This window comes from Pelagibacterium sediminicola, from assembly GCF_003390885.1.
Classification (GTDB): domain Bacteria; phylum Pseudomonadota; class Alphaproteobacteria; order Rhizobiales; family Devosiaceae; genus Pelagibacterium; species Pelagibacterium sediminicola.
In genome coordinates this window covers 1-115,343 of record NZ_QMEL01000001.1, presented here as the reverse complement: position 1 = coordinate 115,343, position 115,343 = coordinate 1, and the positions used below count along the sequence as shown (strand labels likewise).

The following is a 115,343-nucleotide window of genomic DNA, read 5'->3' as shown; positions in this document are numbered from 1 at the left end:
CACGCCCCTGTTCCATGTGGCAGCGCTCAATATCATGCTTCAGCCTGCCGTCCTGGTCGGGGCGACCACCGTCCTTCTTCCCAAATGGGATGTCGGGGAATACGCCAGGCTCTCGCGGACTTACGGTATCAGCGCTGCCTTCATGGTGCCTACCCAGGTCAGCATGCTGGTGGGCGACGAGAATTTCGATGCCGAAAACTACTCCGTCTGGACCAAGCTCAACTTTTCCGGCGCACCCATGCCGGACTGGGTCCAGAAGACGATCCTTGAAAAGTTGCCGCGACTCAGGCTGACGCAGTTCTACGGGCAATCGGAGATGGGCATCGTGGCGGCGCTCAAGTCGGACGACCTGCCGCACAAGCTCGGCAGCGTCGGCCGGCAGGTCTATAACGCCGATCTGGCGGTGCTCGATCGCGACGGCAACCCGGTCAAGCCGGGCGAGATCGGCGAAATCGTCGCGCGCGGTGCCAATGTCATGCTCGAATATTATAACGATCCCGAGCAGACCGAGGCTTTCTGGCGCCATGGCTGGGCCTGGAGTGGCGATCTGGCGACGGTTGATGCCGATGGTTTCCTGACGCTGGTCGACCGCTCGAAGGACATGATCATCGCCGGCGGCGAGAACATCTATCCCAAGGAAATCGAGAACGTGCTCTACGATCACCCTGCGGTAGCCGAATGCGCCGTGTTCGGCATTCCTGACGACAAATGGGGCGAAGTTCCCGCGGCCCATGTCCAGCTCAGGGCCGGGAGCACCGCGAGCGAAGAGGATCTGGTCGGTCACTGCACCGAACGGCTGGCGCGCTTCAAACGGCCGCGCCTGATCAAGCTGGTGACCGATTTTCCCAAGACGCCGATTGGCAAAATCCAGAAGAACGTGATCCGCGAAGATTATTGGGCCGGTCGAGACAAGCGCATCTAGCGTGATCTCACCGCTCGATCGTCCCCATACTGCACCAAACGCTTAACCTTCCGAGAAACCATGATCAGTATCACCGGCGCATCCGGTCAGTTGGGGCGGAAAATTGTTTCAGCCCTCACACAGCGCGGATTTGGCTCCGCAATCGTTGCGGGTACCAGAAACCCAGAGAAAATCGGCGATCTTGCGGAAGGCGGGATCAGAACCGTCACGGCGGATTTTGACCGGCCTGAAACCATGCGGGCCGCCTTTTCGGGGGCGGACGTCGCGCTGATCATCTGTGGAACCGCCCCGGTCGAAGCGCGGGTGAAACAGCATCGGGCGGCGATCGATGCCGCCCGCGATGCAGGCGTGGGAAGGCTCGTCTATACGAGCTTTATCAATCCAAAGCGCGAAAGCCTCTTTCCCTATGCCGCGGTTCATGAAGATAGCGAGCGCTACCTCATGGATTCGGGCGTGCCCTATACGATCCTGCGCAACAATCATTTCGTCGAAAATCTCGACAATGCCCTGGTGGGAGCGTGGGAAACCGGCTCGCTAACGCTGCCGGGAGCCGCAGGCAAAGTGGGCTATATCTTCCGCCGCGACGTGGCCGAGGCCACCGCCACCGTACTGACCCAGCCGGGACACGCGAACCGGATATACGAGCTCACAGGCCCAGAGGCGCTCGATCTGCATGAGGTTGCCGGGCTGGCGAGCCAGGTCTGGGGGCGGGCGGTGACGGCGAGCGAGCTCGACCGCGTCGACTATGGCCGTATTCTTGCGGAACGGGGTTTGCCGCCCTTTGCGGTCGAAGCGCAGATCGGCATCCGCCTGGCGTCGGGCGCGGGTGAATATGATCTGTTGTCTCCGCAAGCGGCGCTGTTCGCTGGCCGCGCCTTAGGGCGCGTGGCGGATCACCTGGCGGCATTTTGCGCTGAACAGAACAAAAGGGGGGAGTGATCGCTTCCTTTCCGGGGCGGGGATCACTCCCCGCGAAAAACCGGCGGGCGCTTGTCGAGAAAGGCGGCGACACCTTCGGCATAGTCGGCACTGTTGCCGGCAACACGCTGGCTGTCGCGCTCGAGGTCGAGCTGGGCGTCGAGCGTATTGGAGGCGGCAAGCTGGATCAGATGTTTGGTCAGACCAAGTCCGATCGTGGGGCCTTTGGCAAGCTTGCGTGCAAGCTGGCCGGCCTGATCGAGAAGATCCACATCGTCGACGGCTTTCCAGATGAGACCCCATTCGGCAGCCGTTTCGGCGGCAAGCGGTTCACCCGTCAACATGAGGGCCTTGGCGCGGGGTTCCCCGAGAATACGGGGAAGCGTCCAGCTTCCGCCGGCGTCCGGCACCAGCCCGACCTTGGAAAACGCCTGTACGAATTTGGCCGAACGGGCGGCAATCACGATATCGCAGGCCAGCGCGATATTGGCGCCGGCGCCTGCCGCCACGCCGTTGACGGCGACGACCACGGGTTTGCGCAGATCGCGGATGAGACGGATGGCGGGGTTGTAATAGGTGTCGAGAGAATGGCCCAGATCGTGCGGGGCGGTCCGCTTGCGCGGATCGCGATCGCTCAGATCCTGCCCGGCAGAAAAGGCGCGCCCCGAGCCCGTCAAAAGGACAGCCCTGATTGTGGTATCGTCACAGGCGCGTTCCAGCTCGGCCCGCAGCGCCACATGCATTTCGATATTGAACGCGTTGAGCTTGTCGGGCCGGTTCAGCGTCAGCTTCAGAACGCCATCCTCGACTGCCGAAAGAACACTATCCGAAGCCTGCAACCCTCGTCTCCCGTCTCACAAAATTTACGCGAACGCTATTCGCCAACTCTTGCACAGAAGGCGTTTCCAGCCAACCGAGAAATCTGAAATTTGTGCTTAAAATCAGTTATTTGTGCGGATTTCACTTCAGTCAGAGGAATTTCCGATGAAGCTCGTTACCCTTACCCGCGACGCTGAAATCGCAATCGTTACCGTAAGCAATCCACCAGTCAACGCGCTGAGCCAGGCGCTGCGGGAGCAACTCCTCGAGGTGGTGGGCAGTCTGGGCGCGGATGCCGGCGTCCGGGGCGTGGTTCTGCTCTGTGCAGGCCGTACCTTTATTGCCGGCGCCGACGTCAACGAGTTCGATAAGCCGCCCGCGCCGCCGCATTTGCCGGACCTGGTTGCCGCTATCGAGAACGCGCCCCAACCCTGGCTTGCCGCCATTCATGGCGCTGCCCTCGGCGGTGGGCTGGAAGTGGCGTTGGGGTGCCGGTTCAGGCTGGCGGCGCGGAACGCTTCGCTGGGCTTTCCCGAAGTCGCGCTCGGGGTCATTCCCGGTGCGTCGGGCACGGTCCGGACGCCCCGTCTCATCGGCGTCAATGCCGCGGTGGACCTCATCACCTCCGGCAAGCCCATTTCCGCCCCGGAGGCTCTAGCGGTTGGTCTTGTCGACGAAGTGATCGATGGCGAGTTGATGACGGAGGCTGTCAGCTATCTCCGCGAAGCGCTTCATCGTCCGTTGCCGCCGGCGATCTCGCAGCGTCCGCAGCATGCGGGGAATTTTGCATGGGAGGCTCAGCGCCAGATCCTGACGCGACGCGCCAGGGGCGAGCTGGCCCCGCTCAAGGCGCTGGAAAGCATAGAGTTTTCGACGACACATGATTTTGATGAGGCAATGGCTTTCGAGAGGCGAGCCTTTCTTGAACTGCGCACCGCCCCGCAGGCAGCCGCGCTTCGCCATGTCTTTCTTGCAGAACGCGCCGCGCTCCGCCCGGCCGACCTCAAAGACATTGCCTCTCTTCCGATCGAACAGATCGGCGTCGTAGGAGGTGGTACGATGGGGATCGGCATCACAGCCGCCTTTCTCGATGCGGGGCTGACCGTCACTCTGGTTGAACGCGACCTGGAGTCCGCTCAACGGGCCAAAACCAATCTGAAGGCGCTTTACCAAGGAACAGTCAAACGCGGGCGGCTGAGCCACGCTGAGGCCGAGGCGAGATTGGCGCGATTCAGCGCGATATCCGATCTTACCGCACTGGCGGCGGCCGATCTGGTGATCGAGGCGGTGTTCGAGGACATCGCCATCAAGCAGGAGCTGTTCGGGCGGCTCGACAGGATATGCCGGCCCGACGCCATTCTGGCGACCAACACATCATATCTCGATCCGCGCGCGATTGCCGAACCCGTTTCCGGGCTGGAGCGCTTCATCGGGCTTCATTTCTTCAGCCCCGCCAATATCATGAAGCTGCTCGAAATTGTACCGCTGGCACAGACCAGCCAGACCGTCTTGGCGACAGCCATTTCGCTGGCGCGGCGCCTTGGCAAGATCCCGGTGCGGTCCGGCGTCTGCGAAGGGTTTGTCGGCAATCGCATTCTCAAACGGTATCGCGCCGCAGCCGAAGACCTGGTGCGCCGCGGGATTTCCATCGCGGAAATCGATGCTGCAATGCGCGATTATGGATTTGCCATGGGGCCGTTCGAGGCCCAGGACCTCGGAGGTCTGGACATTGCTTTCGCTCAGCGCGAGGCCGCCCGCTCGGCGGGCACGCAAATCGCCGAAACGCTTGGCGACATACTCGTGCGCGCCGGGCGAAAGGGACAAAAGGTCGGCGCCGGGTGGTATGATTACGTTTCGGGGAGCCGCACACCCGTCATGTCGGAAGATGTCATGAAGTTGCTTGCAGGTTCGGTGGGACCCGGCAAAACCCGGACCCGCCAGCAGATCGCGGACAGCCTTGTCGCCGAGATGGCGGCGGAGGGCGAACGGATTCTTGCGGAAGGTATCGTACGCCAGGCAGCCGATATCGATCTGGTCGAGATACATGGCTATGGTTTCCCCCGCTGGCGCGGAGGGCCAATGTTTGTGCGGTCGGTGTCATGAGGAGGCCGCGGCCGAGCCGACGGCCGCACCGAGCTCGAGGGAGATCGAGGCGGGGCTGCAAACCCGTTCATCCCGGCTCTTTAGATCGCTTCAGGTTCTGACGGAATTATCGAGTTTCCCGCGATTGCGGCGGGTTCGGTCTGGACCCCGGGAATGAATCCCGGGGTGACAGGCGAGCATGGGGCAGGTATCGGCCAGAGTCATCAATGTCATTCCGGGACTCGTTCCGGATTTCGGCTTTCGCTGGAAAAGCGAGGAGGCAGAGCACAAGACGACGCACGCGAAATAATGTGCGCATGTCACCTGTGCCCTGGCGAAATACACTTGCTTTTCGCCCCTGAACCAGCGCATATGTATACATCATAAGCGTAAACCCAAGGGAGAGATTGCCATGGCGCACACCAGTCTTGCCGATATCATGAAAGAAAACCCCGACATTGTGGGCCGGCTCCGCAATTCCAGGATCGGGATGTATGTATACCCGGTCGTCGCGCCGGAATTTTCCAACTGGCGCACCGAACAGTGGGCGTGGCGCAATTCCGCCGTCCTGTTCGACCAGACCCATCACATGGACGAAGTGATCGTCGAGGGCCCGGACGCCGAAGCGTTCCTGTCCCATCACGGCATCAACTCGTTTGCCAATTTCAGCCTCAACCGCGCCAAGCACTACGTGCCCGTGACCCCGGCCGGCCACGTCATCGGCGACCACATCATCTTCCGCGAGCGTGAGGACAAGTTTGTCCTCGTGGGCCGCGCACCGACCTCGAACTGGCTGTTGTTCAACGCCGCCTATGGCAAGTGGAACGTGCGCATCACGCACGACCCGCGCTCTCCGTCGCGCCCCGAGGGCGAGCGGGTGTTCCGCACCCATTACCGCTACCAGATCCAGGGTCCCGAGGCGAACAAGATCTTCGAGAAGTTGAACCGCGGTCCGATCCCGGACATCAAGTTCTTCCACGTCGACCACATCAATATCGGATCGAAAAAGGTGCAGGCCCTGCGCCACGGCATGTCGGGCGCGCCGGGTCTCGAGATCTGGGGCCCGTACGAGGACAAGAGCTATATCCTCTCGTGCATCCTCGATGCGGCCAAGGAAGCTGGCGTTGATCTCGTGCGCTGCGGCTCGCGGGCCTATTCGACCAACACGCTCGAATCGGGCTGGATTCCCTCGCCCCTGCCGGGCATCTATTCGGGCGATGGCCTCTTGGCCGCCTACCGCGAATGGCTGGGCGCCGACAGCTACGAAGCCTCGGGTGCCATCGGCGGCAGCTTTGTTTCCGACAATATCGAGGACTACTACGTCAATCCGTTCGAACTGGGCTACGACTTCTATATCGGCTGGAAGAAGGACGATTTCATCGGCAAGGCCGCGCTCGAAAAGATGAAGGGCCAGACCAACCGCAAGAAGGTCACCTTCGAGTGGAACCGCGAGGACGTCCTCAAGGTCATCGCCTCGGCCTTCGAGGACGGCACACCCTACAAGTGGATCGACTTCCCCCAGCCCAACTACGCCTCCTCTTCGGCCGACATGGTCATGAAGGACGGCAAGATGGTCGGCATGTCGATGTTCAACGGCTATTCGTTCAACGAGCGGTGCGTCCTTTCGCTCGGCGTCGTCAACGCCGACGTCCAGGAAGGCGACGTGCTCACCATGCTCTGGGGTGAGCCCGAGCCGACCGGCAAGACCTCGGCCGAAACCCACAAGCAGGCCGAGATCCGCGTCCGCGTTTCGCCCACCCCCTACGCCCGCGAGGCGCGCGAGAACTACGCCGATAGCTGGCGCACCCGCAAATAAGCCGGACCGTTCCTCCACCGGCTTTCAAAAGAGCGCCGCTCCCTTCGGGGGCGGCGTTTTTTGCATCTTCCGGTCCCGCGCCGATCTGATAGAAGAGGCGCCATGAAGCTGTTGTCCCGCCGTCAGTTCGCTATTGGTCTCGCCGCATCGGGCGGGGCGCTTTGGCTTTCAGGGTGTACGCCCTCCCCCGTCATCATGACGACGGCCCGTGCCACCCCGGTCTCCACCGTCTCGGTCGCCGAGGCCAATGGCGCGCTTAACGCCATGCGGCGTGAGAACGGGCTTACAGAGCTGACCCACAACGCCATGCTCCAGGCGGTGGCCGAGGAACAGGCCGGGATCATGGCCCGCACCACAAAGATCGCCCACACGGCCGAGGCGGGCCAGCCCTTCATCGAGCGGCTGCGGCGCGCCGGGTTCTGGGGCGCGGCAGGCGAAAACCTCGCTGGCGGCCCGCCCAACCTTGCCACCGCGATTGATGGCTGGATGGAATCGCGGGCCCACCATAGGGTCATGGTCAATCCCGACTACGTCCAGTTCGGCATCTCGGTGCGGCGCGGCCCCTCGACCACCTTCAACACCTACGGCACCTACTGGGCCCTCATCATGGGCGTCCGCTCGCCGGATATGGCTTAAGCCCGAGATCGCCCCCCCCGGTTACCCTTCTCCCTCGTGGGAGAAGGTGGATCGCCCGAAGGGCGAGACGGATGAGGGGCAGCGATGCCTTTCCAAACACTGGATCATTTCGGATTTTGTCGGAATCGGCCTCAAGCTCCTTTGCTGCCCCGGCGAAAGCCGGGGCCCATGCTGCAAAGTCCGCCGTGTTGGATGGTTCGCTATGGATCCCGGGATAGCGACGGAGACAAACCGATCGTTTCGATCGAAACCTGAAACGATCTAAAGCCGATTGCCCTGCCCCACCTTCTCCTCTTGTGGGCAGTTATACGGAGACGCCGGTCGCGAAATCGTCTATTTTCGCGACGAACCCGGCAAGCCCCTCCGGTCTTGCCCGGCATCCGATTCCGCGCCAAGGTGCGCACCAACCTCAGACCCGCCGGAGCCCTTCTTCATGCACCTCGTCCTCGTCGACGGCTCGTCCTTCATTTTCAGGGCCTATCACGCGCTTCCGCCCCTGACGCGCAAGTCCGACGGGTTACCGGTCGGCGCGGTCGCCGGGTTCTGCAACATGCTGTTCAAGCTCTCCGAGGATCTGAAGGGCGACAACGCCCCCACCCACATGGCGGTGATCTTCGACTATTCGGGCAAGAGCTTCCGCAATGATCTTTACGACCAGTACAAGGCCAACCGCCCCGAGGCGCCCGAGGATCTGGTGCCGCAATTCCCGCTGACGCGCGAGGCGACCCGCGCCTTCAACCTGCCCTCGATCGAGCAGGAAGGTTATGAGGCCGACGATATCATCGCCACCTATGCCTGCCAGATGCGCGATAAAGGCGGCAAGGTCACCATCGTTTCCTCCGACAAGGATCTGATGCAGCTTGTCGACGACAACGTCGTGATGCTCGATACCATCGCCCGCCCCGGCCAACCGCCCATGCGCTGGATTGGGCCCGACGAGGTTGTCGCCAAGTTCGGGGTGGGGCCCGAAAAGGTGGTCGACGTTCAGGCGCTGTGCGGGGACGCGGTGGACAACGTGCCGGGCGTGCCCGGCATCGGGATCAAGACCGCGGCTTTGCTCATCAACGAATATGGCGATCTTGAAACCCTTCTGGCGCGGGCGGGCGAGATCAAGCAGCAAAAGCGCCGCGAAACGATCCTCGAGAATGCCGGACTGGCCCGCATATCGCGCACGCTGGTCGAGCTCGACTGCAACACCCCCGTCGAGACCCCGCTCGACGATCTCGTCCGCCAGCCGCTCGAAGCAAAAACGCTGATCCCGTTTTTGAAGGCGATGGAATTTGCCGCCTTCACGCGCCGGGTGGCAACGCTTCTGGAGGTCGATCCAGCCGATTTCGAGGCCGATTCCGCGCTCGCCGCCTCGGGCGAGGGGCTTTCGGGCCAGTCGGGCATTTCCGCCGACACCGGCACGACCCACGCCACCGATCATGGCCCCGAGGCCCACGCCGAGGCGGTGCTCGAAACCATTCGCGCCATCCCCTGCCGGCACGAGGATTATACCATCGTGCGCGACCCCCACGACCTGGCCGGCTGGGTCGAAAGGATCATCGAAAAGGGCCACGTCGCCATCGATACCGAAACGACCGGGCTCGACAACCAGCAGGCCGACCTTGTCGGCATCTGCCTTGCGACCGAACCGGGCACCGCCTGCTACGTCCCGCTCGGCCATGTCGATGGGGCGGGCGACATGTTCGGGGGCGGGCGGGCCGAGGGCCAGATGGAGATGCGCACCGCGCTCGACATGCTCAAGCCCGTCCTTGAGGACCCCGCGATTTTGAAGATCGGCCAGAACCTCAAATACGATCTGGGCATCTTTGCCCGCTACGGCATCGAGCTTGTCTCGATCGACGATACCATGCTCATGAGCTATGCGCTCGATGGCGCGCGCAACAATGGCATGGATGCGCTGGCCGACCGCTGGCTCAACCACACCTGCCTCAAATTCACCGATCTTGCCGGCACCGGCAAGAACCAGCTCACCTTCGACAGGATCGCCATCGAGGACGCGGCCAGATATGCCGCCGAGGACGCCGATGTGACGCTCAGGCTCTGGCATGTCCTCAAGCCCCGGCTCGCCGCGTTTGGCGCAACGACCATCTACGAAACCATCGACCGTCCGCTCGCCCCTGTGCTTGCGCGGATGGAAGCGCGCGGGATCTCGGTCGACCGGCAGATCCTCTCGCTCATGAGCGGCGATTTCGCCCAGCGCGCCGCGGCCCTTGAAGCCGAGGCGCACGCGCTGGCGGGCGAAAAATTCAATCTGGGCTCGCCCAAGCAGCTCGGCGATATCCTGTTCGGCAAGATGGGCCTTGAAGGCGGCGCCAGGACCAAGACCGGCGCCTGGGCGACGGGCGCTTCGGTGCTCGACGACCTCGCAGCCCAAGGCGTGCCGCTGGCCAAGGTGCTGCTCGACTGGCGCGGGGTCACCAAGCTCAAATCCACCTATACCGACGCGCTGCCCGGCTATATCAACCCGCGCACCGGGCGCGTCCACACCTCCTATCATCAGGCCGCGGTTGCAACGGGCCGGCTCTCCTCGACCGATCCGAACCTGCAAAACATTCCCGTGCGCACCGAGGACGGGCGCAAGATCAGGACGGCGTTCGTCGCCCGGCCGGGCAATCTGCTGATCTCGGCGGACTATTCACAGATCGAATTGCGCGTCCTTGCCCATATCGCCGATATCGACGCGCTGAAAGACGCCTTCGAGGAAGGGCTCGACATCCACGCCATGACGGCAAGCGAGATGTTCGGGGTGCCTATCGAGGGCATGGATCCGATGGTGCGCCGCAAGGCCAAGGCGATCAATTTCGGTATCATCTACGGCATCTCGGCCTTCGGGCTCGCCAACCAGCTCGGCATCGCCCGTTCGGAGGCGAGCGACTACATCAAGACCTATTTCAAGCGTTTCCCCGGTATCCAGGACTATATGGACCAGCAAAAGCGGCTGGTGAAAGCGCAAGGGTTCGTTTCGACCATTTTCGGCCGGAAAATCCCCTTCGAGAACGCCAACACCAAGAACCCCTCCGAACGCGCCTTCATCGAACGCGCCTCGATCAACGCCCCCATCCAGGGGAGCGCCGCCGACATCATCCGGCGCGCCATGATCCGCATGGAAAAAGCCCTTGGCGCCGAAAAGGCCGACGCCGACATGCTCTTGCAGGTCCATGACGAACTGATCTTTGAAGCGCCGCAGGACAAGGCCGAAGCCGCCATCCCCGTCATCCGCAAGGTGATGGAAGGGGCAGCCGAACCAGCCGTGCGGCTGGCCGTGCCGATCCACGTGGACGCAAAAGCCGCCCGGAACTGGGAGGCCGCGCATTAGATCGTTTCAGGTTCTGACGGAATCGTCGAGGCTCTTGCGATTGCGGCGGGTTCGGTCTGGACCCCGGGATTGAAGCCCGGGGCGACGGGCGGGAATGGGGCCGGTATCGGCCAAAGCCGCCAATGTCCTTCCGGGACTCGTTCCCGGAACCCAGCGCGATCCATCCCCACCCGTCCCGGCAGGCCGTTTCCATCAAAACCTGAAACATTCTAGATCCGCTGAGGCTTTCACGCGCGGCGACAGGATAAAAACCGGAAACGATTCAGCAAACCCGCCAGCCATGCGCAGGCCGGATGGCTGGCATGACCAATATGGCCCTACACAAACAGGGCATCGGGGTCCATCTATCAATCGTAATCAACTTCGATTGAAATGGAGGTTCACATGTCCAATCGTGTTTTCGACGGCCTGGCAGGCTTTTTCGGTGACATTGGGCGCGCCCGTGCCGCCTCCGCGCTTTATCGCGATCTTTCCGGACTGTCCGACGAGGCTCTCAAGGCACGCGGGCTGAGCAGGGATAGCCTTCCCCGCTACGCCTTCGACAAGGCTTTTTCGGGCAAGTAGGCACGGTGCCTCGCCCAGATGTGAAGAAACCGGCATCCGCCATCCGCGGATGCCTTTTTCTTTTCCGGGCCCGTGGTTGACTCTTGGGGCGTTCTTGCCCTTTATCCGGCGTGATAAATCAAAGACTTGGAGCTTCTGTTTCGGTTCCATCAAAACAGGAAAAGCTCTGGCAGGGAGGGCGGACGGCCTATGACCACTCGCATCGACAGGCGTTTTGAAAAGACCCGGGCCGAGAACCGCCCCGCTTTCGTCTCCTTTGTGATGGCCGGAGACCCCGACGAGGCCACCGCCGATGCAATTATTGCCGGCCTGCCCGCCGCCGGGGCCGATATCATCGAACTGGGCATGCCCTTTTCCGACCCCATGGCCGATGGCGTCGCCGTGCAGATGGCGGGGCAGCGCGCGCTCAAGGCCGGGATGACGCTCAAAAAGACCCTCGATATGGTCGCCCGCTTCCGCAAGACCGATACCGAGACCCCCATCGTCCTGATGGGCTACTATAATCCCATCTATATCTACGGCGTCGACGATTTCATCGCCGATGCGCTTGCCGCCGGTGTCGACGGGTTGATCGTCGTCGATCTGCCCGCCGAGGAAGACGGCGAATTGTGCCTGCCCGCGCTCAAGGCGGGGCTCAATTTCATCCGGCTGGCCACACCCACCACCGACGATGACCGACTGGGCACGGTCCTTAAGAACAGTTCGGGCTTTGTCTATTACGTCTCGATGACCGGCATCACCGGGGCCGAGATCAAGGACCGCGGCGCGGTGGGTACGGCGGTCAACCGCATCAAGGTCCATACCGGCCTTCCCATCGCCGTGGGGTTCGGTATCAAGACCGCCGAGGATGCCGCGCTCATCGGCCGGGACGCCGATGGGGTGGTCGTGGGTTCGGCGCTGGTGTCGGCGATCGCGGAATCGCTTGTCGACGGGGTGCCGCAGCGGGGGACCCCCGAAGCTGTCCACAATGTCGTGCGCACGCTCGCCGAGGGTGCAAAGCGCGCCAGAAGCTGATATAAATTGCCACAATCGCATCCTACATATGGCAGGTCCCAGACCGGCCTGCCGGGCAGATGGGATGTAACAGGGACTGAATTTAGTTTGACGCGTTTCCGAACCGGATATGTGGAATCCACTTGTCCTGGAAGCGCTCTAGGCGAGAAACCGAGATGAACTGGATCGACAACGTCGTCCGCCCCAAAATCCGCTCCTTCCTCAACAAGCGCGACGTCGAGGACAATCTCTGGGTCAAATGCCCCGAGAGCGGGGAAATGGTGTTCCACCGCGATCTGGAATCCAACCAGTGGGTGGTGCCCAATTCGGGCTATCACATGAAGATCAAGGCCGCCGACCGGCTGACCAATTTCTTCGACGAGGGCAAATATACAAAACTCGCTCTGCCCTCGGTCGCCCACGATCCGCTCAAGTTCCGCGACATCAAGCGCTATGCCGACCGGCTCAAGGAATACCGCGCCAAGACCGGCAATGAGGATTCCGTGATCATCGCCCAGGGCGATGTCTACGGTACGCCCATGACCGTGGGGGTGCAGGATTTCGAGTTCATGGGCGGATCGCTCGGCATGGCGGCGGGTTCGGCCATCATCACCGGGCTTGAAGCGGCCGTGCGCGACAAGACCGCGTTCGTGATGTTCGTTGCCTCGGGCGGCGCGCGCATGCAGGAGGGGATTTTGTCCCTCATGCAGATGCCGCGCACCACGGTTGCCGTCCAGCGCCTGCGCGAGGCGCGCCTGCCCTATATCGTCGTCCTCACCAACCCCACCACGGGCGGGGTGACTGCGTCCTACGCCATGCTGGGCGACATCCAGCTGGCCGAACCGGGGGCGGAGATCGGCTTTGCGGGGGCGCGGGTCATCGAGCAGACCATCCGCGAAAAGCTCCCCAAGGGCTTCCAGCGCTCCGAATATCTTTACGATCACGGCATGGTCGATATGGTCATCCACCGCCACGATCTGAGGCCGACCATCGCTTCGCTCGTGCGGATGATGACCGGGGCGCCTGCCAACGACGCCATCCCCACCCGCGCCGACGCCGCCAGCGTGCCCGCGCTCACGGCGCGCGACGTGGCGATCGCGGCGGAAGGCGACGACGATCTTCTGGCCACGACCCCGGTTGCCGGTCACGCCGAATAGGCCCTGATGTCTCCCGTGCCCGGCGTTCCCGCCGGGCGCTTCCTTTTCCGGCAGGCCGCACGATGTCCCGTACCGACGCGATCCTCAAGCGTTTGCTGACGCTGCACCCCAAGCTGATTGATCTCGAGCTCGACCGCACCTTGCGGCTGCTCGAGGCGCTGGACCGCCCGCAGGATCGCCTGCCCCCGGTCATCCACGTTGCGGGCACCAATGGCAAGGGCTCGACCATTGCCTATATGCGGGCGATGCTCGAAGCGGCGGGCAAGACGGTCCATGTCTATACCTCCCCGCACCTCTCCGCCTTCCGCGAGCGCATAAGGTTGGCGGGAACGCTCGTCTCCTCGCGTCGCCTCAACACCGCGCTTGAAGCTTGCGAAAGGGCCAATGGCGGCGCGCCCATCACCTTTTTCGAGATCACGACCTGCGCGGCCTTCCTGCTTTTTTCCGAAGTCGAGGCCGATTACCTGCTGCTCGAAGTGGGGCTTGGCGGGCGGTTCGACGCCACCAACGTCATCGATCACCCGCTCGGCGCGGTGATCACGCCGGTTTCGGTCGACCACACCCAGTTCCTGGGCGACACGCTCGCCGGGATCGCCTCGGCCAAGGCAGGGATATTGAAGCGCGGCGCCCCGGCGGTGATCGCGCGCCAGCCTGACGAGGCGCTCGAGACCATCATGGATGAGGCCCGGTGTCTCGGGGTTGCCCCCTTTGCGGCGGGAATCGATTTTGACGGCTTTAGTCAGCGCGGGCGACTGGTCTATCAGGACGATGCGCAACTGCTCGACCTGCCCCTGCCCGCCCTTGTCGGCCCGCACCAGATCGACAACGCGGCGCTGGCCATCGCGGCGATACGCCATTTCGGCCTGCCGGTCGGGGAAGACGCCATCGCGGTTGGGTTGCGTAGCGCGGTCTGGCCCGCCCGGCTCACACCCTTGCGCGGCGCGCTCAATGAATATCTGGGCGAGCGCCAGGAGCTCTGGCTCGATGGCGGGCATAACGCGGCCGGAGCCGGGGCGCTGGCAACCGCCCTTGCCGAGATGGACCAGACCCGCTCCGCCCCGCTGGTGCTGGTTGCCGGCATGATGGCGACCAAGGATGCGGCGCGCTTTTTTGCTCCGTTCAAGGATATGGCGCGAGAGGTGTTCGTCGTGCCCATCCCCGGCGAACCCGGAGCGCTCAAGGCGGGAGAACTGGCGCCCTTTCCACAGGCGCACGGGATAAGGACCACGATCGCCCGCTCGGTTCCCGATGCCTTGTCGCGCGCCGCCCATATCGAGGGCGCGCGGGTGGTCGTTTGCGGTTCGCTCTATCTCGCCGGCGCGGTCCTCAAGCTCAACAAGACGCCCCCGGACTGAACCCAGTCGCGGGGGCGTTCTGGCGTCGCTGACGAAAGGAACAGCGACGCGGTCGTCTTTTTGGATTTAAGCGGCGTGGCTTTCGAGCCATTTGACGAGGCCGGCCTTGGGCGTGCCTGCGCCGATCTTCATGTCGGCGGCTTCGCCGCCCTTGAACAGGATCATCGTGGGGATCGAGCGCACGCCGTACTGGGCGGCGGTGCCGGGGTTTTCGTCGACATTGAGCTTGACGATTTTCACCTTGCCGGCCATCTCGGTCGAAATCTCATCGAGGATCGGCGCAATCGCGCGGCACGGTCCGCACCACTCGGCCCAGAAGTCGACGAGTACGGGTTCGCTCGAACCCAGAACCTCGGTGGCAAAAGTCGAGTCGGTCACATGTCCGGTCATGGAGAATACCTTTGGCAAATCGCGGGCCCGGGATGGAAAAATGGCGCCCGCCGGGAAAAGTTCGGTTCGTTCATAGCTAGGGGGAGTCGGTGGCCAGTTCAAGTCCGGCACCCCTATGCCGCCATCACACCAGCGCGATGGCAGCGCTGGCCCGGGCGAGACGGGCCGGATCGAGCATCATCAGCCGCCTTGGCGTCGTCCACAAGATGGCCGTGGTTACCCTCTGGCCGGGAAAGAGCCGCGCGGCGACCCTGGCGTAAAGCCCCAACTGCACCCAATAGGCTTCGGGCACCCCGTCCATCTCTTCGGGCGCCATGGCGTCGGACTTGAAATCGACGATGGTGATCCCCTCCTCATCGGCCACCAGCCGGTCGATGCGCCCGGCAAGGCGCACCGGCGCTCCGTTGCGGGTGGCGTCGAGCGCAAAGCTCACTTCGGCGCGCGCATCGGGCCCGAAGATCGCGGCCAGCGCCGGATCGCCAAGAATGGCGAGCGCCTCCCGGGTCACCGGCCCGGCCAGTTCGGGCGCATCGGGCAAAAGGGTTTGCGCTGCGGCAGCCGCAACCTCGGCGCGCAAGTGATGAGGTACGCTGGTCAGGTGCTGGAGCAGCGCGTGGAGCGCGATCCCCTTGTCCCGCGCCGTCGCTGCGTCGAGCAGCCGTTCGGCATCGGGCACGAACCCGTCTTCGGCCGGCAAGGCCGCCCCGATCCCCGAGGGGGAAATGATCTCTCTTGGCTGGACAGGCGTCAATGGGGAGAGCGCGAAGGGCGTCTCGGCGTCGCGTCCGCCCTCTGCCGCGTGCGTTATCGGTGCGGGATCGGGCGCGCTGGCGGGAAAGCGCATGACGTTTTCGCCAAGAACCGGATCAAGAAGCGTTGCCGCGTCCTTGGCAAACGCATCGCGCGCCGCACCCAGCCATGAGCCCGTCAACGCCTTGTCGACATCGGTTGTCGGGCGGGCAAGGCAGCCCGCCAGCACCAGCCCGTCCTCGGCCCGCGTCATGGCGACATAAAGATTGCGCCAGTATTCGGCGTCCTGGCGCGCCGAAACCGCCTCGCGCAAGGGCAGGGACGCGGCGCAATGATTGTCCTTTGACGGACAATAAAGAAGGAACGGCGCGTCGGGCGGCCCGGCAAAGACGCAATCCTTGACCGGTGGCGGCTTGGCGGCGGAATCGGCAAGGATGACAAGGGGCGCTTCCAGCCCCTTGGCGCCGTGTACGGTCATCACCCGGACGCCCGATGTCTTGGCGACGAGATCGCGCTTGATGACGATGTCGCTCTTGCGCATCGCGGCGATAAAGCCGGTGAGGGAGGGCTGGTCGGATTTTTCGTGTTCGAGCGCGAGGTCGAGAAATTCGGCGATGACCTCATCGACTTCCGCGCCGAGCCTTTGATGAAAGCGCCTGAGCCCGCCCTGCGCGTAAAGCACATGGGCGAAAAATTCATAGGGCCGGTCGAGGTCGAGCCTCTGGCGCAGGGCCGAAAGCTGACCGTAGGCATCCTGCGCCGCCGGCAGCGGGCTCGTCTGCAACCCCTGCCAGAGCGAGAGGTTCCCGCGCGGATGGGCCAGTTGATAAAGATCGTTTTCGCTTAAGCCAAAAAGCGGCGAGCGCAGGATCGCAGCGAGCGTCAGCCCGTCGCCCGGATTGAGCAGCACATCGGCCAGCCCCAGAAGGTCGTCGACCGCGATATGGGCCGAAACCGGCAACCGGTCGGCGCCGGGGCTCTCGATGCGTTCTTCCTTGAGGGCGCGCACGATTTCCCCAAAAATCGCCGAGCGGCGCTGCACCAGCACCAGAACGTCCTCGGGCACGATGGCCCGTCTGCGAGGGCCGAGCGGGGCTTTTTGGGTGACCCAGTGCCCGATGGTCCGGGCGATCCGGCGGGCAAGCTGGCGCGGGGCACTCGCAAGGTTCTCGACCGGCTCGAGCGGCCAGTCGCCCTCCGTTGCGATTGTTTCGGGCGGCGCGATCACCGGCCAGAGGGTGATGGTGCCGCCCTTGTCGTTGCGGGCGCTTTCGTGCCGGACAGGGCTGTCGCCCGCCAGAAGACCATCCCGGACGCCGGGCCGGTTGGCGACCGCATCGACCCCGTCGAGGATGGCGGGAAGGGTGCGAAAACTGGTGCGCAGGGTCAGGTCGTGCCACGTCCTGTCCGCGTTTTTTGCCTTGCGCCTGGTCTTGCGCCCCGTTTCAAGAAACAGCGCCGGCTCGGCCCCCTGGAACGAATAGATCGACTGCTTGGGATCGCCCACCGCGAACAGCGTCTTGGGCCGCCCGGTGCCCTCGCCGTCGAAAAAATCCCCTGCCAGCGCCTCGATGACCTGCCATTGCTCGGGATTGGTGTCCTGGCTTTCATCAACAAGGATGTGGTCAATTCCCGCATCGAGCTTGTAGCGCACCCACGCTCCATAGTCGGGGTTTGCGAACAGCGCGGCGGTGCGCACGACCAGGTCGTCGAAATCGAGCCACGACCGGGCGCGCTTTTGCGCCTCGTAGCGGGCGATGATCGCGGAGAGGACATCGAGCAGGGCGGCGGACTGTTCGGCGATCTCGCTGGCGCGGTAAAGATCGAGCAGGGAGGCAAGCCGCTCGGCTTCGGCAAGAAGGTTTGCGGCGAGCGCGGGATTGGCTTTCCCGAACGCCTTTTTGGGAAAGCCGCTGGGCACCGTGCCATCGGCCTTGAGATAGGCTTGCGCCAGTTTCATCGGGTCGGGATTGTCCGGATCGAGCGCGGCGAGCTTGTCCTCGAACCGGGTCTTGCCCGGCTCGGGCGGGGCGATCGCGAAAATCTCGGGCCAGTCGGCGGACGTAACGATCATCCCCGCGATCATTTCGGTGCGCACCGCCGCGACCGATACCTCCGGTCCAATTCCGAGCCGGGCAAAAAGATTTGCCTTGGCGGCGGCCGGATCGGCAAGGATGGGCTCGAGCCTGCGCCCCAGCCCCAACGCGCCCGCGACAGCCTTTTCGATGGCGTGGTCGCCCAGCCGCGAGAACAGCCGCCGCGCCGCCTCTCCGAGCGGGCCCTCGGCTCCCAGCCCTTCGGCCAGCACGGCCTCGCGCGCATCGAGGATCATCTGGTTGCGGTCGGCGTCCTCGATGACGGCGAAATTGACCGGCACGCCCGCCTCATAGGGAAAGCGCTGCAACACCGCTTCGCAAAAGGCGTGGATCGTATTGATCTTGAGCCCGCCCGGCGTTTCGAGCGCCAGCGCGAAAAGTTCTCGCGCGCGGGTCATCGTTCCGGCATCGGGCCATTCGCCCAGCATCTCGCCCAGCACTTCGCCCAGTCGTTGATCGTCGAGCAACGTCCAGCCCCCGAGGATTTCCGACACCCGATGGCGCATCTCGGCGGCGGCTGCCTTGGTATAGGTGAGGCAAAGGATCGTTTCGGGGGCCGCGCCCGAAAGCAGCAGCCGGATCACCCGGCGCGTCAGCACAAACGTCTTGCCCGACCCCGCATTGGCGTTGACCCAGGCGCTGGCCTGGGGGTCGGTCGCCGCGCGCTGGGTGGCGATGGCGTCGGGCGGCGGCGTGGTGGGGCGTTCGTTCCTCATTCGCCCTCGTCCTCGCCGCTCTCGGTCAGCGCCCATTCCCCGGTGCGCGCCAGATGTTCGTAATCGCCCCTGAACCGCTGGCCCTTTTTGGGAAAGACCCGCGCGGTCATCGGCTGGTCGTCCTGCATCAGCACCTTCGAGATATGGGCGATAAAGCGCCGGAAGGTCTCGGCGATCGCCGTATCGAGATCGCCATTCTTTGGCAGCGCGAACGGGGTCGGCTCGACCGCATCGGGCTTGGAACCGATCTTGATATAGGTCAGCGCCTCGGCGTCCGCCGCCGGTACTGCATCGAACCCGCCGCCCCGCGCCATCACCGCCTCGAGCGGCAATTGCGGCGCGAAAAAATCCTTCATGTCGGTCTGAGAGGGGATGGACCCGGTCTTAAAATCGATGATTTCGAGCTTCCCGCTCGCCATGAGGTCGATCCGGTCGGCCCTGCCTTTCAAGGTGAAGGCCTCGCCATCCTGCGGAAACTGCCATTCCCCCTCGATTTCCGCGTGCCGCTTGGCAACGCGCGCGTCGCGCTGGCGCTCGAAGTCGAGGAACTGGTGTGCCGCCTGCGCAAAGCGGGACAGCCAGAGGTCGCGGCGGGCGGGGATCGCATCGAGCGCGGCAAAGCGGGTCCGGGCCAGCCCCATCAGGGTATCGAGCGCGTCGGGCGCGGCGATATCGTGCCCCTTGACGATGAAATCCCCCACGATGTCGTGGATGATCGTGCCGCGCTCCGCAAGGTCGGGATCGGCGCCCAGCGGTTCGATCTTGCGCAGGCCCAGGACGTATTTGGCATAGATGTCATAGGGCGAGCGCAAAAGCGTTTCCGCATCGGTGATCGAGAGTTTTTTCGGGCGGGCGATTTTGGGTGGGGTGGGGGCGGGGCGCGTCTCTGCTCTGGGTGGCTGCCCGGTGAGATCGAGCCGCCGCGCCAGATCGCGCCAGACCGCGCCGCGTTCGGCAATGGCCTTGAACCGGTCCGCGCCAAAAAAGCCTTCGAGCCGCTGGACGAGCCGCGAGGGGGTTGCCGGTCCGGTGCCCTGCCGTTCGGAAAGCGTCAGGATCACCTCGGGCGCGCCCATCGCCATCTCGAAATCGTGCGCCGCCAATCCGTGAAGCTTTTCGGGTGGCTCGAGACCCGCGCCCATGCGCATGCCCCGGCTCAGCCACGGGCCGGGATCGGCCACCTCCGGCCAGACGCCCTCGACAAGACCGGCAAGGATGACCCGGTCGGCGGTCATCAGCCGCGCTTCGAGCCGGCCATAAAGGGTAACGCCCTCGTGGGGTGGGCGGTGGGGCCGGACGCTCTGGCCGGCCATCAGCCCGTCAAGCGCAAGCGGCAGCGTTGTGCGCTCGATCATCGGCCCGCGTTCGCCCTGCCGGGCCAGCGTTTCAAGGAGAGCCCCAAGTTCGGCCTCCCCCTCGAGCGGTTCGGGCGCTCCCCCCGCCTCGCCGGTCCGCAGGCGCATGAGCGTCTCATCGAGCGCGACGGCCAGTTGTGCGGGCCGGAACGCCCCGCCTTCGATCAATGCTTCGAGCGGGGCGAGCGCATCGTCCAGCGCATCGAGGAGGGCCGATATATCGCGCGCGTCCTCAAGGGAAAGCGGGCGGCGGGCACCGGCATCGCCGTCCCTCACCATGGCGGCAACGATTGTCTTGAGCCCGGAAATCCCCGTGCCGGGCCGCTGGCCGCGCAACACCTTGAGATCGAGGGTTTCTCCTATGGGAGCGACGTGCGCCCGGCCCAGCCCCAGTTCCACGTGCCGGTTGCGCAGCAGTGCCATGAGGTCAACCGGCGCGTACCGGCCCACGACCAGCGTTACCGCCTGCCGCACCAGCCGCCCGGCGCGTGAAAGATGGAGCGGGGTGCCCGCCGCGTCGTCCGCGTTGATCCCGGCGCGTCTGAGTTCGGCCGCGATGCGCCGGGCCAGCGTCTGGTCGGGGGTAATGACGGCGGCGGTCCTGTGGTTGGCCAGCGCATCGTGAACCGCAATGGCAATGGCGCGCGCTTCCTCCTCGGGGTTGCGTGCCGCAACGAGCGCGATGCCTTCGGCGGCGGCCTCCATATCGATCCCGGCGCCGATCTCGCCCCAGCGCGCCGTTTCGGGCGCCAGCACCAGCGCGGCCCGGACCGCTTCGGTGCGTGGAGCGGCCGAAGGCCCAAGCGTTTCCACGGCCTCGGGGCGGACGCCCAGCGTATCGAGCAGCCGCACCAGCCCATATTGCGGGTGTCCGTGGGGGTTGTTCCTGTCCGTCCGCAGCGCGTCGGTGCGCATGGGGTCAAGGCCGGTATCGAGCCCCGGCAACACCACGGCCCCCCGCGGCAGGGCGGCAATGGCGGCGATGAGTTCGGCGGTGGCGGGCATCGAGCCGGTCGATCCGGCGACGATGACGGGCCGTTCGCCATAAATCTTTGGCAGGACCTGCGCGTGGCGGTGAAGAAGCGCGGTGGTGCGCGCGCTGGCGTCCATCTCGCCCTCGGCTTTGAGGATGGCGGGCCAGTTGGCGAAGATGAAGCGCACGAAATCGAGATTGGCGAGGAACTGCTCGGCGAGCTGGCCGGTCTCGATGGCCTCAAGGTCGGAAAGGTCCCTGCCGGCAATGGCGAAATCATCGATCAGCGTGCCCAGCGAATCGGCGAGTGCCAGCACCTCGGCGATATTGGGGCCGCCCCGATACCCGCCCAGCGCCGGGGCGGAAAAGGGCGTATCGGCGCGCGTTGCGAGCCATTTCCCAATCAGTTGCGCGAGCAGCAGGCGGCGCTTGACCCGGCTCATGGCTGGGGGCAGCGCAACGGCCTCGTAGGGGGGCAGAAACGGCTCTTCGGAAGGGTCTTCCCCACCCAGCGTCCTGATATCGGGCAAAAGCATCGGCGCTCCCCCCAGCGCCGCAACGAGCGCGTCGGCCAACGCGCCGCGTGCGCGGCGGGTGGGGAGGAAAATGGTGATGTCTGACAGCCAGAAGGGGCCCTGGCGCGGCCAGCCGGGCAACACCGCGCCATCGATCAGCGCCCGCGCCAGTGTCTCGAGGAACGGCGCATGGGGCGGGACCGAAAAGATGTTGCCCCCGGCCCCCATCAGACCAGTTCGCCGATCTGCTGCTCGGTGCGGGCGATCGCGCCGGGATCGCCGACGTGATACCAGCCGGTCTCGATGCTGACGCCCCGTAGCCGCCCCGCCGCGCGTGCTGTCTCGAAATGCCGCACGAGCGAAAAGGGCACGTCCGGGCCTTGTGCGGCAAGGGCGCGCGAAATCAGCGCCACCCCGGCATAGACCACCGGCCGCCCCACCGTTTTCGAGATCGTGCCGTCTTCCGACAGGAGGAAATCGGCGCCCTTGAAATAGCCCGTGGCGTGGTCGGGGGAAACGCACAGCAGCGCCGCATCGGCGTCCCCTTGGCCATAGGCGTCCACCATGCGCGAAATGGGCCTGTCCTCGCCCGCCAGCCAGAAACTGTCGGTGTTCATCGTGAGCACCGGGTCGGTGTCCAGCAGCGGCAGGGCGTTGCGCAGGCCCCCGCCCGTATCCAGCAGACGTTCTTTTTCGTGGGAAATGGCAAAGGCGATGTCGGGCAGGCCTTTTTTGAGTCTCTCGACATGAGCCGCAACCTGTTCGGCCTTGTGATGGGCGTTGACGGCGAACCGGCTGCACCCCTCTGCCAATGCCGCGTCGATCACGTGGTCGATCAGCGGCTTGCCCGCCACCTCGATCAGCGCCTTGGGTTTGGTAAATGTCAGGGGCCGCATCCGCGTGCCGAGCCCTGCCGCCAGCAGCATCACATCGGGCATGCCGCCCGCCCCGCCCATGATCAAGTTTCGTCCCTTATCCATTGTGCCAAACCGGTTCCCCAGGTCGTGAGCGCCCGCCCGCCCATGGGCGTGATGGTCATCACCCGGCCCGCACCGTTTTCCCCCGGCGCCAGCCGCACCATGATGCCGGGCAGCGTTTCAAGCTCGGGCGCGCGTTCGGGCCACTCGATGAGCTTTATCGTCCGATCGTTCTCGAAAATCCCGAGCTCTTCAAGTTCGTCGGCGTGCGAAAGCCGGTAAAGATCGGCGTGGACGATGCCGGGATAGGGCTGGACCAGCGCGAATGTGGGGGAGGGGACCGCCATCGCCGGGTCGCCCAGCCTTGCGCGGATGATGGCGCGGGCCAGCGCCGTCTTGCCCGCCCCCAGGTCGCCTTCGAGCAGTACCGTGTCGCCGGGCTCGAGCAATCCGGCAAGCGCCGCGCCGATGGCGTCGGTTGCCTTCTCATCGGGCGCGAAAAGCGCGAGCACCGCCCTATTCGCCGGCATTCTGGGCGAGCGAGGCATCGGACGGCAGGATCACTGAAACCCTCGTGCCGCGCGGTTTGCGGGTCTCGATATGGACCGTGCCGCCGTGAAGGTTGGCAAAGGTCTTGACGATGGCCAGACCCAGCCCGGCGCCCCGCTGGCGGCCCTCGATCGTCTGGCCTTCAAAACGCGAGAACACCGCGTTGCGGATTTCCTCGGGGATGCCCACCCCCTCGTCCTCGACCGCAAAGACGATGCGGTCGCCCCCGCGCGCGCTGACCGCAAGCGAGATTTCCGCGCCCGGATCGGAAAAGCGGGCGGCGTTGGACAAGAGATTGTAGAGAATCTGGACGATGCGCGTGCCGTCCGCGATGAAGGGGGGCAGGTCCCCGGCGATCTCCACCTTGAGGTTGACCGGCTTTTCCGACCCCGAAAACGCGGCGGAGAGCCCGGCCCGTGCCTTTTCGATCAGTTCGGCGATGTCGAGTTTTTCCGTATGGAGCTGGGCGATGCCCGCATCGACATTGGCAAGATCGAGGATGTTGTCGATCAGCAGCCCCAGATTGGCGCTCGAGGTGCGGATATAGCCGGTATAGGCGCGCTGCTTTTCATTGAGCGGGCCGACTTCGCCGGAGGCCAGAAGATCGGCAAAGCCGATGATGTTGGTGAGCGGGGAGCGCAACTCATACGAAACGTTCTGCACGAACGTATCCTTGAGCTTGTCGGCGGCGATCAGCGCCTCGTTGCGCTCCTTGAGCACGCGCTCGTAATTGGCGCTTTCCGAAACGTCCATGAAGGTCATCATCGACTGCCCGTCGGGCAGGCGCACCACGGCAAAATCGATCAGCCGCCCGTCGGCGCGCGCGATGCGCCCCTTGGCGTCCCCGCGCGTGGGGTTGAGGTCGATGATCTTGCGCTTCAAATCCCGCCAGATCGCCTCCCCGTCCTCGGGAAAGGCGAGAGCCGCGGCGCGGGTCACCTCGTCGATATGAAGATGGCTGTCGAGCGCCGCCATCGGCAGCTTCCAGATTTCCGAAAGCCTTGGATTGTGCAGCCGCAACCGCCCATTGGTGCCGAAAACCGCAACGCCCTCGTTGAGCGCGTTGAGCGTTTCGCGCTGCACGCTGATCAGCGCATTGTGCCGCGTTTCGAGCGCCAGCCGCTCGGTCATGTCCTCAAAGACATAGATGACGCCGCCCGTGCCGGTGGCGGGGGCCGCGATCACATTGGCCGAGCGCCCGTCGGGCAGATACCAGGGGGTTTCGCGCGGGGCGGTCAGCGCATAGCTCATCAGGTGCTTGTCGCGCCACGAGCGATAATCGGGCTCGGCGGGGAGCGCGCCCATGGTCCGCAATTTGTCGAGGATGGCGCGCTCGTCGGGCCGGGACGAAAGCCAGTCCGCATCGAGAGACCAGAACCGGGCATAGGCGGAATTGAAGTGGGAGAGGCGCCGGTCCTTGTCGAACACAGCGACCGGGGTGGCGAGCGCATCGATAACTGTGGTCAGATGCCCCAGATCGGGTTCGCGCGGCGCGGTTTGCTTGGGCCTGGGGGTTTTGAGCGGCAGGTAGCAATAACCCGCCGACCCGCCATTGAGGGGAAACAGCACCAGATCGAGTTGTCCGGCCAGCGCGTGCTCGTGTTCGAGCGCGATGGTGTCGCCCGCATCCTCGAGGGCCTTCAAAAGCGTTTCGCGCGCTTCGCCGGGAAAGATGTCGGGCGCCGTTCCGCGATCGGACTTCAGCCCCAGCGTGCGGGTGAAATGCAGATACGCGGCGTTGGCATAGACCATCACGCCGTCCCTGTCGCGTAGCCATGCCGGTACGGTGAGGCTGGAAAGGATGCCTTGCGCATCGGTGAGCGAGGGCAGGCGCATGAGTGCGCTGCCCGAAAGCGGCGGTTGGGCCGACGAGCCCGAGGGCCTGAGCCGCACCACCGCCGTGCCGCCCACCAGCCGCCCCGCGCAGCGGATGATGCGCCCGTCCCGCGCGGTGACCGAAGTTTCGAAGACCTTGCCCTCGATCCTGAGATCAGTCAGCCGGTCGGCCAGTTCGCGCGCGGCGTCCGGGTCGAGCCATGCGCGGAAATCGAGCACCATTTCGGCCCGCGTTTCGCCCGGGATGAGCGCGGGGACGGGGCCAAGGACGGATGGCTCGAACCCGGTATCCTTCCATAAGATCGTGACCTCGGGCATGCCCGCCAGCAGCGTCTCGAACTCATCGAGCGCGGCCCGCATCTCGCCCAGCCGCGCTGTGCCCCGCGCATCGGCGATCTCGGCGGCGCGCCGCCAGCGCGCGGCCATGAAGGTCGCGACCAGCCCGAACCCCGCCGCGCCGAACGCAATCGCATAAGGGGCGGTTGCCGCCATGTTGGCTGAAACAAGCGGAGCGGACAGCGCAGGGGAGGCGCAAAGCAATGCGGAAGGCGCCGCTGACAGAGCCATGAATCCAGAAAATTTCCGGAATCCAGCCGGCTTCATACCCCTTATGCCTCGCTAAAATCGTGATCCGCCCGCAGAGGGCCGCCGCTCAAAGGGCGACCCGAATCACTAAAACATACAGGCGCGCCGAATCGGCTCCAAGAGTCAAAGTCACGATTTAAGGCAAATCTTGCCTATTGACCGCAAAGCCCGGCCAGCGGGGGTTGTATTGTGGAAAAGAAATGGGGCCTTGCGGACTGGGCTGACGCGATGGCGTCACGGTGTTTGCCGCCACGATCGCTCTGGTCCCCGGGAATAAATCCCGGGGTGACATTGGAGATGGGGGCTGGGATCGTGCCGACCACACCGATGTCATTCCGGCAATCCAGAGAGCGGCAAGCGCCAGGGCATCGTTTCCGCCCAAACCTGAGCCAATCAGTAGCGGTAATGCTCGGCCTTGAACGGGCCTTCCTGGGGCACGCCGATATAATCGGCCTGGGCCTTTGTGAGCTTTGTGAGCTTCACGCCCAGCTTGTCGAGATGCAGCCTTGCGACCTTTTCGTCGAGCTGCTTGGGCAGCACATAGACCTTGTTCTCGTACTCCTGGCCCTTGGTGAAGAGTTCGATCTGGGCCAGCGTCTGGTTGGCAAACGAGGCGCTCATCACGAAAGAGGGGTGTCCGGTGGCGTTCCCCAGATTGACCAGCCGCCCTTCCGACAGAAGGATCATCTTCTTGCCGTCGGGAAATTCGACCAGATCGACCTGCGGCTTGACATTGGTCCACTTGAAATTGCGCAGGCCGGCGACCTGGATCTCGTTGTCGAAATGCCCGATATTACATACGATCGCCATGTTCTTTGTCCGGCGCATGTGATCGACCGTCAGGATGTCCTTGTTGCCGGTCGCGGTGACGATGATGTCGGCGCGCTCGATGTCCTCGTCGAGTGTCACGACCTCATAGCCGTCCATCGCCGCCTGCAGCGCGCAGATGGGATCGATCTCGGTGACCAGCACGCGCGCGCCCGCACCGCGCAGGGATTCCGCCGAGCCCTTACCCACATCGCCATAGCCGCAAACGATCGCGACCTTGCCCGCCATCATCACGTCCGTGCCGCGCCGGATCGCATCGACAAGGCTTTCCCGGCAGCCATAGCGGTTGTCGAACTTGGATTTGGTGACGCTGTCGTTGACGTTGATGGCCGGGAAGGGCAGTTCGCCCTTTTCCTCGAGCTGGTAAAGCCGCATGACGCCGGTGGTGGTTTCCTCGGACACCCCTTTGATCGCGTCGCGGATTTTTGAATAAAAGCCCGGATGGCTTGCCAGCCGCTTCCTGATGGTGGCGAAAAGGATTTCCTCTTCCTCATTGCCCGGATTGGCGATGACGGACGGATCGGTTTCGGCTTTCGCCCCGATCAGCACCAGCATGGTGGCGTCCCCGCCATCATCGAGGATCATGTTGGGCGTGCCGCCATCGCCCCATTCCATCATGCGGTCGGTAAAGGCCCAGTACTCTTCCAGCGTCTCGCCCTTATGGGCGAAAACCGGGATGCCAGCGGCGGCGATCGCGGCGGCGGCGTGGTCCTGGGTGGAAAAGATGTTGCACGATACCCAGCGCACATCGGCCCCCAGCGCCACGAGCGTTTCGATCAGCACGGCGGTCTGGATGGTCATGTGGAGTGAGCCGGCGATGCGCGCGCCCTTTAACGGCTGGTTTGCCGCGTTCTCGGCGCGGATGGCCATCAGGCCGGGCATCTCGATCTCGGCCATCTCGATTTCCGTGCGGCCATAGCCGGCAAGCGAAATGTCCTTGATGGCATAATCGGAAAAACTGGCGCTCATCGGGCGCTCCCTTGCATTGATGTGTACATCTGGTTGCTCCGGCTTATACGCGGTGGGGAAAGGGGTGACAACAGGGGATATAAAGACTTGCTTATATCCCTTCGCGGCGTTCAGCCCCTGCGATTTGACTTGCAAAGTCCCGCGCCGTGGCCCATATGAGCACCGTTGCTGCTGCCTTTGAGGCGGCGCATGGACTTCTCTTCTCTTGTCCCTTCTGGCGGTGAGCGGCGAAGTCGGCCCGGATCGAAAACTATCCGGGTTCGAGCCAGCACCCGCGCGATTTTTCCCTTTTTTAAATTCGCTCGATTGCACCCTTTGATCCGTCGCTGCCCTGGCGCGCGACGCCATGCGCCTGTTTTGGCGCGGAAAGATATATGAATTTGACCGACTTTCAGTCACTGGGCCTCCCGGCCCGCCTGACCGGCCCGCTTGCGGCGGCCGGATTTACCCAGCCCACCAAGATCCAGTCCCAGGCCATCCCGCTCGTGCTCGACGGCCAGGACGTGATGGGCATCGCCCAGACCGGTTCGGGCAAGACCGCCGCTTTCGGCCTGCCCATCCTTGCCGGGATCATGGCGCTCGAGGAGCGCCCCAAGCCGCGCACCACGCACGCGCTGATCCTTGCGCCCACCCGCGAGCTTGCCGTCCAGATCGACGACTCCTTGCGCAAATATGCCGGGCCGAAATCGAGGCTCCAGACCGTCCTTTTGCTGGGCGGGGTATCGCGCCACCACCAGATCAAGCGTCTGGAACGCGGCATGGACGTGGTGATCGCCACGCCGGGCCGGCTCAAGGATCTGATGGATGACAACAAGATCAGGCTCGCGGGCACCAAATGGCTCGTGCTCGATGAGGCCGACCGCATGCTCGACATGGGGTTTGTCGTGCCCGTGCGCCATATCGTCAAGGCCATCGGGGCCGAGCGCCAGACCATGATGTTCTCGGCCACCATGGCCCCCGAGGTTGCCGATCTCGCCAAGACCCTTCTGCGCGATCCCGTGCGTGTCGAGGCGGCCGCGGCCGGATCGACCGTCACAAGGATCGACCAGCGCGTCATCCTTGCCCCCACCAAGGCCAAGCGGGGCGTTCTCAACGATCTGCTGGCGAGTGACGAGGACCCCATGGACCGCGTCATCGTCTTCTCGCGCACCAAGCACGGCGCGGACCGCGTGGCCAAGAACCTTGCGGCCGACGGCCACCGCGCCGCAGCCATCCACGGCAACAAGAGCCAGAACGCCCGTCAGGCCGCGCTCAGGGACTTTGCCAAGGGCGCTGTGCGCATCCTCGTCGCCACCGACATCGCGGCGCGCGGCATCGATGTCCCCGGCATCACCCACGTGATCAATTACGAGTTGCCCGACGATCCTGAAAACTACGTCCACCGCATCGGCCGCACGGGCCGCAACGGGGCTTCGGGCACCGCCATCACGCTGTGCGACGGCGCGGAGCGGCGCAAGCTGCGCGATGTCGAGCGCCTGGTAAAGCTCACCCTGCCGCTCAGCGGCGATCCGGGGGTCGCCAGCGACACCGGCGGTGGCGAGCCACGCAATGTCCGGCGCAACAAGCCCGCGCGCGGCAGGGCCCACAACGACAACCGCGCGCCCGGCGGTGCGGGTGAGGCGCCCGCCGGCAGAGATGGGGAGCGCAAACCCGCCCGAACCCGTCCCGCCAACGGCCGGTCCTTCGGGCAGAAAAAGCGCGGCTTTGTCAACAAAAAGGGCGCAAAAACCGCCCGCAGCGCCTGACCGAAAAAGGCAAGACCTGCCCAAATCTCCCCTCGTCACCCGGTTCATCCGGGTGACTGGTACTTCTGGAAAACCGGATTGCCCGGGCTGTACGACAGACCGGGCAATAACGAAGAAAAAACATCACTCAACGGTCCAGAATCACCTCGAACCCGCCCCAGAACATGCGCTGGCCATCGAAGGGCAGCTCCATCTTTCCCATATCGGGATCGTTCAGCATTTTGACGTTGGCGGCGTCGCGCGTGGCCTTGTCGGGGTATTCGATCCAGGAAAAGATCGGGGTTTCGTCTTCCCGCGCCTGGGTTGCCTTGTAAAAATCGGTGAGCACGCCTTTGGGCACGTCGTCTCCCCAGCACTCGACATAACGCGTGGCGCCGAATTTCTTGAAAAAGACCTCGCCCTGTCTGACTTGCTCAAGGTAAGCCTGCTTGTTGGCGGTGGGCACGGCGGCCACGAAACCTTCGATATAGGCCATGGGACTTCTCCTTTTTCCGGTGGTTTCCGATAACGACGCACCAGCCCGTTCCGATCCGACACACGCGGCCGATTTTAAGTGATTGCGTGCCCGATTGACTCTTGCCGCGCGCGGAGTCTTAATAGAACAAAATAGGAACATATACGATGAGCGGAGCACAGCACACCCTGCGCCGGCTGCGCGCTGTTGCCTGTATGGCCCCACACCGGGCAGCGTTCGGATCGTTCTCGCCGGGCCCGCGCGTGCCCGGGTTTCCGGCGCTCGCGCGCGGCTCGGTGCACGAGATTTTCGCCGCCGGACGCAAGGACGCGCCCGCCGCGGCGGGGTTTGTCACCGGCCTTGCCCTTGTCGCGGGCACGGCGGAACGGCCATCGCTTTGGGTGCGCCACACCGGCAAGGGGGCGGGCGCGCTTTATGGGGGTGGGCTTGCAAGTCTGGGGTTCGATCCGGGTGCGCTCATCCATCTGTCGGTCGAGAATGAAAAGGACGCGCTGCGCGCCGCCCGGGAAGGGCTGCGCTGCGACGGGCTGGCCAGCGTCGTCCTCGAGATCGAAGGGCCCGCCCGCCATCTCGATCTTTCCGCCACACGGCGGCTGAAACTTGCCGCTGCCGAACATGGGGTGACCGCGCTGATCCTGCGTGCGGGCGCTGACCCCGGCCCGAGCGCGGCGGAAACCCGCTGGCGGGTCGCTGCCTCCCTTTCGGCCTCGCCGGGGCTGGACCTGCCCGGACAGCCGGCTTTTACCCTCACGCTTTTGAAACACCGGTCGGCACAAACCGGCCGCCACTGGGACCTCGAGTGGGACCATGAAACACGGCAATTCAACCCCAAGACGCTATCTCGCCCTCTGGTTGCCCTACCTTTCGACCGAGCGCATCGGGCGGATCGAGAGGGCATCCGGGCTCGCGCCGGATAAAGCGCCGCTGGTTATCGTGGGGCGGCGCGAGAACGCGCTGCGGCTGGTTGCGGCGGACCCACAGGCGCGTGCGCTCGGGCTCCTCCCCGGCCTGGCCTTTGCCGATGCCCGCGCACGGGTGCCCCATATGCGCGTGGAAAACGAGGACGAGGCGGCCGACCGCGCGCTGATGGAAAACCTTCTTTCCTGGTGCGACCGCTATACCCCCGTTCTCGCCGAGGACCCGCCCGATGGCGCGCTGCTCGAAATCTCGGGCAGCGCGCATCTGTTCGGCGGGGAAAAGGCGCTCAGGGACGATCTGGTTGCCCGCCTCGCGCGCATGGGGTTTACCGCCCACACCGCCATTGCAGGCACCACCCGGGCGGCCCGCGCGCTTGGCCGCTTCCGCCCCTCGGGCACCATCGTGCCCTGCGGCGCCGAACGCGATCATGTCGCGAACCTCCCCGTCGAGGCGCTCGAAGCGGGGGAAAGGATTGCCGTCGCGCTGCGCCGGGCCGGGCTCAAGACCATCGCCGATCTCACCACCCGCCCGCGCAAACCGCTCGCCGCGCGCTTTGGCGAAGAGCTGACCCTTGGGCTTGCGCAGACGCTGGGTGAAATCGACCGCCCGCTTATCCCCCGCCGCCCGCCGCCCGATTTTTCCGCCCAATGCCGCTTTGCCGATCCGGTCGGGCTGGCCGGAGACATCGATCTGGCGCTTTCCGGGCTTGCCCGCGAGTTGTGCGAAACGCTGGGCAGGGAGGACCGGGGCGGGCGGGCCTTCGAGGTCTCGTTCTTTCGCGCCGATGGCGCGGTGCGCCGGATCGAGGTGCTTTCCGGCCAGCCCCTGCGCGATCCGAAAATCCTCATGCGCCTGATCGCGATGCGCCTCGATGCGCTGTCCGACCCGCTTGACCCCGGCTTCGGCTTCGACATGATCCGCATCGCCGTTCCGGACGCGGACGCCGCCGCCGCCATCCAGCCCGGCCTCGAGGGTGAAAAGGGCGGCGAGCGTTCGGTGATCGAACTGGTCGACCGCCTCGCCGCCCGCTTCGGGACCGAAACGGTCAAGCGTTTTGTTGCACGGGGCAGCCACCTCCCCGAACGCGCCGCGCTCGCCGTCCCGTCCCTTGCGGCAAAGCCTTCCCCATGGCCGGATAGCAAGACCAGACCCCCGCGCCCGCTTTTCCTGCTCTCCCCCGCCGAGGCGATCGAGGTGGTGGCCGAAATCCCCGATGGCCCGCCCCGGCGCTTTCGCTGGCGCGGCGGGCTTTACAATACCGCCCACGTCGAAGGTCCCGAACGCATCGCCCCCGAATGGTGGCGCGCCAGACGCGACACCGCCACCCGCGACTATTTCCGCGTCGAGGACGAAGAAGGCCACCGCTTCTGGCTCTTCCGCTACGGGCTCTATGACCGCGAGGCCGGGCCGGTGCGCTGGTTTATGCAGGGATTGTTTCCGTGAGGGACGGGAATAATCTGTCCCCGCCAATGGTTTTCGGCTGTCGCCGAATCCCCCCTCCCCTTTCTGCGCTCGCAAGGGTCCACTGGACCCTTGCGTTCCGGCGTTGCCGGAACCGCTTGAAAGTCCCCCAAAAGGGAGGAGGTGTTGGCCTTGTGCGTATGGAAGCGCCAGAGAAAAGGAAGCACCCTCCCCTTGATGGGGAGGACTGGGGAGGGGTGAAGCCACACGCTCTGACACTTGTGTGTTCTCCATGACCCCCTTCGCCGAACTGGTCACCGCCACCAATTTCTCCTTCCTCTCCGGCGCCTCCCACGCGCAGGACCTCGTGCTGGCCGCCGTGCTGCTCGGTCAGTCGGGCATCGGGATCGCCGACCGCAATTCGGTTGCCGGGGTCGTCCGCGCCTATGGGGCGCTCGAGGATTTGCGCAATGGAGAGTTGCTCATCGAAAAGCAGCGCGAGGGTTCGGGGCCGGGCGAATACAGATTCAAGGAGCGATATGGCGAGGAAGAATTGCCCTTCCCCGCCGCCGAGATTACCGAGCGCGCGAAAAATTTCAGGCTGGCGGTGGGCGCGCGGCTGGTCTTTACCGACGGCACCCCCGACATCGTCGCCTACCCGCAGGACCGCGAGGGCTGGGGGCGGTTGTGCCGGGTGCTGACGCGCGGGAATCTCAAGGGAAGGAAGGGAGAATGCCTGCTCGAATTCTCCGACCTGCGCTTTTCGGCCGCCGGGCTCAACCTCATCGTCATGCCGGGCAAGGATACGGCAAGGCTCGAAACGGTCTTGGCCGAACTTTCGCGTACCGCCGCCGTCTGGCTCGGCGCCCCCATGACATATAAGGGAGACGACCGCCGCCGCCTGATGGTGCTCAAGGCCCTTGCCGCCCGCACCGGCGTCCCCCTCATCGCCACCAATGACGTGCTCTATCACGCCCCCGAACAGCGCGACCTGCAGGATATCCTCACCTGCATCCGCGAGGGCGTGATCATCGACAATGCCGGCCTTTTGCTCGAGGCCAATGCCGAACGGCACCTCAAATCTCCCGAGGAGATGGCGCGCCTTTATGCCGACGCTCCCGAGGCCATCGCCGAGACGCAGACCTTTCTTGAAAGCATCGATTTCTCACTCTCCCAGCTTCGCTACCAATACCCTGAAGAACCTATCCCCCCCGGGTTCACGCCGCAGAAATGGCTCGAAGAGCTGACCTGGCGCCGCGCCGCCATGCGCTATCCCGATGGCGTGCCCGCCAAGGTCAAAAAACTGCTGCACGACGAGCTCAAGCTGATCGAGGAACTCGACTACGCCTGCTATTTCCTGACCATCAACGACATCGTCCGGGTCGCCGAGGACAAGGGTATCTTGTGCCAGGGCCGGGGTTCGGCGGCCAATTCGGCGGTCTGCTACGCGCTCGGCATCACAGCGGTCGATCCCAATGAGAACGAATTGCTCTTTGCCCGCTTCCTTTCGCGGGAACGCAGGGAACCGCCCGATATCGACGTCGATTTCGAGCACGAGCGGCGCGAGGAGGTGATCCAGCACATCTATGGACTTTATGGCCGCAACCGCGCCGGGATCGCCGCCACGGTCATTTCCTACCGCCCCAAAAGCGCCATCCGGGAAGTGGGCAAGGCCCTGGGGCTTTCCGAGGACATCACCGCCCGCATCGCCTCGACCGTCTGGGGAAGCTGGGGCGGCGGGGGCAAGCTGCCGGGCGAACACATAAGGCAGGCCGGGCTCGATCCCGACAACCCCGCCATCGGGCGCGCGGTTTTTTTCGCGACACGCCTTCTGGGCTTTCCCCGTCACCTCTCCCAGCACGTGGGCGGGTTCGTCCTGACGCAAGGGCGGCTCGATGAATACGTGCCCATCGGCAACGCCGCCATGGCCGACCGCACCTTCATCGAATGGGACAAGGACGATATCGACCGGCTGGGGATGATGAAGGTCGACGTGCTGGCGCTGGGCATGCTCACGGCCATCCGCAAGGCGTTCGAGCTGATCCATCACCATCATGGCAAGGTCTATGATCTGGCGAGCGTCCCCCAAGAAGACCCGGCGGTTTACGACATGCTCTGCCGGGGCGAATCGATCGGGGTCTTTCAGGTGGAAAGCCGGGCCCAGATCAACATGCTGCCGCGCTTGAGGCCGCGCGAATTTTACGATCTCGTCATTCAGGTCGCCATCGTGCGCCCCGGCCCCATCCAGGGCAACATGGTCCACCCTTATTTGAGGCGGCGGGCCGGTGAGGAAGCCTCGGACCTACCCTCGCCCGCCCCGCCCCACGACCCGGAGGAATTGCGCGACGTGCTCAAACGCACCAAGGGGGTGCCGCTGTTTCAGGAGCAGGCCATGAAGATCGCCATGGTCGCCGCCGAATTCACCGATGTCGAGGCCAACCGGCTGCGCAAGGCCATGGCGACCTTCCGCAACAACGGCACCATCGGCCAGTTCCACGAAATGATGGTCGAGCGCATGGTCAAGCGCGGCTATGCCCGCGAATTCGCCCAGCGCTGTTTCGACCAGATCAAGGGGTTCGGCGAATATGGCTTCCCCGAAAGCCACGCGGCCAGTTTCGCCAAGCTCGTCTACATCTCCTCATGGATCAAGCATCACTATCCTGATGTCTTTGCCTGCGCGCTTCTCAACGCGCAGCCCATGGGCTTTTACGCCCCCGCCCAGCTCGTGCGCGACGCGCGCGAAAACGGCGTCGAGGCGCGGCCCGCCGACATCAATTTCAGCACCCACGACAACACGCTCGAAACAACAAAAACCCGCCATTGCGCCCTGCGGCTGGGCTTTCGCCAGCTCGACGGGTTCAAGAAGGACTGGTCCGAGCGCATCCTTGCACGTCGCGGCAATGGCTATGGCTCGATCGAGGACGTCTGGCAGCGCACCGGCCTGCCGCGCCGGGCGCTGACCATTCTAGCCGATGCCGATGCGTTCGGCTCGCTGGGGCCGGACCGCCGCGCCGCCGCATGGGCGGTGCGGCGCCTGCCCGATGACGATCCCCTGCCGCTTTTTGCCCATGCCCAAGCGCGCGAGCTTGCCGCCGAGCCGGATATGGACCTGCCGCAAATGGTGCTTTCCGAGCACGTCATCGCCGACTACCAGACCATCCGCCTTTCGCTCAAATCCCACCCCATGGCGTTCCTGCGCGCATATTGCGACCGGCAGGGCATCGTCAGTTGCGCCGGGCTCGAAGCCCAGCGCGAGGGCGCGCGGGTGAGGGTTGCCGGGATCGTTCTGGTCCGCCAGCGCCCCGGCAAGGGCAATGCACTCTTCATGACCATCGAGGACGAAACGGGCATCGCCAACGGGCTGATGTGGGCACGCGTCTTCGAGCGCAACTACCGCCGCCCCTTCATGGCCGCCCGGCTGGCCATCATCGAAGGCGAGGTGCAGAAAAGCGCCGAAGGGGTGATCCACGTCATCATGTCGGCGGTTTACGACCGCTCGGACCTGCTCGATTCCCTGACCATCGGCGCGGCGATAACCCCTGAACTCTCCCGCGCCGACCACGTCAGGCATCCCCTGATCTCGCGCAATCGCGGGCACCCGAGGAATGTGCGCGTGGTGCCGAAATCGCGGGACTTCCATTGAGGGACCGCTGGCCCCCACATCCGACCTTTCGCTTCGCGAAAGCCCACTTTCGTCATTCAAATCGCTCCACTGGAGCGATTTGCCCTTCGGGACATTCCTCAATCCCACAAGGGGAGAAGGGAAACCGTGGGGCTACCACTTTCGCCCCCCTCTCCCCTCCGTGGGAGAGGGGTTGGGGGTGAGGGGGCCAGCGATCCATGCAAAACACGCAAAGGGTGATGGATTACCCGATCTTGCAATTCCCCCCGCCCCGCGCTATATCACCGCCAACAATCTCAGAACCAATGAGAGAGTGGGTGCCAACCGGCCCCGCTCTTTTTTGTTACCTGGACACCGGAACCCGATGGCCGAAATAACCAACCACAAGCGCTATATCCGCGAGACCCCGCTCGAAGCCCGCATCGCAGGGCTCGTCGAGCCGATCGCTCAATCGTTGGGCTATGATCTCGTACGCGTGCGGGTGACCCAGGAAAACGGCTGCACGCTGCAGATCATGTGCGAAGACGCCAGCGGGCGCTTCACCATCGAGGACTGCGAGGCGCTCAACGCCGACCTTTCGCCCGTTCTCGATCTCGAAGACCCCATCGACCGCGAATATCACCTCGAGATTTCCTCGCCGGGCGTTGACCGCCCGCTGGTCCGGGCGCGCGATTTTCTCGCCTTTGCCGGTCACGAGGCCAAGGTCGAACTGGCCGACATGATAGAAGGCCGCAAGCGGTTCCGCGGCGAGATCGTGGGGGCCGACGACGAGAGTTTTTCGATCCGCCTGCCGGACGTGCCCAAGGACGAGGACCCGGTCCACCGCCTGCCGCTTTCCGCGCTCGCCGATGCCAAGCTGATCCTGACCGACAAGCTGCTGGACGCGGCGCGCGCCATGCAGGAAAACGACCCCGCCTTCGATGGCGAGGACGGGGATATCGAAACCATTTACGAAGACGGACCGGACGGGGAAAACGCCGGGACAACGCGATAACAAGGACTTAGGAGTTATCCATGGCCGTTTCAGCCAACAGGCTCGAACTTTTGCAGATCGCCGATGCGGTGGCCCGCGAAAAGTCCATCGACCGCATGATCGTCATCGAGGCGATGGAAGAAGCCATCCAGCGCGCCGCCAAGGCCCGCTACGGCGCGGAAACCGAGGTGAAGGCCGAGATCAATCCCAAGTCCGGCGAATTGCGCCTGTGGCGCCTGCTCGAAGTGGTCGAGGAGGTCGAGGAATATGGCCGCCAGATCGCGCTCGAGGATGCCAGGGCCAAGAACGATGCCGCCAAGCTCGGCGACTACGTGACCGAGCCGCTCCCGCCCATCGAGTTCGGCCGCATCGCCGCCCAGTCGGCCAAGCAGGTCATCGTCCAGAAGGTGCGCGACGCCGAGCGCGAGCGCATGTATGACGAATATGCCGACCGCATCGGGGAGATCGTCAACGGGTCGGTCAAGCGCGTCGAATACGGCAACGTCATCGTCGATCTGGGGCGCGGCGAAGCCATTATCCGCCGCGACGAATTGATCCCGCGCGAGCAGTTCCGCTATGGCGACCGCGTGCGCGCCTATATCTATGACGTCAGGCGCGAGCAGCGCGGGCCGCAGATCTTCCTTTCGCGCACCCACCCCCAGTTCATGGCCAAGCTTTTCCAGCAGGAAGTGCCCGAGATCTACGACGGCATCATCACCATCCGCTCTATCGCCCGCGATCCGGGCAGCCGTGCCAAGATCGCCGTCACCTCGTCGGACAGCTCGATCGATCCGGTGGGCGCGTGCGTGGGCATGCGCGGCAGCCGCGTTCAGGCGGTCGTGGGCGAATTGCAGGGCGAAAAGATTGATATTATCCCCTGGACGAACAATATAGCAGATCTGGTCGTCTCCGCGCTCCAGCCGGCCGACGTTGCCAAGGTGGTGCTCGACGAGCAGGCCGAGCGCATTGAGGTGGTGGTGCCCGACGAGCAGCTTTCGTTGGCCATCGGACGTCGGGGCCAGAACGTGCGTCTGGCTTCCCAGCTCATCGGCTGGGACATCGACATCCTCACCGAGCAGGAAGAGAGCGAGCGGCGCCAGAAGGAATTCACCGAGCGGTCCACGCTCTTCATGGAAGCGCTCGACGTCGACGAGATGGTCGCCCAGCTTCTGGCCTCGGAAGGCTTTTCCTCGATCGAGGAACTGGCCTATGTCGAACTCGCCGAAATCGCCTCCATCGCCGGGTTCGACGAGGAGACGGCGACCGAAATCCAGAACCGCGCCACCGAATATCTCGATGCGCGCGAGCGCGAGCAGGACGAGGAGCGCAAGGCGATGGGTGTCGAGGACGCGCTTTACGACATTGGCGGGCTCAACGCCGCTATGCTCGTCGCGCTCGGCAAGGACGACATCAGGACGGTCGAGGATTTCGCCGGCTGCGTTGCCGACGATCTGATCGGCTGGTCCGAGCGCAAGGATGGCGAGACCAAGCGCTTCGACGGCGCACTGAGCGCCTTCCCGCTGTCGCGCCAGGAAGCCGAGGACATGATCATGGCCGCCCGTCTCAAGATGGGCTGGATCACCGAGGACGACTTGCCGCAGGCCGAGGCCGGGCTTGAGGTCGAGGACGAGGAACAACAGGTCTTTGCCGAAGGCGGGGCCGCCGAATAGGAGCTGTGCGGGAAGGTGGCGCGCGGCAAGGACATGATGCGCCAATGCGCGCTCACCCGGACCGAAAGGCCGGTGGCCGAACTGATCCGGTTCGCCGAGTCGCCCGAGGGCGGCATCGTGCCCGATGTCGATGGCAAGGCGCCGGGCCGGGGGGTCTGGATAACGCTCTCTTTCGCTTCCGTTGAGGAGGCGGTAAAGAGAAAAGTGTTCTCCAGAAGCCTCAAGACGCAGGTTGCGGTTCCCGCCGAGCTTGCGCTTGTGACCCGGACGCGGTTAGAACAGCGCCTCACAGGGGCGCTTGGACTGGCGCGCAAGGCTGGGGCGCTCGTGACCGGTGCCGCCAAGGTTGCGGCGCTGGTCGAAAGAAGGGGTGCAGCGGCGCTGATTACCGCCAGCGACGCCGCGCCTGACAGCCGCCGCAAGATGCTTCAGTCGGTGCGGCGCGCCTATGAGACGCACGAGGCTCCCGAGCACATCGAATCGCTCGGCTCGGACCAATTGGGTTTGGCATTGGGGCTCGAAAATGTGATACACGCTGCGCTTGCTCCCGGCGCGGCTGCAAATTCGGTGGTTGAGCGGGCAAGACGGCTCGCGCGCTTTATCGCCACAGACAGAGAAGAAGACGGCACCATATGACCGATAAGGACAAAAGCAGCGACAATCAGGGTTCGGGCAAGAAGACCCTGACCTTGAAGGGCGCCCCCAATCTGGGGCAGCGTCCTGGCATGTCGCGCTCCTCGCGCAGCACCGTGGTGGTGGAAAAGCGCACGCGACGGGTGGGCGCCCCTGGCGCCGGCGCGCCTTCGGGCGCCGCGCCATCCGGCTCGCGTCCGCAGGCCCCTGGCGGTCAGCGCCCCGGCGGGCAGCGTCCCGGCGGCCGCCCGCAATCGGGAAGCCCGCGCCAGACCATAGGCAGTCCCAACCTCACCCAGAGCGAGGCGCTGGCCCGTGAGCGCGCCCTGCGCGAAGCGGCCGCCCGCGCCGAGGAAGACCGCATCAAGGCCGAGGAAGAAGCCCGCCGCTTCGCCGAGATCGACGCGCGCCGCCAGGCCGAGCGCGAGGAAGCCGCGCGCCGGGCCGCCGAGGAAGCAAAGCGCAGCGCGGAAGCCGAAAAGGCCCAGCCCGACGACGAACTCGACGGCATCGTGCCGGTCAAGCCCGGTCAGGCCCGCCCCAAGCCGGCCCACAAGCCTTCTCCGCGTGCCGCCCAGCCCGACATGCCGCCCCCGCCGCCTCCCGGTGAGGGCGAGGATGACCGCGTGCGCCGCCGCGCGGCGCCCCCGGCGTCCAAGCAGCTCGTCGACCGCGACGAGCTCGAGCGCGCCCGGCGCAGCGTTGCCAACAAGCCTTCGGCGACCCCCGCGCGCCGTGGTGGCCCGGGCAATTCGCGCGGGCGGCTGACCGTTACGACGGCGTTTGAGGATTCCGAGCGCGATCGCGGGCCATCGCTCGCCGCCATGCGCCGCCGCCAGAACAAGAAGATGGGCCGCAACACTCAAGCCCAGCAGCCCAAGCTCAGCCGCGAGGTCATCATTCCCGAAGCCATCACGGTTCAGGAACTGGCCAACCGCATGGCCGAACGCGCGGTCGTGGTCATCAAGATGCTCATGGCCCAGGACATGATGCTCAAGATCAACGACGTGATCGACGCCGATACGGCCGAACTGATCGCGACCGAACTTGGCCACACGGTCAAGCGCGTGGCCGAAAGCGACGTGGAAGAAGGGCTCTTTGACGACGTGGCGGCGGACGATGCCGCCGATCTGGAGGCGCGCCCGCCGGTCGTCACCATCATGGGCCACGTCGACCACGGCAAGACGAGCCTGCTCGATGCTTTGCGCGAGGCCAATGTGGTCTCGACCGAAGCCGGCGGTATCACCCAGCATATCGGCGCCTATCAGGTCGAAAGGAACGGTCACAAGATCACGTTCCTCGATACCCCGGGGCACGAGGCGTTCACCGCCATGCGCGCCCGCGGCGCCCAGGCGACCGACATCGCCATTCTGGTCGTGGCCGCCGATGACGGGGTGATGCCCCAGACGATCGAATCCATCAAGCACGCCAAGGCGGCAGGGGTTCCCATCATCGTGGCGGTCAACAAGATCGACAAGCCCGCCGCCGATCCCACCCGCGTGCGCACCGAACTGCTCCAGCACGAGGTGTTCGTGGAATCGATGGGCGGCGAAACCCTCGATGTCGAGGTTTCGGCCCTCAAGAAGATCAATCTCGACGGGCTTTTGGAAGCGGTGCTCTTGCAGGCCGAAGTGCTCGAACTCAAGGCGCCCGCCAAGGGTCGCGCCGAGGGTCTGGTGATCGAATCCAAGCTCGACAAGGGCCGTGGCGCCGTTGCGACCGTTCTGGTGCAGCGCGGCACGCTCAGCGTCGGCGACATCGTTGTGGCGGGCACCGAATGGGCCAAGGTCCGCGCGCTCATCAACGACAAGGGCCAGCAGGTCAAGTCCGCCGGCCCCTCAACCCCGGTGGAAGTGCTCGGCTTTTCGGGCGTGCCCGATGCGGGCGACCGCTTCACGGTCGTTGACAGCGAGGCGCGGGCCCGCGAGGTCACCGAATACCGCCAGCGCGTCATCCGTGAAAAGACCGCCGGTGGCGGGGCGACCAGCCTCGAGCAGATGATGAACCAGCTCAAGGCTTCGGGCATCGCCAAGTTCCCGCTGCTCATCAAGGGCGACGTGCAGGGTTCGGTCGAGGCCATCGTTACCGCGCTCAACAAGCTTTCGACCGACGAGGTCTCGGCCCAGATCCTTTATTCGGGCGTGGGCGGCATCACCGAATCGGACGTGACGCTCGCCACGGCTTCGGGCGCGATCATCATCGGGTTCAACGTGCGCGCCAACAAGCAGGCAGCCGAACTCTCCAGCCGCGAGGGCATCGAGATCCGCTACTACAACATCATCTATGACCTCATAGACGATGTGAAGAACGCCATGAGCGGCCTGCTCGCCCCCGAGGTGCGCGAGACCTTCATCGGCTACGCCGAGATCCTCGAGGTGTTCAACATCTCCAAGGTCGGCAAGGTCGCCGGCTGCCGGGTCACCGAGGGGATCGTGGAGCGCGGGGCGGGCGTGCGCCTGCTGCGCGACGACGTGGTCATTCACGAAGGCAAGCTCTCGACCCTGAAGCGCTTCAAGGACGAGGTCAAGGACGTGCAGGCCGGGCAGGAATGCGGCATGGCGTTCGAGAAATACGAGGACATGCGGCCCGGCGACGTCATCGAATGCTACCGCGTCGAAAAGGTGCAGCGCACCCTTTAGTGTGGGGCATTTCAGGTCTTGCCTGGATCGGCGCCACGCCCTTCGCTACCCCGGCCTTGAGCCGGGGTCCATGCTGCAACGCTCTCCATGGTCGAGGGTCTGCGTGGGTCCCGGCTTTCGCCGGGAAAGCGACCGAGGCAAGGCGATCGCTTCCATCAAGGGCTGAAATGTTCCAAGGAAACCAAAAAGGGCGCCCCCGAGGCGCCCTTTTTCCCACGTAATCCTCAAACCAGCCGCAATACCGTTTGCCTGAGCGTTTCAAGATCGGCCTCCCGGCTCAGCCGGTGGTCACCGTCGGGGATGAGCGTAAACGTCACCGGATCGGAAACGAGGTGGCTCACCAGCTTGAGCGCATGGGCGGGCGGCACGTCGGTGTCCTTTCCGCCCTGCAATATCGCGACCGGGCAATGGGTGCGGATGGGCGCGGAGAACAAGAGGTGGTTCTCGCCATCCTCGATCAGGTCCCGCGTCAGCACGTAAGGCTCGTCCGAATAGTCCGAAGGCTGCTCGACCCGCCCCTTTTCCCAAAGGTCGGCAAGTTCGGCATCGGTGAAGGTGTCGCGCATCAGGTCGCGCGTCATGTCGGCGGCTGGCGCGATCAGCACTATCGCCTTCACCCGCTCGTCCCCTTGCGCCCGCAGCGCCTTGTTGAGCAGCAGCGCCAGCCAGCCCCCCATCGAGGAGCCGATGACGATCTGGGGACCTTGGGTCGTCGCAAAGACCGCCAGCGCCTCGGCCAGCCAGCGCGAAATGGTGCCATCGAGAAACGCCCCGCCCGAGCGCCCGTGGCCCGAATAATCGAACCGCGTCACGGCAAGTCCCGCTCCGGCGCCAAGCCGGTCAAGGGCCTCTGCCTTGGAGCCTTCCATATCGGAGCGGAAGCCGCCGAGCCAGAAAAGCCCCGGCGTCTTGCCTCCCCGTCGTAGCACGGCGATATCGCGGATATTGTCCCCCGTTCCCACGGTGATCTTTTCAACTGTGCTCGTCATTCCCATATCCCTTGATGCCGGGCGGTGCCCATTGGGGCGAAAGCTAAAGAATCGCTCCTGTTTGCCTGTTGACTTTACCCCCGTTTGCCAAGATTTTAAGGCGCGCTCGGCCAGAGCCGAACCCAATCGTCAATTATTTAAGGAAATGAACCCATTCGTCGCCCGATGAGACCCGTGCAGCCCCAAAAGGAGGGGCCGCGCTCAAACAACGAAATCAACGTTCCCGAAGTCCAGCTTATCAACGCGGAAGGCACCAATATTGGAGTGGTACGCACCAGCGAGGCCATCGCCATGGCAATGGATGCCGGGATGGACCTCGTAGAGATCGCACCCAATTCCGTGCCTCCGGTGTGCAAGATCCTTGACCTGGGCAAATACAAATACGCCGCCCAGAAGAAAGCCGCCGAAGCGCGCAAAAAGCAGAAGGTCATCGAGGTCAAGGAAGTCAAGCTCCGGCCCAACATCGATGACCACGATTACGACGTGAAAATGCGCTCGGTGCAGAAATTCATCGGCGAAGGCGACAAGGTGAAGGTCACCATGCGCTTCCGCGGCCGTGAAATGGCGCACCAGGAAATCGGTCTTGAACTCTTGAACAAGGTCAGGGACCAGATGGACGAGATCGCCAAGGTCGAATCCTCGCCCCGGTCGGAAGGCCGCCAGATGGTGATGGTCCTCGCCCCGCGCTGAGGGCTGTCGCAGTCCCGATACGTCAGGAAGGTGGCCGGTGCGCCACCTTTTTTGCCTTCCGGAGCGGCGAACCGTGCCGCCCTTGAGCCTTCCTTAACCCGAACGGCCCTAGCGTCCTCACGTCATGCCCGCGATTTGATGACCAAGGAACCGGCCCATGTTCGCCCGTCTTTCGATAGCCCAGAAGATCTATTCCTCTTTTGCGGTCCTGATCGTGCTGCTGGCCGCGACCGGCATTGCCGCGGTCATCGGGCTCAATCGGGTCGCAACGACCTTTGACGATTACCGGGAAGGGACCGGCCAGACGCTGACCATCTCCGCGCTCGTCGAAAACCTCTCGGCGGCGCGGCTCGCCGGCCTCCAGTTCCGCCTCGATCCCTCCCCGGCCACGGCCGAACTTCTCGCCGGCGAAATCGCCTCGCTGGTCGGCGACAAGGCCGCGATCGTGGACATGTTTGCAAACGATGCCGAAAAGCAGGCGATTCTTGACGAACTCGCGCGGGACGCAGAGGCCTATGCCGATGCCTTCACGCGCATGACGGCGCTGCAATCGCAGGCCGACCGGCTGGTGGCCGATATCGGGGCGACGGGGGAGGCCCTGCGCGCCAATGCGGGCGCCGCCGTGCAGGCGGCGAGCGCGAGCGCCAATTTCCACGCCACCGGCGTTGCCGCCGAAGCGGTCCAGTCCCTTTTGCTCACCCAGCTCGATGTCGAGCGCTTCCTGCTCTCCAACAGCGCCACCGAGTTCGATTCCGCCTTTGCCCACGGCCAGGCGGCCAACGAGGCGTTCACGCGGCTCGAAAGCGCGGTGTTCAGCCAGGGCCAGAAACAGACCATCGCCGCCATCCTTGCCGATTTCGAGAGCTACGCGGCGATGATGACCGAAATGCGCACCCTGATCGACGAGCGGAATGCGATCCTGGATGGCGAACTCGATGTGCTGGGCCCCCAGATGCAGGCCGGGTACGATGCCATGCTCGCCTCGGTGACCGGCGAACAGGAGCGGCTTGGCGTTCTTGCCAACGAGCAGGCGGGCATCACCGGTATCGTCGTCATGGTGGCGGGCGCCTTTGCGCTGGTGCTCGGAACCGGGCTGGCGCTGGTCATCGGCTCGCGGCTTTCGGGCAGCATCCGCAAGGTTGCAGCCGACATGCGCGCGCTGGCCGATGGCGATCTGGATCTCTCGCTCGATGAAAAGCAGCGCCACGAGGTCGGCCAGATGGTCGCGGCGCTGGCCGTTTTCCGCGACAACGGCAAGGCCATGCGCGCGATGGACGCCGAAAAGGAAGCCGCCCAAGAGCGCGAACAGGCCGAAAACGCCATCCGGCTCGATCTTCAGGAGGAAATCCGCCAGGTGGTCGCCGCTTCCCTTTCGGGCGATTTCTCGGTGCGCATCGAAAAGAGCTTCGAGCGCCCCGAACTCGACGAGATGGCCCGTTCGGTCAACGCGCTGATCGAAACCGTCGACCGGGGGCTGACCGAAACGGGCACGGTGCTCTCCGCGCTTGCCAATGACAACCTTTCGGTGCGGGTCACCGGCCAGTATCAGGGCGCGTTCGACCAGCTCAAATCCGACACCAACGCGGTTGCCGAGCGGTTTTCCGAGGTCGTGGGCCGGCTCCAGGACACCGCGGGCGCGCTCCGGTTGGCGACGGGCGAAATCCTTGCGGGCGCCAACGATCTCTCCGAACGCACCACGCGACAGGCCGCGACCGTCGAGGAAACCGCCGCCGCCATGGAACAGCTTGCCGCAACGGTCAACGAAAACGCCGCCAAGGCCCAAGAGGTCGCGGGCAAGGCCGAGCAGGCGTCCACCATGGCCAGCGCCGGCGGCCAGGTGATGGACGCCGCCAACAGCGCCATGGAGCGCATCTCCACCTCGTCGGAAAAGATCTCCAACATCATCAAGCTGATCGACGACATCGCGTTCCAGACCAATCTTCTGGCGCTCAACGCTTCGGTGGAAGCGGCGCGGGCCGGGGAGGCGGGCAAGGGGTTCGCGGTGGTCGCCATCGAGGTGCGCCGCCTTGCCCAGTCGGCGGCCGAAGCCTCCTCGGAGGTCAAGGTGCTGATCGAGGAATCGGGCGCCGAAGTTGCCGGCGGCACGCGGCTGGTGTCCGAGGCGAGCGAAAAGCTGCGCGCCATCCTTTCCGCGGTACGGGAAAACGCGCAGGTGATGCACGCCATTTCCGGCGCAAGCCGCGAACAGGCCGCCGCGATCGGCGAGGTTTCCGCCGCCGTGCGCCAGCTCGACGAGATGACCCAGCACAACGCCGCGCTCGTCGAAGAGACCAACGCGGCGATCGAGCAGACCGAGGAACAGGCCCGCGCCCTCGATACCATCGTCGATATCTTCGACCTCGACGGCTCGAAAATGACCGCCGCCGAGGAATCCCAGGCCGACGAAGTGCTCGAGGCAGCGGGCGGCCCTACCGACTGGCGCCAGCAGGCGGGCTAAGACCGATCCCCCTCCCAACCTCCGCCACAAGGGGGGAGGTGCTGATCTTGTGCGTGGGGAAGTGCCCAGGAAAAGGAAGCACCCTCCCCTTGATGGGGAGGGCTGGGGAGGGGTGAAGCCACAAGCGCAGATCTATATGCGATAACCCTCCCCCTTTGCGGAGAGGGATTGAGGATGGAGCTATCCGAGCCTGCCGCAAACGCAGGCAAATCGCCCCGCGCGAGGGTCTTGCCTTTCCCCTCCGCGCCTCCTATAACGCAGCGTTCTTGAACGGGCCGCCCGGCCGGAAGGCATGCCGTGGCGATCCCTGAATGCGATAAAGGGCCGTGGGGGTTTCCCCAAAGCGCCCCGAAAACCCAAGGAAAAGCAAAATGCCGAAGATGAAGACCAAATCGGGCGCCAAGAAGCGTTTCAAGGTCACGGCCACGGGCAAGGTGCTCGCCGGTCCGGCCGGCAAGCGTCACCGCCTCATCAGCCACAACGCAAAGTACATCCGCTCCAATCGCGGCACCTCGGTCCTTTCGGATCAGGACGCCAGGATTGTGAAGAAGTACATGCCTTACGACCGCTGATAGGGAGACAAAGACATGCGCGTTAAAAGAGGCGTTACCGCCCACGCCCGCCACAAGAAGGTTTTGAAGGCCGCCAAGGGCTATTACGGCCGCCGTGCGACCACCTATCGCTCTGCCGTGCAGGCCGTCGAGAAGGCCGGCCAGTACGCCTACCGCGACCGCAAGATCAAGAAGCGCAATTTCCGCGCGCTCTGGATCCAGCGCATCAACGCCGCCGTTCGCCAGCACGGCCTCACTTATGGCCGATTTATCGACGGCCTCGGCAAGGCTGAGGTCGCAGTGGACCGCAAGGTCCTCGCCGATCTGGCCGTCAACGAGCCCGCCGCTTTCGAGGCGCTTGTTGTCAAGGCCAAGGGCGCGCTCGCCTATCTGGGCGAGATCGAAGCGACCACGCACGAGCGCGTTTCCGCTTAAAGCCCCATACCGAGGCCGAAAATCAAAGCCTTGCGCCGCTCCGGGGATTTGGGGTGGCGCGGGGCTTTTTCGTTTGCTACCGCTTCGCAGCACTCCCAAAGGGTTCAAATGACCGACCTTGCACATCTCTCGACAACGCTTGAACAGGCCATCGCCGGCGCCAAAGACGAGGCCGCCCTCGACACCGTGCGCGTTTCCGCGCTGGGCAAGAAGGGGTCTGTTTCCGCGCTTTTGGCAACGCTGGGGGCCATGACCCCCGATGAGCGCAAGGAACGGGGCCCGGCGATCAACGGCCTCAAGACCCATATCGCTACGCTCATCGAAACGCGCCGCACGGCCCTCAGGGCCGAAGCGCTGGAACAGCGGCTCGTGGCCGAAAAGCTCGACGTCACGCTCCCCTTGCGGCCCGCACCCGCCGCCATGGGCCGCATCCATCCGGTCAGCCAGGTGATCGACGAGATCGCCGCCATCTTTTCCGATATGGGCTTTTCGATCGCCGAAGGGCCCGACATCGAGACCGACTACTACAATTTCACCGCGCTCAACTTCCCCGAAGGCCACCCGGCGCGCGAGATGCACGACACCTTCTTTTTCAACCCCGGCCCGGACGGCGCGCGCAAGCTGCTGCGCACCCACACCTCGCCCGTCCAGATCCGGACGATGGAAAAGACCGAGCCGCCCATCCGCGTCGTCATGCCCGGGCGGACCTACCGCAACGATTCCGACCAGACCCACACCCCCATGTTCCATCAGGTCGAGGGGCTGGTGATCGACAAGTCGAGCCATATCGGCCAGTTGCGCTGGGTGCTCGAGGAATTTTTGAAGGCCTTCTTCGAGGTCGAAAGCGTGACGCTGCGCTTCCGCCCCTCCTTTTTCCCCTTCACCGAACCCTCGATGGAGGTGGACGTCCAGTGCGACCGCTCGGGCAATGAGGTGAGAATCGGGCAGGGCGAGGATTGGCTGGAAATCCTGGGCTGCGGCATGGTCCATCCCAACGTTATCCGCGCCGGCGGGCTCGATCCCGAAATCTATCAGGGCTTTGCCTGGGGCATGGGGATCGACCGTATCGCCATGCTCAAATACGGCATGCCGGATCTGCGCGCCTTTTTCGACGCCGACAAGCGCTGGATCGACCATTACGGCTTCCGGCCCTTCGACCTGCCGACCCTGTTCGGCGGCCTTTCGAGCTGAGGTATTGGAAAAATGAAATTCACGCTTTCCTGGCTCAAGGAACATCTCGACACCACCGCCGCCCTCGACGAGATCGTCGAAAAACTGACGATGATCGGGCTCGAGGTCGAGGAGGTCGCCGACACGGCCGCTCGATTGAAGAGCTTCGTCACCGCCCTTGTGGTTTCCGCCGAGCAGCACCCCAACGCCGACAAGCTCAAGGTCTGCAAGGTCGATGCGGGGACGGGCGAACTGATCGATGTGGTGTGCGGGGCGCCCAATGCCCGCACGGGTCTTAAATCGGTCTTTGCCTTCCCCGGCACCCATATTCCGGGCAAGGGCATGACCATCGGCAAGGGCAACATAAGAGGGCAGGTCTCCAACGGCATGCTGTGCTCGAACGCCGAGCTCGAGCTGTCCGACGATCACGATGGCATCATCGAATTGCCCGAGGATGCGCCCATCGGGGTCTCCTATCCCGAATATGCCGGGATGGACGAGGTGGTGATCGAGATCGCCATCACCCCCAATCGCGGCGACTGCGCCGGCGTGCGCGGCATCGCGCGCGACCTTGCCGCCGCGGGTCTTGGCACCTTCATCGATCCCGCCATCGCCCCCGTCCCCGCAACCGCCGGTCCCTCGCCCATTAACGTTCATGTCGATGGCGAGATCTGCCGGATGTTTGCGGGGCGCTATGTGAAAAACGTCAGGAACGGCCCCTCGCCGCAATGGCTGCAGGACCGCCTGCGCGCCGTCGGTCTGCGCCCCATCAATGCGCTGGTGGACATCACCAACCTCGTCTCGCTCGACCGCGCCCGCCCGCTGCACGTCTTTGACGCCGACAAGCTCAAGGGCAATGTCGGCGCGCGGCTGGGGAAAAAGGGCGAAACCTTCCTTGCGCTCGATGGCAAGACCTACGCGGTCGATGAAACCATGTGCGTCATCGCCGACGACGAAAAGGTGCTCGGCCTCGGCGGCATCATGGGCGGCGAGGATACCGGCTCCACCGATGAGACCACCAATGTCTTCATCGAATCCGCCTGGTTCGCCCCCGACGCCGTCGCCGCGACGGGCCGCAGGACCGGCATCGTCTCGGACGCCCGCTACCGCTTCGAGCGCACCGTCGATCCTGAAACTGTGATGCCCGGCATCGAGCTGGCAACCAAGCTCGTGATGGACCTTTGCGGGGGCGAACCCGCCGAGATCGCGGTTGCGGGCCATGTCGAGGCGCCCGGAACGGTCATCGATTTCCCCCTTTCCGAGATCACCCGCCTTACCGGGCTCAAGCTCGATTTTTCCGAGATCGAAACGGTGCTGACGCGGCTGGGCTTTGCCATTGAGGGCAAGGGCGAGACCGTCAGGGTCGCGGTGCCCTCATGGCGCCCGGACGTCGCGATCAAGGCCGACCTCGTCGAGGAGGTCATGCGCATCGTGGGGGTCGACCGCGTGCCGGTCGAGCCGCTGCCGCGCCTTTCAGGCGTTGCCTCCAAAATGCTCACCCCCATCCAGAACCGCCGACGCCTCGCGCGCCGGGCACTGGCCGCGCGGGGGATGGGCGAAGCGGTCACCTGGTCGTTCATTTCCGCCACCCTCGCCGAAAAATTCGGCGGCGGGCAGCCGGAGTTAAAGCTTGCCAACGCCATCGCCTCGGACATGACCGACATGCGCCCCTCGCTCTTGCCGGGCCTGCTTTCGGGCGCCACGCGCAACCAGAACCGCGGGCTGACGGACCTTGCGCTGTTCGAGGTGGGGCAGGTGTTCCATTCCGATACCCCCGAGGGCCAGCGCACCGTTGCCGCCGGTATCCGCACCGCCACCGCCGGCCCGAACGGGGCGGGCCGCCACTGGCAGGGCAAGGCCGAAACCGTCTCGGTCTATGACGCCAAGGCCGACGTCGCCGCCATGCTCGATGCGCTGGGCAGCGACATTGAAAAGCTTCAGATCGTGGCCGAGCCCGCCCCCTGGAGTCATCCGGGGCGCGGCGGACGCATCCAGCTCGGCCCCAAGGTGATCCTTGGCTGGTTCGGGGAGCTCCATCCCGCGCTGGTTGCCGAATTCGACCTCGACGGCCCGGTCGTTGCGTTCGAGATCGACCTGGAAGCCTTGCCCGAGCCCAGAAAGAAGGCCACCCGCGCCCGGCCCCCGCTGACGCTTTCGGCCTTCCAGTCGGTCCACCGCGACTTCGCCTTCGTCGTCGATGATGGCGTTGAAGCCGCCGCGATCCTCCGCGCCGCGCGCGGGGCCGACAAGGCGCTCGTCACCGATGTGTCGATTTTCGATATCTTCTCGGGCGCCCATGTCGGCGAGGGCAAAAAATCCGTCGCCATCGAAGTAACGCTTCAGCCGCGTGACAGGACGCTGACTGACGAGGAAATCGAGGCGGTGGGCGAAAAGATCGTTTCGGCGGTGGAAAAGGCGACAGGCGGGGTTTTGAGGGGGTAAGGCGGGCATCACGCGGTCTTCAAGGGCGGAGCTAACGTACTTAAAGCTGCGCTTGTGGCTTCACCCCTCCCCAGCCCTCCCCATCAAGGGGAGGGGGTTTCCTTTTCCTTGTTGTCTCCCTACGCACAGGGCCAGCACCTCCCCCCTTGTGGGGGAGGTTGGGAGGGGGGGTCGGCGAAAGCCGAAACCATTTACCTTTCTCCTGCCTCTCAGGGGCGAGGAACCTTCTACCGCAACCACCCGCTCGGCCGGGGGTGCAGCTCGATCCGTCCGCCTTCGGTCGCCGCATCGATCGCCGCGATCTCGTCGTCCGAGAGCGCCAGATTTTCCAGCACCCCCAGATTGTCCTTGAGCTGATCGAGCGTTCTCACACCCACCAGCGCCGAGGTCATCTCCTTGCGTCGCAGCACCCATGAGAGCGCAAGCTGCACCATGGATTGCCCGCGCGCCTCCGCGATGGGCCTGAGCCGTTCGACCGCTTCGAGCACGCGCGGCTCGGTGTGGCTTTCGCGCATGGAACCCCTGGGGTTCTCCGCCCGCGTGTTTGCCGCAACGCCGGCGCCATATTTGCCCGAGAGCACGCCCTGCGTCAGTGGCGAAAAGGCGATGACGCCGATGCCCAGTTCCCCGCACGCATCGATCGTCCCGTCATCTTCGATCCAGCGGTTGATGATGGAATAGGACGGCTGGTGGATGGTCAGCGGCACGCCCATTTCCTCGAGGATGCGGTGCGCCTGGCGCGTTTCCTTTTCGGGGTAGGACGAAACGCCCACGTAAAGCGCCTTGCCCTGTTTGACCGCGTGGGCCAGCGCGCCCATGGTTTCTTCCAGCGGGGTTTCGGGGTCGAAGCGGTGCGAATAGAAAATATCCACGTAATCGAGCCCCAGCCGCTTGAGGGACTGATCAAGGCTCGCGGTCAGGTATTTGCGCGACCCGAACTCGCCATAGGGGCCGGGCCACATATGGTATCCCGCCTTGGTCGAAACGATCATCTCGTCACGGTAGGGCCTGAAATCGCGCGCCAGCACCTGCCCGAACAGCTCTTCGGATGCGCCGACCGGCGGGCCGTAATTGTTGGCGAGGTCGAAATGGGTGAGCCCCTGATCGAACGCATAGCCCAATATCTCGAAGGCGGAAGGATAATCCCGCGTGCCCCCGAAATTCTGCCACAGCCCCAGCGAGACGACGGGAAGCTTGAGCCCCGAGCGCCCCGACCGGCGATATTGCATGCTCTGGTAGCGCGCATCGTGTGCACGGTAGGTCATGTCTTTTCCCCCAAAGAGATTGATTCCGCGACGCCGCGCGGCTGATAAGACTGAAGTCGATATTAGCTATCCCCGGCCCGTACGCAAGCAGCGCCCGCTTGCCCGATACGGCCCCAAGGGTATATGAGCCCGCCATGACCGCACAGCCGCCCATCAGCATCGTCGCCCTTTATAAATTCACCGACCAGCCGGACTTTGAGACCCTCAAGGCCCCGCTGGCCGCATTCTGCTGCGCGCGGTCCATTCGCGGCACGCTGCTGCTCGCCCCCGAAGGAATAAACGGCACGGTGGCGGGCAGCCACGAAGCCATCGGCGAACTCGTCGAATGGCTGGAAAACGGCAATATCTTCGGCGGGCGGTTCCGGGGCGCCGAGATCAAATATTCATACGCCGACACCCAGCCCTTCCACCGCATGAAGGTGCGGCTCAAGCAGGAGATCGTGACGTTGCGCGCGCCCGAGGCCAATCCGGGCAAGAAGGTGGGCACCTATGTCGAGCCCGGGGACTGGAACGCGGTCATCACAGGCGACGACATCGTCGTCATCGACACCCGCAACGATTACGAGGTGGCGCTGGGCACGTTCGAGAACGCGCTCGATCCCGGCACGCGGACCTTCACCCAGTTCAAGGATTACGTCGCCCGCAACCTCGATCCCCAAAAGCACAGGAAGGTCGCCATGTTCTGCACCGGCGGCATCCGCTGCGAAAAGGCGTCCTCCTACATGCTGGCCCAGGGGTTCGAGGAGGTGTTCCATTTGAAAGGCGGCATCCTCAAATATCTGGAAACCGTGCCGGAAGCGGAAAGCCGCTGGGATGGGGAGTGCTTTGTCTTTGACGAGCGCGTCTCGGTCGGCCATGGGCTGAAAATTGGCGAGGCTACGCTGTGCCGCGCCTGCCGCCAGCCTCTCGTCCCCGCCGACCGGGCACGGCCCGATTTTATCGAAGGCGTCCAGTGCCACCACTGCGCCGATAGCCTCGATGACGCCAGGCGCAAGGCCGCCGCCGAGCGCCAGCGCCAGATCGCACTCGCCCAGCAACGCGGGGAGGCGCATATGGGCGAAGACGCCAAGGCCGCAGCCGAACGGCGGCGTCTGGCGGCAAAGGCGAGGCGCCAAGCCGACCGGAAGCGCAACACGGCGCCGGCCTGAGCCCTTCTCTTTTCACCCCATTATCGTCACCCCGTGATTTATTCACGGGGTCCAGTGCACCGGCTACCCTTGCTCGGAATTTTCGGGAGACAAACGATGCCGCCGACGCCCGACCGCAAAATTTTGACTGAACGAATTGAACGCGATCCGTTCAATTCGTTCAGTTAAGAGCGTTTCCAGCATAAGTGGATACCACTTATGCTGTTCGGAAACGCGATATAACAAAGACTTAGAGCGCCTGTTTTGAGTCCATCAAAACAGGCGCTCTAAGCGCCCGGCGCCGGGTCATCGTTGAGAATGAGATACATGTTGACCTGGTCGAGCCAGCGCCCGAACTTGTGCCCGGCCTGGGGCAACATGCCCATATGAACAAAGCCGAGCCGTTCGTGAAACGCGATCGAGCCGGTGTTTTTCGCATCGACCACCGCCACCATCACGTGAAAACCCTTGGTCCTGGCATCGGCGATCACCGCATCCATCAGAGCCTTGCCGGCGCCCCTGCCCTGCGCCTCCTCGCGCAGATAGATCGAGTGCTCGACGGTCCGGTCATAGCCCGAGCGGGGCCTGTAGGCGCCATAGCCCGCATGGCCCAGAACCTTGCCCGCCTCCTCGGCGACGAACACGCCAAATCCCTTCTCCTGCCGGTCCATGAGCCAGGCGCGCCGGTCCTCAAGCGTTTCTTCGGTCTCGGTCCATATCGCATCGAGCCGCCGGATCGCATCGTTATGGATCTCGAGAATGGCGGGCAGATCGGCTTGGGTGGCGGGGCGGATGTTCATGGGCGGCCGAGCGGATTCAACGTACGATCAGCGTACCGGCCCCGTGCTCGGTGAACAACTCGAGCAGTACCGAATGCGGGGTCTTGCCGTTGACGATGACGACGCCTTCGACGCCGCGGTCGAGCGCTTCGATGCAGGTCTCGACCTTGGGAATCATGCCGCCCGAGATCGTCCCCTCCGCGATCAGTTTCCGGGCCTCGTCCACCGAAAGTTCGGGGATGAGCTTGCCGTCCTTGCCCAGCACGCCCGGCACGTCGGTGAGGAACAGGAGCCGCTTGGCGAACACGGCCCCCGCGATTGCGCCGGCAAAGGTGTCGGCGTTGATGTTGTAGGTCTGCCCGTCGCGGCCCGGCGCTACCGGCGCGATGACCGGGATCATCTCCGAGCGCGCCAGCAGATCGAGCAGGGTGCGGTCGATCTCGACCGGCTCGCCCACAAAGCCCAGATCGAGGACCTTTTCGATATTGGAGGTGGGATCGGTATATTTCTTGCGGGCCTTTTCGGCGAACACCATGTTGCCGTCCTTGCCGCACAGCCCGATCGCCCATTCGCCCTCTGCGTTGATCAGCGCGACGATCTCCTTGTTGATCGAACCGGCCAGCACCATCTCGACGATTTCGACCGTGCGCTTGTCGGTGACCCGCAAGCCCCCCTCGAATTTCGATTCGATCCCCAGCCGGGTGAGCATTTCGCCGATTTGCGGGCCACCGCCATGGACGACGATGGGGTTGACCCCGGATTGCTTCAAAAGCGCCACGTCGCGGGCGAAAGCCTTGCCCAGTTCCGCATCGCCCATGGCGTGGCCGCCATATTTGATGACCACGGTCTTGTTCTCGTAGCGCTGCATGAAGGGAAGCGCCTTGGACAGCACTTCGGCGTCATAGGCGTTTTCAAGTCCTTGGGTCATGGGGGAAAAAGGGCTCCTCGTCGCGTGTTCCTCTTTCCTATCGCAACGGATCGGGAAGGGCAAAACCCGTTTTTGGAAGATGGGCTTTCACGGGGCTTTGACTTGCCTTGCGCCCTTCATCGCGGTGAGATGGAGGGCAAGGAGATTATAAGCCCATGATAACCCGCAGACGCTTTGTCGCTTATGGCGCGGCTCTTGCCGGAGCGGCCCTTGCCGGGCCGCCGCTGACGCTTGCGGCGGACGGCGTGTTTCCGTTTTCGCTGACCGATGAGGAATGGCGCGCACGGCTTACCGATGAGCAATACGACATCTTGCGGCGGCACGGCACCGAATACGCCTTTTCCTCTCCGCTCGACAAATTCTATGAACCCGGCACCTATCACTGCGCGGGCTGCGATCACCCGCTTTACGGCTCGGACGCCAAATATGACAGCCGCACCGGCTGGCCCAGTTTCTGGGAGAGCCTCTCCGGCGCCATCGGCACCTCGGTCGATGTCTCGCTGCTGATGGTACGCACCGAATGCCATTGCGCCAATTGCGGCGGCCATCTCGGCCATATTTTCGACGATGGACCCGCGCCCACCGGCAAGCGCCACTGCATCAACGGGATCGCGCTTGTCTTCCGGCCGGCCTGATCGCCCCCGATACGTTGAAATTCCCGGAAAACGGCGTATCTAGGGTCTTATGAAGCTCACCATATTAGAGACCGGCGAGGTGCCCGCACCGCTTGCCGGACAATTCCCCTCCTATCCGGAAATGTTTCGCGCCATGTTCGAGCGCGATGGCACAGAGTTTGATTTCGAGGTGATCGACGTGGCGGGCGGCGCACCGCTCCCTGATCCCCAGAACCTCGAGGCGGTGCTGATCACCGGTTCGCCCGCAGGGGTCTATGAGGATCACCCCTGGCTCGACCCTTTGCGCCAGTTCATCCGCGATGCCTATGGGCAGGCCACCCCGATGGTGGGCATCTGTTTTGGCCACCAGATCATCGCCGATGCGCTGGGGGGCGAGGTGCGCAAGTCCGAAAAGGGCTGGGGCATGGGGCGCCATATCTATGAGGTTGTGGACAACCCTTCTTTTTTCGACCTGCCGCAAGCCAGCGTCTCGCTGGCCTGCTCGCATCAGGATCAGGTCATCACCCCGCCCGCCGAGGCGCGGGTGCTGCTGGCGTCCGATTTCACGCCCAATGCAGGGCTCTATTACGCCAATGGCAAGACGCTGACCCTGCAGGCCCATCCCGAATTCGAGGATGATTACGCGGCGGCGCTCGCCACGGCACGGCGCGGACGGGCGCCCGACGCGGTCGTGGACAGGGCCATCGCCTCGCTGCAAGAGGAACCGTCCGACAGCCCGCTCGTCGTGCGCGCCATATCGCGGTTCTTGGAGCATGCCGCCATTTGATGGCGTCGCCCAGACACAGTGGTTGTTGCATCGCACTGGACCCCGGGAATAAATCCCGGGGTGACAAGCGAGAATGGGGCGGGTAACGGCCAAAATCACCAATGTCATTCCGGGCTTCATTCCCGGAATCCAGCGCGATCCAACCTCAACCGCCCCGGCGGGCCGTTTCCATCAAAACCTGAAATGATCTAGCGCTTCTGGGTCCTGAGATAGTCGACGAGCGTTTCGCTCGCCAGTTCGATATGCCTGCGCGTCAATTCGGCCGCGCCCTTCGCGTCGCGCTCTTTGCATGCATCGAGAATGGCCTGGTGCTCGGCGACCGCGTGGCGCATGCCCTGCACGAAATAAAGCACCAGCCGCACATAGCGCTCCACCAGATCGTTGGTCTTGTCGACGACCGAGAGGAAATAGGGCTTGCCGGCATCCCTGTAGAGCACGCGGTGGAAGGCGCGGTTGAGATCGCCCCAGCGCAAGGGGTCCGTCTCGGCGGCAAAGGCGTCGCAATGGCCCTGTGCTTCGGCGAGCGTCTTTTCGGTCATCAGCGGCACCGCCATTTCGATGACGATCGGCTCGATCAGGGCGCGGAACTGGAAGATCTCGGTGATCTGCTCGACCGAAAGCGAGGCGACGACGGCCCCCTTGTGGCGTTCGGAAACCACCAGCCCCTGCGCTTCGAGCCGTTGCATGGCCTCGCGGACAGGAATGCGCGACACACGGAACATCTGGGCGATGGTGTCCTGGCGCAAGGCGCCGCCCTCGCCGATCTCGCCCCTGATGATCGCATCGCGCAGGGCGTTGTAGATCACATCGGCAGACGAGGCCTGCTTGCTCAGATCCGATGCCCTCAATTTCAAGCCGTTGACCAAGGACGCAATTCCCTCCATCCGCCGCCACCCGCACCAGGGCGCGCGGGCAGGCCGGCCGTGCCGCACAGATTCAGCATGCCGGGGAATTAGTATATTGTAGATTGGATACAATTATGCAAACGTAATGTTAATCCGGCGACGCAGTTGGCCGGTGAGGGAACCAGGAATTAACTGCTCAAAGAGAGGGACACCATCATGAGACTTCCCCTGATACTGGCCGCCGGCGCGCTGACGCTGGGCCTGACTGCAACCCCGGTGCTCGCCGACAAGCTCGACGACATCATCGCTTCGGGCGTATTGCGCTGCGCGGTGACGCTCGACTTCCCGCCCATGGGGTCGCGTGACGACAACAACGAACCGATCGGCTTTGACGTCGATACCTGTAACGATCTTGCCGCAACGCTGGGTGTTACCCCCGAGATCGTCGAAACCCCGTTCCCCGACCGTATTCCGGCGCTGGTTTCCGGGCGCGCCGACGTGGGCGTCGCCTCGACCTCCGATACGCTCGAGCGCGCCAAGACCATCGGCTTCTCGATCCCCTACTTTGCGTTCAACAACGTGGTGCTGACCCGCGAGGACACCGGCATCGAGAGCTATGAGGATCTTGCCGGCAAGAATCTGGGCTCGGTGGCAGGCGTTTTCGAGGCCATCGCGCTCGAAGAGGATTTCGACACCTGGGAAGGCGGCTCGTTCCGCACCTTCCAGAGCCAGGCCGACGTCTTCCTCGCACTCAATCAGGGCCAGATCGATGCGACCGTCGTGACCGGCACCGTTGCCGCCTCGACCGTCAACTCGGGCAATTTCGACGGGTTCGTGATCAAGGGCGAGGCGCCGTTCCTCGTCGACTACGTCTCGCTGATCGCGCTGCGCCAGGAATACGGCCTGCTCAACTACCTCAACCTCTTTGCCCATCAGCAGGTCCGCACGGGCCGCTATGAAGAGCTGTTCGAGAAGTGGGTCGGCGGCGGCGCCGAGGCGCCGAACCTGACCGTTCCGGGCACCTACTACTGATCCTTTCCGGGCCGGGGCGGATTTTCCGCCCCGGCCTTTTCGTCCTTCTGGAGCGCCACAAGGGGCCTTGGCCCAAGGGGTAGCAAGCGCAGCCGGAGAAGACGCGCATGTTCAACATCAACTATACCTTCCATTGGAACCAGGCGTTCCGGGCCCTGCCCGACATGCTGGAAGGCGCACTGATCACGCTGCAGATCGCGGTGCTCTCGATGCTTATCGGGATCGTGGTCGGCGTACTTCTGGCGCTCGCCAAGGAGGCGCGTTTTGCGCCCCTGCGCTGGTTCGCCAACACCTGGATCGAGATCGCGCGCAACACGCCGGCGCTGTTCCAGGTCTACATGATCTATTTCGGCATCCCCGCGGTCCTGCAATTGGCCGCCTCGCTGTTCGGCATCGATTTCCGCGCGCTTGGCATCAATATCTTTTATCTCGACTCCTATTGGGCCGTGCTGGTCGGGATCGCGTTCAACAATGCCGGCTATCTCGCCGAGACCTTCCGGGGCGGGTTGCGGGCCGTGCCGCCCACCCAGACGCGCGCCGCGCGTTCGCTGGGGTTCAACGCGGTTGATTCTTTCCGCCTGATCGTCCTGCCGCAAATGTTCAGGGCGGTCTTTCACCCTATGACCAACCAGATGGTCTGGGCGATCCTGATGACCTCGATCGGCATTTTCGTGGGGCTCAACACCGACCTCACCGGCATCACCCAGGAGCTCAACGCGCGCACGTTCCGCACCTTCGAGTTCTTCGCGCTGGCGGCGGCCATCTACTACGTCATCGCCAAGATCGTAACCGGCGGCGCAAGGCTGATCGCCTGGCGCCTGTTCAGGTATTAGGGGGCGGAACGATGTTGGGAACTTCCGTTACCTGGGGTGATGTCACCTTCATGATGACCGGCGCGGGACTGACGCTGGCCATCACCTTCTGGGCGATGCTCGGGGGCACGCTGATGGGTATGGTCTTCGGGCTGATCCGGGCGCAGTCGCCCTGGTACGTCAACCATCCGCTCGGCGCCGTGCTCGATATCCTGCGCTCGGTGCCCCTGCTGATCCAGTTCATCTTGTTCAACTCCTTCCAGTCCATCGCCGGGCTGGGCATGAACCCCTTCGTCGTCGGCTGCGTGGTGCTCGCGGCCTATACCTCGGCGTTTTGCACCGAGATCGTGCGCGGCGGCATCCTTGCGGTGCCCGCCACCACCCGCAAGGCGGCCCGTTCGCTGGGCATGACCTACTGGCAGGACATGCGTTATGTCGTCCTGCCGCTGGGCACCCGCGTCATGCTGCCGTCCTGGATCGGGCTGACGCTGGGGGTCATGAAGGACACGGCGCTCGTTTATGCCATCGGGGTCATCGAGCTTTTGCGCTCGTCCCAGATCATCATCACCCGCAAGCCGCACGAGGCGTTGATCATTCTTGCCATTGCGGGTCTCATCTACTTTATCGTGAGCTTCCCCGTTTCACGCCTGGGCGCTCACCTTGAAAAGAAATGGCGCGAAAATGATTGAGATTGAAGACGTCAGGAAATCTTTCGGCAGCCTCGAAGTGCTCAAGGGCGTTTCGATGACTGTCGAGACGGGCGAGGTGGTGTCGGTGGTCGGCGGCTCGGGATCGGGCAAATCCACCATGCTCATGTGTATCAACGGGCTCGAACCCATCGATTCAGGGCGCATCCTCGTCGATGGCACCGAGGTCCATGCACCGGGCACCGACCTCAACAAGCTCCGGCGCAATATCGGCATCGTCTTCCAGCAATGGAATGCCTTCCCGCATCTGACGGTGCTCGAGAACACCACCCTTGCGCTGCGCAAGGTGCTGGGCAAATCGAAAGATGAGGCCGACGCCATCGCCGTCAAGCAGCTCGAACATGTGGGGTTGGGCGACAAGCTCAAGGTCTATCCCTCAAAGCTCTCGGGCGGGCAGCAGCAGCGCATGGCGATCGCCCGGGCGCTGGCCATGGAGCCCAAATACATGCTCTTTGACGAGGTCACCTCCGCGCTCGATCCCCAACTCGTGGGCGAAGTGCTCGACACCATGCGCATGCTCGCAAAGGCCGGCATGACCATGATCGTCGTCACCCACGAAATGGCGTTTGCGCGCGAAGTGTCCAACCGGGTGGCCTTCTTCAAGGACGGGCTGATCCACGAGATCGGTCCGCCCGCCCAGATCTTCGAGTCCCCCGAACGCCCCGAAACAGCGGCGTTCCTCAAATCTGTCCTCTAGCCCCATAGGAGGCAAAGCCCGGCATCGTTGTTTCAGCGGCTCTAGTCCTTGTTATGTCGCGTTTCCGAACCGGATAAGTGGTATCCACTTATTCTGGAAAAACGCTCCAGAGCCTGATTGTTGCCTTGGGGCGGGGCCATGGTCCCGCCCTCGTCTGTATTTTCCTGGAGTCACGAAAAGTGGCGCATCCCCAATACGATGTCTGCATCATCGGGGCCGGTATCATCGGCCTCTCCACCGCCTTCCGGCTGACCGAAGCGGGAAAGACCGTGCTCGTCATCGACCGCAAGGGCATGGCGGCGGAAGCCAGTGCCGGCAATGCCGGTGCGCTGGCCTTTGCCGATATCGAACCGCTGGCGTCCCCCGGCATCATGCTCAAGGCGCCGCGCTGGCTGTTCGATCCGCTCGGCCCCCTTTCGCTGCCCATCGGCTATATCCCCACCATCCTGCCATGGATGCTGAAATTTTTCCGCTCGAGCCTGCCAGACCGGTTCGAGCAGGGCGCCGCCGCCCAGACCGCGCTGATGGACCTTTCGCGCACGGAGACCGAAACGCTTTTTGCCGCGGCGGGCGTTGACGGGCTTTTGAGGCGCGACGGCGCGCTCTCGCTTTATGAAGGAGAAAAGGCCTGGTTGGCCTCGCTCCCCATGTGGGAGGCCCGCGAAAGGCACGGGATCGGGTTCGAGCACGTGACGGGCTCCCGGCTCGCCGAGCTTCAGCCCGGTCTTGGCGCAACGGTCACCCACGGCACGTTCGTGCCGCACTGGCTCACTGTTTCCGACCCGCTCGACATCACGACCGCCATCGGACAGGCCGCCATAGAGCGCGGGGCGTATTTCAGGGTTGCCGAGGTATGCGACATCGGTGAGGGCGAGGACAGCGTTGTCCTTTCCTTGGCCGATGGCAGCCAGGTGAAGGCCCACGAGGTGGTGGTGGCCTCGGGCGCCTGGTCGCACCGGCTCGCCGAAAAACTTGGCGACAGGATTCCGCTCGAAACCGAGCGCGGCTACAACACGACCTTTCCAAAGGATGCCTTCGATCTCAGGCGCCAGCTCGTCATACCCGGCGACGGCTTCGTCATCACCCCGCTCGATACCGGCTTGCGCATCGGCGGCGCTGTCGAACTGGCGGGCCTTGAACGTGCGCCCGATTTCCGGCGCTCCGAGATCATGGTGGAAAAGACCAAACGCATCCTGCCGGGTCTTAAAACCGATACCGGCAAGCAATGGATGGGCTTTCGCCCCTCCATGCCCGACAGCCTGCCGGTGATCGGGCGCTCCCCCAATGCCCCCCGGATCATCCATGCCTTCGGGCATGGCCATCTGGGCCTTACGCAAGCCGCCGCGACCGCGCTTTTGGTCCGCGATCTGGTGCTGGACCGACCCCTCCCAATCGATCTTTCCCCCTATCGTCCTCAACGGTTTTCATAACATGTCCCGCCATTCCCTTTTTTGTATCGACGGTCACACCTGCGGCAATCCGGTCCGGCTCGTTGCGGGCGGCGGTCCGCGCCTCGAGGGCGCGACCATGCTGGAAAAGCGCGCGCACTTTCTTGCCGAATATGACTGGATCAGGCTCGGGCTGATGTTCGAACCGCGCGGGCACGACATGATGTCCGGCTCGATCCTTTATCCGCCCACGCGCGAGGATTGCGACATCGCGATCCTCTTCATCGAGACATCCGGGTGCCTGCCCATGTGCGGGCACGGCACCATCGGCACGGTGACCTTCATGATCGAGCACGGGCTCGTGACGCCCAGAACGCCGGGTGTCGTGAGGCTCGATACCCCCGCCGGGCTGGTCGTTGCCGAATACCGGCAGGAGGGCGAATATGTCGAGGAGGTGCGGCTGACCAACGTGCCTGCCTTCCTCCATTCCGAAGGGCTCACCGCCCATGTCGAGGGTCTGGGGGACGTGACGGTCGATGTCGCCTATGGCGGCAATTTCTACGCCATCGTCGATCCCCAGCCGGCCTTTTCCGACATGGCGGATATGAGCGCGGGCGATCTGCTGCGCTGGAGCCCGGAACTGCGCCGGGCGCTCAACGAGAAATTCGAGTTCGTCCACCCCGAAAAGCCCGATATCAGGGGGCTGTCCCACATCCTTTGGACCGGCGCACCGACGAAGGCCGAAGCCACGGCCCGCAACGCGGTCTTTTATGGCGACAAGGCCATCGACCGCTCGCCCTGCGGCACCGGCACCTCGGCGCGCATGGCGCAATGGGCGGCCAAGGGCAAGCTCAGGAAGGGCGACGAATTCATCCACGAATCCATCATCGGTTCGATGTTCAAGGGACGCGTGGAGGATGAGGTGAGCGTGGGCGGCAAGCCTGCGATCATCCCATCCATTGCAGGCTGGGCGCGGGTCACCGGGCTCAACACCATTTTTATCGACGACCGCGACCCGTTCGCACACGGCTTCATCGTCAAATAGGAGGAAGCATCCATGAAAATCACCGGTATCCGCGCCTATCAGGTGGACCTTCCCTTGAAGGAAGGCCGCTATAGCTGGTCGAACGGCAATTATGTCGAGGTGTTCGATGCAACGGTCGTCGAAATCCAGACCGATGCCGGCATCACCGGCTATGGCGAATGCTGCCCGCTGGGTTCGGCCTATCTGCCCTCCTATGCGCTGGGTGTGCGTTCGGGGCTGGCCGAGATCGCGCCCAAAGTCATCGGGCTCGATCCGCGTGACCTGAACGTCGTCAACCGGCACATGGATGCCGTGCTGCGCGGGCACCCCTATATCAAGGCGGCGATCGACGTGGCGTGCTGGGATATTCTGGGGCAGGCGACGGGCCTGCCGGTCTATACCCTGCTCGGAGGCAAGGCGCAGGACGAGATCAAGCTCTACCGCGCCATCTCCCAGATCGAACCCACGGCGATGGCGGCGAACGTTGCGGGCTATCGCGACGAGGGCTATACGAAATTCCAGCTCAAGGTCGGCGCGGACGCCGACAGCGACATCGCACGTATTCGGCTATGCGCCAGGGAAATGCGCCCCGGCGATATCCTGGTGGCCGACGCCAATACCGGCTGGACCATGCACGAGGCGGCGCGCGTTGTGAACGCGGTGCGGGACGTCGATGTCTATATCGAGCAGCCTTGCCCCACCTACGAGGAATGCCTCGTCACCCGCCGCCGCACTTCGCTGCCTTTCGTTCTCGACGAGGTGATCGACGGGCTCGGTACGCTACAGCGTGGCCTTGCCGATGGGGCCATGGACGTCATCAATCTGAAGATCTCCAAGGTCGGCGGGCTGACCAAGGCGAAACTCATCCGCGATACCTGCATCGGGGCGGGCGTACCCATGACCATCGAGGATACCTGGGGCGGCGACATCGTCACCGCCACCATCGCGCATCTGGCGCAATCGACGCCCGAGGAGTTCACCTTTTCGGCCACCGACTTCAACTCCTACGGCACCAAGGACATCGCCGAAGGCGCGCCCAAGCGGGTTGACGGCAAGATGAAGGCGTCCGATGCGCCGGGGCTGGGGATCAAGCCGATCATGGACGCGCTGGGTGAGCCGGTTCTGGTGGTTTGAAATATGCGGTAGCCCGCGCCCCTTGCAGGCACCGCAGGACCCCTCACCCCCAACCCCTCTCCCTCAAGGGGAGAGGGGGGCTCGTAAGCCGAGACATCCACGGAGTCCCCTTCTCCCCTTGAGGGAGAAGGTGGCCGGAGCGAAGCGGAGGTCGGATGAGGGGTGCTGCGGTGGCTGCGGAAATTCTCGAAGTCGTCGATAGTACAAAGAAAGGTCCAAGATGCGCAGCAGCAAGATCGTTCATATCGTGGGTTGCCACGCCGAAGGCGAGATCGGGGATGTGATCGTGGGGGGCGTTGCGCCGCCGCCGGGCGAGACGATCTGGGAGCAATCACGCTGGATTGCAAGCGACAACACGCTTCGCGATTTCGTTCTCAACGAGCCGCGCGGGGGTGTCTTTCGGCACGTCAATCTGCTCGTGCCGCCCAAGGATCCGAAAGCGACAATGGGCTGGATCATCATGGAGCCGGTGCACACCCCGCCCATGTCGGGATCCAACTCCATCTGCGTTTCCACCGTCCTCCTCGATACCGGCATTATTCCCATGACCGAGCCCGAAACCCGCTTCACCCTCGAAGCGCCGGGCGGGTTGATTGATGTGGTCGCCACCTGCAAGGACGGCAAGGCGGTTTCGATCCGCGTCACCAATCACCCCAGCTTTGCCGCGAAACTGGGCGTGCCGCTCGAGGTCGAGGGGCTGGGGACGGTGACGGTCGATACCGCCTATGGCGGGGATAGCTTTGTGCTGGTCGATGCCGGAACGCTGGGCTTTGACCTTGTGCCCGACGAAGCGCGCGAGCTTGCCGCGACGGGGATGAAGCTCACCAAAGCGGCCACCGAGCAACTGGGCTTCGTCCATCCGACCAACCCCGACTGGAATCACATCTCGTTCTGCCAGTTCACGACGCCTGTCGAAACGGTGGACGGGGTAAAGACCGGCCGCAACACGGTGGCGATCGAACCGGGCAAGCTTGACCGCTCGCCCACCGGCACGGGCTGTTCGGCGCGCATGGCGGTGCTGCATGCACGGGGCGAGCTTGGTATCGGCGAGCCCTTTGCGGGTATCTCGATCATCGGCAGCCGCTTTGATTGCCGCATCGAAGGCGTGGCCGATCTTGCTGGGACACCGGCCATCATCCCCTCGATTTCGGGGCGCGGCTGGGTGACCGAAACCAAGCAGCTCCTGCTCGACCCGTCCGACCCCTGGCCGGGCGGGTATCGGGTGGGCGACACTTGGGGATTATAGACGGAGATTACAGGCTATGACGGATATGGTTTCTCTCACGCTCGATGAGGTTCAGGCCCTTGCGGTCAGGGTGTTGACCGCCAACGGGCTGTCCGAGGCTCACGCGCAGGCCAACGCCACCGTGATGCGCGATTGCCAGCGTGACGAATGCCATTCGCACGGGCTCTACCGGCTCATCATGTGCGTCAAGACGTTGCGCGCGGGCAAGGTCGTGCCCGACGCGGTGCCCGAGGTTTTCGACCACGCACCGGGCGTGGTCCGCGTCGATGCCAAAAGCGGGTTTTCGCTGCTGGCGCTGGAAGCGGGCCTGCCGATGTTCATCGAGAAAGCCAAGGCCAGCGGCACTGCCGCGCTCGCGATCAACAACTGCTTTCATTTTTCCGCCCTCTGGCCCGAAGTCGAGAGACTGGCCGAGGAAGGGCTGGCCGCGCTCGCCATGAATCCCAGCCACGCCTGGGTCGCCCCGGCGGGCGGCAATGCACCGCTTTTCGGCACCAACCCTCTGGCCTTTGCCTGGCCCCGGGCGGAAGGCCATCCGTTTGTCTTCGATTTCGCCACCAGCGCCATGGCGCGCGGCGATATCGAGCTTTATCGCCGGGCCGGAAAACCCCTGCCCGAAAACACCGGCGTTGACCGGCAGGGCAGCCCCACGACAGATGCGGCAGCAGTCCTTGACGGCGCCATGCTGCCGTTTGGCGGGCACAAGGGGTCGGCGCTCTCGCTGATGATCGAATTGCTGGCTGGTCCGCTGATCGGAGACCTCACGAGCGTTGAATCGATGGCGTTCGATGAGGGCGCGGAAGCCACGCCCTTCCACGGAGAATTGCTGATCGCTTTCGATCCGGCCCGGTTTGCCGGGGGCGATGCGGCTTCCCATCTGGCGCGGGCCGACGCCCTTCTCAATGCGATCGTGGGCCAGGGGGCGCGCCTCCCCGGCGAGCGCCGCCACGCCGCCCGCGAACGCACGTTTGCCTCGGGCCATGTGGAAATCCCGCGCAAGCTTTACGAGGATATCGAGGCGCTGATGCCCTGATCAGGGCTGGCCCAGCCCTTCGACGGAGCCGAGGAGCCGTTCGCCCAGCAGCAGCGCGCTGCCGGCGGCAAGGGTCATTTGCGGCAGGACGAGCCATTCGAGCGCCCACGCAGCGCCCGAGCGTTCCTGCTCGTGGACCAGCGATTGCGCCATCGTGCCGCCCAGCCCGGCCGTATAGCGGGCCAGCGACACGAGCACTTCGGCGGCGACGGGGTTGGATTTGTGCGGCATGGCCGACGATCCGCCGCCGCCCGCCAGCGCGATCTCGCCGCGCGCGTTCTGGGCCAGAAGGGCGATATCCTGTCCCATCTTGCCCAGCGTGCCGGCGACAAGCGCCAGCCAGCCGGAAAATTCGACGATCGCGTCGCGCTGGCTGTGCCAGGCCTTTTCCGGAGCACCCAACCCGAGCTGGCTGGCAAGGGACCGGACGACCTCGGAACCCTTGTCCCCGAATTTTTCGAGCGTTCCGACCGCGCCGCCAAGCTGGACGACCAGCAGCCGGGGTTTGAGTTCAGAAAGCCGAGTGAGATCGCGTTCGAGCGGCAAGCGCCAGTCCCTGAGACGGTCGGCGACCGTGATCGGCAAGGCGTCCTGCATCCGCGTGCGGCCCATCAGCCGGTTGGCCCCGAACCGTTCTTCAAGCCTGGCGAGCGCCCCGATTATCCCGTTGAGCCGGGTTCCGAGAATGCCGATGATGCGCTTGAGCCGGAGAACAAGGGCCGTATCGACGGCGTCCTGGCTGGTCGCCCCGAAATGGAAATGGGGGGCAAGCGTTTCGGGCAAGTGCGCGCGCACCTGCTTGACCAGATCGGGCACGGCAACCCCGTCGCGGGCCATCCCGGCGCGCAGGGCTTCCCGGTCGGGGGCGAAAGTGTTGCACAGTTCGATGATAACGCCCGAGGCGTGCGCCGGGATCAGCCCGGCTTCAGCTTGCGCGCCAGCCAGCGCCGCCTCGAATTCGAGCATGGCTTTGAGTTCGGCGGCATCGGAAAACAATCCGGCCAGTTCGGGGTCGCCGAACAGGCCGGAATAAAGATCGTTCTCGAAAGGCGAAAGGGCCATCAGACGTCCAGGAACGCGGTTTCGTTTTCGCCCTGAAGGTAGATGTCGAACGTCACCGTGTCACCCTCGCGCCTGCCGATCATGGTCTTGTCGCGCCCAATCATGCGCGCCTTGGCCAATACACCGTCCCTGGCGTTGGCGGCCTCCTCGTCGGAAAAATACATCCGGGTCATCAGCCCGATATTGATGCCGCGCGCGACGATCCAGAGCGTGATGTGGGGAGCCATCATCGTGCCACTGGGGCCGGGAACGGCGCCGGGCTTGACGGTTTCAAAGCTCAGCCGCCCGTCCTCATCGGCGGGGAAGCGGCCCCAGCCGACGAAATTGGGATCGGCGGGCCCGCGATGCTCGGCGGGGCTGTTGTAGATGCCGCCCGCATCGGCCTGCCAGATTTCGACCACGCAATCGGTGACCGGATTGGCCCCGCCATCGATGATGCGCAGATTGACCGTGATCCGGTCGCCCTTGACGCCGTCCTTGATGACCTCGAGACCAAGATCCTCAGGGTAAACGCCGGTGATGCCGCTCCAGTTGGGCGTCATGCCGATATGGACGTAAGGCCCGGCGGTCTGGGAAGGGGTTTCCTTCAGTTCGGTGAGATAGGTCGGCAGCGTGCGCATCAATTGCCCTCCCGCTTGTTCTCAAAGAATGTGGAGCGCTGTCCGCGCAGCACCATGTCGAAGCGGTAGGCGCGCAGGTCCATGGGAATGGTGTTGTTCATGTCGAGCCGCGCCACCAGCCGGTCGATGGCGGCCTTGTCCCCGATCGTGTTGACGATGGGACAGATGCCGACCATCGGGTCGCCCTCGAAATACATCTGGGAGATCAGCCGCTGGGCAAAGCCGGTGCCAAAAATCGAAAAGTGGATATGGGCCGGGCGCCAGTCGTTGACACCATTGGGCCAGGGATAGGGGCCGGGCTGGACGGTGCGGAACCAGTAGTACCCGTTGTCGTCGGTGACGGTGCGCCCGAAGCCGCCGAAATTGGGGTCGAGCGGGGCCTGATAGCCCTCCTTCTTGTGGCGGTAGCGCCCGCCGGCATTGGCCTGCCAGAACTCGACCAGCACGTTGGGGACGGGCCGGGCGTTCTCATCGAGAATGTGGCCGTGGACGACGATGCGCGGGCCGATGGCCTGCTCGCCGGGCCGGGCATAGTTGACGATCAGGTCGTTATCGAGCTCGCCCAGCATGTTGTGGCCGAAGGCCGGGCCGGTGCGCTCGGAGAGCGTTGCGTCAAAGCTCAGCAGGGCCTGCTTTGGCGCCCGCAGGAAGGTCGATTTGTAACCGGGCGTGAACGCTGCGGGATGCTGGGCGTGGTCGCGCGCAAAAAAGGCAGGCGTTTCCTCGACGCGGTTGGGGAGCGTGACGCTCATGTCTATGCCTCCTTTAAGGATGTGAGGGCCTCTGACGCCAGTTTCATGGCGTGGTTGGCGTGCGGGACACCGGCATAGATCGCCACGTGCAGCAGCGCCTCGCGGATGTCGTCTTCGGTGGCTCCGGTGTTTTTCGTCGCCTTGATGTGCATGACCATTTCCTCGTAGTGCCCGAGCGCGGCCAGCAGCGCGATGGTGACCATGGAGCGCTCGCGCCTGGTCCAGTTGTCGCGCGACCAGACGTGGCCCCAGGCCGCCTCGGTGATAAGGGTCTGGAACGGGGCGCTGAACGGGGTCGTCGTTGCAACGCGCGCGTCGACATAGTCCGCGCCCAGAACCTTGCGTCGCGTCGCCATGCCCTGCTCGTAGCGCTTATTCTCCTGGCTCAAATCATTCTCCTTTCGATACCCGCCGGGCGAGCGCTGCAAGCGCCTCCGCCACCGGTCCGGGCGTTTCCATGCACGGGATATGTCCCGCGCCCTCGATAACTGAAAAGACCGCGCCGGGAATGGCGGCGGCAAAATCCCCGACCAGCGCGGGCGGGGTGGAACCGTCGTGTTCGCCCACGATCACCGCTGTGGGCACGGCAATGGCGGGCGTATCGGCACGCCGGTCATAAGCCGCAATCGCCTCGCAGGTCGCGAGATACCCTTCGACCGGCTGGCGCTCGAACATGGCGCGGGCCAGTTGATAGGCCGGGTTTTCGGGGGTGCGGAAACCGGGGCTGAACCAGCGCTCCATGATGCCGTCGGTGGTCGCGGCCAACCCCTTTTCGGCGATCAGCGCGATACGCTGGCGCCAGAAATCGGGCTCCCCGATCTTTGCGGCCGAGTTCGAGATCAAAAGCCCCGAGACGAGATCGGGCCGGGAGAAATAAAGCTCCTGGGCAACCTGCCCGCCGACCGACAACCCACAGACGATCGCACCGGAAATGCCCAGATGGTCCATCAGCCCGGCCAGATCAGCGGCATGGCCGGCAATGGTGTAGGGCGTCGCGCCGATGCCGGACAGCCCGTGCCCGCGCTTGTCGTAAGTGAGCGTGCCGGCCGTTTCATCGAGCCTTGCCAGCACATCGTCCCAGATGCGGAAATCGGTGCCCAGCGAGTTGATGAAGACGATCACCGGCGCCGCACCTTTTGGGGGGGCGAAGCGGTAATGGATCGCGATGTCACCGATCTGGGCGCTCTGCATGGGATACCTCCATGTATACATTGGAATGTGGCATTGGTTTTGTAAAATGAAATTTTAGGCTATATAGATAACCTATAGATTATGGAATTGCGCCTCATGCCGCAAACACGCATCCGGTTTCGTCATTTGCGGACCTTTATCGAGGTGGCTCGCCAGAAATCGGTGGGCCGGGCCGCCGATGTGCTGGGCGTCACCCAGCCCGCCGTCACCAAGACGATCCGGGAGCTCGAGGATATTCTGGACAAGCGCCTTTTTGAAAAAGAAGGACGCGGGGTGCGCATCACGCGCTATGGCGAGGTGTTCCTGCGCCATGCCGGCGCTTCGGTCGCCGCCGTCCAGCAGGGCATCGACAGCCTTTCGCGCCTCAATACCGGCGCGCCCGTCCGCATTGGCGCGCTGCCCACGGTTTCGGCCCGCATCATGCCCGCCGTCATGCGCAAATTCCTCGCCGAAGGGGCGGGTAGCCCGGTGCGGATCGTTACCGGCGAGAATCAGGTGCTTTTGGACCAGTTGCGCACCGGCACGCTCGATCTCGTCATCGGGCGGCTGGCTGCCCCCGAGCAGATGGCGGGCCTTACCTTCCAATATCTTTATTCCGAGCAGGTGCGGTTCGTCGTGCGCGACAACCACCCGCTCTTGTGGGATGCCCGTTTCGATTTCGCGCGCATCAGGGACTACCCCGTGCTGATGCCCACCACCGGCTCGGTCATCCGCCCCTTTGTCGAGCGCTATCTCCTCGCCCACGGCATGGCTGAATTGCCCCGGGCCATCGAAACGGTCTCAGATTCGTTCGGCCGCGCGTTCGTCGAGGAAACCGATGCGGTGTGGGTGATTTCCGAAGGGGTCGTCATCCGCGACATCGAGGCAGGGCGCCTGCGCTACCTGCCGGTCGACACCACCGAAACGCGCGGCGCGGTGGGATTGACGACACGGGAAGGGGCCGAGCAAACCGCCGCACTCGACATCATCGGCCGGACGGTGCGGGCAGTGGCGGAGGATCTGGCGGTTTAGAGCAGGTCAGTATTTGACGGAATCGTCGAGGTTCCCGCGATTGCGGTAGGTTCGGTCTGGACCCTGGGAATGAATCCCGGCGTGACGAGCGGGAATAGGGCAGGTAGCGGCCAAAATCATCAATGTCATTCCGGGACTCGTTCCCGGAATCCAGCGCGATCCAACCCCGACCGCCGTGGCGGGCCGTTTCCATCAAAACCTGAAACGATCTAGAAAACCTTCCGCCTTCTTGGCTGGCATCGCGCACCCCTCACCCCCTCTCCCTCAAGGGGAGAGGGGGGCTCGTAAGCCGACACATCCGCAGGGCCACCTTTTCCCCTTGAGGGAGAAGGTGGCCGGAGCGAAGCGGAGGTCGGATGAGGAGTGTTGCGATGCCGCCAAGGAAGTAAATGCTGATTGGTTTTAAACCGCCTCCAGCGCCGCCGCGATGCCTTGTCCGACGCCGATGCACATGGTGACCAGTGCCCGCTTCTTGCCCGTAAGGCTCATTTCCAGCGCAGCGGTCCCCGCGATGCGCGCGCCCGACATACCGAGCGGGTGGCCGAGCGCGATGGCGCCACCATTGGGGTTGACGTGATCGGCGTCCTCGGCAATGCCAAGGCCGCGTAGAACGGCGATGCCCTGGCTGGCAAACGCCTCGTTGAGTTCGACGAGGTCGAAATCGGCGGGCTCGATACCCAGACGGGCGGCGAGCTTCTGGGAGGCGGGCAAGGGGCCGATGCCCATGACGCGCGGGGGGACCCCGGCGGTCGCGCCGCCCGTGATGCGGGCCAGCGGGTTAAGGCCGTATTTCTTGACTGCCGCTTCCGAGGCGATGATCAGCGCCGCCGCCCCGTCATTGACGCCCGAGGCGTTGCCGGCTGTCACCGTGCCGCCTTCCTTTTTGAAGGGCGTGGGCAGCTTGGCGAGGGCTTCGATGCTGGTCGCGCGGGGATGCTCGTCTTTCTTCACCACCACCGGATCGCCCTTGCGTTGGGGAATGGTGACGGCAACGATCTCTTTCGCCAGCCGGCCATTGGCCTGCGCGGTGGCGGCCCTGGTCTGGCTTGCAAGGGCAAACCGGTCCTGATCCTCGCGGCTGATCTTGTAATCCTCGGCGACGTTCTCGCCCGTTTCGGGCATGGAATCGACGCCATGGAGCTTTTTCATCACCGGATTGACGAAGCGCCAGCCGATGGTCGTGTCGTAGATCTCGGCATTGCGCGAAAAGGCGCTGGTTGCCTTGGGCATGACGAAGGGCGCCCGGCTCATCGATTCCGTGCCGCCCGCGATGATGAGGTCGGCTTCCCCCGCCTTGATGGCGCGGGCCGCGACCAGCACCGCGTCGAGCCCCGAACCGCACAGCCGGTTGATGGTCGTGCCGGTGACCGAGACGGGATAATCGGCGAGCAGAAGGCTCATGCGGGCGACGTTGCGGTTGTCCTCGCCGGCCTGATTGGCGTTACCGAAGATGACATCGTCGACGGCCTCGAGATCGACCGAGCCGTTGCGTTCGGCCAGCGCCTTGAGGACGATGGCCCCCAGATCGTCGGGGCGCACGGCGGACAGCGCGCCGCCGAACCGCCCGATGGGGGTGCGGATATAATCGCAGATATAAGCCTTGGTCATGCTCATGCCGCCTTTCCGCCCTCATGGGCGCGCCGTGTGCGCTCTTGCAGATCGCGCAGGGTGGTGATTTCAAGTTCGGTCGGAGCCGGGGTTTCCTCCAGATTGTCGGCGAACTTCACCGTCCACCCGCAGGTTTCCTGCACCATGTCGCGGGTAACGCCCGGATGGAGCGAGACGACGGTGAACTCCCTGGTCACCGGATCGGGCTTCCAGATGGCAAGGTCGGTGATCAGAAGGGCCGGGCCCTTGGTCGTGATCCCGAGACGCTGGCGGTGATCGCCGCCCTCGCCGTGACCGAACGAGGTGAAAAAGTCGATCTTTTCAACCATCGAGCGCTGGGCCTGCTTGAGCGTGATGTAGATCTCGCCGCAGGAGGTCGCGATCTCGGGCGCACCGCCCCCGCCGGGCAGGCGCACCTTGGGCTTGTGATAATCGCCGATCACCGTGGTGTTGATATTGCCGAACTTGTCGATCTGGGCGGCGCCCAGGAACCCGATGGAAATGCGTCCGCCCTGCAGCCAGTAGCGGAACATCTCGGGCACCGCGACGGTTGAAACGGCGGTTTCGCACAACTCACCATCGCCGATCGACAGGGGAAGCACGTCCGGGGCCGTGCCGATGGTGCCGCTCTCGTAGATGAGCGTGATATCGGGGGCATGGGTCAGGCGCGCCACGTTGCAGGCCGCCGAGGGCGCTCCGATGCCGACAAAGCACACATCCTTTGAGGTCAGCGCGCGGCTTGCGGCAATGGTCATCATTTCATTGGGGGTGAAATCGGTCATTGGTCAATCCTCGCACTCAGTGTCCGTGGCTTCTGGACCCCGGGAATAAATCCCGGGGTGACGAACCGGGGAGTAGGTGGGGTAACGAACAAAACACTATTGTCATTCCGGGGTTTATTCCCGGAATCCAGTGCTGCTCCCGTCGATGTCGATGTGATCCCGTGCATCGCTCAAAGTCCCTTGATCCGTTCGGCGAACGCCTCTGGCGTTGCCTTGAGCACGTTCTCGTCCATCCATTGGGCGAACAGTTCCCGGTCGCCCGAAATCTTGTCCCATTCGAGATAGGCCGCGTTGTCGCGGGCGTAGTAGCCGTGGGTATAGGAAGGATGCGCGCCGCCCTTGACGACGCTGATCGCGGTCACGGTCCAGTGGGGCAGAATGGTGAGGTTGGGGTGGAGGCCCTTGAAATCGGGGACGATCTCCTCGACGGTCACGACGACCCGCCTGGCGGCGAGCGCGGCTTCCTTTTGCACCCCGACGATCCCCTCGATCAGGACGTCACCCTTCTCGTTGGCTTTCTGGGCATGGATGAAGGTGACGTCGGGCCGATGCGCGGGAACGGTCGCCAGTTCCTCGCCGGTATAGGGGCAGGTGATCGATTTGATATCGGGGTTGACCTTGGGCAGATCGGCGCCCTTGTAGCCGCGGAACACGGCCAGCGGCAGGCCGGCGGCCCCCGCCTCATAGGCGTTGGCCATGGCGGCATGGGAGTGCTCGACCGTTTCGATGGCGCGCGGATAGCCGTTCTCGATGGCATCGCGCATCCGGCGCAACAGCCCCACGCCGGGGTTGCCCGCATAGGAAAAGATGACCTTTTGGGCGAGCCCCATGCCGATCATCTGGTCATAGATGATGTCGGGGGTCATGCGGATCAGCGTCAGATCCTTGAACCCCTGCCGGATCACTTCATGCCCGGCGGCGTGGGGAATGAGATGGGTAAAGCCCTCGAAGGCGACGGTGTCGCCATCATTGAGGTTCTCGCGCACCGCCTCTACAAGCGGCATGACCTTGCTCATGGGTTCGGCATCCAATCAAAATATAACCGTACTCCATTTAACACTGGCTGAATAAGCCGGTAAAATGATAAATTGGGGCAATTGTATAACTGTAGGGAATAAATGCTCATGGCTGCCCCACTCATCGATCCGCGCATCCGGCTACGCCACCTCACCGCTTTCGTCGAAACCGAAAGGCAGGGTGGCGTTGCGGCGGCGGCCGCGGCTTTGGGGTTGACCCAGCCCGCGATCTCCAAATCGCTGGCCGAACTCGAGGACATAGTGGGGGTTGCCCTTTTCGACCGTTCGCGCCGCAAGCTCGAGCTTTCCGGATTTGGCGTCATGTTCCTGCGCTACGCCAATACCGTGGTTGCGGCGCTGCGGCAGGGCATGAATGCGCTGGCCGACGCGCAGGGAGCGGAATCGGTGGTGCGGCTGGGCGCGCTGCCCTCGGTCGAGGTCGAGATCGTTCCTCAGGCCGTGGCCCGGTTTGCATCGGAAGCGCTTGGCCGTCGCGTCCACGTGGAAAGCGGCCCCAGCCCTCATCTTTTAGGATTGTTGCGCGCCGGCTCGCTCGATTTTGTCGTGGGGCGTATGCCCGATCCCGGCGTGATGGCCGGGCTCACCTTCGAGCATCTTTATTCCGAAACGCTGGTCCTTGCCGTCCGTCCGGATCATCCGCTCGGGGGGCAAGAAAAACTCGATCTTTCGATGGTCGAGAGCTACCCCGGCCTCGTGCCGCCGCGCGGCGCGATCATCCGGCCCACGGTCGAAGCCCTGCTGGTCGCGGCGGGAACCGGCCGCCTGGCGCGTGAGATCGAAACCGTCTCCAACTCGTTCGGCCGCGCCTATACGCTGCTGACCGATGCGGTGTGGTTCATATCCCGCTCGGTGGTTGCCGAAGACCTCGCGCGGGGCGAGTTGATCACCTTGCCGGTCGACATGGCGGCAAGCCATGGCGCGATTGGGATCACCACGCGGGCCGGAAACGATTTCGATATGGCGACCGCTGCCCTGATGGCGGCGGTGCGCGATGCGGCGTATGGCCGTGTCAGCCCATGAGATTGGGCAGGAACAGTGCGATCGCCGGGAACGTGACGAGCAGGGCGACGACGACAAGATCGGCAAGAAGAAACATCGCCACGCCCTTGAAGATATCGGTGAGCGTTGCATATTTGCCCGCCACGTTCCTGATGACGAAGACGTTCATGCCGAGCGGCGGGGTGATCATGCCGATTTCGAGGAGCTTGACGAGGAACACCCCGAAAAACACCAGATCGATGTTCTGGGCGTTGAGCACCGGCAACAGCACCGGCAGCGTTACCAGCATGGCGCCGAACGGCTCCATGAACATGCCCAGGATCAAATAGATGACGGCGATGATGAGCATCAGCTCGAAATAGCCCAGCTCGAAACCGGCCACCGAACTGGAGATAAGCCCGGCCACGCCGGAAAGCCCCAGGAAGCGGGTGAACATCACGGCGCCGACCCCGATGATGAACAGCGACGCGCAGGTCGAGAGCGTTTCGAGAACCGAATGGCGGATGACAGTCCAGTTCAGCCGGCCGGTGATGGCGACCAGAACGATCGCGCCAGCCGCGCCGATGGCCCCGGCCTCGGTTGCCGTGAACAGGCCCGAGAACAGGCCGCCAAAGACGAATCCGATCAGCGCCAGAAGCGGCCAGACCGTGCGGAAGACATCGCGGCCATCAAGCTTTTCCACCCCGATCGGCTGGCTCGGTACGATATCCTTGCGCAAGGCCGCTATCAGCATGATGACGACGATATAGCTTGCCGCCGTCAAAAGCCCCACCGTTATCCCTGCGACAAACACCCGGGTCACCGAGGTTTCTGCGAAGACCCCGTAGATGATCATCAGAATCGAGGGGGGGATCAGCGCGCCGATTGTGCCGCCGGCGGCGAGAGTGCCCGTTGCAAAGCTGGGGCGATAGCCCGCATTGACCATTTCGGGGATGGCGATGCGGCCAAGCGCGGCGGCGGTGGCAAATGATGAGCCTGAAACAGAAGCGAACCCCGAGCAGGCGGCGATCGCGGCGACGCCCAGCCCGCCGGGCACCTTGCGCAAGGCGACCTTGGCCGCATCGAACAGCCCTGTCGTCAACCCCCCATGATAGGCGATAAAGCCCATCAACAGGAACATGGGGACCGCCGAAAGTGTCCAGCTTGCGATGAACTGGTGGGGCGTGTTGGAGATGACGCCGATGGCCGGTTGGAGCCCGAGCAGATACCAGACCCCGGCAAAGGAAATCGAGATCATCGAGATGGCGACCGGCACGCGGAGTGCCAGCAGGACAAAGAGCGTGCCGAGCCCTATCATCCCGACGGTGAGGTTCATTCCTGTGATCCTTCGATTGGGGGCACGAACCCGCGGTAGAGGGACACGATGGCCGCCAGCCCGAAACCTATGGGAAGCGCGAAATAAGCCGGCCAGACCGGGATGGCCATCGAAAGGGAAATCACGAAACTTTTGACGGCGAACTCGCGCATGGCGACCAGCCAGGTGGTATAGGCGAGCGCCGCATAGGCCGCGCCCGATACCGCCGCGACGAAAATCTCGTTGATCCGCCCGATCCGGCCGGTGAACAGGGGGCTGAAGATGTCGACGGTGATCATGTCGCCCCTGCGCTCGGCCCAGGCGAGGGGCAAAAAGGCCAGAAGCACCATGTAGTATTGCGAGACGATCTCGACCGTCGCGGGTATGGGCGCGCGCATCACGTGACGGGAAATCACGTAACCCGTAATGTGCAAGAGCATCGCGATCATCGCCAGGGCTCCCACAAGGGCGAGGCCGCTGGCAACCGCGGATATGAAGCTGTCGATCCTGTAGCGCAAGATTCTCGTGCCCCTTATCAAGGGGCAAGGCCGGGCAGGGGCCGGCCTTGCCATGCCTGTCAGAGACCGTAGGTGGTCCAGTCCACCTTGTCCCACACCTCCTGCTGGACGCGGGCGGCGATGGCGTCGGTGTCGTTGCCCGTTTCCTCGATGATCCCGGTCCATTTCTCGACGAGATCGCGGAACCGTTCGATTTTCTCGGCGGCGCCGGTGACCCCGAGCTGGGATTCGGCGATCGAAACAGCGGCCTCGAGATCGGCGGTGCGGAACGCGTTGGTCGCATCGAGAACGTCCTGGCCGGGGATGAGAATTTCCATGCCGTTATCAACGGCGATCTGACGCGCCTGAACCGCGCGTTCATAGCCCCAGTTTTCGGTAAAGAGTGCGCTCGAGCGGTTGGCCGCGCGGGCCAGGCCCTCCCTTTGCTCTGGGCTCAACTCGGCCCAGGTGGTGTTCGCCACCGTGAAGTTGGACGTGGTGTGATAGGTGCCGAGCGGCACTTCGATGATATATTTGGCGATATCGACCAGGCGATACGAGATAAGGTCTCCCACCGAGGCCATAGTGCCGTCGATGACGCCCTGCGACATGGACTCGAACGTATCGTTGACCGGGATCTGGGCGGGCGCGGCGCCCACCGCTTCGGCCCAGCGCGCATAAGGCGCGCCGCCCGAGCGCAGGCGAAGGCCCTGGAGATCGGCCAGCGTATTGACCGGCTTTGTGGTGATCAGCACGTAGACGTCCGAGGACCCCGCCCCCACGAAGACGCCGCCCATCTGCTTGAACTCGGCCTGACATTCCTCGCATGTGACTACATATTCGGTCATCGCCGCGCCCATGGCGTGGGGCGTGGTGGCCAGAAACGCCAGATCCGCGGTCAGAACGGTGTTGGGCAGGTCGCCCGGCACAAAGAGCGGCAGAAGGTTGGCAACCTCGGCGAGCGAGGATTGCAGCGCCTCCTTGGTCTGGGTGACGCTCACCACTTCGGGACCGATGAGCGTGCCATCGAGCTCGCCATTGGTTTCCTCGGGCAGGAAGATCGCAAAGGTCTTGTAAAGCGGGTCGGCTGCCGGGTGCACCGGGGGTGCGCCGGGCGCGATGCGCAGGCTCCGCGCTTCGGCCGCGCCCGCGGCCAGGACCGCAAGCGAAGCGACAGCAATAAGCTTGGTTATCTTGTTCATTTCCGTCCTCCCGGCCAGGACCATCCCGGCCGCTCCTGAAAAGTTGAATGGGTAGTCCGGTCGCTTGGCGCGATCTTGTTATGGTCGGTTTGCGAGCAGCCGCATGGCGTTCTGCTTGAGGATCAGCGGGCGAACCTCGGGCTTGATGTCGAGCGCCTCGAAATCCCTGAGCCAGCGGTCGGGCATGATCGCGGGCCAGTCCGAGCCGAACAGCACCCGGTCCCTGAGCAGGGTGTTGGCGTATCGGACGAGAATTTCGGGGAAGTATTTCGGCGACCAGCCCGACAGGTCGATATGGATGTTGGGCTTGTGGGTCGCCACCGCCAGCGCCTCCTCCTGCCAGGGAAAGGAGGGGTGGGCGAGAATGATTTTCATGTCCGGGAAATCGGCTGCCACATCATCGAGATAGATGGGATTGGAATATTTGAGCCGCATGCCGTTGCCGCCCCGCATGCCCGCGCCGACACCGGTCTGGCCGGTGTGGAACAGGGCCGGGACCCCGGCCTCCTCGATCGCCTCGTAAAGCACATAGGCCGAGCGGTCGTTGGGATAGAACCCCTGATACGTTGGATGGAACTTGAAGCCCCGAATCCCGAAATCCTCGACCAGCCGCCGCGCCTCGCGCGCGCCGAGCCTGCCCTTGGCCGGATCGATCGAAGCGAACGGGATGAGGATATCGGCATGCTCGGCGGCAAGCTCGGCCATCTCCTCGTTGGCGTAGCGGCGAAAGCCGGTCTCGCGCTCGGCATCGACTGGAAAGATCACCGCCGCGATCCGGCGCTCGCGGTAATAGGCCGCCGTCTCGGGAATGGTGGGCGGGTGTTTGAAGGGCGAGCGAAAATAACCCGCCATCGCCTCCTGAAACTCGTCATACCCGTCATCGGCGTGCGTGCCGCAGGGCTCCTCGGCGTGGGTATGGAAATCGATGGCAACGATGTCGTTGAAATCGATCATCTCACAGCCCGCCCTTTTCCGGCCAGCCGGCGATCTTGCGGGTCAGCGCGATCAACTGGGCGTGCTCGTCGTCGGTGAGCATCGAGAGCGCTTCCCGGTCGAGCCGGTCGATCATGTCGCGGGAGGCCGCGATCTGGCGCTTGCCCTCCTCGGTGACGGTGAGGACCACGGCCCGCCGGTCGCTGCGCGGTACGTGGCGCGCGATCAGGCCCTGATCCTCGAGCGTGCGCACCAGCATGGTCATGTTCGACCATTTGACCTTCAATATGTCGGCCAGAACGCCCTGCCGGATGCCGGGGTTCTCCGAAACGGCCATCAGGACGGTGAACTCGGAAATCCTGATCGCGCCGTCGGGATAAAGGGCAAAGAAATTGTCAAAGGAGGTGAGCTGGGCAATGCGCAGCATCAGCCCGGCAGTGCTCGTAAGCGCGCCGAGTGAAATGCCGGCAGCTTCGGTCTCGTCCTGGACGAGCTTGCCTGTTTCAGCCATGAGCTGATCCTGTCCCCCCGCATGCCGCTGTCGGGCATGGTATTGTTCAAAACTGAACTGTTTAAAAATAAACTATTTCCAGTGGGTGACGTCAAGAGGCAAAAGTGCGCGCCGACGGTATGGGGAGTATCGCGCAGTCATGGAGGCTGGATTGCCGGATAAACCAGGCAACGATGAAGGGTGGAGAATGGAAGGGTTTGATCGTGGAGATCAGGGGCGCTGCCGCGGGCGCGAGTCTCTCTACCATCGTCTCCCGGTTTATCCGGGTGATCCGGCACCCCTATCCGCAAAGAGCGTCGTAATAGGCAAACTGCGCACAAAGGCCGGTGATGGCCTGGGTCTCGCCGATGCGGTGGGCCATGAGGGCAGAGACCGCCGCCCACGCGGCCCGCATATAGGCGTCGGCCCAGTAAAGGGCAGCGTCGGTGTCGGCCTGCATCTCGTCCATACGCACGCTCAACGCGGCGAACCCGTCGAGTATGGCCAGAACCTCTTTATTTCCGGAAGCCTCACTGCGGGCGCGGTTAAGGAAGAGAGCGAGCCCCCGCCCCTCGTCGCGCCAAAGTCGCCGGGTGAGGAAATCGAGGGCCTGCATGCCTGTGGTGCCCTCATAGATTGTCATCACCCGCGCGTCGCGCAGATGCCGCTCGAGCGGCCATTCCCGGGTATAACCCGCGCCGCCGAGCACCTGGATGGCCCGGTTAGCAATATCGAACCCGGCTTCGGCGCCGAAATTCTTGATCAGCGGCAGCATCCAGCCCGAGAGCGCGGCCAGCTCCCCGTCGCCCTCGATGCGCGCCATGTCCATCATGGTGGCGATATCGAGGACAGCCGCGCGCAGGATTTCGGTCGTTGACCGGATTTCGAAAAGCTGGCGCCTGACATCGGGGTGCCGGGCGATGGCGACCGGCGGCTGGTCCGCTGCGCCGCCTTGATGCCGTTCGCTGGCATAGTTTTCCGCGATATCGGCGGAGGCCGAGGCGAGCCCCAGCCCCTGGCAGCCGGTGGCGACCCGCATCAGCTCGATCATCGTGAAAAGCTGCGGCAGGCCCCGGCCTTCCTCGCCGAGCAAAAGGGCGTGCGACCCCTCGAACCGCATCGCACAGGTCGGCGAGGTGTGCAGCCCGAGCTTTTCCTCGATGCGCTCGATGACCACCCCGTTGGGCTTGCCGTCGATGGTATCGGGTACGAGAAACAGGCTCAGCCCGCGCGTGCCGGGCCGCTCATTGGTCCGGGCTAGCACGCAATGGCCGATACGTTCGGCAAGGTCGTGATCGGCAAAGGAAATCCAGATCTTGTTGCCCGAAACGATCCATTCGCCGCCCCTCAATTCCGCCCGCGTGCGCAGCCGCCCCACATCGGACCCCGCATCGGGCTCGGAAATGCAGATCGTTGCGGCCCATTGCCCCGAGGCAAGATTGGGCACCCATTCTGCGGCTATTTCCCCATCGGTGACTTCGGCCAGCAGGTGGGCTGCGGCTCGCGCCGAAGTCGCCGCCATCATCAGCGCTGTGCAGGCCCGGTCGAAGAGAGAGAAGGCAGCGGCCTGCAGCGTGAGGGGCAGTCCCTGTCCGCCCAACGCTTCGGCAATGTCCATGCCCAGCCACCCCGATCGGGCGAACTGATGGTAGGCGTCCGCAAATCCAACGGGCAGCGTTACACGCCCGTCGGCAAATCTCGCGCCTTCCCTGTCGCCGGGCCCGCCGAGCGGGTCGAGCACACCTTGGGCAAAGTCCGCCGCCGCCTCGAGGATCGCTTCGGCGGTCTCGTCGTCACAATCGGGCCGGAGCGATTTGAGCCGCGCCCAGCCCGGGGTGCGGGCCAGAATTGCGAGGGTGCGGCTGACTTGCTCGTGATAGGACATGGCTTATTTGGGCTGCATACGGATAGCGCCGTCGAGCCGGATCACCTCGCCGTTGAGGTACTGGTTCTCGATGGCAAAGCGGACCGCATCGGCAAATTCGGCCGGATCGCCGAGCCGGGAGGGGTAGGGAATGGCGGCGGCAAGGCTTTCTTGTGCTTCGGCGGGCAGGGTGTGGAGCAGGGGGGTGAGGAAGATGCCCGGCGCGATGGTGTTGACCCTGATCCCGAAGCGGGAGAATTCGCGCGCTGCCGGCAGGGCCATCGAGACGATGCCGCCCTTGGAGGCCGAATAGGCGGCCTGCCCGATCTGCCCCTCGAAAGCGGCGACCGAGGCGGTGTTGACGATCACCCCGCGCGCCTTGTCCTCGCGCTCATCGAGCGCCGCCATGCGCTCGGCGGCCAGCCGCATCATGTTGAAGGTGCCGATGAGATTGACGCGGATAACGGTCTCGAAATCGGCCAGCGCCATCGGGCCTTCGCGCCCAAGGATGCGGCCCGCCGTGCCGATGCCCGCGCAATTGACGAGGATGCGCAGTCCGTCTCCCGCCGTGTTTGCAGCATCGAGCGCCGCTGCGGCTTCTATTTCGCTCGTCACGTCTCCCGAAACGGCAACGCCGCCGATATCTGTGGCGACGCGGCTGGCGGCCTCGGCGTTGCGATCAAACACGTGGACGACGGCGCCGCGCTCGGCGAGCAGCCTAGCGGTGGCTTCACCAAGGCCCGATCCGCCCCCCGTCACCAGTGCGCCAGCGCCCTTTATCTTCATGGTTCAGCTCCTTTTTGGGGCCGTGATGGCGCGCGGATCGCCCGCATAAAGCGCCCGCACCAGATCGTTGTGGTTGCGGAGAACCGCGCGCTGGTTGATGGACCCTTTGTCGGTCACTTCACCCTTCTCAAACCGCAAGGGTTCGGCAAGGATCATCACCCGCTTGATGCGCGAGGCGGAGCCGGTGGCCTGGGCCTGATGGGCGGCGAGCTTTTCGGCAAGGGCGGCGCGCACCGCCGGGTGGGCGTAGAGTTCGGCTTCAGGCAGCCTCTGCCCCTCGGGGAGCAGGGCCCTCAGCGCAGGGATGGCCGGGACGAGCAGCGCGCCGAGCTCGGCTTCGTTCTCCCCGGTGATCACCGCATCGCGGATCAGCCCGCTGAACTGGTTGACGATTCTTGCCCTGAGATCGCCCACCGCAACCCATGTGCCGGTCCGGAGCTTGAAATTTTCCGCGGTGCGGCCATCGAAGTAAAACCCCTTGGAGGGGTCGCCATCGACGGCAAATTTCACCGCGTCTCCGATACGGTAAAACCCTTCCTCATCGAACGCCTCGGCGGTGAGCTTTTCGTTGCGCCAGTAGCCGGGGGTGATGTTGGGGCCCTTGAGCCGGAGCTCGTATTTGCCCTCGACGGGCACGAGCTTGACGGTGACCCCTTGCGCGGGAATGCCCACATTGCCCGGGCGGTCCTGCGGGTCGGTGCAATAGAGCGAAAAGGGGGCGGTTTCGGTGGAGCCGAGCCCGGTGGTCATCAGGATGCGGTGGCCGGTCGCCTGTTCGGACAAGTCGATCAGTGCGTCCCAAGTGTGCTGGGCAAGCCCTGCCCCGGCATACATCATCAGCTTGAGGTTGCGGAAAAAGGAGGTGCGCAAATCCTCGTCCTCGCGCATGGCGTTGACCAGCATTTCAAAGCCGGCCGGCACGTTGAAGGCCCAGGTCGGCGAGACGTCCTTTAGATTGGCGATGGTCTGCCCGAACAGGGCCGGGGTCGGCTTGCCCCGGTCGATATAGTAGCTGCCGCCATTATAGATCGTGAGGTTGAAGACCTTGTTGCCGCTGGCCGTATGGTTCCACGGCGCCCAGTCGACGACGACCGGCGGTTCCTCGCGGAAATAGGAATAGCAGTCCACGATCATTTCCTGATTGGAGCACAGCATGCGCTGGGTCTGGATCACCGCCTTGGGCGAGCCGGTCGTGCCGGAGGTAAAGAGGAATTTTGCGATCGTGTCGGGCCCGGTCGCATCGAACGCGCGGTCGACCTCGGCAGTGGGTTCGGTTGCAAGGATATGCTCGAAATCAAAGACGTTGGCCCGGTCCCCGGGCACGTTCCGTGCGGTCGCAAACGCCATCCCGGGGCCGAACCCGGCATCGACAGGCTGGCGGAACACCGCGCCGTCATCGGCAAACACCATGCCGGGCGTGATCTGGCCGGCGATGTCGCGCAGTTTTGAGTAATCGGTCGAAACCGTGGCGTAGGCGGGCGCCAGCGCAGCCGAGGGGATGCCCACATGCTGGGCGCCCAGCGCCATCAGCGCGTGCTCGATCGAATTTTCCGAAAGGATGATGAGCGGCTTTTCCAGCGACAGGCCGTGATCGAGCAGGAACTGGCCGATGGCGCGGACATGGCGCAGCGCTTCGGCGTAGGTGACCTTGCGCCATGGGCCGGTATCGTTCCGGTCGGCCATCCACACCCGGTCGGGCGCGACCTCGGCCCAGTGGAGCAGCCGCTCGTTGATCTTGTCGGGATAGGGGCCAAGCGGATCCTCGCGCCAGACGATGATCTCCCCGTTGGGGCGATTTTCCCACCGCACGACGGGCGACCAGATTTTGACATCACGCAAAGGCCTGGGCGTCACGATCACCTCCCTGTCCACATCCCGAAATTCGTTTACAAGGAAACAATCTACATGTAAACGATCAAAAACCAGCGTTGAGGAGATTACGACATGGCGGGCGCCAGTTCAGCCGAATTCGTCACTTACGAGCGCAAGGGGGACGTGGCCCTTGTGGGACTGAACCGACCGCAAAAGCGCAACGCGATCAGCGACCGTTTCGTCGAGGAAATCGGCCTTGCCGTCGCCAAAGCGCAGAGCGAGGCCAAGGCCGCCGTGTTGTTTGGGCATGGCGACCATTTCTGCGCCGGGCTCGATCTTGCCGAGCACGTCAAGAAATCGCCCATCGAGGGCGTGCACGGCTCGCGGCGCTGGCATGGGGTGTTTTCGGGCATCGAGCACGGCACGATCCCCTGGATTTCCGCGCTGCACGGCGCGGTGGTCGGCGGCGGGTTCGAGCTTGCCGCCTCCACCCATATCCGGGTTGCCGACGAGACGGCCTTTTTCGCGCTTCCCGAGGGCCAGCGCGGTATTTTCGTGGGCGGTGGCGGTTCGGTGCGTATCGCCCGGCTCGTGGGCGTTGCGCGGATGACCGACCTGATGCTGACCGGGCGCGTCGCCTCGGCCGAGGAGGCCGAGCGCTGGAACATCGTGCAATATGTCGCCCCAAAGGGCACGGCGCTGGACAAGGCCATGGCGCTCGCCCAGACAGCGGCGGGCAATGCCGAGATCTCCAACTACGCGATCATCAACGCCCTGCCGCGTATTCAGGACATGGCAAAGGAGGACGGACTGTTCGTCGAATCCTTCATCGCATCGTTCACCGCGACCAGCCCCGAGGCCGAGGAACGGCTCAACGCCTTTCTTGAAAAACGCGCGCCCCGCCTCAAGGCGCCCGGCTCGGCCTGAGGCCGATCCATCCATGGCCGCCCGCTCCCCCGCAGACGTTGATCTTGGCAGGCTCGAGGGCGCGCTGGGATTCCTCTTGCGCCTCGCCCAGCTCAGGACCCAGGCCCGGTTTTTCGAGGAAAACGCCGAAGCCGACTTCAAGCCTGGCGAATTCACCGTATTGTGGGTCATCTGGCACAATCCCGGTATCCGCCAGAGCGTGCTGGGACAAAAACTGATGATCAAGCGCGCGCACATGACCAAGCTCGTGCGCTCGCTCGAAGACCGGGGGCTGGTCACCCGCCGCATCCCGGAAGATGATCGCCGCGCGGTCGAATTGACCCTTTCGACGGGGGCGGAAACCCAGATGAAAAGGGCTGAGACGCGGTTCTTTGCCTTTGAGGAGCGCATCGGTGCGCCTCTTTCAAAGACCGAGGTCGAGCAGTTGAACGTGCTCCTGCGCAAATTTCTCGGCCTTGGCTAAACCTTCCGGACGTTCAGGAATCCCCCATGAATATTGACGAGCTCATCGCCATCGACATCCACACCCACGCCGAGGAGCCCTGTTGCGGGACGCGCGATGACGGGTATGACGCCTTCCAGGCGGCGATGGCGAAATATTTCAAGAACCCGGGCGGCGCCGAGGGCATGCTGCCTTCGGTGCAGCAGACGGCGGATTATTACCGCGAACGCCGGATCGGCTGCGTGATCTTTCCGGTCGACGCCGAGCGCGAGACCGGCTTCAGGCGTTACCGCAACGAGGAGGTTGCCGAGATCGCGGCGCAAAACGCCGATATCATGATCTCCTTTGCCTCGATCGATCCCGCCAAGGGCAGGCTCGGTGCGCGCGAGGCGCGGCGGCTGGTGCGCGAATTCGGGGTGAAGGGCTTCAAGTTCCACCCCACCATGCAGGGGTTCTATCCCAATGACCGCGCCGCCTATCCGCTTTACGAAGCCATCGCCGAGGAAGGCGCGATCACCCTTTTCCACACCGGCCAGACGGGGGTGGGGGCGGGCATGCGAGGGGGGATGGGCATGAAGCTCAAATACTCCAACCCCCTTCATCTCGATGACGTTGCGGTCGATTTCCCCGACATGCCGATCATCCTCGCCCACCCGTCCTTTCCCTGGCAGGACGAGGCGCTTTCGGTCGCCACCCACAAGCCCAACGTCTATATCGACATGTCCGGCTGGTCGCCGAAATATTTCCCGCCCATCCTCGTGCGCTACGCCAATTCGCTCCTCAAGCACAAGATGCTGTTCGGCTCGGACTGGCCCGCCATAACCCCGGACCGCTGGCTTGCCGATTTCGAGAACATCGAGATCAAGGACGAGGTGCGCCCGCTCATCCTCAAGGAAAACGCCCGCAGGCTGTTGAAGCTCTAACGGGCGTTCAGAGGAGCGTCCGGATCAGAAAAAGAAGATCCAGAGCAGAATGATGATGGGGATCGGGATGCCGATCAGCCAGAGCAGGCCTGCACGAAACATGTTGCTTTTGTCCCTTGTTGTTCACATGGGGGGATAAGCGCTGGCCGACGCCAAGGTTCCCTGCGGGGTCAGTAGTCCTGCTCGTAGAAAATGCCCACCGAGGAATCGCCATCCGTCCCGGTTGCGCCCCGGGCGCGCAGGGAATCGGTGATTTCAAGGTCGATCGTCACCCGGCTCTGCCCGCCCGCGCCCGCTTCGACCCCCAAATAAAGCTCGTCGCTGAGATAGCGTCCGGCGCGCACCCCGGCATTGCCTTCGGCATCGGTCACGATGTCGAGATCGTCAAGGCCGGTGGCCTGCCGCAAGCTGTCGAGCAGCGAATTGTTTCCCCCGCCGCCGGCAAATTCGGCCGCCGCGGCGGCGAGTTGGGCAAGCTGGAGCGGTGACAGATCGCCCACGCTGCGATTGAACAGGAGCTGCGCCAGCACCTCGTCCTCGGGCAGCATAGGCTGCGAGGAAAAGGAAATCTGGGGCGCCGAGGCGCGGCCGGTTACCGTGACGAAGACCGTGATCCCTTCCCCCTCGGTCCGTGCAACGAGATCGATAAAGGGATCGAGGTCCCCGATCAGGGTCACCGTGCCGCTCTCGAAATCGATGCGCTGGCCGAGAATGGCGAGCCGCCCCCGGATCAGTTCGAACCCGCCGACCGGCTCGATGGCGGCGAGGTTTCCGGTGATCCTGAGGCTTCCGCCCACCTCCGCATCGAGCCCGCGCCCGCGCAGGAAAATCTGGTTGGGCGCCGATATGGCGACATCGAGCCTGATGGGGGCGGGCGCAGCCGCATTGCCCTGGGCCCGCTCATCGGCGCGGGCGCGGGCCAGCGTCGCTGCAACCTCACCTGGCGCATTGCGGTGTTCCACCGCGACCAGTGTGCTGTCGGGCCCGAACCCTTCGGGGATGGTGATATCGGCCCGTTGGATGGCGATATTGCCCGAAAGCAGCCCCCCCGCGGTGAGCGGCCCGGTAAAATTGAGACCCCCGTTGAGCGTTGCGACCAACAGATTGCCGTCGGCATAGCGCGCATTGTCGAGCGTGATCGCGACATTGGACGTCAGATTGGCGTCAAGGCCGATGGTGCCGGACGCCGAGACCACGCCGCCGGTCACCAGCCTCGCCGAAGCGGAATTAATGGTCACCGCGCTTGCCGAAAGCGTGGCGCTGGCGTTGATATCCTGCAGCCTCAAGGCCAGCGCGGGGTCGATATATTCCGCGCCCGCCACCGATACGCTGCCGGAAAATCGTGGATCGTCGATCCGGCCGGTCACGCGCGCGTCGAGACTGGCCGTGCCGATCACTTGCGCACCGCTGTCGGCGATGAAACGGTTGGCGAGCGAAAGCGGGATCGACCCGTCGATGGCGATATCGAGGCCGTTACCCGCAAGGGGAATGACGCCCTGCGCCGTGGCGCTCAACCCCTGCGACCCCGTCGCGCGCGCATTGGTGAGCGTTACCCGGTTGTCGGCAAAGCTGCCCTCGGACGAAACGCTCAAGGGTGCGATCCCCAATTCGTTTATCGCCGCCGCGCCAAGCCCGCCCCCCTCGATCGCGAATGTGGCGCGCGGATCGCTCGGGGTCCCCGAAATCCGGGCTGTACCATCGAGCGTGCCGGCGAGGCCAAGGCCGGGAACGACGGTGTTGGCGATGTTGAGGGGGAGAGCGGTGACTTCGAGCGCGATGTCGAGGGTTTCGCCCGCGCTGCCGGTGGCACTGATGCGGCCCGATCCTATGGCCAGATCGACGCCTGAGAACTGGACCGTGTCATTGGCAACGGTAAGCGTTGCCGGCGCGCTCAACCGCGCCGAAAGCTCGCCTTGCGCCAGAGAGAAATTCTCGAGCGCGATGCGGTAGCCGTCGGTTATCGGCGCGAGCGAACCGGAAAGGGTCGCATCGGTCTGGTTGGCGAGCCGCGCGGAGCCGGAAAATTGCGTGTTGCGGCCCGTGGCGTTGGCGGTCAATTGCAGGGTTTCGATGTCGAGCCCGCCCGCCGACGCACCCGACGCTTCGACGGTGCCGTCGATGGTGGGCACATCGAAGAGATTGACCACCGCGCCCTCGATGCGGCCCGAGCGGAGCGCAATGTCGCCGAAAACGATGTTGTCGAGATTGGCGCTGACGAAGGCCGATTGCGTGCCGTCGCCGCGCGTCAGCCTGATATTGGCGGTTGCCGCTCCCCGCGCCTCGACCAGCGCCAGCGCGGCGGCGGTCTCGATATTGGGGGCGTTGAGCGCTATCCGGCCCTCCAAGAGCCCCGAGGCGAGGCGGTTGAGATTGCCCGAGAGGTCCGTGCCGGGCGCAGAGAAGGCGATATCCGAGAGGACCAGGCGCTCGGCATTGGCGTCGATGCCCGAATGGAGCGAAATCCGATGCCCTTCGAGGAACGCGGTGCCTTCGACCTCACCGACAAGGCCGGTCTCGCGGTTGATGCCGGTAAACCCGATCCGGGCGTCGCGCAGCGCACGGTCGGCCAACTCGCCCTGCGGCACGGTTGCCGTAAGCACCAGGTCAAGGACGCCCTCTTCCCCCGCAGCCGTTCCCGAAACGGTCAGTTCTCCGGTCGCGTCGGGCGAAAGCGCGGCAAGGTCGGCCAGAACGATATCGAACCCGAAATCGGCCGCGTTGCTGGAGAACGTTCCGTCGGCGGTGAGCGAGACCTCGGAGGTCGTCAGCGCAAAGTTCTCCGCCACGATGCCCGCCTCAGTCCGCGCGATGCGGCCCGAAAGCTGCGCCTCGCCGCCGATCAGGCTGTCGGCGACCGGCTCGCCGACCGAAAGGTCGCGCGCCGTCCCGTCAAGCGTCAGATCGAACCCCCCGATGGCGGGGGAAAGCGTGCCGGCGGCATCGAGGGCAATGGCGCCCGACAGATCGCGCCCGGCCAGCCCCGAGAACGGAGCGAGCGTATCGGCATCGAGCGCGATATCGCCCTCAAAAACGCCGCCGTCGATCTCGCCCGCCATTTCGAGCAGGAGTGCCTGGCCCACCAGGCGCAATTGCGCCAGTTGCACCGGATCACCCGCCTCCCAGAGCCCCGCGACGCCAAAGCCGATGCGCGCACCCAGCGCATCTGCGATTTCAGGCGAGCGGGCGGCAATGCCTTCAGCGGTGCCGTCACCGTTGAAGGTGATGCGCCGGGTGGCAGGATCGTCAAGATTGGCGGCGATGCCGTTGGCTGTAAGAGCGAAGCGCTCCGCGCCGAAATCGGGAGTTTCGAGCCCTTGGACCTCGAGCGTGCCCAGCCAGTACTCGGAATCTTCCGCCCCGAAATCTACCGAGAACCGCCCCCGATCTATCTTTGTCGTGGCGCCCGGCACGGGCAGGGTCACGGGCCCGTCATCGGCAATCCCGATCTCGCCCTTGATGTCGAGACGGCGCAAGAACCAGTCGGCAGTCGTCGCTCCGGTGGCGTTGAGGGAAAGCTGGCCGCCCGAAAGGTTGAGCTGCATCAGATCCAGCCCCCCGGCATCGGGCAATAACGCGTTGAGTGCGAGCGTGGTTTGCGCCCCGAAGAAATCGCCATAGGCAGCGGGAAGGATATCGGCGACCGGTCCTTCGAGCGCTGCATCGATAGCAAGCCCCCGGGTGCTCTCGTTGAGGGTTCCTGCGCCGGTGAGAATGCGCTGGTTGCCTGCATCGAAAGTCAGAGCCACCGAGAGGTCCTCAATGGGGCCTGCGCCCGATAGCCCCAATGCGATCTCGGGGCGACCCTCGATATTGAGAAGGTTGGCGAGAATTCCGTTCTCCGGCTCGATCAGTTGCAGGTCGAGATCGATTTCGCGGGTTTCATTGGCGTAGGCGAGATCGAGGGCAAGCGTGCCGCCCGGACCGTCCAGCCGTTCGATATCGAACTCGGCGTCGATGGCGCCGCCTTCGAGGGTCATCGATCCGGACACCGAGATTTCCGAACCGAGCCCGAAAACCTCCTCGCCGAACCGGACGCGGGGTACGGAAAGGCTTTCAAGAACGATCGCGACGGGAAATTCGGGTACGGAGAACCCGCCTGCTTCTGGCGAGGGCATGCCCGGTTCCTCGGTGGAAACGGGATTGCGAACGTAGGTGATGGAATCGGCGGAAAGCGAGCGCACCTCGAGGCGCCCGAACAGCAGCGCGCCCTGGTTCCAGTTGATCGCGGCGTTCTCGATGATCAGCCAGATGCCCTCGGTATCGGAAATGGTGATCTGGCCGATCGAGGCTTCCGAGGACAGCGCCCCCTCGATATTGGTGAGCCTTATCTGCCGGTCGGGCGAGGAAATCTGGTTCTCGACGAACGAGACAAGGCCCGAGCGCTGCGCCTCGGCATCGAGCGTTGCCGCGCGCGCCAGCGTATCGAGGAGGCTTTCCTCGGCCTCCTGCGCCGGGGCGGCAACCGGAGCCAGCGCCAGCGCACCGGCGCAGCAAAGAGCGGCCAGAGACCTCAAAACGCCTGTCCTATCCCTACATAAAGCGCATAGTCGGGATCACCCGCGCGCTTGTTGAGCGGCAGGGCGAGATCGAGCCTGATCGGCCCCAGCCCGGTATGATAGCGCACCCCGACGCCCGCCCCCAGCCGCAACTGGTCGAGGCCGGGGAAGGTATCGGCGGCGACATAACCGCCATCGACGAACGCCACCGCGCCCCATTCGTCCGTGAACCGGGCGCGCGCCTCGATCGAAGCCTCGAGCAGATAGCGCCCGCCGGTCACCCGGCCCGTACCGTCGTCCACCCCGATCGAGCGGTAGCCATAGCCGCGCACCGAGCCGCCGCCGCCTGCGAAAAACAGCATGTCGGGCGGAATTTCACCCAGCGCCGGCCCGGCCAGCGCCCCGGCGCGCACCCGGCCCGCAAGGATCACGTTGTTGTCCGCCCCGAACCCGAAATAGGTCCGCGCCTCTGCGGTGGCCCGGACGATGGCGTTGCGATATTCAAATTCGTAAACCGGATCGATGGTCCCCGCGATATAAAAGCCCTCGGAGGGATCGAGCTGGGAATCGCGATTGTCGAACGTTCCCGCGCCGTAAAGGCCAACGGTCGTGAAATTGCGGTTGGCGCCGAACGTCCGGTCGTTCTCGAACAGCGAATGCTTGATCTGGAAGCCGCCCTCGGCGCTGATCTGGTCGGTGAAAAGGTGACTAAGCCCGATCCTTCCGCCAGCCGAGGTTTCCGTATAGAGCGGCAGCACCGTGCGCTGGACCGAAACGGCGGTCATCAGATCGGTATCGGGGGTGAAGATACCGGGCTTGGTGAACGTGCCGCCGAACGCATAGTCGAACTCGGCGGTATCGACCGGCCAGCCGATCCCGGCAATCCTGGCGTCGAGCCTGAGCCTTTCGGCCTGCCCGAACAGGTTGCGGTGCAGCCAGAACCCTTCCACCCCCAGCCCGTCGATGGTCGAGAACGTCGCGCCGACACCGAAGCGCCGCAACGCCTGCTCCTGGACGAAAACGGTGAAGGGGAGCGACGAATCCGGGCTGACGGTTTCGGCGGCCTCGATCCGAAGCGCCCGGAACACATCGAGCCGCGCCAGCCGCTCGCGGGCCAGCGCGATGTCGTCGGGGTCGTATTCTGCGCCCGGCACGAGCCCGGTCTGCCGCACGACGAAATCGGGGGCCATGTTTTCGGCGCCCTCGACAACAACCGGCCCGATCGTTGCATAGCGCCCGGGATCGAGCGTTATGCGCACATCGAGCAGACCCGTTGCGTGGTCGGCGACGACCTCGCGCGACCCGATCCTGGCCTTGGCGTGTCCCTGCTGCCGCCAGGCCTGGACGAAAAGCTGCTCGGCCTGCGAAATGACAGTGGCCCGCGCCACGTCTCCCTCGACAAAACCGCGCTCCCGGGGCGCCTCGACCACATCGCGCCGGTCGGTGGCCTCAGGCGCGCGATTGACGACATCGAGCCTGCCGAAGCGGAACTGGCGGCCCGGATTGACGGTGACGGCGACGAGAGCGGGTTCGTTCACCCGTGCGTCGGGCGGAATGGAATTGGCTTCCCGCCCATCGACGCGGATGGAGATCGCCCCCCCATAATAGCCGTGGTTGTAAAGCGCTGCGAGCAGCCGCGCATAATCGCCCCGCGCCCGCGCCAGAAGGCCCGGAGCGCCCGAAGCGGGCTGTTCGCGGGCGGTCCACAGGCTCGATGCGGCGCGCAACGCCTCATCGAGCGCCGCATCGGCGCCGGTTTCCAGCGTCAGTTCATAGGTGCGGGGATCGGCGATGATCGCTTCGGCGTCCTCGCTGCTGTCCCCGCCGAAAAAATTGATGCCGAACAGCTCGAACGCCACCGCAGGCTGGGCGAAAAGCCCGAGCGCGAGAACGAGCGCGGCAATCCTTGAGGTTTCAAATGGCTTCACGGCTGGTACGCAATCAATTCAATCCATCCCGCATGCGCACCCCCCGCTTGGGACCTCGGCCGCAATTGATGCAAAAGCCTACCACAAAAGCTGCTCTCGGGTCACCCCTAAGCGCGGACCGTTACGGCAAATCGGCCCCGTTTTGGGCCTTTGAAATGGCATCGAGCATGGAAAACGTGCCCTCGAACATGTCAACGGCGGGCCTGAGTTCCAGTCCGGGATTGGCGTTTCTGTAGGCCGAGGCGGTGAGGATGGAGGCCCCCAGATTGTTTCCCGCGCTCTGCCGGGGTGGCGCTGACGCACTTCCATCCGCCGCATCGATCGCCTCGAGCGCGGGGCTGGTCCCGGTGCGCACGGCAAGAGTTTCAGGACGTTGCGGGGGCAAAAAACCGAGCGCCACGACCACGGGCGCGTCGAACTGGGGGATGGGGGCGGGAGGCGCAGGGGGCGTCTCGACTGCCGCAACAGCCGTGGGCGGGGTGGGTGCCGCCGGCGAGAGGGGGCCGGGGCGAAGCCCCGTTTCTTCGAGCAAGCCCCTGTCGCGGGCGGCGTAATAATAGCCGCGCGCATAGTGCCGGACGGCGGCATCGTGATTGCCCCCGGCCACGATATAGGCGCCGCGCAGATATTTGACTGCGTAGATGAGGTTGGTTTCCGCATCGAGCAGGTCCTCGGGCTTGCCCTTGAAGCCCATGGTGCGCGCCGTTTCGGGCAGGATCTGCATCAGCCCCCAATAGGGCCCGTTCCGGGCTCGCGGATTATAGGTCGATTCCCGGATGACCACGCGGTGGACGAGGTCGGCGGGCACATCGTAGTAATCGGCGTAATACTGGATGAGGAGATTGATATAGGCGCGCTCGTCGGCCTTGGCCGGAAGCGCGGCAAGCCCGATGAGAAGGGCGGCAGCAAGTGCGAGCAGCTTTCGTGCCGGCATGGCTGTCATTTCTCCCCGCTCAAGATCACTGGCGCGCCCTTTCCCGCTACCACAGTTGCGCCCATAATGGGAACCCGTATGGCAAATTCACGGCCAGAACGCGGCAAATTGCCTTCGGGCGCCAAAATGCTCTATGCACTTTGCCATGCTTAACCCGATGCCCAAGACCTTTGTTTACGATCCGCCGCGCGAGCCTTGGCTCTCGGTGCTCCATGAGGACGAGCACCTGATCGTCCTTGATAAGCCCTCGGGCCTGTTGAGCGTGCCGGGCAAGGACCCCGCGCTTTCCGATAGCCTGCAGACCCGTGTGCTCGAACGCTGGCCCGGCGCTGGCACCGTGCACCGGCTCGACAAGGACACCTCGGGCATCATCGTCATGGCCAGGGACAAATGGACCCATGGACGGCTGGGCATCCAGTTCGAGAAGCGCCTGACCCGCAAGATCTATATCGCAAGGGTCTGGGGCGCGCCGGAAGAAGATGAAGGATTTGTCGATCTGCCCCTTGCCACCGACTGGGAGAACAAGCCGCGCCAGCAGGTCGACCACGAGCGCGGCCGCTCCGCCCAGACCCGTTGGGCGGTGATAGCGCGCGAGGGAAGCATCACCCGGCTGCGCCTGACGCCCGTCACGGGCCGCACGCATCAGTTGCGCGTCCATATGCGCGCGATCGGGCATCCCATCATCGGCGATGAATTTTACGCAACGGGCCCGGCGCTGGCCGCCGCGCCAAGGCTGAACCTGCACGCGGCCCATCTGGGCTTCATCCACCCGGCCACCGGCGAGGCCGTGGATTTTCAGACCCCTGTTCCCTTCTGAATCACCGCCCCGATACCGCTGCACGAAGTTCGCAATCAAACAGTTGCACTTCGCCGGACCTTCAATTAGTTTCCCGCCAATTCCGCCCGGCCCGCGCCGTGCGAAGCACCCGTAGCTCAGCTGGATAGAGCGCTGCCCTCCGAAGGCAGAGGTCACACGTTCGAATCGTGTCGGGTGCGCCATTTCAGAACAGAACTATGAACGCCGAACGCCGCCGTTTCTACGCTTGAAGCGGCGACCAGCGTTCGCAGCAGTTCCGACTTCGATCCCATGATGCGAACCTCGTCGTCGGCGACCTCGACGCGCTGCGCCAGAGCGCGCAGATGGTCGCGTCGGTAGCCGCCATCGTCGAGTCGTATCCGTTCGCGGGCTTTGCGGGCGAAGCCCTTGAGCATTTCCGGGCTGACGCTTTGATTGCCTGAACTGTCGAGCGCGAGCTGGGTACGCTCGGCGTCCGCAGCGGCCTGATCCCGTAACGCCTTTAGGCTCGCCATGCGCTCTTTTGCCATGGCGTCGTCCTTGTCCACCATGCCGGCTTCGATGGCGTCAAAGAGACGACCGAGCCGCTGGTCGGCTTCCGTGATTCGCCTGTGAAGTTCGGCAAGATGCTCGCGGCGGCGCTCGGCTCGCTCCTGCCGCCGGTCGATGACGCTGGCGAGGACAGTTTCCAGTCGCTTGGGCTGGAGCAGCCGATCTCCGATATGATCGGCGACAAGACGGTCCAGCTTGTCCATCGGGATCGTGCGGCCCTTGCAGCCGGTCTTGCCCTGCCGCGCCTTGGTCGAGCAGGTGTAATAGCGGTATGTCTGCCCAGCGCTTCCCTTTCCAGTGCGTAGTGTCATGGCACCTCCGCACTTGGCGCAGAAGCAAATGCCGGTAAGCAGCGTGGGGCCGCTGGATACGCGGGCTGGCGTCACCAAAGGATCGCGCGACCTCAAACGCGCTTGCACAGCGTCGAATATTTCGCGTTCGATCAGAGGTGGAACGGCCATGATGGCGACTTCGCTCTCCGGCTTCTTCTCCCGGTCCTTGTGCGAGCGCGTATTGAACCTGTGCTCGCCGATATAGGTGGTGCGGGTAAGGATGGCGTGGATTTGCGCTAGACCCCATTTGCCACCATCACGGGTGAAGAAGCCGTGCTCGTTGAGATAAGTGGCAATAGCCTTGACGCCCATTGCGCCGGACTTGCCGTCACCTTCGAGATAGAGCCGATAGATCAGCCGCACGGTGTCGGCGTGCAGCGGGTCGATCTCCAGCTTCTTCTTGATCTTCGATCCCCGCTGCTCGGCCGCGACGATGCGATAGCCGATAGGAGGTCGTGCGCCGTTCCAGAAGCCTTGGCGGGCGTTCTCGTTCATGGGGCGTAGGACGTGCTTGGCGTTCTCCTTGGACTGGTATTCGTCGAACAGCGCCATGATCTGCCGCATCATCTGGTGCATGGGGTCGTCGCCCATCTCCTGCGTGATGGACACCAGCTTGACGCCGTTCTTCGCCAGCTTGCGAACGTAGAACTCCATCTCGAAGTGATCGCGGAAGAAGCGGCTGAACGAATGGACCACCACCACGTCGAACGGCGCGGGCTTGGACGTACCGGCCTCGATCATGCGCTGGAACTCGGGGCGCTTGTCGTTGGTGGCGGTTGCGCCGGGCTCGACATAGGTTTCAACGAGCTGGTAGCCCCGTTGCTCGCAATAGGCTTCGCCCTGCCGCTTCTGGTCGGGAATGGAAATGTCATGCTCGGCCTGCCGGGCAGTTGAGACGCGAAGGTAAAGCGCGGCGCGGGCGGTAACGGTTGGGCAGTGCATGTTCATGGCCGGTCTCCCATAGCCTTCTTCGCCTTGGGGCGGTCGATCAGGGGCAGCGCCAGCTCCACGCGGTCATGAACCACCTTGGGCGCAAGCTTGCGGCCGTGGCCCGGCTCAAGCCGCACAAGGCCGTAGCTCTCCATCGTTTTGAGGGTGCGTGACAGATTGGAGCCGGCCCGGCCGGTGATTTCCGCCAGTTCTTCCAGCGATGCCGGGGCTTTCTCGGCGATGACGCGAAGCAACTCGCGGTTCCCGGCCGACAGCACCTTGGCGAAGGATTCGGTCGAGGTGAACCACACCTTCGGGTCGCCGGGCGCGGGCTTTTCCTCGCCCTTGGCAATCCGCATGGTGCGGGCCTTCATTTCTTCATAGTCGGCAATCCCGACTTTCAATGTGGTCATAGGGCACCTCGCTCCTTCAAAACCGCGTCCACCGCCTGCCAGAAGTCGGCCAGCAGCGTGGCCGCATCCTCGTAGGCGTAAGGCTTCACGGTCTGGAGGCGGTGCCGATGGTCCATCGGTTCGCCGCGTCTGCCTCGGCCGACCGGATGGGCATTGTCGAGGCCGACCAGCCGTTCGCCCGAAGGCCCGTGAAGCGTGAGCGAATAATCGAGGCCATGCGGCTTTTCCGGCGAGGCCGGAACGCGGGTGACGACAAACTTCACCCAATAGCCGCCTTCGGGATCGACAAAGAGCATCTGTCCGTCGAGGTCCAGAAGCGTGTCGAGGCCCGGATCACGATGACCGCTCACGCCTTTTTCCTATCAATCTGTGATAGGAAATACAAGCTGTCATCCGGCTTTCGCGGGCTCAAGAGTTCGTCGAACACATCGCCGAACCAACGCTCGAACACGTCAATCTCGGCCTCGGTGACGGGAATGTCCTCCGGCCAATCGTCCGTGACACGCATCCTCTGTCCATCCGGGCCGAGAAGTGGCGTGTCGCTGGCTCGCGTTCGGCCGTCCGGCGTGGGATCGTCAGCGTAATCGAAAAGATCGTCGGGAAGTGGTTCGGGGATCGACTGTCGCGGTCGCCCTTTTCGGGCGCGGCGGCGCTCTGCGCACATGGAATCCTCCTTGGTTCGGTGTGGACTCCGGGACGCTCAAGGCCCCGGAATTAATCGAACCATGGAGGGCAGTCGGCGGGCTGTAGCGTGCCGCATTTGCGCCTATGCGCTGGCGGCACCCCTGCGGGTTGGGACTTAGCTTGCAGCGCGTCGTGCCTTGGCGAAACCGCGATCCGTGGCGATGAACCGCTCCAGCATCGGCACGATGAGCCTGATGGGGTCGGCGGCGGGCTGGCCGCTATAGCGGGCCAGCACCTCGGCATAGGCGACCAGATCGCGGTGAAGCGACGCGGGCAGCTCCACCGTCACCTTGACCGGCTTGTCGTCGGGGAGCGGTCCGAGTTTCAGCTTGGTCACGGTCAACCTCCTGTCGGCTCTAACACAAGGTCGCGGGTGACGATAATCCTGACCGGGAAGCCCGGCCGAATGGTCAGCGTCGGCGCGACCTGCAACTGGCGCTGCACGATCTGCTGTCCCGCCTGATTGACGGTATCCTGCGCCCCGTCTCGAATTGCCCGGATAAGCCGGTCCTCGTCGTCGGTCGCCAGCTCCGTGCCCATGCCAAGCAACGTGGACAGCCCTGCGGCCTTCATCAGATCCCACCAATGATAATCGACGCCGTCCTCAAGGCCGGCATAGCCGCTGGCGTCCGCGCCCGGCAGGCGCTCAAGGACGATGGAACGGCCGCCTGGCAGGATCAGGCGATTCCACACCAGCAACACGCGGCGCTGGCCGAAGGTCACGCCGTCATCGTATTGGCCGATGATGCGCGTTCCCTGCGGGATCAGCAGCAGCGAGCCGGTCGGGCTGTCATAGACGTTCTCGGTTACTTGCGCCGTGACCTGCCCCGGAAGGTCGGAGCGGATGCCGGTGATGAGCGCAGCCGGGATCACGGCCCCGGCCTGAAGGATATAGGGCGATGCCGGCGGCGCGACACGATCCGGCGCGACGGTCTGCCGGTCCACGGGGCCACTGAGGAAAGCCGCGTGGCGATCCTGTGTCGCGGGCTGCCCGCCGAGGCCAAGCCCGGCAAGGCCGGGCATGGCGGTGCCGGCTGGCGCTCCCGTGCGCGGGCCGGACTGGAAAAAGACGTTGCTCAAGCGCGCGGCTTCTTCCTCGGCCCTGCGGCGTTCTTCCTCTGGATCGACGGCGGGTGTCGTGATGGCCGGCGTTACAATGGGCTGTCCCCGGTTCTGCGCGTCGAGGATCGGACGGCCGAGGTCGCCGGGCAGCGCAGGGCCAAGCACGGGGCCGCTGTAGTCGCTCGGCAGGCCGGCGAGGCCGTCCGCCGTGGGCCGGTTCTCGGTCGAATAGAGTTCGTCGCCTCCCGGTCCCCCGTCGCGGGTCTGGAGCGCATAGATCAGCGCGCCGCCGATGCCGAGAAGCGCAACCGCGCCGACGCCAGCCAGCATCTTGCGGGACAGGCGGGTGACGCGGGGCGATTCAGCGCGCAGGCGCATGGGGGTGGCGGTATCGGTATCGCTCATAAGGACGATCCTCCCGTGGTCGTTCTGGCTGGCTCTGCTGCGGCCTGCGTCGGGTTGGTGCGGACGATCCTGACGACCTGCTGGCGGTTGCCGCTGCCAAGGCGCAGCTCGGCCGAGCCGAACAGGCGGTCCACGATCAGGACGTTCTGGTGGACTCGGCTGTTGACGATCTGCGGTTCGCCATTCGTGCCGAGCACGAAAATCGGCGGCATTTCGCCCTGCACGATCCCGGCCGGGAAGACGACATAGGCGCGCCTGCCATCGTCGAAGACGGAGACGGGCCGCCATGGCGGGCTGTCGCCCTGCACCTGCAAGCCATAGCGATAGTTCCGCGCAGCCTCGGCCGGGACGGTCTGGCGCTGGCCTGCTGGCGGCGCGGGATAGGCCCATGCCACGGCGGGCATGTAGAGCGATTTCCGCGCGCGCAGTTCGATCATGTAGGTGCGTCGGTCGGTGGTGACGACAAGGTTGGTGGCAATGTCCGGTCGTGTCGGCTTCACGAGGATATGGACACGGCGGTTTGCACCGCTGCCGCTCTCGGTGTCGCCGATGATCCAGCGGGCGGTGTCGCCCGCCGCAATCGGCCCCGCGCCTGTCAGGCTTTCGCCTGGCTCCAGCGCGATCGTCGTGATCTGCCCGACTGCGGCATAGACCTGATAGAGCGCGCCTTCGCTCCATGGGAAAACCTGTATGGCGTTGTAGTAGCCTTCCCGGCGCGGCTCGACGCGGGCGGCGGCGTTGGCGTTCTCGACGCGGCCGGTCGGCGTGCCTGCGGCGATGCCGCCGCGTGCGACGGTCCATGCCGGGGGCACATGCAGCGGCCGGGGCGTGTTGTCGGTTGCCGCCGCCTGCTCGGTCGGCAGCGGCGGCACGCTGGCGTCGTAGCTGAATTGCGGCGTCCGGTTGGTGGCGCAGCCGGCGAGCATGGTCGCCGAAAGCAGCATGGCCGCGATTGTCGGGGTGCGGGTGATCATCCTCATTGGCTCATCTCCCGCGACCACGAAATTGCATTGACATAGATTCCCAACGGGTTGGCGCGCAGGCGCTCGGCGTCGCGCGGTGGCTGGATGACGATGGTGAGGATGGCTGTCCATCGCTCGGTCCTGGCGAGCTGGCCGTTCTCGAAATGACGTTCGGTCCACGCGACGCGGAAGCTGTTGGGGGACGCCCGGATGACGCTCGACACTTCGACGGCGACCTGCTGACGGCCGACCTTGGCGAAAGGATCATTGGCGCGGGCGTAGTCGTTGAGCGCCGCCGCGCCGCGATCCGTGGTCCATTCATAAGCCCGAAGCCAGTTCTGGCGGACAATGATCGCGTCGGCCGGGATCGCGCGGACCTGCTCGATGAAGCGGCCAAGATGAAAAGCGATCTGCGGATCGGTCGGGCGATAGTCCGCAACGGCCGGAGCGACGGTCTGCGCCTGTCCGAGATTATCGACCTGCACCACCCACGGCACCACGGTCCCACGTGCGGACTGCCAGACCAATGCCGAGGCGAAGCCGGCCGAAAGGATCAGCGAACCGAACGCCATATAGCGCCAGTTTTTCGCCTGCACGCGGGCCGAGCCGATGCGCTCGTCCCATGCCTGCGCGGCCTTCTGATAGGGTGTCTCGGGTTCCGGCGATTTGCCGTAATGGGTGACTGGTCGTTTGAAGATGCTCATGAGCGGTCACTTTCGGAAAGGTTGATGGAGGAACCGGAGCCGTGGCTGTCGCCGGAGCGCACCGCATGGGCGGCCATGGTCGTGCCGTGGTTCATGGCCTGCGAGCGCCGCATCCGTTGCGCCCATGCGGGCGGGCTGCCGGCCGGGCCGGATGCTGCTGCGGCGGGATCGGCGCTCGCGCCGCCGACCGTGCCCATGGTCGAGCTGCCGCCCGACGCGCCGAATCCGGCTTTCGCGCCAGCGGAGAAGCTGGATTTGACGGATTCGCTGGCGCGCGCGGCGGCGCGTTTGAGCGGCGAGATAGCCGCCGATCCTGCGGCACGCGCGACGCCGCCGAGGCCGGAGGCGACGCCTGCCGCGCCGGACTGGCCGAGCGATCCGACGCTATAGGCGGCGGTCGCCGCGCCTGCGGTGGCCGCGCCGCCGCGGACGGCCGCGGCCCCGCCGGACAGGGCAGCGGCACCACCTTTGGCGGCGAGCATGGCCCCGCCGCCAGCGGCGACGGCTGCACCTGCGACCGCAAGCCCGGTTCCAACGGCAGCACCCGCGCCAAGCTGCGGCCCGCCCGAAACGATGCCGTTGGCGATGCCGGGACCGAAGATGCCGAGGCCGAGCAGCGACAGGGCTGCCAGCACAATCGCCATGGCGTCGTCGATGGTCGGGGTTGCCCCGCCGAAACCGGCCGTGAATTGCGAAAACAAGGTGCTGCCGATGCCAATGATGACGGCGAGGACCAAGACCTTGATGCCGGACGACACCACATTGCCCAAGACCTTCTCGGCCATGAAGGCGGTCTTGCCGAACAGGCCGAAGGGGATCAGCACGAAACCGGCAAGCGTGGTCAGCTTGAACTCGATCAGCGTCACGAAAAGCTGGATGGCGAGGATGAAGAAGGCCAGCACCACCAGCGCCCATGCGAACAGCAGGCACGCGATCTGGATGAAGTTCTCGAAGAAACTGATCCAGCCCATCAGGTCGGAAATGGAATCGAGAAGCGGACGGCCGGCGTCGAGGCCGGTCTGCGCCACGCGGCCCGGCCGCATCAGATCGGTGACGGAAAAGCCGGTGCCCGATGCCATGAGGCCGAGGCCGGCGAAGCTCTCGAAGACGATACGTGCGAGGTTGTTCCAGTTGGAAATGATGTAGGCGAACACCCCAACGAACATGGTCTTCTTCACCAGCCGGGCGATGATGTCGTCATCCGCGCCCCATGCCCAAAAGAGTGCGGCGAGCGTCACGTCGATGACGATCAGCGTCGTGGCGATGAAGGCGACCTCGCCGCCGAGCAGGCCGAAACCGCTGTCGATGTAGCTGGTGAAGACCCCTAGAAACGAGTCGATGACGCCGGTGTTTCCCATGGTCAGCGCCCTTCGCTGGTCTGCGGCGCGGCGGGTGCTGACGGGCGGCCGAGGAAGCGGTCGCGGGATTCGGCCCATGCGGCGAGGCAGCCGGCATCGCTGGCGGCAGCCTCGCCGAGCTGCTGGCAGCGGCGCAGAGTTTCGCGCAACGGGTCGGCCGGGGGCTGGAAGGCCGGCGCAGGGGGTGGCGCGGAAGGTTCATCCTTCCGCGCCATGTCGATTGCGGTCACTGTCAAGGCAATCGCAACGAACACCACGGCCCCGAGCCGGGCCAGCATCTTGCCGTCCATGGCGAGCCTCCTGTCAGTTGTTGCCGTTGAACATCTGCGCGTTGCCCGGCTGGTAGCCGGTGCCGGGCGTCAGGAACCGCTCGCGCTGGATGCGGCCCTGTTCGGCGGCGGTCGCCCGCTCTGCCTCGGTCAGCGCATCGGCGCGGCCATTCGCCGAGATGACCGCGATCAGGTCGGAAAGCTGTTGCGACTGGAGCGCGAGAAGCTGATTGCCGGCCTGCGTGGCTTGCAGCGCGCCGGTTGCGCCCTGACTCTGGCCGACCAGCGCGGCCATCTCGGCACGGTTGCCGTCGATATTGCCGACCGCGCCCGCCTGAACGCGCATCGCGTCCTGCAAGCCGCCGACCGTGTTCTCCCAGCGGCTACGTGCATCGGCGACAAGCTGGGCGTCGGTCGTCGAAAGCGAGACGTTGCCGTATTGCTGCTGGAACGCTTGGTCGATCTGCCCGACCTCGAACGCGATGTTCTGCGCTTGGCCGAGAAGCTGCTGCGTGCGCTGGACGTTCTGCTGGAGCTGCTGGAGCGAGGAATACGGTAGGCTCGCCAGATTGCGCGCCTGATTGATGAGCATCTGCGCCTCGTTCTGGAGGCTGGTGATCTGGTTGTTGATCTGCTCCAGCGTGCGCGCTGCCGTGAGGACGTTCTGCGCATAGTTGCTCGGGTCATAGACGATCCGGCCGAAACCGAATTGCGCATGGGCCGGGGTTGCCAGCATGGGTGAAAGCGCGACGGGCACGGCAAGCGCCAGCGCGAGGGCTGACGCCCCGACGATCTTGGGATAGGTCATGGAAGAATCTCCTGTGTGGGGTGGGTATCGAGCCGGGCCGGCGCGGCGGATTCCGGCCGGTCGGCAAGATTGGTGAGGTTCGGGATCAGCTCGGCCGCCCACTCGACGCCGCGATGGCGTAGCCAGCCGGCGAGGAAACCGGCGCGGCCGTGCTCGGCATGGATGCGCGCGATTTCGGTCTGGTCGGATTTGGAGGATGCGGCGCAGAGCGCGAGGCCGACTTCGGACAGGCCAAGCTCGAACAGGCGATTGCCCCTGCGGCTTTGGCAGTAATAATCCCGCTTGGGGGTGGCCCTTGCGAGGATTTCAATCTGCCGGTCATTGAGGCCGAAGCGGCGATAGATGGCCGTGATCTGCGGTTCGATGGCGCGCTCGTTCGGCAGCAAGAGCCGCGTCGGACAGCTCTCGATGATGGCAGGCGCGATGTTGCTGCCGTCGATGTCGGACAGGCTTTGCGTGGCGAAGATGACGCTGGCGTTCTTCTTGCGCAGCGTTTTCAGCCATTCGCGGAGTTGGCCGGCGAAACCCTCGTCGTCCAGCGCAAGCCAGCCCTCGTCGATGATGAGCAGCGTCGGCCGCCCGTCGAGCCGGTCGCCGATGCGATGGAACAGATAGGCAAGCACGGCCGGGGCCGCGCCGGTCCCGACAAGGCCCTCGATCTCGAACGCCTGCACGTCCGCCGATCCCAAATGCTCTGTCTCGGCGTCGAGCAGCCGGCCATAGGCCCCGCCGACGCAGAACGGCCGGAGCGCCTGTTTCAGATCGTTGGATTGCAACAGCACCGCAAGGCCGGTGATGGTGCGTTCCTCGACCGGCGCGGACGCCAGAGAGGTCAGCGCCGTCCAAAGATGCTCTTTCACCTCTGGCGTGATCGCCAGCCCCTCGCGCATGAGGATGGCCGCAATCCAGTCCGCCGCCCATGCCCGTTCATAGGTGTCGTGGATGCGGGCGAGCGGCTGGAGCGAAACCGACGCCTCGGCCCCTTCTGTCAGCCCGCCGCCGAGGTCGTGCCAATCGCCGCCCATGGCGAGCGCGGCGGCGCGAATCGAACCGCCGAAGTCGAAGGCGAAGACTTGGCTGGCCTCGTAGCGGCGGAACTGGAGCGCTATGAGCGCCAGCAGCACCGACTTTCCCGCGCCGGTCGGGCCAACGACGAGGGTGTGGCCTACGTCGCCGACATGGAGACTTAGCCGGAACGGGGTTGAGCCTTCGGTCCTAGCGTAAAGCAATGGAGCGTCGCCGAAATGCTCGTCCCGTTCCGGCCCCGCCCACACCGCCGAGAGCGGGATCATGTGGGCGAGATTCAAAGTGCTGATGGGCGGCTGGCGGACATTCGCGTAGGCATGGCCCGGCAGGCTGCCGAGCCATGCGTCAACCGCGTTGACGGATTCGGGCATGGCGGTGAAGTCGCGGCCCTGAACGATCTTCTCGACCAGGCGCAGCTTCTCGTCGGCAAGGCGCGGGTCGGCATCCCAAACTGTGACGGTGGCCGTGACATAGGCCATGCCCGCCACGTCCGCGCCGAGTTCCTGCAAGGCCATGTCTGCGTCGAGCGCCTTGTTGGCGGCGTCGGTGTCCACCAGCGCGGACGCCTCGTTGGTCATCACCTCTTTCAGAATCGCGGCGATGCTCTTGCGCTTGGCAAACCATTGGCGGCGGATGCGGGTTAGCAGCCGGGTTGCGTCTGTCTTGTCGAGCAGGATCGCCCGCGTGCTCCACCTGTAGGGGAACGGCAGCCGGTTCATGTCGTCGAGCAAGCCCGGCGTCGTCGCGGTCGGGAATCCCACGATGGTCAGGATGCGCAGATGGGCGTCGCCAAGGCGCGGTTCCAGCCCGCCGGCCAAAGGCTGGTCGGCGAGCAGCACGTCGAGTTGCATGGGCACCTCGGGCACGCGCACGCGATGCCGGTTGGTCGAAATGGTGGAATGGAGATAGGTCAGCGTCGCTCCGTCATCCATCCAACGGCACTCGGGCATGAAGCCGTCGAGCAAGGCCAGCACGCGGTCGGTTCGGTCGATGAAGCCGCGCAGCAGTTCCCACGGGTCCACGCCCGTTTTCTCCCTGCCCTCGTAGAGCCATGCCTCAGTTCGCGCGGCCTCATCGGCAGGCGGGAGCCAAAGGAAAGTCAGGTAGTATTGGGACTCGAAGTGAGCGTCTTGTTCCTCGAATCCTGCTTTCCGTTCGGCATCGACCAGCGCCGACGCAGGATCAGGAAATGTGCTGTCGGGATAGGTCGCGGCTTCGCTGCGCTGCGCCTCGACAAAGATACTCCAGCCGGAGCCGAGACGGCGCACGGCGTTGTTGATGCGGCCGGCGACGGCAACCAGCTCGGCGGCGACAGCGGAATCCAGATCGGGACCGCGAAATTTGGCGGTGCGCTGGAATGAGCCGTCCTTGTTCAAGACGACGCCGGAGCCGACCAGTGCCGCCCATGGCAGATAGTCGGCGAGCCGGGTGGCGGTGCGGCGGTATTCGGCAAGGTTCATCATCGACGCGCCTCCCTCAAACCGCCAGATGACCGGGGATGCGCAGATGCCGCCGTCCGACCTCGACAAAGAGGGGATCGCGCTTCGCCGCCCACACGGCCGCGAAATGGCCGATTGCCCATAGGGCGATGCCGACCAGCCAGAGGCGCAGGCCGAGGCCCACGGCCCCGGCCAGCGTTCCGTTCATGATGGCGATGGCGCGCGGTGCGCCGCCAAGCAGGATATGCTCGGTCAGCGCCCGGTGGACCGGGATTGAAAATCCCGGCACCGCGTCGAGTTGTTCAAGGCCGCCCGCCATCAGATGAGCGCCCCGCCGCCAAACGAGAAGAACGACAGGAAGAAGCTCGACGCCGCGAAGGCGATGGACAGGCCGAACACAATCTGGATCAGCTTGCGAAAGCCGCCGCCCGTATCGCCGAAGGCCAAAGTCAGGCCGGTCACGATGATGATGATGACGGCGATGATCTTGGCGACCGGCCCCTCGATGGACTGGAGGATGCTTTGGAGTGGTGCTTCCCACGGCATCGACGAACCGGACGCATGGGCGGCCGGGCGAGCATGAAGCTGATGGCAAGGGTGGATGCGGCGGTCGCGGCGAAGCGATAGCCGCGCGAAATCGTGCGGATCATGAAGATTCTCCTGTGCTGGTGGGGATTGCCGAAGGGATGGGATGCGTGATGCGATAGTTGCCGTCCGGCCCCAGCCCTTCGACGCGGGCGAGTTCGGCCAGCCTGCGCGCGGAACCGCGCCCGGAAAGGACAGCAACAAGGTTGATCGTCTCGGCGATCAGGGCGCGCGGGACGGTGACGACAGCCTCTTGAATGAGTTGTTCAAGTCGGCGCAGCGCACCGATGCCGGTGCCGGCATGGATGGTGCCGATGCCGCCCGGATGGCCGGTGCCCCACGCTTTCAGAAGGTCGAGGGCTTCCGATCCGCGCACTTCGCCGATGGGGATGCGGTCGGGACGCAGACGCAGCGAGGAACGGACCAGATCGGAAAGCGTCGCCACGCCGTCTTTCGTCCGCATGGCGACAAGGTTCGGCGCGGCGCATTGCAGTTCGCGCGTATCCTCAATGATGACGACGCGATCCGCCGTCTTCGCCACCTCGGCGAGTAGAGCGTTGGTCAGGGTGGTCTTGCCGGTGCTGGTGCCGCCCGCCACGAGGATGTTGGCGCGGGAGGAAACGGCCCCGCGCAGCATCGCGGCCTGATCGGCGGACATGATGCCCGCCGCCACATAGTCGTCGAGCGTGAACACCGCGACGGCGGGCTTGCGGATGGCAAAGGTCGGGGCGGCGACCACGGGCGGCAGCAGACCCTCGAACCTCTCGCCGCTCTCCGGCAGCTCGGCCGATACGCGAGGGCTGCGGGCATGAACCTCCGCGCCGACATGATGCGCGACCAGCCGCACGATGCGTTCGCCATTGGCGGCGGACAGGCGCTCGCCCGTGTCGGACAGTCCTTCGGACAGGCGGTCGATCCATAACCGCCCGTCCGGGTTCAGCATCACCTCGACCACGGCCGGGTCTTCGAGCAGCCGGGCAATGGCGGGGCCGAGTGCAGTGCGCAACATGCGCGCGCCGCGCGCAATGGCTTCCGGTTTTTGGTGGTTGGTGGTCATGTCGGCCCCGTTTCTTCATGGGGCGCGACAGGCGATCCCCGGATCGGGGTCGATTAAGAAAGACCGAAATGCGGCCGGTTCAACAAGTATCTAGCCGCGTGCGGTGATCGGCGGCGAACGGCGGTAAATAGGATGGGCAACCCGGCCGATGTTGAGAATGTCAAACAGTAATAATATCAATGCAGGAAGTGACGAGGGAATCGATCTGAATGCACGGCAGGCCGAAAATATACATCACGGGGGCTTCCTGTTCGGGCGTCTCGACCCTCGGTGCGGCGGTGTCAAAGCGGTTCGACATTCCACAAATAGATGTTGATGATTTCTACTGGATGCCGACCGACCCGCCGTACAGCGTCAAGCGCCCGACTGAAGATCGAGTGAAACTGATTGCAGAACAGCAAGCTGCATCCGATGGATGGGTATTGACCGGCTCCTTCATCGGATGGGGAGAGGCCCTGATCCGTGACGTTGATCTGATTGTCTTTCTCTACACGCCTGCCGCCATCAGACTGCAACGTCTCGACCAGCGCGAGGCAGCGCGCCACGGTGAGCGCATCCTTCCCGGTGGGGACATGCACGAAGCGCATCTGGCGTTTCGAAAATGGGCATCAAGCTATGATGATCCCAGCTTCAGCGGACGTAACCGTGCCCAGCATGAACGCTGGCTTGGCCAGCAAACGGCTGCGGTTCTCAGACTGCAAGGCGAGAAGCCGACAGATGAGCTGGCAGATGCGGTAACCAGCGAGATTGCACTCGTCTGCAAGGGAGTGGCAGGCTAACCGTGCTCAACAGACTGGCGCTCTGCCGCTGTTTCTTCAGCCACATCGCCGGGCATATCCCGCGACAGCTCTTTGAGGAACCTGTCTCCCGTCGCCAAACGCCGACCAAGGTTCTGCATGAAGCCCTCGAACCGCTCTGCTGCTTTGGCGCGGGCTGATTGTCTCGCTGTATCCGGTAAAGGCGGTGTAATCGTCATCCAGTAATGGATGAACTGCGCGACCGTCTCGCCGAGGACGGCGAGATCCAGGTCGAGCGTATCGATCTGGCGGCCGAGCTTGTCCAGGCGGCGTGACATGGCTGCTTCAAGCTGGTCGTCGGCATCGCCGGACAGATAGGACATGACCGCTGCCTCCACGATGGCGGATTTCGAGACATTGCGGCGCAACGCCACCGAGCGGCGTAAAGCCAGCGCTTCGATCTGCGGAATGAGCGCGGGGTCGAAATAGATATTCAGGCGGGTTCTGGTTGCCATGGGCGTCTCCTCAAAGGTCGATTCCATCATCGGGGTTCATCGCCACCTGTCGCGCCACCATCCTCATGCGCTGGCGCATGGCGCGGGCCTTGGCCGCGTCAACGTCCGGCTCGTCGTCCAGAAACTCGAACTCCTGTTCGGGCGACGGCGGCGGGGCGACGACTTCCTCATGCTCGGGCAATTCCGGCTCGCGGCGGATGCCGGCATTGGCCGGATCCCCGTCGGTCCCGTCTGCCGCGTCGGTCGCGGAACCGCTTTCCGCTGCGACCACGCGGCCGGACCAATCATCGGCGGATGGGCTGGGCGCCAGCGGAGCGGCGACCAGATCGGGCGGGGTCAGGATGCGTTCCTGAAACCGCACATCCTCGAAATAGCGGGCTTTGGTGGCCCGGATCGGCGGTGTGCCCGCCACCATTACGATTTCATCGGTGGGCGGAAGCTGCATGATTTCGCCCGGCGTGAGCAGCGGCCGCGCCGTCTCCTGCCGTGACACCATCAAGTGACCTAACCACGGGGCTAGGCGGTGCCCTGCGTAGTTGGTGGAGTCGCGCAGCTCGGTCGCGGTGCCTAATGCGTCTGAAACACGCTTCGCCGTCCTTTCGTCGTTCGTGGCGAAGCTGACGCGGACATGGCAGTTGTCGAGGATCGCATTGTTCGGCCCATAGGCGCGCTCGATCTGGTTGAGGCTCTGCGCAATCAGGAAGCCTTTGATTCCATACCCCGCCATGAAGGCCAAGGCGGACTCGAAAAAATCCAATCTGCCGAGCGCCGGAAACTCGTCCAGCATCAACAGCAACCGATGGCGCTTGCCCGAGGTGGTCAGTTCCTCGGTCAACCGCCTGCCGATCTGGTTGAGGATCAGGCGGATGAGCGGCTTGGTGCGGTTTATGTCGGATGGCGGCACGACCAGATAGAGCGTGACGGGCTGGCGGCTGCCGACCAGATCGGCAATGCGCCAGTCGCAACGTGCGGTGACGCGGGCTACCACGGGATCGCGGTAGAGGCCGAGAAACGACATGGCGGTGGAGAGCACGCCCGACCGTTCGTTCTCGGATTTGTTCAGCAGTTCGCGGGCCGACGATGCGATGACGGGATGAACGCCAGCCTCGCCGAGATGCGGCGTGTCCATCATGGCGCGCAAGGTCGCCTCGACCGGGCGGCGTGGGTCGGACAGGAAGTTGGCGACGCCCGCCAGCGTCTTGTCCTTCTCCGCATAGAGAACATGCAGGATCGCGCCGACCAGCAGCGAATGGGAAGTCTTTTCCCAATGGTTGCGCTTGTCGAGACTGCCTTCGGGATCGACCAGAATATCCGCGATGTTCTGCACGTCGCGGACTTCCCATTCGCCTTGCCGGACCTCCAGCAACGGGTTGTAGGCGGACGATCTGGCGTTGGTCGGATCGAACAGCAGGACGCGGCCGTGCTTCGCACGAAAGCCCGCTGTCAGCGTCCAGTTCTCCCCTTTGATGTCATGGACGATGCAGCTTCCCGGCCAGGTCAATAAGGTGGGCACCACCAGCCCGACGCCTTTGCCGCTGCGCGTCGGGGCGAAGCATAGGACATGCTCGGGACCGTCATGGCGCAGATAGTCCCTGTCGTATCGGCCGAGCAGGACGCCATCGGGGCCGAGCAATCCGGCCGCGCGGATTTCCTTGTCCTCGGCCCATCGTGCGGAGCCGTAGGTGGCGACGTTGCGCGCCTCTCGTGCCCGGATGATCGACATGAAGATGGCGGCGGCGATGGCGAGGAAGCCGCCCGATACCGCGATGATGCCGCCCTCGACGAAGATCGCGGGCGCATAGGCGTCGAAGGAAAACCACCACCAGAAGAAGGCCGGCGGATAATAGACCGGCAGGCCCGCCACCTCGAACCATGGGTTGCCAAGCTGTGGCTGGAAGCCGAGGCGGAAGGCAACCCATTGCGTCGCCGCCCACGTCATCACCAGAACGATTGTGAAGACGACGGCGATTTGACCCCAAAGGATTCGGCCTCCGCGCAATGTAAGCTCCAGTCGGCAAGAGAGACGGAGCCGATCAGAGAGTAGGCAACATCGCGACAGGCAACACAAAAGGTGCTGCGGGAGGGCTTCCGGATACTATCGGCGGCAAATAGGACGGATTACTTTTTCTGCGATCTCGCCGGGTAATCGTCGCCGTGTTGGTGGCCGGGCGAATCGCTGCAACGGCTCATATCGTTTGCGAGGTTGAGTAGGTTGCGGAGCGCGGCGCTGCGATTGAACGGCGACCAGACGGCGGTGAAGGGAACCGGCTCTGGCTCATCGGCAAAAGGTAGGAAGGTGATGCCAGTGGTCGGCAGCAGCGCTGTCGCGGCTCCGACGATGGTAACGCCGAAGCCTTGTCCGACCATAGATAGAAGCGTGCCGCGCTCGACCTCGAAGCGCTGAATTGAAGGAGAACGCCTCCGTTCCGCGAGGCGCAACACGATATGGTCATAGACCTGCGGGCCGGTGCCACCATGGCGGACGAGGAACGTTTCGTTCGCGAGATCGGTCCAAGTGAGGGCGTGACGCTCAGCGAGGCAATGGTTTTCTTGTAGCACTGCGACAAGCTGCTCGGTCCATATTGGACGCGTATGGCAGTCTGGTAGCTCGGGTGCTCCAGCGACAAACGCCACGTCAAGATGACCTTGACGAACTTGCATTACCTTGTTGCGGGCTGTTCCCTCGGTGATTTCGACTTCAATTCCGGGATAGTAGTCGCGGTATTTCGCGATCAGTTTGTCCAGGAAGCTGCCGGGGATCAGGGCGTGGATGCCGATGCACAAACATCCACGCTCTCCCGACGCAGCCATGCCGGCGGTCGTCACAGCATGTTCAAGTTGATCGACGCCCGAAGCTACGCGCTCGACAAAGCGGCGACCGGCCTCGGTCAACCGAACGCCACGAGCCTGTCGCTCAAACAGCTGGATTCCGAGATCTTCCTCTAGCGCTTTCACGCGGGCGCTGACGCTGGATTGTGCCACGCCAAGTGCTTTTGCTGCATGGCGAAAGTTCAAGTATTCCGCCGCAGCAAGCAAATGCACCAGGCTCGCCATGGGAACTCTTCCCGACCGGATCGCCTCAGAGACAGGAAGATAGTTTTTCGTTTTCCTCCGCCGCATGGTCCGCCCTCGTTACACCCGGCCTTTTTTTTGTCAGGCGGCTGTTTCTTTGAGCGACTTTCTGAGCCTGCCGGAACTGTTGCAGGACCTTGATGCCTTCGCGTGTGATTGAATATTCTTCCCCCCTTCTGGACCCGACGAAACGCTTTGTGCGCAAGGATTGAAACTCGCTCAGCCCCACGCCGGCGAGAAACCATCCTTCTCTCGTTATAAAGCTCGCATCCACTACCCGGTTCTTGTCGTCTTTTTCGACAGAGATCTTTCCTCCAAGCGATAGTAGTTCGAGAGCTTTTCTTTCCTGTTTGCTTACATTCATGGTCGTGCACACCCGTAGGACACCTGAAGTAAGTGTCCCCATGATTGAAGATGGAGGGGCACATTGCTGCGCCCCTCGCGGGCGCTAGCCGGCAAGTCTCATTCGAAGATTTTCGAACGGCAGCCCTTCGTCGTCCTGTTTACGTCTCGAAACCTCTGAAAAACCGAGACGGGAGTAGAAACAGACGGCGTTTTCATTAGCCGCATAAACTTCCAGTTCCAGGCTGCCCTTCAAGGTCAATGCGTGGGTGACGAGGAGACGACCAACGCCGAGGCCCTGGACGCCAGGGTCCACAAACAGGCCACCGATGAACTTCCCCATCAGGCCAATGAAGCCGACAGGTTTGTCCTGGTTGCATGCGACCCAGGTTTCAGAGTTTGGAAGATATTCGGCTTCGATCAGCTGTCGTTGTGACAGAAGCTTTTCCTCTCCAAGGAAGGGATGAGCCTGCCTCGAAGCCAAAAACCAGATTTCAGATAGCGGCTTTGTATCCGCGCCCTCGTAGGGACGGATTGAGCTCCCCCCCAATCGCTGGACAGATTTGGGCGTAAATTAAGCTACTCGTTGCACCTGCTGGTCGGGTTGGTTTTGGTCAATGCGCTGCCAATAGATCACGGCAGGCGGTTTGCCGCCAAGAGCGGAATGAGGGCGTCGATGATTGTAGAATTCCATCCATTCGCGGACGCCGGCGCGGGCCTGTGATCCGGTCTCCCAGGCGTGCAGGTAGACGCATTCGTATTTGAGGGTTCTCCAGAGCCGCTCGACAAAGATGTTGTCGAGAAACCGTCCCTTGCCATCCATGGAGATGCGCACCCCCATTCGTCGCAACCGACCGGTCCAGGCAAAGGACGTGAACTGGCTGCCTTGATCGGTGTTCATGATCTCGGGCGGACCGAACTTGTGGACCGCCTCGTTTAACGCTTCGATGCAAAAGTCTGCCTCCAGCGTGTTCGAGATGCGCCACGCCAAGACCTTGCGGGTGTGCCAGTCCATGATGGCCACCAGGTAGAGAAAGCCCCGGCGCATCGGTAAATACGTGATATCCGCAGCCCAGGCCTGGTTCGGACGCTCCACCCTCAATCCCTTCAGAAGATATGGCCAAACCTTGTGTCCCTTGGCCGGTCTCGAGGTGTTGGGCTTCTGGTAGATTGGCATCAGCCCCATGAGCCGCATCAGCCGCCGCACGCGCTTCTCGTTCACCAGGTGCCCTTCATTGCGCAGGTGCCAAGTCATCTGCCGGACGCCGAAGAAGGGCGTCTCCAGGAATTGCTCATCGATCCTGCGCATAAGCGCGAGATTGATCTCGGTCTCGCCTTTCGGCGTGTAATAGAACGAAGAGCGCGCGATCGACAGCAGCGTGCACTGCTTGCCAATCGAGAGAGCGGGGTGATCAGGTTCTATCATCCCCCGTCTCACTTCCCGCCCCAGGGCTTGAGCTTTCGTGACAAAAAATCGTTGGCGACGGCCAGCTCTCCGATCTTGGCGTGCAGATCCTTGACCTGTTCATCGTCAATCTCTGGCTTTTTGCGCCCGCCACGCTCGAACACACCCGATGCCCCTTCGAGCAACGCCCGCTTCCATTGGTGGATCATCGTGGGGTGGATTCCGAACCGGCTCGCCAATTCCGATACCGTCTCTTCGCCCTTCAATGCTTCCAGGGCGACCTTTGCCTTGAACTCAGGCGAGTGCTGCTTGCGTTTCGACATCTCTGATCTCCATCGTCGAAGACCAGCAGACAACAATTCGTAGCTTACGTCAGTGCCCCATTTTCGGGGAGTAGCTCACAATGAAGAACTGCGCGATATTCGCGATGTCCTTCGAAAGTATGATTTTCTCGACGAGCGGTATAGTTTTCGGAGTTCTCAGGCTCCTGGGTATGAGGCTTTCCATACGATCGTGGAACGCTTGCGAGAACTCGAGCTCGCGGACGTTCCTCTATTTCAGGGGGATGTGGAGGACGAGCATCCGCTGGCGGCAGAGCTCAAAGTGGTTGAAGCAGTTTTGCTCGACGAGGAAGTCGATATCGAGCAGTACGAGGACTATCGCAGATACTTCGCCTTCGAGCTTGAGATAACTTCTCTGTCTTCCGGGCGCACGGTGCCTTGGAGCGAACGAAAAGGGACGGCATCCGGCGGCGAGACGCAAACGCCGTACTACGTGGCGCTCCTGTCAGCGCTGTCGTCGATCTATTACGGGGGAGCGCGCTCTCGCATCGATGGGAATGCATCAGGGCTGTGCCTCGCCGCTTTCGACGAGGCATTTTCGAAGCTTGATGAGAAGGTCAGGTTTGAAATGGTCAAATTCTGCCAGGAACTTGGTCTGCAGTTGTTGATCTGCGGGCCGGATGGTGGCCGACAGTCGATGGAACGCTACGCTCACACGATCGTGGACGTCTGGCGCCGCGGAGACGAGTCCTACGCGCGCTCGGACATGATCAAGCAGCGAACGCGAGACGAATTGGCTGCGATCGATCCCGCACGTCTCAGCAGGGAGGAGATTGAGGTCATGATGGGCGAGGCAGCCGAATGACAGGCAAGCGGCGTGCGTTCGCCGACCTGAATAAGCTGCTCAACAAGTTCGAGGCGAACCCGTCGTCCGTCAGGTTGATGCTCAGGCCCACTCGAGCGGACTTTGACACCCAGCTGGAGCTGGACGATTATCTCGCGACCCTTGGAAAGGTTGCAGACACCGGCGGTCTGCGGATCGAGCCCCGACGAGGACGGGAACGTCACAACCCTCCGCGCATCCGATTGGCCGATGCGGACCGTGTGTACGAATTTCTGGAACGCAAACCCAGTGTGGCGGTGGCGCAGGATTCCCTCACGCCGATCATGGACCAAATGGTCGAGCCCTGGATGCTCAAGGCGGTGGAGGATATACGCTCGGCCTGGAGCCGCGGCAGGGACTGGTGGGGGATCGGTCCGCAAAACGCCGATAAAATTCGCTCCATCGCTGCCTTGTCCTTGGCGATTGCGCAGGAACGTCACCGAGATCTGGACTATCGGTCCTTGTCGGTTCAGGTGACAGAAGATAGCAAGTTTCTTGAAAGGCATGAAGCTCCGCTCGTCCGCTTTCTATCGTTCGGCCGCGAGCTGGGCGCCGGCACGCCAAGAAGTGTGCTCTCAGATCTTGGGCTCAGTAGAATTTCGGTTCCGCTCCATATCTCTGGGCCGATCGCGATAGGAGGCGCCGCCCTTCCTCGCTCCCTGCCCTACATTGCCCTTCCACACGGGGCTGTTGGTGAGATTTCCTTGGTTCGGCCACCCAGAGCGCTGCTGACTATCGAGAACTTTGTCTCTTTCCACCGGCACGCAACCGAGGCCAATGGCCTACAGAACGACATGGTTCTCTACACGGGCGGGCAGCCATCAATCGCATGGCAGCAATCGATTGCGACCCTGCGGCAATTACTGCCGGATGGGCTTCCGATCTTTCACTGGTCGGACATCGATGCTGGCGGTATTGAAATATTCCTCACCATGGAGCGATTGCTCGGCGAGGTTAGGCCACACCTAATGTCAGTCGAGCTAGCGGAATCGGCGGGATACGTTCCTCAAGAGCCGCCAGTTCGACCAGGGCAGTACTCCGGCACCACGCTTGAAAATCTTGCCGATTACCTAGCTGAGCCGGGCTCGAGGTGTGTGGAGCAAGAATCGATCGACCCGGTGGCACCGTGCGTCAGTTAGATAATTTTTTTTGCGAAACACACCTGCCGCGATCGCCATCATCAAATCCGTGACGAGGCTGCCGGCGTCTCAATAGTGTCGAAGATGCTCGGCAGATGGGGTCCGGGACTGTGCTCTCGCGTATAGGCAAGCACACTGACGAGCCGATATCGACGAAAAGGCTTACGGGAGTTCGTCCATCGTGTCGGTAAATGGGCGAATTCCAATACCTCTTGACCGTCTGAATGAGTTTACAAAATGGTTGACAATGGGATTTACTGGGGTGCAGTGCATCCCAGACGCTGAGCTTAGGAGGATGCCAAGAACAAGACTGAACGTATGAAAATCTCAATCAGGCCCCCTATCGATGTTATCGAGAAGTTCGATCGAATTGCTGCGGCGCTTGATCGCGACAGGACTTGGGTGATGATTCAGGCATTCCAGTTTTACCTTGATCGCGAAGGTGTTGGCATTCTGACCGATGCCGAAGGTGTAGCGGCCGTCGATCGCGATGAGACAGTGGAATGGGGAACTGCCGTGGATCGAATCGACACAGCGATCGATCGTGGCACAGTGGCGTATAATAAGAAGGCTAGCTAGTCACCCGAATCTGAAGTTCGGTTCATTGTTTTCTGGCAGAAGCGTTTGACGGAGGCGAGGATTTCGTCTGCGGATTTGACCCATTTATAGGGTTTGGGGTTCTCGTTGTGGGCATCGATGAAT

99 protein-coding genes, 1 tRNA gene and 2 pseudogenes (1 of these 102 running past the window's edge) are annotated in these 115,343 nt (G+C 64.0%); 47 read left to right on the top strand and 55 right to left on the bottom strand.

The features are described from left to right. Both DQG18_RS00505 and DQG18_RS00500 read left to right on the top strand, forming a co-directional pair. A protein-coding gene (locus DQG18_RS00505) for a class I adenylate-forming enzyme family protein (protein WP_245958325.1) crosses the window boundary here: on the top strand, nt 1-922 show its 3' portion. It extends 596 nt beyond the left edge of the window; only the last 922 of its 1,518 coding nucleotides appear in the window; the start codon falls outside the window, past its left edge; the stop codon is at nt 920-922. Between the two features lie 60 nt (nt 923-982). Then, nucleotides 983-1,861 (top strand): NAD(P)H-binding protein, encoded by an 879-nt coding sequence (locus tag DQG18_RS00500; RefSeq protein ID WP_116652273.1) that lies wholly within the window; start codon nt 983-985, stop codon nt 1,859-1,861. A 23-nt stretch (nt 1,862-1,884) separates the two neighbouring features. On the opposite strand, the gene paaG is transcribed toward DQG18_RS00500, so the two are convergent. Then, nucleotides 1,885-2,679, bottom strand: a complete 795-nt coding sequence (paaG, locus tag DQG18_RS00495) for a 2-(1,2-epoxy-1,2-dihydrophenyl)acetyl-CoA isomerase PaaG (protein ID WP_116652272.1) — start codon at nt 2,677-2,679, stop codon at nt 1,885-1,887. A 145-nt stretch (nt 2,680-2,824) separates the two neighbouring features. Between paaG and DQG18_RS00490 the strand changes: the two genes are divergently transcribed. From DQG18_RS00490 to DQG18_RS00455, 8 genes are all read left to right on the top strand, one after another. Then, entirely contained in the window at nt 2,825-4,762 is a 1,938-nt protein-coding gene (locus tag DQG18_RS00490) for a 3-hydroxyacyl-CoA dehydrogenase NAD-binding domain-containing protein (RefSeq protein WP_116652271.1), read from the top strand. A gap of 391 nt (nt 4,763-5,153) precedes the next feature. Beyond that, entirely contained in the window at nt 5,154-6,557 is a 1,404-nt protein-coding gene (gene ligM, locus DQG18_RS00485; protein WP_116652270.1) for a vanillate/3-O-methylgallate O-demethylase, read from the top strand. Nucleotides 6,558-6,659: 102 nt separating this feature from the next. Continuing rightward, nucleotides 6,660-7,193, top strand: coding sequence for a CAP domain-containing protein (locus DQG18_RS00480; RefSeq protein WP_116652269.1), 534 nt, complete (start codon nt 6,660-6,662; stop codon nt 7,191-7,193). Between the two features lie 433 nt (nt 7,194-7,626). Next, entirely contained in the window at nt 7,627-10,518 is a 2,892-nt protein-coding gene (gene polA, locus DQG18_RS00475) for a DNA polymerase I (protein ID WP_116652268.1), read from the top strand. 384 nt (nt 10,519-10,902) lie between these two features. Then, on the top strand, nt 10,903-11,082 hold the full coding sequence (locus DQG18_RS00470) for a hypothetical protein (RefSeq protein WP_157969947.1): 180 nt from the start codon (nt 10,903-10,905) through the stop codon (nt 11,080-11,082). Nucleotides 11,083-11,271: 189 nt separating this feature from the next. Further along, complete coding sequence (gene trpA, locus DQG18_RS00465) at nt 11,272-12,096, top strand: tryptophan synthase subunit alpha (RefSeq protein WP_116652266.1); 825 nt, start codon at nt 11,272-11,274, stop codon at nt 12,094-12,096. 155 nt (nt 12,097-12,251) lie between these two features. Beyond that, nucleotides 12,252-13,232 (top strand): acetyl-CoA carboxylase, carboxyltransferase subunit beta, encoded by a 981-nt coding sequence (gene accD, locus DQG18_RS00460; RefSeq protein ID WP_116652265.1) that lies wholly within the window; start codon nt 12,252-12,254, stop codon nt 13,230-13,232. 62 nt (nt 13,233-13,294) lie between these two features. Beyond that, nucleotides 13,295-14,587, top strand: coding sequence for a bifunctional folylpolyglutamate synthase/dihydrofolate synthase (locus DQG18_RS00455; protein WP_116652264.1), 1,293 nt, complete (start codon nt 13,295-13,297; stop codon nt 14,585-14,587). Nucleotides 14,588-14,653: 66 nt separating this feature from the next. On the opposite strand, the gene trxA is transcribed toward DQG18_RS00455, so the two are convergent. The 7 genes from trxA to ahcY form a co-directional block, all read right to left on the bottom strand. Beyond that, complete coding sequence (trxA, locus tag DQG18_RS00450) at nt 14,654-14,977, bottom strand: thioredoxin (protein ID WP_116652263.1); 324 nt, start codon at nt 14,975-14,977, stop codon at nt 14,654-14,656. A 124-nt stretch (nt 14,978-15,101) separates the two neighbouring features. Next, on the bottom strand, nt 15,102-18,539 hold the full coding sequence (gene addA / locus DQG18_RS00445) for a double-strand break repair helicase AddA (RefSeq protein WP_157969946.1): 3,438 nt from the start codon (nt 18,537-18,539) through the stop codon (nt 15,102-15,104). Further along, entirely contained in the window at nt 18,536-21,610 is a 3,075-nt protein-coding gene (gene addB, locus DQG18_RS00440) for a double-strand break repair protein AddB (protein WP_116652261.1), read from the bottom strand. The genes addA and addB overlap by 4 nt, the downstream gene beginning before the upstream one ends. Then, complete coding sequence (locus tag DQG18_RS00435; protein ID WP_116652260.1) at nt 21,610-22,362, bottom strand: nucleotidyltransferase family protein; 753 nt, start codon at nt 22,360-22,362, stop codon at nt 21,610-21,612. Before DQG18_RS00435 ends, addB begins: the two co-directional genes overlap by 1 nt. After that, nucleotides 22,341-22,811 (bottom strand): tRNA (adenosine(37)-N6)-threonylcarbamoyltransferase complex ATPase subunit type 1 TsaE, encoded by a 471-nt coding sequence (tsaE, locus tag DQG18_RS00430; RefSeq protein ID WP_342771494.1) that lies wholly within the window; start codon nt 22,809-22,811, stop codon nt 22,341-22,343. The genes DQG18_RS00435 and tsaE overlap by 22 nt, the downstream gene beginning before the upstream one ends. A 4-nt stretch (nt 22,812-22,815) precedes the next feature. Further along, on the bottom strand, nt 22,816-25,251 hold the full coding sequence (locus DQG18_RS00425; RefSeq protein ID WP_198669617.1) for a sensor histidine kinase: 2,436 nt from the start codon (nt 25,249-25,251) through the stop codon (nt 22,816-22,818). 411 nt (nt 25,252-25,662) lie between these two features. Further along, entirely contained in the window at nt 25,663-27,066 is a 1,404-nt protein-coding gene (gene ahcY, locus DQG18_RS00420; protein WP_116652257.1) for an adenosylhomocysteinase, read from the bottom strand. Between the two features lie 374 nt (nt 27,067-27,440). On the opposite strand from ahcY, the gene DQG18_RS00415 reads away from it, so the two are divergent. Then, nucleotides 27,441-28,811, top strand: coding sequence for a DEAD/DEAH box helicase (locus DQG18_RS00415; protein WP_116652256.1), 1,371 nt, complete (start codon nt 27,441-27,443; stop codon nt 28,809-28,811). Between the two features lie 127 nt (nt 28,812-28,938). Here the strand turns inward: DQG18_RS00415 and DQG18_RS00410 are convergent, their stop codons facing one another. Further along, nucleotides 28,939-29,286 carry a DUF1428 domain-containing protein gene (locus DQG18_RS00410; protein ID WP_116652255.1) on the bottom strand — a complete coding sequence of 116 codons (348 nt, stop codon included), beginning with the start codon at nt 29,284-29,286 and terminating at the stop codon, nt 28,939-28,941. A gap of 146 nt (nt 29,287-29,432) precedes the next feature. On the opposite strand from DQG18_RS00410, the gene DQG18_RS00405 reads away from it, so the two are divergent. The 7 genes from DQG18_RS00405 (at nt 29,433) to infB (ending at nt 41,142) form a co-directional block, all read left to right on the top strand. Next, nucleotides 29,433-30,203, top strand: coding sequence for an ImuA family protein (locus DQG18_RS00405; RefSeq protein ID WP_157969945.1), 771 nt, complete (start codon nt 29,433-29,435; stop codon nt 30,201-30,203). Beyond that, the gene (locus DQG18_RS00400; RefSeq protein WP_116652253.1) at nt 30,094-31,647 is read left to right on the top strand and encodes a Y-family DNA polymerase; all 1,554 of its coding nucleotides are present in this window, start codon (nt 30,094-30,096) and stop codon (nt 31,645-31,647) included. Before DQG18_RS00405 ends, DQG18_RS00400 begins: the two co-directional genes overlap by 110 nt. Nucleotides 31,648-31,897: 250 nt before the next feature. Continuing rightward, nucleotides 31,898-35,248, top strand: coding sequence for an error-prone DNA polymerase (locus DQG18_RS00395; RefSeq protein ID WP_116652252.1), 3,351 nt, complete (start codon nt 31,898-31,900; stop codon nt 35,246-35,248). A gap of 343 nt (nt 35,249-35,591) precedes the next feature. Then, complete coding sequence (gene rimP, locus DQG18_RS00390) at nt 35,592-36,221, top strand: ribosome maturation factor RimP (protein WP_116652251.1); 630 nt, start codon at nt 35,592-35,594, stop codon at nt 36,219-36,221. A 20-nt stretch (nt 36,222-36,241) separates the two neighbouring features. Beyond that, nucleotides 36,242-37,870, top strand: coding sequence for a transcription termination factor NusA (gene nusA / locus DQG18_RS00385; RefSeq protein WP_116652250.1), 1,629 nt, complete (start codon nt 36,242-36,244; stop codon nt 37,868-37,870). Nucleotides 37,871-37,885: 15 nt separating this feature from the next. After that, nucleotides 37,886-38,506 (top strand): RNA-binding protein, encoded by a 621-nt coding sequence (locus tag DQG18_RS00380; RefSeq protein ID WP_116652249.1) that lies wholly within the window; start codon nt 37,886-37,888, stop codon nt 38,504-38,506. Next, nucleotides 38,503-41,142, top strand: a complete 2,640-nt coding sequence (infB, locus tag DQG18_RS00375) for a translation initiation factor IF-2 (RefSeq protein ID WP_116652248.1) — start codon at nt 38,503-38,505, stop codon at nt 41,140-41,142. The genes DQG18_RS00380 and infB overlap by 4 nt, the downstream gene beginning before the upstream one ends. Before the next feature lie 224 nt (nt 41,143-41,366). Here the strand turns inward: infB and DQG18_RS00370 are convergent, their stop codons facing one another. Beyond that, the gene (locus DQG18_RS00370; protein WP_245958324.1) at nt 41,367-42,131 is read right to left on the bottom strand and encodes an alpha/beta hydrolase; all 765 of its coding nucleotides are present in this window, start codon (nt 42,129-42,131) and stop codon (nt 41,367-41,369) included. Nucleotides 42,132-42,284: 153 nt separating this feature from the next. On the opposite strand from DQG18_RS00370, the gene infC reads away from it, so the two are divergent. From infC to pheT, 6 genes are all read left to right on the top strand, one after another. Then, nucleotides 42,285-42,821, top strand: coding sequence for a translation initiation factor IF-3 (infC, locus tag DQG18_RS00365; RefSeq protein WP_245958344.1), 537 nt, complete (start codon nt 42,285-42,287; stop codon nt 42,819-42,821). 157 nt (nt 42,822-42,978) lie between these two features. Continuing rightward, on the top strand, nt 42,979-45,279 hold the full coding sequence (locus DQG18_RS16435) for a methyl-accepting chemotaxis protein (RefSeq protein ID WP_245958323.1): 2,301 nt from the start codon (nt 42,979-42,981) through the stop codon (nt 45,277-45,279). Nucleotides 45,280-45,650: 371 nt separating this feature from the next. Further along, nucleotides 45,651-45,851: a 50S ribosomal protein L35 gene (rpmI, locus tag DQG18_RS00355; protein ID WP_116652245.1), complete on the top strand. Its 201-nt coding sequence runs from the start codon at nt 45,651-45,653 to the stop codon at nt 45,849-45,851. A 15-nt stretch (nt 45,852-45,866) separates the two neighbouring features. Next, nucleotides 45,867-46,265: a 50S ribosomal protein L20 gene (gene rplT / locus DQG18_RS00350; RefSeq protein WP_116652244.1), complete on the top strand. Its 399-nt coding sequence runs from the start codon at nt 45,867-45,869 to the stop codon at nt 46,263-46,265. A gap of 108 nt (nt 46,266-46,373) precedes the next feature. Further along, entirely contained in the window at nt 46,374-47,456 is a 1,083-nt protein-coding gene (gene pheS / locus DQG18_RS00345) for a phenylalanine--tRNA ligase subunit alpha (protein ID WP_116652243.1), read from the top strand. 12 nt (nt 47,457-47,468) lie between these two features. Beyond that, nucleotides 47,469-49,877, top strand: coding sequence for a phenylalanine--tRNA ligase subunit beta (gene pheT / locus DQG18_RS00340; protein ID WP_116652242.1), 2,409 nt, complete (start codon nt 47,469-47,471; stop codon nt 49,875-49,877). A 227-nt stretch (nt 49,878-50,104) separates the two neighbouring features. On the opposite strand, the gene DQG18_RS00335 is transcribed toward pheT, so the two are convergent. Continuing rightward, a complete protein-coding gene (locus tag DQG18_RS00335) occupies nt 50,105-51,142 on the bottom strand; it encodes an aldo/keto reductase (RefSeq protein ID WP_116652241.1) in 1,038 nt (345 codons plus the stop codon). A gap of 134 nt (nt 51,143-51,276) precedes the next feature. Between DQG18_RS00335 and trhO the strand changes: the two genes are divergently transcribed. Continuing rightward, nucleotides 51,277-52,290, top strand: a complete 1,014-nt coding sequence (gene trhO / locus DQG18_RS00330) for an oxygen-dependent tRNA uridine(34) hydroxylase TrhO (RefSeq protein WP_116652240.1) — start codon at nt 51,277-51,279, stop codon at nt 52,288-52,290. A 266-nt stretch (nt 52,291-52,556) separates the two neighbouring features. Here the strand turns inward: trhO and DQG18_RS00325 are convergent, their stop codons facing one another. Continuing rightward, nucleotides 52,557-53,069: a GNAT family N-acetyltransferase gene (locus DQG18_RS00325; RefSeq protein ID WP_116652239.1), complete on the bottom strand. Its 513-nt coding sequence runs from the start codon at nt 53,067-53,069 to the stop codon at nt 52,557-52,559. A 16-nt stretch (nt 53,070-53,085) separates the two neighbouring features. Further along, on the bottom strand, nt 53,086-53,976 hold the full coding sequence (gene argB, locus DQG18_RS00320; RefSeq protein ID WP_116652238.1) for an acetylglutamate kinase: 891 nt from the start codon (nt 53,974-53,976) through the stop codon (nt 53,086-53,088). A 155-nt stretch (nt 53,977-54,131) separates the two neighbouring features. Here argB and msrB point away from each other — a divergent pair, with 155 nt between their 5' ends. Next, a complete protein-coding gene (gene msrB, locus DQG18_RS00315) occupies nt 54,132-54,611 on the top strand; it encodes a peptide-methionine (R)-S-oxide reductase MsrB (protein ID WP_116652237.1) in 480 nt (159 codons plus the stop codon). A 49-nt stretch (nt 54,612-54,660) separates the two neighbouring features. Continuing rightward, entirely contained in the window at nt 54,661-55,377 is a 717-nt protein-coding gene (locus DQG18_RS00310; protein ID WP_116652236.1) for a glutamine amidotransferase-related protein, read from the top strand. Between the two features lie 188 nt (nt 55,378-55,565). Here DQG18_RS00310 and DQG18_RS00305 read toward each other — a convergent pair whose 3' ends face one another. Further along, nucleotides 55,566-56,231 carry a GntR family transcriptional regulator gene (locus tag DQG18_RS00305; protein ID WP_198669616.1) on the bottom strand — a complete coding sequence of 222 codons (666 nt, stop codon included), beginning with the start codon at nt 56,229-56,231 and terminating at the stop codon, nt 55,566-55,568. 207 nt (nt 56,232-56,438) lie between these two features. Here DQG18_RS00305 and DQG18_RS00300 point away from each other — a divergent pair, with 207 nt between their 5' ends. The 9 genes from DQG18_RS00300 (at nt 56,439) to DQG18_RS00260 (ending at nt 65,295) form a co-directional block, all read left to right on the top strand. Beyond that, on the top strand, nt 56,439-57,254 hold the full coding sequence (locus DQG18_RS00300) for an ABC transporter substrate-binding protein (RefSeq protein WP_116652234.1): 816 nt from the start codon (nt 56,439-56,441) through the stop codon (nt 57,252-57,254). 107 nt (nt 57,255-57,361) lie between these two features. After that, the gene (locus DQG18_RS00295; protein WP_116652233.1) at nt 57,362-58,087 is read left to right on the top strand and encodes an amino acid ABC transporter permease; all 726 of its coding nucleotides are present in this window, start codon (nt 57,362-57,364) and stop codon (nt 58,085-58,087) included. 11 nt (nt 58,088-58,098) lie between these two features. Next, the gene (locus DQG18_RS00290; protein ID WP_116652232.1) at nt 58,099-58,755 is read left to right on the top strand and encodes an amino acid ABC transporter permease; all 657 of its coding nucleotides are present in this window, start codon (nt 58,099-58,101) and stop codon (nt 58,753-58,755) included. Beyond that, entirely contained in the window at nt 58,748-59,470 is a 723-nt protein-coding gene (locus tag DQG18_RS00285; RefSeq protein WP_116652231.1) for an amino acid ABC transporter ATP-binding protein, read from the top strand. Before DQG18_RS00290 ends, DQG18_RS00285 begins: the two co-directional genes overlap by 8 nt. A 179-nt stretch (nt 59,471-59,649) precedes the next feature. Further along, nucleotides 59,650-60,900 carry an NAD(P)/FAD-dependent oxidoreductase gene (locus tag DQG18_RS00280; protein ID WP_116652230.1) on the top strand — a complete coding sequence of 417 codons (1,251 nt, stop codon included), beginning with the start codon at nt 59,650-59,652 and terminating at the stop codon, nt 60,898-60,900. A 1-nt stretch (nt 60,901) separates the two neighbouring features. Further along, a complete protein-coding gene (locus tag DQG18_RS00275; protein ID WP_116652229.1) occupies nt 60,902-61,903 on the top strand; it encodes a 4-hydroxyproline epimerase in 1,002 nt (333 codons plus the stop codon). Between the two features lie 12 nt (nt 61,904-61,915). Continuing rightward, nucleotides 61,916-63,016: a cis-3-hydroxy-L-proline dehydratase gene (locus DQG18_RS00270; protein WP_116652228.1), complete on the top strand. Its 1,101-nt coding sequence runs from the start codon at nt 61,916-61,918 to the stop codon at nt 63,014-63,016. Nucleotides 63,017-63,236: 220 nt separating this feature from the next. After that, nucleotides 63,237-64,262: a trans-3-hydroxy-L-proline dehydratase gene (locus DQG18_RS00265; protein WP_116652227.1), complete on the top strand. Its 1,026-nt coding sequence runs from the start codon at nt 63,237-63,239 to the stop codon at nt 64,260-64,262. Between the two features lie 16 nt (nt 64,263-64,278). Next, on the top strand, nt 64,279-65,295 hold the full coding sequence (locus DQG18_RS00260; protein ID WP_116652226.1) for an Ldh family oxidoreductase: 1,017 nt from the start codon (nt 64,279-64,281) through the stop codon (nt 65,293-65,295). On the opposite strand, the gene DQG18_RS00255 is transcribed toward DQG18_RS00260, so the two are convergent. The 5 genes from DQG18_RS00255 to pcaD are packed head-to-tail and all read right to left on the bottom strand — an operon-like array spanning nt 65,296 to nt 68,920. Beyond that, nucleotides 65,296-66,357 (bottom strand): 3-carboxy-cis,cis-muconate cycloisomerase, encoded by a 1,062-nt coding sequence (locus DQG18_RS00255; protein WP_116652225.1) that lies wholly within the window; start codon nt 66,355-66,357, stop codon nt 65,296-65,298. It abuts the gene before it with no gap. Continuing rightward, nucleotides 66,357-66,977: a protocatechuate 3,4-dioxygenase subunit alpha gene (gene pcaG / locus DQG18_RS00250; protein WP_116652224.1), complete on the bottom strand. Its 621-nt coding sequence runs from the start codon at nt 66,975-66,977 to the stop codon at nt 66,357-66,359. Before pcaG ends, DQG18_RS00255 begins: the two co-directional genes overlap by 1 nt. Continuing rightward, nucleotides 66,977-67,729 (bottom strand): protocatechuate 3,4-dioxygenase subunit beta, encoded by a 753-nt coding sequence (gene pcaH, locus DQG18_RS00245; protein ID WP_116652223.1) that lies wholly within the window; start codon nt 67,727-67,729, stop codon nt 66,977-66,979. The genes pcaG and pcaH overlap by 1 nt, the downstream gene beginning before the upstream one ends. A gap of 2 nt (nt 67,730-67,731) precedes the next feature. Then, on the bottom strand, nt 67,732-68,085 hold the full coding sequence (pcaC, locus tag DQG18_RS00240; RefSeq protein ID WP_116652759.1) for a 4-carboxymuconolactone decarboxylase: 354 nt from the start codon (nt 68,083-68,085) through the stop codon (nt 67,732-67,734). A gap of 34 nt (nt 68,086-68,119) precedes the next feature. Then, nucleotides 68,120-68,920, bottom strand: a complete 801-nt coding sequence (pcaD, locus tag DQG18_RS00235) for a 3-oxoadipate enol-lactonase (RefSeq protein WP_116652222.1) — start codon at nt 68,918-68,920, stop codon at nt 68,120-68,122. 96 nt (nt 68,921-69,016) lie between these two features. Here pcaD and pcaQ (DQG18_RS00230) point away from each other — a divergent pair, with 96 nt between their 5' ends. After that, nucleotides 69,017-69,931 (top strand): pca operon transcription factor PcaQ, encoded by a 915-nt coding sequence (gene pcaQ, locus DQG18_RS00230; RefSeq protein WP_116652758.1) that lies wholly within the window; start codon nt 69,017-69,019, stop codon nt 69,929-69,931. A 402-nt stretch (nt 69,932-70,333) separates the two neighbouring features. Here pcaQ (DQG18_RS00230) and pcaF read toward each other — a convergent pair whose 3' ends face one another. From pcaF to DQG18_RS00215, 3 genes are all read right to left on the bottom strand, one after another. Then, a complete protein-coding gene (gene pcaF / locus DQG18_RS00225) occupies nt 70,334-71,539 on the bottom strand; it encodes a 3-oxoadipyl-CoA thiolase (RefSeq protein ID WP_116652221.1) in 1,206 nt (401 codons plus the stop codon). A 2-nt stretch (nt 71,540-71,541) separates the two neighbouring features. Further along, nucleotides 71,542-72,321: a CoA-transferase subunit beta gene (locus DQG18_RS00220; RefSeq protein ID WP_116652220.1), complete on the bottom strand. Its 780-nt coding sequence runs from the start codon at nt 72,319-72,321 to the stop codon at nt 71,542-71,544. Nucleotides 72,322-72,491: 170 nt separating this feature from the next. Continuing rightward, nucleotides 72,492-73,337 carry a CoA transferase subunit A gene (locus DQG18_RS00215; protein WP_116652757.1) on the bottom strand — a complete coding sequence of 282 codons (846 nt, stop codon included), beginning with the start codon at nt 73,335-73,337 and terminating at the stop codon, nt 72,492-72,494. Nucleotides 73,338-73,445: 108 nt separating this feature from the next. On the opposite strand from DQG18_RS00215, the gene pcaQ (DQG18_RS00210) reads away from it, so the two are divergent. Then, the gene (gene pcaQ, locus DQG18_RS00210) at nt 73,446-74,378 is read left to right on the top strand and encodes a pca operon transcription factor PcaQ (RefSeq protein WP_116652756.1); all 933 of its coding nucleotides are present in this window, start codon (nt 73,446-73,448) and stop codon (nt 74,376-74,378) included. On the opposite strand, the gene DQG18_RS00205 is transcribed toward pcaQ (DQG18_RS00210), so the two are convergent. The 8 genes from DQG18_RS00205 to DQG18_RS00170 all read right to left on the bottom strand — a co-directional run bounded on the left by DQG18_RS00205 (nt 74,368) and on the right by DQG18_RS00170 (nt 83,277). Next, nucleotides 74,368-75,672, bottom strand: a complete 1,305-nt coding sequence (locus tag DQG18_RS00205) for a TRAP transporter large permease (protein WP_116652219.1) — start codon at nt 75,670-75,672, stop codon at nt 74,368-74,370. The genes pcaQ (DQG18_RS00210) and DQG18_RS00205 overlap by 11 nt on opposite strands. After that, complete coding sequence (locus DQG18_RS00200; RefSeq protein ID WP_198669614.1) at nt 75,669-76,100, bottom strand: TRAP transporter small permease; 432 nt, start codon at nt 76,098-76,100, stop codon at nt 75,669-75,671. Before DQG18_RS00200 ends, DQG18_RS00205 begins: the two co-directional genes overlap by 4 nt. Nucleotides 76,101-76,228: 128 nt before the next feature. Beyond that, the gene (locus DQG18_RS00195) at nt 76,229-77,350 is read right to left on the bottom strand and encodes a C4-dicarboxylate TRAP transporter substrate-binding protein (protein WP_116652755.1); all 1,122 of its coding nucleotides are present in this window, start codon (nt 77,348-77,350) and stop codon (nt 76,229-76,231) included. 78 nt (nt 77,351-77,428) lie between these two features. Beyond that, nucleotides 77,429-78,304 carry an amidohydrolase family protein gene (locus DQG18_RS00190; protein WP_116652217.1) on the bottom strand — a complete coding sequence of 292 codons (876 nt, stop codon included), beginning with the start codon at nt 78,302-78,304 and terminating at the stop codon, nt 77,429-77,431. A 1-nt stretch (nt 78,305) separates the two neighbouring features. Beyond that, complete coding sequence (locus DQG18_RS00185) at nt 78,306-78,794, bottom strand: MarR family winged helix-turn-helix transcriptional regulator (protein WP_116652216.1); 489 nt, start codon at nt 78,792-78,794, stop codon at nt 78,306-78,308. 280 nt (nt 78,795-79,074) lie between these two features. Further along, nucleotides 79,075-80,658, bottom strand: a complete 1,584-nt coding sequence (locus DQG18_RS00180) for an acyl-CoA dehydrogenase family protein (protein ID WP_116652215.1) — start codon at nt 80,656-80,658, stop codon at nt 79,075-79,077. Nucleotides 80,659-80,661: 3 nt separating this feature from the next. After that, on the bottom strand, nt 80,662-81,423 hold the full coding sequence (locus DQG18_RS00175) for an SDR family NAD(P)-dependent oxidoreductase (protein WP_116652214.1): 762 nt from the start codon (nt 81,421-81,423) through the stop codon (nt 80,662-80,664). A gap of 3 nt (nt 81,424-81,426) precedes the next feature. Then, nucleotides 81,427-83,277 (bottom strand): feruloyl-CoA synthase, encoded by a 1,851-nt coding sequence (locus DQG18_RS00170; RefSeq protein ID WP_116652754.1) that lies wholly within the window; start codon nt 83,275-83,277, stop codon nt 81,427-81,429. 90 nt (nt 83,278-83,367) lie between these two features. On the opposite strand from DQG18_RS00170, the gene DQG18_RS00165 reads away from it, so the two are divergent. From DQG18_RS00165 to DQG18_RS00155, 3 genes are read left to right on the top strand one after another with little or no spacing between them, the layout of a single operon-like run. Further along, nucleotides 83,368-84,162, top strand: coding sequence for a crotonase/enoyl-CoA hydratase family protein (locus tag DQG18_RS00165; protein WP_116652213.1), 795 nt, complete (start codon nt 83,368-83,370; stop codon nt 84,160-84,162). A gap of 13 nt (nt 84,163-84,175) precedes the next feature. After that, the gene (locus DQG18_RS00160; RefSeq protein ID WP_116652212.1) at nt 84,176-84,625 is read left to right on the top strand and encodes a MarR family winged helix-turn-helix transcriptional regulator; all 450 of its coding nucleotides are present in this window, start codon (nt 84,176-84,178) and stop codon (nt 84,623-84,625) included. A 26-nt stretch (nt 84,626-84,651) separates the two neighbouring features. After that, nucleotides 84,652-85,527: an amidohydrolase family protein gene (locus DQG18_RS00155; protein ID WP_116652211.1), complete on the top strand. Its 876-nt coding sequence runs from the start codon at nt 84,652-84,654 to the stop codon at nt 85,525-85,527. A gap of 170 nt (nt 85,528-85,697) precedes the next feature. On the opposite strand, the gene DQG18_RS00150 is transcribed toward DQG18_RS00155, so the two are convergent. The 3 genes from DQG18_RS00150 to DQG18_RS16705 form a co-directional block, all read right to left on the bottom strand. Beyond that, a complete protein-coding gene (locus DQG18_RS00150) occupies nt 85,698-90,041 on the bottom strand; it encodes a translocation/assembly module TamB domain-containing protein (RefSeq protein WP_116652210.1) in 4,344 nt (1,447 codons plus the stop codon). Continuing rightward, nucleotides 90,038-91,951, bottom strand: coding sequence for an autotransporter assembly complex protein TamA (locus DQG18_RS00145; RefSeq protein WP_245958322.1), 1,914 nt, complete (start codon nt 91,949-91,951; stop codon nt 90,038-90,040). The genes DQG18_RS00150 and DQG18_RS00145 overlap by 4 nt, the downstream gene beginning before the upstream one ends. A gap of 121 nt (nt 91,952-92,072) precedes the next feature. Further along, the gene (locus DQG18_RS16705) at nt 92,073-92,885 is read right to left on the bottom strand and encodes a transglycosylase SLT domain-containing protein (RefSeq protein WP_425454197.1); all 813 of its coding nucleotides are present in this window, start codon (nt 92,883-92,885) and stop codon (nt 92,073-92,075) included. Nucleotides 92,886-93,018: 133 nt separating this feature from the next. Between DQG18_RS16705 and DQG18_RS00135 the strand changes: the two genes are divergently transcribed. Continuing rightward, on the top strand, nt 93,019-93,702 hold the full coding sequence (locus DQG18_RS00135; protein WP_425454196.1) for an RluA family pseudouridine synthase: 684 nt from the start codon (nt 93,019-93,021) through the stop codon (nt 93,700-93,702). Nucleotides 93,703-93,807: 105 nt separating this feature from the next. Then, nucleotides 93,808-93,884 (top strand) — tRNA-Arg (locus DQG18_RS00130). Here DQG18_RS00130 and DQG18_RS00125 read toward each other — a convergent pair. From DQG18_RS00125 to trbB, 15 genes and pseudogenes are all read right to left on the bottom strand, one after another. Next, a complete protein-coding gene (locus DQG18_RS00125) occupies nt 93,855-95,513 on the bottom strand; it encodes a recombinase family protein (RefSeq protein ID WP_116652208.1) in 1,659 nt (552 codons plus the stop codon). The genes DQG18_RS00130 and DQG18_RS00125 overlap by 30 nt on opposite strands. Then, nucleotides 95,510-95,908 carry an HVO_A0114 family putative DNA-binding protein gene (locus tag DQG18_RS00120; protein WP_116652207.1) on the bottom strand — a complete coding sequence of 133 codons (399 nt, stop codon included), beginning with the start codon at nt 95,906-95,908 and terminating at the stop codon, nt 95,510-95,512. The genes DQG18_RS00125 and DQG18_RS00120 overlap by 4 nt, the downstream gene beginning before the upstream one ends. Next, the gene (locus DQG18_RS00115; protein WP_116652206.1) at nt 95,905-96,258 is read right to left on the bottom strand and encodes a toxin-antitoxin system TumE family protein; all 354 of its coding nucleotides are present in this window, start codon (nt 96,256-96,258) and stop codon (nt 95,905-95,907) included. The genes DQG18_RS00120 and DQG18_RS00115 overlap by 4 nt, the downstream gene beginning before the upstream one ends. Continuing rightward, entirely contained in the window at nt 96,255-96,572 is a 318-nt protein-coding gene (locus tag DQG18_RS15935; RefSeq protein WP_157969943.1) for a hypothetical protein, read from the bottom strand. Before DQG18_RS15935 ends, DQG18_RS00115 begins: the two co-directional genes overlap by 4 nt. A 135-nt stretch (nt 96,573-96,707) precedes the next feature. Beyond that, the gene (locus tag DQG18_RS00110) at nt 96,708-96,929 is read right to left on the bottom strand and encodes a DUF2274 domain-containing protein (RefSeq protein WP_116652751.1); all 222 of its coding nucleotides are present in this window, start codon (nt 96,927-96,929) and stop codon (nt 96,708-96,710) included. Nucleotides 96,930-96,931: 2 nt separating this feature from the next. Beyond that, nucleotides 96,932-98,059, bottom strand: coding sequence for a TraB/TrbI/VirB10 family type IV secretion system protein (locus tag DQG18_RS00105; protein WP_116652205.1), 1,128 nt, complete (start codon nt 98,057-98,059; stop codon nt 96,932-96,934). After that, nucleotides 98,056-99,039, bottom strand: coding sequence for a P-type conjugative transfer protein TrbG (trbG, locus tag DQG18_RS00100; RefSeq protein WP_116652204.1), 984 nt, complete (start codon nt 99,037-99,039; stop codon nt 98,056-98,058). The genes DQG18_RS00105 and trbG overlap by 4 nt, the downstream gene beginning before the upstream one ends. Next, nucleotides 99,036-99,725, bottom strand: coding sequence for a conjugal transfer protein TrbF (gene trbF, locus DQG18_RS00095; RefSeq protein WP_116652203.1), 690 nt, complete (start codon nt 99,723-99,725; stop codon nt 99,036-99,038). The genes trbG and trbF overlap by 4 nt, the downstream gene beginning before the upstream one ends. Beyond that, on the bottom strand, nt 99,722-101,083 hold the full coding sequence (gene trbL, locus DQG18_RS00090) for a P-type conjugative transfer protein TrbL (protein ID WP_116652202.1): 1,362 nt from the start codon (nt 101,081-101,083) through the stop codon (nt 99,722-99,724). The genes trbF and trbL overlap by 4 nt, the downstream gene beginning before the upstream one ends. Nucleotides 101,084-101,085: 2 nt before the next feature. Further along, nucleotides 101,086-101,373: a putative entry exclusion protein TrbK-alt gene (gene trbK-alt, locus DQG18_RS00085; RefSeq protein WP_116652201.1), complete on the bottom strand. Its 288-nt coding sequence runs from the start codon at nt 101,371-101,373 to the stop codon at nt 101,086-101,088. A 13-nt stretch (nt 101,374-101,386) separates the two neighbouring features. Next, entirely contained in the window at nt 101,387-102,160 is a 774-nt protein-coding gene (trbJ, locus tag DQG18_RS00080; RefSeq protein WP_116652200.1) for a P-type conjugative transfer protein TrbJ, read from the bottom strand. Continuing rightward, the gene (gene trbE, locus DQG18_RS00075) at nt 102,157-104,649 is read right to left on the bottom strand and encodes a conjugal transfer protein TrbE (protein ID WP_116652199.1); all 2,493 of its coding nucleotides are present in this window, start codon (nt 104,647-104,649) and stop codon (nt 102,157-102,159) included. The genes trbJ and trbE overlap by 4 nt, the downstream gene beginning before the upstream one ends. Nucleotides 104,650-104,662: 13 nt before the next feature. Next, nucleotides 104,663-104,944, bottom strand: a complete 282-nt coding sequence (locus DQG18_RS00070; protein WP_116652198.1) for a VirB3 family type IV secretion system protein — start codon at nt 104,942-104,944, stop codon at nt 104,663-104,665. Then, nucleotides 104,944-105,275, bottom strand: a pseudogene (locus DQG18_RS00065) (TrbC/VirB2 family type IV secretion system protein). Before DQG18_RS00065 ends, DQG18_RS00070 begins: the two are co-directional and overlap by 1 nt. Beyond that, the gene (trbB, locus tag DQG18_RS00060) at nt 105,272-106,267 is read right to left on the bottom strand and encodes a P-type conjugative transfer ATPase TrbB (protein WP_116652197.1); all 996 of its coding nucleotides are present in this window, start codon (nt 106,265-106,267) and stop codon (nt 105,272-105,274) included. The pseudogene DQG18_RS00065 and the gene trbB overlap by 4 nt, the downstream one beginning before the upstream one ends. A 209-nt stretch (nt 106,268-106,476) precedes the next feature. Here trbB and DQG18_RS00055 point away from each other — a divergent pair, with 209 nt between their 5' ends. After that, nucleotides 106,477-107,046: an ATP-binding protein gene (locus DQG18_RS00055; RefSeq protein WP_116652196.1), complete on the top strand. Its 570-nt coding sequence runs from the start codon at nt 106,477-106,479 to the stop codon at nt 107,044-107,046. Here DQG18_RS00055 and DQG18_RS00050 read toward each other — a convergent pair. The 6 genes from DQG18_RS00050 to DQG18_RS00025 all read right to left on the bottom strand — a co-directional run bounded on the left by DQG18_RS00050 (nt 107,043) and on the right by DQG18_RS00025 (nt 112,661). Beyond that, complete coding sequence (locus DQG18_RS00050) at nt 107,043-107,519, bottom strand: CopG family transcriptional regulator (RefSeq protein ID WP_198669613.1); 477 nt, start codon at nt 107,517-107,519, stop codon at nt 107,043-107,045. The two genes, DQG18_RS00055 and DQG18_RS00050, sit on opposite strands and share 4 nt — an antisense overlap. 10 nt (nt 107,520-107,529) lie before the next feature. Further along, entirely contained in the window at nt 107,530-109,518 is a 1,989-nt protein-coding gene (locus DQG18_RS00045) for a conjugal transfer protein TraG (RefSeq protein WP_116652195.1), read from the bottom strand. Between the two features lie 119 nt (nt 109,519-109,637). Next, nucleotides 109,638-110,573 (bottom strand): LysR family transcriptional regulator, encoded by a 936-nt coding sequence (locus DQG18_RS00040; protein WP_116652194.1) that lies wholly within the window; start codon nt 110,571-110,573, stop codon nt 109,638-109,640. A gap of 25 nt (nt 110,574-110,598) precedes the next feature. Next, nucleotides 110,599-110,955, bottom strand: a complete 357-nt coding sequence (locus tag DQG18_RS00035; protein WP_157969942.1) for a YjhX family toxin — start codon at nt 110,953-110,955, stop codon at nt 110,599-110,601. 84 nt (nt 110,956-111,039) lie between these two features. Beyond that, the gene (locus DQG18_RS00030) at nt 111,040-111,417 is read right to left on the bottom strand and encodes a GNAT family N-acetyltransferase (protein ID WP_245958320.1); all 378 of its coding nucleotides are present in this window, start codon (nt 111,415-111,417) and stop codon (nt 111,040-111,042) included. A 90-nt stretch (nt 111,418-111,507) separates the two neighbouring features. Further along, nucleotides 111,508-112,661 (bottom strand): IS3 family transposase gene (locus DQG18_RS00025; RefSeq protein WP_425454191.1). Its coding sequence is split into 2 segments (ribosomal slippage): nt 111,508-112,400 and nt 112,400-112,661, totalling 1,155 coding nucleotides; the frame shifts between segments, so codons are not numbered across the junction. Between the two features lie 190 nt (nt 112,662-112,851). Between DQG18_RS00025 and DQG18_RS00020 the strand changes: the two genes are divergently transcribed. The 3 genes from DQG18_RS00020 to DQG18_RS00010 all read left to right on the top strand — a co-directional run bounded on the left by DQG18_RS00020 (nt 112,852) and on the right by DQG18_RS00010 (nt 115,220). Continuing rightward, the gene (locus DQG18_RS00020) at nt 112,852-113,484 is read left to right on the top strand and encodes an SbcC/MukB-like Walker B domain-containing protein (protein ID WP_157969941.1); all 633 of its coding nucleotides are present in this window, start codon (nt 112,852-112,854) and stop codon (nt 113,482-113,484) included. After that, nucleotides 113,481-114,641 carry a Wadjet anti-phage system protein JetD domain-containing protein gene (locus DQG18_RS00015; protein ID WP_116652190.1) on the top strand — a complete coding sequence of 387 codons (1,161 nt, stop codon included), beginning with the start codon at nt 113,481-113,483 and terminating at the stop codon, nt 114,639-114,641. Before DQG18_RS00020 ends, DQG18_RS00015 begins: the two co-directional genes overlap by 4 nt. A 318-nt stretch (nt 114,642-114,959) precedes the next feature. Continuing rightward, nucleotides 114,960-115,220 (top strand): CopG family ribbon-helix-helix protein, encoded by a 261-nt coding sequence (locus DQG18_RS00010; RefSeq protein WP_116652189.1) that lies wholly within the window; start codon nt 114,960-114,962, stop codon nt 115,218-115,220. Here the strand turns inward: DQG18_RS00010 and DQG18_RS00005 are convergent. Further along, nucleotides 115,217-115,343: pseudogene (locus DQG18_RS00005) on the bottom strand (IS630 family transposase); the annotation flags it as partial. The gene DQG18_RS00010 and the pseudogene DQG18_RS00005 sit on opposite strands and share 4 nt — an antisense overlap.

Coding starts and splice junctions, on each gene's coding strand:
- DQG18_RS00500 (WP_116652273.1), top strand. CDS start 983: ATGATCAGTATCACCGGCGCATCCGGTCAGTTGGGGCGGAAAATTGTT.
- DQG18_RS00490 (WP_116652271.1), top strand. CDS start 2,825: ATGAAGCTCGTTACCCTTACCCGCGACGCTGAAATCGCAATCGTTACC.
- ligM (WP_116652270.1), top strand. CDS start 5,154: ATGGCGCACACCAGTCTTGCCGATATCATGAAAGAAAACCCCGACATT.
- DQG18_RS00480 (WP_116652269.1), top strand. CDS start 6,660: ATGAAGCTGTTGTCCCGCCGTCAGTTCGCTATTGGTCTCGCCGCATCG.
- polA (WP_116652268.1), top strand. CDS start 7,627: ATGCACCTCGTCCTCGTCGACGGCTCGTCCTTCATTTTCAGGGCCTAT.
- DQG18_RS00470 (WP_157969947.1), top strand. CDS start 10,903: ATGTCCAATCGTGTTTTCGACGGCCTGGCAGGCTTTTTCGGTGACATT.
- trpA (WP_116652266.1), top strand. CDS start 11,272: ATGACCACTCGCATCGACAGGCGTTTTGAAAAGACCCGGGCCGAGAAC.
- accD (WP_116652265.1), top strand. CDS start 12,252: ATGAACTGGATCGACAACGTCGTCCGCCCCAAAATCCGCTCCTTCCTC.
- DQG18_RS00455 (WP_116652264.1), top strand. CDS start 13,295: ATGTCCCGTACCGACGCGATCCTCAAGCGTTTGCTGACGCTGCACCCC.
- trxA (WP_116652263.1), bottom strand. CDS start 14,977: ATGACCGGACATGTGACCGACTCGACTTTTGCCACCGAGGTTCTGGGT.
- addA (WP_157969946.1), bottom strand. CDS start 18,539: ATGAGGAACGAACGCCCCACCACGCCGCCGCCCGACGCCATCGCCACC.
- addB (WP_116652261.1), bottom strand. CDS start 21,610: ATGGGGGCCGGGGGCAACATCTTTTCGGTCCCGCCCCATGCGCCGTTC.
- DQG18_RS00435 (WP_116652260.1), bottom strand. CDS start 22,362: ATGGATAAGGGACGAAACTTGATCATGGGCGGGGCGGGCGGCATGCCC.
- DQG18_RS00425 (WP_198669617.1), bottom strand. CDS start 25,251: ATGGCTCTGTCAGCGGCGCCTTCCGCATTGCTTTGCGCCTCCCCTGCG.
- ahcY (WP_116652257.1), bottom strand. CDS start 27,066: ATGAGCGCCAGTTTTTCCGATTATGCCATCAAGGACATTTCGCTTGCC.
- DQG18_RS00415 (WP_116652256.1), top strand. CDS start 27,441: ATGAATTTGACCGACTTTCAGTCACTGGGCCTCCCGGCCCGCCTGACC.
- DQG18_RS00410 (WP_116652255.1), bottom strand. CDS start 29,286: ATGGCCTATATCGAAGGTTTCGTGGCCGCCGTGCCCACCGCCAACAAG.
- DQG18_RS00405 (WP_157969945.1), top strand. CDS start 29,433: ATGAGCGGAGCACAGCACACCCTGCGCCGGCTGCGCGCTGTTGCCTGT.
- DQG18_RS00400 (WP_116652253.1), top strand. CDS start 30,094: ATGAAACACGGCAATTCAACCCCAAGACGCTATCTCGCCCTCTGGTTG.
- DQG18_RS00395 (WP_116652252.1), top strand. CDS start 31,898: ATGACCCCCTTCGCCGAACTGGTCACCGCCACCAATTTCTCCTTCCTC.
- rimP (WP_116652251.1), top strand. CDS start 35,592: ATGGCCGAAATAACCAACCACAAGCGCTATATCCGCGAGACCCCGCTC.
- nusA (WP_116652250.1), top strand. CDS start 36,242: ATGGCCGTTTCAGCCAACAGGCTCGAACTTTTGCAGATCGCCGATGCG.
- infB (WP_116652248.1), top strand. CDS start 38,503: ATGACCGATAAGGACAAAAGCAGCGACAATCAGGGTTCGGGCAAGAAG.
- DQG18_RS00370 (WP_245958324.1), bottom strand. CDS start 42,131: ATGACGAGCACAGTTGAAAAGATCACCGTGGGAACGGGGGACAATATC.
- DQG18_RS16435 (WP_245958323.1), top strand. CDS start 42,979: ATGTTCGCCCGTCTTTCGATAGCCCAGAAGATCTATTCCTCTTTTGCG.
- rpmI (WP_116652245.1), top strand. CDS start 45,651: ATGCCGAAGATGAAGACCAAATCGGGCGCCAAGAAGCGTTTCAAGGTC.
- rplT (WP_116652244.1), top strand. CDS start 45,867: ATGCGCGTTAAAAGAGGCGTTACCGCCCACGCCCGCCACAAGAAGGTT.
- pheS (WP_116652243.1), top strand. CDS start 46,374: ATGACCGACCTTGCACATCTCTCGACAACGCTTGAACAGGCCATCGCC.
- pheT (WP_116652242.1), top strand. CDS start 47,469: ATGAAATTCACGCTTTCCTGGCTCAAGGAACATCTCGACACCACCGCC.
- DQG18_RS00335 (WP_116652241.1), bottom strand. CDS start 51,142: ATGACCTACCGTGCACACGATGCGCGCTACCAGAGCATGCAATATCGC.
- trhO (WP_116652240.1), top strand. CDS start 51,277: ATGACCGCACAGCCGCCCATCAGCATCGTCGCCCTTTATAAATTCACC.
- DQG18_RS00325 (WP_116652239.1), bottom strand. CDS start 53,069: ATGAACATCCGCCCCGCCACCCAAGCCGATCTGCCCGCCATTCTCGAG.
- argB (WP_116652238.1), bottom strand. CDS start 53,976: ATGACCCAAGGACTTGAAAACGCCTATGACGCCGAAGTGCTGTCCAAG.
- msrB (WP_116652237.1), top strand. CDS start 54,132: ATGATAACCCGCAGACGCTTTGTCGCTTATGGCGCGGCTCTTGCCGGA.
- DQG18_RS00310 (WP_116652236.1), top strand. CDS start 54,661: ATGAAGCTCACCATATTAGAGACCGGCGAGGTGCCCGCACCGCTTGCC.
- DQG18_RS00300 (WP_116652234.1), top strand. CDS start 56,439: ATGAGACTTCCCCTGATACTGGCCGCCGGCGCGCTGACGCTGGGCCTG.
- DQG18_RS00295 (WP_116652233.1), top strand. CDS start 57,362: ATGTTCAACATCAACTATACCTTCCATTGGAACCAGGCGTTCCGGGCC.
- DQG18_RS00290 (WP_116652232.1), top strand. CDS start 58,099: ATGTTGGGAACTTCCGTTACCTGGGGTGATGTCACCTTCATGATGACC.
- DQG18_RS00285 (WP_116652231.1), top strand. CDS start 58,748: ATGATTGAGATTGAAGACGTCAGGAAATCTTTCGGCAGCCTCGAAGTG.
- DQG18_RS00275 (WP_116652229.1), top strand. CDS start 60,902: ATGTCCCGCCATTCCCTTTTTTGTATCGACGGTCACACCTGCGGCAAT.
- DQG18_RS00270 (WP_116652228.1), top strand. CDS start 61,916: ATGAAAATCACCGGTATCCGCGCCTATCAGGTGGACCTTCCCTTGAAG.
- DQG18_RS00265 (WP_116652227.1), top strand. CDS start 63,237: ATGCGCAGCAGCAAGATCGTTCATATCGTGGGTTGCCACGCCGAAGGC.
- DQG18_RS00260 (WP_116652226.1), top strand. CDS start 64,279: ATGACGGATATGGTTTCTCTCACGCTCGATGAGGTTCAGGCCCTTGCG.
- DQG18_RS00255 (WP_116652225.1), bottom strand. CDS start 66,357: ATGGCCCTTTCGCCTTTCGAGAACGATCTTTATTCCGGCCTGTTCGGC.
- pcaG (WP_116652224.1), bottom strand. CDS start 66,977: ATGCGCACGCTGCCGACCTATCTCACCGAACTGAAGGAAACCCCTTCC.
- pcaH (WP_116652223.1), bottom strand. CDS start 67,729: ATGAGCGTCACGCTCCCCAACCGCGTCGAGGAAACGCCTGCCTTTTTT.
- pcaC (WP_116652759.1), bottom strand. CDS start 68,085: ATGGCGACGCGACGCAAGGTTCTGGGCGCGGACTATGTCGACGCGCGC.
- pcaD (WP_116652222.1), bottom strand. CDS start 68,920: ATGCAGAGCGCCCAGATCGGTGACATCGCGATCCATTACCGCTTCGCC.
- pcaQ (WP_116652758.1), top strand. CDS start 69,017: ATGCCGCAAACACGCATCCGGTTTCGTCATTTGCGGACCTTTATCGAG.
- pcaF (WP_116652221.1), bottom strand. CDS start 71,539: ATGACCAAGGCTTATATCTGCGATTATATCCGCACCCCCATCGGGCGG.
- DQG18_RS00220 (WP_116652220.1), bottom strand. CDS start 72,321: ATGACCGATTTCACCCCCAATGAAATGATGACCATTGCCGCAAGCCGC.
- DQG18_RS00215 (WP_116652757.1), bottom strand. CDS start 73,337: ATGAGCAAGGTCATGCCGCTTGTAGAGGCGGTGCGCGAGAACCTCAAT.
- pcaQ (WP_116652756.1), top strand. CDS start 73,446: ATGGCTGCCCCACTCATCGATCCGCGCATCCGGCTACGCCACCTCACC.
- DQG18_RS00205 (WP_116652219.1), bottom strand. CDS start 75,672: ATGAACCTCACCGTCGGGATGATAGGGCTCGGCACGCTCTTTGTCCTG.
- DQG18_RS00200 (WP_198669614.1), bottom strand. CDS start 76,100: ATGATCGCGATGCTCTTGCACATTACGGGTTACGTGATTTCCCGTCAC.
- DQG18_RS00195 (WP_116652755.1), bottom strand. CDS start 77,350: ATGAACAAGATAACCAAGCTTATTGCTGTCGCTTCGCTTGCGGTCCTG.
- DQG18_RS00190 (WP_116652217.1), bottom strand. CDS start 78,304: ATGATCGATTTCAACGACATCGTTGCCATCGATTTCCATACCCACGCC.
- DQG18_RS00185 (WP_116652216.1), bottom strand. CDS start 78,794: ATGGCTGAAACAGGCAAGCTCGTCCAGGACGAGACCGAAGCTGCCGGC.
- DQG18_RS00180 (WP_116652215.1), bottom strand. CDS start 80,658: ATGTCCTATCACGAGCAAGTCAGCCGCACCCTCGCAATTCTGGCCCGC.
- DQG18_RS00175 (WP_116652214.1), bottom strand. CDS start 81,423: ATGAAGATAAAGGGCGCTGGCGCACTGGTGACGGGGGGCGGATCGGGC.
- DQG18_RS00165 (WP_116652213.1), top strand. CDS start 83,368: ATGGCGGGCGCCAGTTCAGCCGAATTCGTCACTTACGAGCGCAAGGGG.
- DQG18_RS00160 (WP_116652212.1), top strand. CDS start 84,176: ATGGCCGCCCGCTCCCCCGCAGACGTTGATCTTGGCAGGCTCGAGGGC.
- DQG18_RS00155 (WP_116652211.1), top strand. CDS start 84,652: ATGAATATTGACGAGCTCATCGCCATCGACATCCACACCCACGCCGAG.
- DQG18_RS16705 (WP_425454197.1), bottom strand. CDS start 92,885: ATGCCGGCACGAAAGCTGCTCGCACTTGCTGCCGCCCTTCTCATCGGG.
- DQG18_RS00135 (WP_425454196.1), top strand. CDS start 93,019: ATGCACTTTGCCATGCTTAACCCGATGCCCAAGACCTTTGTTTACGAT.
- DQG18_RS00125 (WP_116652208.1), bottom strand. CDS start 95,513: ATGAACATGCACTGCCCAACCGTTACCGCCCGCGCCGCGCTTTACCTT.
- DQG18_RS00120 (WP_116652207.1), bottom strand. CDS start 95,908: ATGACCACATTGAAAGTCGGGATTGCCGACTATGAAGAAATGAAGGCC.
- DQG18_RS15935 (WP_157969943.1), bottom strand. CDS start 96,572: ATGTGCGCAGAGCGCCGCCGCGCCCGAAAAGGGCGACCGCGACAGTCG.
- DQG18_RS00105 (WP_116652205.1), bottom strand. CDS start 98,059: ATGAGCGATACCGATACCGCCACCCCCATGCGCCTGCGCGCTGAATCG.
- trbG (WP_116652204.1), bottom strand. CDS start 99,039: ATGAGGATGATCACCCGCACCCCGACAATCGCGGCCATGCTGCTTTCG.
- trbF (WP_116652203.1), bottom strand. CDS start 99,725: ATGAGCATCTTCAAACGACCAGTCACCCATTACGGCAAATCGCCGGAA.
- trbL (WP_116652202.1), bottom strand. CDS start 101,083: ATGGGAAACACCGGCGTCATCGACTCGTTTCTAGGGGTCTTCACCAGC.
- trbK-alt (WP_116652201.1), bottom strand. CDS start 101,373: ATGGACGGCAAGATGCTGGCCCGGCTCGGGGCCGTGGTGTTCGTTGCG.
- trbJ (WP_116652200.1), bottom strand. CDS start 102,160: ATGACCTATCCCAAGATCGTCGGGGCGTCAGCCCTCGCGCTGGCGCTT.
- trbE (WP_116652199.1), bottom strand. CDS start 104,649: ATGATGAACCTTGCCGAATACCGCCGCACCGCCACCCGGCTCGCCGAC.
- DQG18_RS00070 (WP_116652198.1), bottom strand. CDS start 104,944: ATGGCGGGCGGCCTTGAACAACTCGACGCGGTGCCGGGATTTTCAATC.
- trbB (WP_116652197.1), bottom strand. CDS start 106,267: ATGACCACCAACCACCAAAAACCGGAAGCCATTGCGCGCGGCGCGCGC.
- DQG18_RS00055 (WP_116652196.1), top strand. CDS start 106,477: ATGCACGGCAGGCCGAAAATATACATCACGGGGGCTTCCTGTTCGGGC.
- DQG18_RS00050 (WP_198669613.1), bottom strand. CDS start 107,519: ATGGCAACCAGAACCCGCCTGAATATCTATTTCGACCCCGCGCTCATT.
- DQG18_RS00040 (WP_116652194.1), bottom strand. CDS start 110,573: ATGGCGAGCCTGGTGCATTTGCTTGCTGCGGCGGAATACTTGAACTTT.
- DQG18_RS00035 (WP_157969942.1), bottom strand. CDS start 110,955: ATGAATGTAAGCAAACAGGAAAGAAAAGCTCTCGAACTACTATCGCTT.
- DQG18_RS00015 (WP_116652190.1), top strand. CDS start 113,481: ATGACAGGCAAGCGGCGTGCGTTCGCCGACCTGAATAAGCTGCTCAAC.
- DQG18_RS00010 (WP_116652189.1), top strand. CDS start 114,960: ATGAAAATCTCAATCAGGCCCCCTATCGATGTTATCGAGAAGTTCGAT.